At 72.4% G+C, this 85,681-nt stretch carries 65 protein-coding genes, 2 tRNA genes and 1 pseudogene; 19 read left to right on the plus strand and 49 right to left on the minus strand.

Features of this window, described 5'->3' with window-relative positions; genetic code table 11:
- Positions 1-109: 109 nt before the first annotated feature.
- Positions 110-1,246 carry a molecular chaperone DnaJ gene (gene dnaJ, locus ACIRQY_RS28605; RefSeq protein ID WP_351792925.1) on the minus strand — a complete coding sequence of 379 codons (1,137 nt, stop codon included), beginning with the start codon at positions 1,244-1,246 and terminating at the stop codon, positions 110-112.
- Positions 1,246-2,265: a heat-inducible transcriptional repressor HrcA gene (gene hrcA / locus ACIRQY_RS28610; RefSeq protein WP_351792922.1), complete on the minus strand. Its 1,020-nt coding sequence runs from the start codon at positions 2,263-2,265 to the stop codon at positions 1,246-1,248. Before hrcA ends, dnaJ begins: the two co-directional genes overlap by 1 nt.
- 147 nt (positions 2,266-2,412) lie before the next feature.
- Between hrcA and ACIRQY_RS28615 the strand changes: the two genes are divergently transcribed.
- Both ACIRQY_RS28615 and ACIRQY_RS28620 read left to right on the plus strand, forming a co-directional pair.
- The gene (locus ACIRQY_RS28615; protein ID WP_403930607.1) at positions 2,413-3,141 is read left to right on the plus strand and encodes an MBL fold metallo-hydrolase; all 729 of its coding nucleotides are present in this window, start codon (positions 2,413-2,415) and stop codon (positions 3,139-3,141) included.
- Positions 3,142-3,151: 10 nt separating this feature from the next.
- Positions 3,152-3,955, plus strand: a complete 804-nt coding sequence (locus tag ACIRQY_RS28620) for a DUF3097 domain-containing protein (RefSeq protein WP_403930609.1) — start codon at positions 3,152-3,154, stop codon at positions 3,953-3,955.
- A gap of 164 nt (positions 3,956-4,119) precedes the next feature.
- On the opposite strand, the gene hemW is transcribed toward ACIRQY_RS28620, so the two are convergent.
- The 3 genes from hemW to lepA all read right to left on the minus strand — a co-directional run bounded on the left by hemW (position 4,120) and on the right by lepA (position 9,553).
- A complete protein-coding gene (hemW, locus tag ACIRQY_RS28625; RefSeq protein ID WP_403930611.1) occupies positions 4,120-5,352 on the minus strand; it encodes a radical SAM family heme chaperone HemW in 1,233 nt (410 codons plus the stop codon).
- Between the two features lie 260 nt (positions 5,353-5,612).
- Positions 5,613-7,490 carry an AMP-dependent synthetase/ligase gene (locus tag ACIRQY_RS28630; protein WP_403930613.1) on the minus strand — a complete coding sequence of 626 codons (1,878 nt, stop codon included), beginning with the start codon at positions 7,488-7,490 and terminating at the stop codon, positions 5,613-5,615.
- 197 nt (positions 7,491-7,687) lie between these two features.
- Positions 7,688-9,553: a translation elongation factor 4 gene (gene lepA / locus ACIRQY_RS28635; protein ID WP_403930615.1), complete on the minus strand. Its 1,866-nt coding sequence runs from the start codon at positions 9,551-9,553 to the stop codon at positions 7,688-7,690.
- Between the two features lie 183 nt (positions 9,554-9,736).
- Here lepA and rpsT point away from each other — a divergent pair, with 183 nt between their 5' ends.
- On the plus strand, positions 9,737-10,003 hold the full coding sequence (rpsT, locus tag ACIRQY_RS28640) for a 30S ribosomal protein S20 (protein ID WP_351792905.1): 267 nt from the start codon (positions 9,737-9,739) through the stop codon (positions 10,001-10,003).
- A 541-nt stretch (positions 10,004-10,544) separates the two neighbouring features.
- Here rpsT and holA read toward each other — a convergent pair.
- Positions 10,545-11,537 (minus strand): DNA polymerase III subunit delta, encoded by a 993-nt coding sequence (gene holA / locus ACIRQY_RS28645; RefSeq protein ID WP_403930617.1) that lies wholly within the window; start codon positions 11,535-11,537, stop codon positions 10,545-10,547.
- Positions 11,538-11,570: 33 nt separating this feature from the next.
- On the opposite strand from holA, the gene ACIRQY_RS28650 reads away from it, so the two are divergent.
- The gene (locus ACIRQY_RS28650; RefSeq protein WP_384860157.1) at positions 11,571-11,831 is read left to right on the plus strand and encodes a hypothetical protein; all 261 of its coding nucleotides are present in this window, start codon (positions 11,571-11,573) and stop codon (positions 11,829-11,831) included.
- A 155-nt stretch (positions 11,832-11,986) separates the two neighbouring features.
- Here the strand turns inward: ACIRQY_RS28650 and ACIRQY_RS28655 are convergent, their stop codons facing one another.
- Entirely contained in the window at positions 11,987-12,559 is a 573-nt protein-coding gene (locus ACIRQY_RS28655; protein WP_403930618.1) for a TetR/AcrR family transcriptional regulator, read from the minus strand.
- A gap of 63 nt (positions 12,560-12,622) precedes the next feature.
- On the opposite strand from ACIRQY_RS28655, the gene ACIRQY_RS28660 reads away from it, so the two are divergent.
- Positions 12,623-13,543 (plus strand): SDR family NAD(P)-dependent oxidoreductase, encoded by a 921-nt coding sequence (locus ACIRQY_RS28660; RefSeq protein WP_403930620.1) that lies wholly within the window; start codon positions 12,623-12,625, stop codon positions 13,541-13,543.
- A gap of 106 nt (positions 13,544-13,649) precedes the next feature.
- Complete coding sequence (locus tag ACIRQY_RS28665) at positions 13,650-14,330, plus strand: NAD-dependent epimerase/dehydratase family protein (protein ID WP_403930622.1); 681 nt, start codon at positions 13,650-13,652, stop codon at positions 14,328-14,330.
- 8 nt (positions 14,331-14,338) lie between these two features.
- Here ACIRQY_RS28665 and ACIRQY_RS28670 read toward each other — a convergent pair whose 3' ends face one another.
- The 8 genes from ACIRQY_RS28670 to ACIRQY_RS28705 form a co-directional block, all read right to left on the minus strand.
- Entirely contained in the window at positions 14,339-15,610 is a 1,272-nt protein-coding gene (locus tag ACIRQY_RS28670) for an MFS transporter (protein WP_403930624.1), read from the minus strand.
- Positions 15,611-15,615: 5 nt separating this feature from the next.
- Positions 15,616-16,251, minus strand: coding sequence for a winged helix-turn-helix domain-containing protein (locus ACIRQY_RS28675; RefSeq protein WP_403930626.1), 636 nt, complete (start codon positions 16,249-16,251; stop codon positions 15,616-15,618).
- A gap of 438 nt (positions 16,252-16,689) precedes the next feature.
- Positions 16,690-19,227, minus strand: a complete 2,538-nt coding sequence (locus ACIRQY_RS28680; protein ID WP_403930628.1) for a ComEC/Rec2 family competence protein — start codon at positions 19,225-19,227, stop codon at positions 16,690-16,692.
- Between the two features lie 146 nt (positions 19,228-19,373).
- Positions 19,374-20,234, minus strand: a complete 861-nt coding sequence (locus ACIRQY_RS28685) for a helix-hairpin-helix domain-containing protein (RefSeq protein WP_403930630.1) — start codon at positions 20,232-20,234, stop codon at positions 19,374-19,376.
- Between the two features lie 408 nt (positions 20,235-20,642).
- Entirely contained in the window at positions 20,643-21,488 is an 846-nt protein-coding gene (locus ACIRQY_RS28690) for a DegV family protein (protein ID WP_403930632.1), read from the minus strand.
- Positions 21,489-21,601: 113 nt separating this feature from the next.
- Positions 21,602-22,360 (minus strand): hypothetical protein, encoded by a 759-nt coding sequence (locus ACIRQY_RS28695; protein WP_403930633.1) that lies wholly within the window; start codon positions 22,358-22,360, stop codon positions 21,602-21,604.
- A 122-nt stretch (positions 22,361-22,482) separates the two neighbouring features.
- Positions 22,483-25,359, minus strand: a complete 2,877-nt coding sequence (leuS, locus tag ACIRQY_RS28700) for a leucine--tRNA ligase (protein ID WP_403930635.1) — start codon at positions 25,357-25,359, stop codon at positions 22,483-22,485.
- Positions 25,360-25,651: 292 nt separating this feature from the next.
- A tRNA-Ala gene (locus ACIRQY_RS28705) sits at positions 25,652-25,724 on the minus strand.
- A 124-nt stretch (positions 25,725-25,848) separates the two neighbouring features.
- On the opposite strand from ACIRQY_RS28705, the gene ACIRQY_RS28710 reads away from it, so the two are divergent.
- The gene (locus ACIRQY_RS28710) at positions 25,849-27,087 is read left to right on the plus strand and encodes a glycosyltransferase 87 family protein (RefSeq protein ID WP_351792871.1); all 1,239 of its coding nucleotides are present in this window, start codon (positions 25,849-25,851) and stop codon (positions 27,085-27,087) included.
- Here ACIRQY_RS28710 and ACIRQY_RS28715 read toward each other — a convergent pair.
- Positions 27,066-27,299 carry a hypothetical protein gene (locus ACIRQY_RS28715; protein WP_056559019.1) on the minus strand — a complete coding sequence of 78 codons (234 nt, stop codon included), beginning with the start codon at positions 27,297-27,299 and terminating at the stop codon, positions 27,066-27,068. The genes ACIRQY_RS28710 and ACIRQY_RS28715 overlap by 22 nt on opposite strands.
- Positions 27,300-27,887: 588 nt before the next feature.
- Between ACIRQY_RS28715 and ACIRQY_RS28720 the strand changes: the two genes are divergently transcribed.
- Positions 27,888-28,790, plus strand: a complete 903-nt coding sequence (locus tag ACIRQY_RS28720; RefSeq protein ID WP_403930637.1) for a helix-turn-helix transcriptional regulator — start codon at positions 27,888-27,890, stop codon at positions 28,788-28,790.
- A gap of 3 nt (positions 28,791-28,793) precedes the next feature.
- On the opposite strand, the gene ACIRQY_RS28725 is transcribed toward ACIRQY_RS28720, so the two are convergent.
- From ACIRQY_RS28725 to ACIRQY_RS28755, 7 genes are all read right to left on the minus strand, one after another.
- Positions 28,794-28,866, minus strand: a tRNA-Ala gene (locus ACIRQY_RS28725).
- Between the two features lie 95 nt (positions 28,867-28,961).
- Positions 28,962-29,615, minus strand: a complete 654-nt coding sequence (locus ACIRQY_RS28730) for a histidine phosphatase family protein (RefSeq protein ID WP_351792933.1) — start codon at positions 29,613-29,615, stop codon at positions 28,962-28,964.
- Positions 29,612-30,079 (minus strand): ribosome silencing factor, encoded by a 468-nt coding sequence (gene rsfS, locus ACIRQY_RS28735; RefSeq protein WP_366440552.1) that lies wholly within the window; start codon positions 30,077-30,079, stop codon positions 29,612-29,614. Before rsfS ends, ACIRQY_RS28730 begins: the two co-directional genes overlap by 4 nt.
- A 150-nt stretch (positions 30,080-30,229) precedes the next feature.
- Complete coding sequence (locus ACIRQY_RS28740; protein ID WP_403930638.1) at positions 30,230-31,963, minus strand: LCP family protein; 1,734 nt, start codon at positions 31,961-31,963, stop codon at positions 30,230-30,232.
- Between the two features lie 36 nt (positions 31,964-31,999).
- Positions 32,000-32,620, minus strand: a complete 621-nt coding sequence (gene nadD, locus ACIRQY_RS28745; RefSeq protein WP_403930639.1) for a nicotinate-nucleotide adenylyltransferase — start codon at positions 32,618-32,620, stop codon at positions 32,000-32,002.
- 51 nt (positions 32,621-32,671) lie between these two features.
- Entirely contained in the window at positions 32,672-32,833 is a 162-nt protein-coding gene (locus ACIRQY_RS28750; RefSeq protein WP_351792857.1) for a hypothetical protein, read from the minus strand.
- A gap of 83 nt (positions 32,834-32,916) precedes the next feature.
- Positions 32,917-33,195: a hypothetical protein gene (locus ACIRQY_RS28755; RefSeq protein WP_403930681.1), complete on the minus strand. Its 279-nt coding sequence runs from the start codon at positions 33,193-33,195 to the stop codon at positions 32,917-32,919.
- A 129-nt stretch (positions 33,196-33,324) separates the two neighbouring features.
- On the opposite strand from ACIRQY_RS28755, the gene ACIRQY_RS28760 reads away from it, so the two are divergent.
- Complete coding sequence (locus tag ACIRQY_RS28760; protein WP_403930641.1) at positions 33,325-34,482, plus strand: M48 family metallopeptidase; 1,158 nt, start codon at positions 33,325-33,327, stop codon at positions 34,480-34,482.
- 211 nt (positions 34,483-34,693) lie between these two features.
- On the opposite strand, the gene ACIRQY_RS28765 is transcribed toward ACIRQY_RS28760, so the two are convergent.
- The 7 genes from ACIRQY_RS28765 to ACIRQY_RS28795 form a co-directional block, all read right to left on the minus strand.
- Entirely contained in the window at positions 34,694-35,773 is a 1,080-nt protein-coding gene (locus tag ACIRQY_RS28765) for a hypothetical protein (RefSeq protein ID WP_351792851.1), read from the minus strand.
- A 114-nt stretch (positions 35,774-35,887) separates the two neighbouring features.
- Positions 35,888-36,448 carry a hypothetical protein gene (locus ACIRQY_RS28770; protein ID WP_403930643.1) on the minus strand — a complete coding sequence of 187 codons (561 nt, stop codon included), beginning with the start codon at positions 36,446-36,448 and terminating at the stop codon, positions 35,888-35,890.
- Between the two features lie 77 nt (positions 36,449-36,525).
- Positions 36,526-37,809: a glutamate-5-semialdehyde dehydrogenase gene (locus ACIRQY_RS28775; RefSeq protein ID WP_351792845.1), complete on the minus strand. Its 1,284-nt coding sequence runs from the start codon at positions 37,807-37,809 to the stop codon at positions 36,526-36,528.
- Positions 37,810-37,938: 129 nt separating this feature from the next.
- A complete protein-coding gene (locus ACIRQY_RS28780) occupies positions 37,939-38,460 on the minus strand; it encodes a hypothetical protein (RefSeq protein ID WP_351792843.1) in 522 nt (173 codons plus the stop codon).
- Positions 38,461-38,587: 127 nt separating this feature from the next.
- Positions 38,588-39,718: a glutamate 5-kinase gene (gene proB / locus ACIRQY_RS28785; protein WP_351792931.1), complete on the minus strand. Its 1,131-nt coding sequence runs from the start codon at positions 39,716-39,718 to the stop codon at positions 38,588-38,590.
- A 133-nt stretch (positions 39,719-39,851) separates the two neighbouring features.
- A complete protein-coding gene (locus tag ACIRQY_RS28790; protein WP_351792928.1) occupies positions 39,852-40,274 on the minus strand; it encodes a GtrA family protein in 423 nt (140 codons plus the stop codon).
- Positions 40,275-40,612: 338 nt separating this feature from the next.
- Positions 40,613-41,608 carry a glycosyltransferase family 2 protein gene (locus ACIRQY_RS28795; protein ID WP_403930645.1) on the minus strand — a complete coding sequence of 332 codons (996 nt, stop codon included), beginning with the start codon at positions 41,606-41,608 and terminating at the stop codon, positions 40,613-40,615.
- Positions 41,609-41,838: 230 nt separating this feature from the next.
- On the opposite strand from ACIRQY_RS28795, the gene ACIRQY_RS28800 reads away from it, so the two are divergent.
- From ACIRQY_RS28800 to ACIRQY_RS28810, 3 genes are all read left to right on the plus strand, one after another.
- Positions 41,839-43,506 carry a hypothetical protein gene (locus tag ACIRQY_RS28800; RefSeq protein WP_403930646.1) on the plus strand — a complete coding sequence of 556 codons (1,668 nt, stop codon included), beginning with the start codon at positions 41,839-41,841 and terminating at the stop codon, positions 43,504-43,506.
- A 90-nt stretch (positions 43,507-43,596) separates the two neighbouring features.
- Positions 43,597-46,467, plus strand: coding sequence for a CDP-glycerol glycerophosphotransferase family protein (locus ACIRQY_RS28805; protein ID WP_403930648.1), 2,871 nt, complete (start codon positions 43,597-43,599; stop codon positions 46,465-46,467).
- A 62-nt stretch (positions 46,468-46,529) separates the two neighbouring features.
- Positions 46,530-47,636, plus strand: a complete 1,107-nt coding sequence (locus ACIRQY_RS28810) for a glycosyltransferase (RefSeq protein WP_403930679.1) — start codon at positions 46,530-46,532, stop codon at positions 47,634-47,636.
- A gap of 151 nt (positions 47,637-47,787) precedes the next feature.
- Here the strand turns inward: ACIRQY_RS28810 and galE are convergent, their stop codons facing one another.
- The 7 genes from galE to ACIRQY_RS28845 all read right to left on the minus strand — a co-directional run bounded on the left by galE (position 47,788) and on the right by ACIRQY_RS28845 (position 57,869).
- On the minus strand, positions 47,788-48,774 hold the full coding sequence (gene galE / locus ACIRQY_RS28815) for a UDP-glucose 4-epimerase GalE (RefSeq protein ID WP_403930650.1): 987 nt from the start codon (positions 48,772-48,774) through the stop codon (positions 47,788-47,790).
- Positions 48,771-50,417 (minus strand): glycosyltransferase family 2 protein, encoded by a 1,647-nt coding sequence (locus tag ACIRQY_RS28820; protein WP_403930651.1) that lies wholly within the window; start codon positions 50,415-50,417, stop codon positions 48,771-48,773. Before ACIRQY_RS28820 ends, galE begins: the two co-directional genes overlap by 4 nt.
- A gap of 200 nt (positions 50,418-50,617) precedes the next feature.
- Positions 50,618-52,057, minus strand: coding sequence for a GTPase ObgE (gene obgE, locus ACIRQY_RS28825; RefSeq protein WP_351792824.1), 1,440 nt, complete (start codon positions 52,055-52,057; stop codon positions 50,618-50,620).
- 133 nt (positions 52,058-52,190) lie between these two features.
- A complete protein-coding gene (gene rpmA / locus ACIRQY_RS28830; RefSeq protein ID WP_029387501.1) occupies positions 52,191-52,445 on the minus strand; it encodes a 50S ribosomal protein L27 in 255 nt (84 codons plus the stop codon).
- A 13-nt stretch (positions 52,446-52,458) separates the two neighbouring features.
- Positions 52,459-52,779 carry a 50S ribosomal protein L21 gene (rplU, locus tag ACIRQY_RS28835; protein ID WP_147986440.1) on the minus strand — a complete coding sequence of 107 codons (321 nt, stop codon included), beginning with the start codon at positions 52,777-52,779 and terminating at the stop codon, positions 52,459-52,461.
- Between the two features lie 246 nt (positions 52,780-53,025).
- The gene (locus tag ACIRQY_RS28840; protein ID WP_403930653.1) at positions 53,026-56,841 is read right to left on the minus strand and encodes an Rne/Rng family ribonuclease; all 3,816 of its coding nucleotides are present in this window, start codon (positions 56,839-56,841) and stop codon (positions 53,026-53,028) included.
- 236 nt (positions 56,842-57,077) lie between these two features.
- Positions 57,078-57,869: a TIGR03936 family radical SAM-associated protein gene (locus ACIRQY_RS28845; protein ID WP_351792817.1), complete on the minus strand. Its 792-nt coding sequence runs from the start codon at positions 57,867-57,869 to the stop codon at positions 57,078-57,080.
- 530 nt (positions 57,870-58,399) lie between these two features.
- On the opposite strand from ACIRQY_RS28845, the gene ACIRQY_RS28850 reads away from it, so the two are divergent.
- Positions 58,400-60,361, plus strand: a complete 1,962-nt coding sequence (locus ACIRQY_RS28850; protein ID WP_403930655.1) for a glycosyltransferase — start codon at positions 58,400-58,402, stop codon at positions 60,359-60,361.
- 77 nt (positions 60,362-60,438) lie between these two features.
- Here ACIRQY_RS28850 and ACIRQY_RS28855 read toward each other — a convergent pair whose 3' ends face one another.
- Positions 60,439-64,047 (minus strand): CDP-glycerol glycerophosphotransferase family protein, encoded by a 3,609-nt coding sequence (locus ACIRQY_RS28855; protein ID WP_403930656.1) that lies wholly within the window; start codon positions 64,045-64,047, stop codon positions 60,439-60,441.
- Positions 64,048-64,451: 404 nt separating this feature from the next.
- Between ACIRQY_RS28855 and ACIRQY_RS28860 the strand changes: the two genes are divergently transcribed.
- A complete protein-coding gene (locus tag ACIRQY_RS28860) occupies positions 64,452-66,752 on the plus strand; it encodes a bifunctional glycosyltransferase family 2 protein/CDP-glycerol:glycerophosphate glycerophosphotransferase (protein ID WP_351792809.1) in 2,301 nt (766 codons plus the stop codon).
- An 87-nt stretch (positions 66,753-66,839) separates the two neighbouring features.
- On the opposite strand, the gene ACIRQY_RS28865 is transcribed toward ACIRQY_RS28860, so the two are convergent.
- From ACIRQY_RS28865 to ACIRQY_RS28910, 10 genes are all read right to left on the minus strand, one after another.
- Entirely contained in the window at positions 66,840-68,768 is a 1,929-nt protein-coding gene (locus ACIRQY_RS28865) for a TIGR03960 family B12-binding radical SAM protein (RefSeq protein ID WP_403930657.1), read from the minus strand.
- A 51-nt stretch (positions 68,769-68,819) separates the two neighbouring features.
- Complete coding sequence (locus ACIRQY_RS28870) at positions 68,820-70,421, minus strand: CHAD domain-containing protein (protein WP_403930659.1); 1,602 nt, start codon at positions 70,419-70,421, stop codon at positions 68,820-68,822.
- Between the two features lie 83 nt (positions 70,422-70,504).
- A complete protein-coding gene (rodA, locus tag ACIRQY_RS28875) occupies positions 70,505-71,704 on the minus strand; it encodes a rod shape-determining protein RodA (RefSeq protein WP_403930661.1) in 1,200 nt (399 codons plus the stop codon).
- Between the two features lie 4 nt (positions 71,705-71,708).
- Positions 71,709-73,979 (minus strand): penicillin-binding protein 2, encoded by a 2,271-nt coding sequence (mrdA, locus tag ACIRQY_RS28880; RefSeq protein WP_403930663.1) that lies wholly within the window; start codon positions 73,977-73,979, stop codon positions 71,709-71,711.
- 19 nt (positions 73,980-73,998) lie between these two features.
- Positions 73,999-74,667 (minus strand): rod shape-determining protein MreD, encoded by a 669-nt coding sequence (gene mreD, locus ACIRQY_RS28885; RefSeq protein WP_351792795.1) that lies wholly within the window; start codon positions 74,665-74,667, stop codon positions 73,999-74,001.
- The gene (mreC, locus tag ACIRQY_RS28890) at positions 74,664-75,746 is read right to left on the minus strand and encodes a rod shape-determining protein MreC (protein WP_403930665.1); all 1,083 of its coding nucleotides are present in this window, start codon (positions 75,744-75,746) and stop codon (positions 74,664-74,666) included. Before mreC ends, mreD begins: the two co-directional genes overlap by 4 nt.
- Before the next feature lie 85 nt (positions 75,747-75,831).
- On the minus strand, positions 75,832-76,851 hold the full coding sequence (locus ACIRQY_RS28895; RefSeq protein ID WP_125753625.1) for a rod shape-determining protein: 1,020 nt from the start codon (positions 76,849-76,851) through the stop codon (positions 75,832-75,834).
- Positions 76,852-77,152: 301 nt separating this feature from the next.
- A complete protein-coding gene (gene ndk / locus ACIRQY_RS28900; RefSeq protein WP_351792789.1) occupies positions 77,153-77,566 on the minus strand; it encodes a nucleoside-diphosphate kinase in 414 nt (137 codons plus the stop codon).
- A gap of 66 nt (positions 77,567-77,632) precedes the next feature.
- Positions 77,633-77,998 (minus strand): DUF4233 domain-containing protein, encoded by a 366-nt coding sequence (locus tag ACIRQY_RS28905; RefSeq protein ID WP_351792787.1) that lies wholly within the window; start codon positions 77,996-77,998, stop codon positions 77,633-77,635.
- Positions 77,999-78,003: 5 nt separating this feature from the next.
- Positions 78,004-79,512 (minus strand): bifunctional folylpolyglutamate synthase/dihydrofolate synthase, encoded by a 1,509-nt coding sequence (locus ACIRQY_RS28910; protein WP_403930668.1) that lies wholly within the window; start codon positions 79,510-79,512, stop codon positions 78,004-78,006.
- 112 nt (positions 79,513-79,624) lie between these two features.
- On the opposite strand from ACIRQY_RS28910, the gene ACIRQY_RS28915 reads away from it, so the two are divergent.
- Positions 79,625-80,647 carry a rod shape-determining protein gene (locus tag ACIRQY_RS28915; protein ID WP_403930670.1) on the plus strand — a complete coding sequence of 341 codons (1,023 nt, stop codon included), beginning with the start codon at positions 79,625-79,627 and terminating at the stop codon, positions 80,645-80,647.
- 135 nt (positions 80,648-80,782) lie between these two features.
- Here ACIRQY_RS28915 and ACIRQY_RS28920 read toward each other — a convergent pair whose 3' ends face one another.
- Positions 80,783-81,922 carry a sensor histidine kinase gene (locus ACIRQY_RS28920; protein WP_403930672.1) on the minus strand — a complete coding sequence of 380 codons (1,140 nt, stop codon included), beginning with the start codon at positions 81,920-81,922 and terminating at the stop codon, positions 80,783-80,785.
- Between the two features lie 102 nt (positions 81,923-82,024).
- Here ACIRQY_RS28920 and ACIRQY_RS28925 point away from each other — a divergent pair, with 102 nt between their 5' ends.
- The 4 genes and pseudogenes from ACIRQY_RS28925 to ACIRQY_RS28940 all read left to right on the plus strand — a co-directional run.
- Complete coding sequence (locus tag ACIRQY_RS28925; protein ID WP_403930674.1) at positions 82,025-83,149, plus strand: sensor histidine kinase; 1,125 nt, start codon at positions 82,025-82,027, stop codon at positions 83,147-83,149.
- Entirely contained in the window at positions 83,146-83,862 is a 717-nt protein-coding gene (locus tag ACIRQY_RS28930; RefSeq protein ID WP_351792773.1) for a response regulator transcription factor, read from the plus strand. The genes ACIRQY_RS28925 and ACIRQY_RS28930 overlap by 4 nt, the downstream gene beginning before the upstream one ends.
- Positions 83,863-84,314: 452 nt before the next feature.
- Positions 84,315-85,475 (plus strand): non-hydrolyzing UDP-N-acetylglucosamine 2-epimerase, encoded by a 1,161-nt coding sequence (gene wecB / locus ACIRQY_RS28935; protein ID WP_403930676.1) that lies wholly within the window; start codon positions 84,315-84,317, stop codon positions 85,473-85,475.
- A 20-nt stretch (positions 85,476-85,495) separates the two neighbouring features.
- Positions 85,496-85,681 (plus strand): annotated as a pseudogene (locus ACIRQY_RS28940) (glycosyl transferase); the annotation flags it as partial.

The raw sequence follows: 85,681 nt of genomic DNA on the forward strand, positions 1-85,681 counted from the left end.
CGGGTTCATCGGATTCCCAGAAGTAGGAGCTGCCGTGGGGGGGGGGGGGGGGGGGCGCCCCCCCCCCCCCCCCCCCCCCCCCCCCCCCCCCCCGTCCGGGCCGGTATTCCTACCGGCCGTTGAACGCGTCCTTCAGGCGGGAGAACAGCCCCTGCTGCCCCGGCTGGAACTGGCCGGTCGGCCGCTCCTCGCCGCGCAGCTTGGCCAGCTCGCGCAGCAGCCGCTCCTGCTCGGCGTCCAGCTTGCCGGGGGTCTGCACCTCGACGTGCACGATGAGGTCACCGCGTCCGTTGCCGCGCAGATGGGTGATGCCGCGCCCGTGCAGCGGGACCGACTGACCGGACTGCGTACCGGGCCGGATGTCGATCTCCTCGATGCCGTCGAGGGTCTGCAGCGGCACCTTCGTGCCCAGCGCGCCCGCCGTCATCGGGATGGTGACCGTGCAGTGCAGGTCGTCGCCGCGCCGCTGGAAGGTCTCGTGCGGGGTCTCGTGGATCTCGACGTACAGGTCTCCGGCGGGGCCGCCGCCGGGGCCGACCTCGCCCTCGCCCGCCAGCTGGATCCGGGTGCCGTTGTCGACACCGGCCGGGATCTTCACGGTGAGGGTGCGGCGGGAGCGGACCCGGCCGTCGCCCGCGCACTCGGGGCACGGGGTCGGGACGACGGTGCCGAAGCCCTGGCACTGCGGGCAGGGGCGGGAGGTCATGACCTGGCCCAGGAAGGACCGGGTGACCTGGGAGACCTCGCCACGGCCGCGGCACATGTCGCAGGTCTGCGCGGAGGTGCCCGGTGCGGCGCCCTCTCCGGAGCAGGTCGTGCAGACGACCGCCGTGTCGACCTGGAGGTCCTTGGTGGTGCCGAAGGCCGCCTCGCTGAGGTCGATCTCCAGGCGGATCATGGCGTCCTGGCCGCGCCGGGTCCGCGAGCGCGGGCCGCGCTGCGAGGCGGTGCCGAAGAAGGCGTCCATGATGTCGGAGAAGTTGCCGAAGCCACCGGCACCGAAGCCGCCCGCGCCGCCTCCGCCGGAGGCCGACAGCGGGTCGCCGCCCAGGTCGTAGACCTGCTTCTTCTGCGGGTCCGAGAGGACCTCGTAGGCGGCGTTGATCTCCTTGAATCGTTCCTGCGTCTTCGGATCGGGATTGACGTCCGGGTGCAGCTCGCGGGCGAGCCTCCGGAAAGCCTTCTTGATCTCGTCCTGGGACGCGTCGCGGCGCACGCCGAGCACGGCGTAGTAGTCCGTGGCCACTACGACTCCGCCAGGATCTGTCCGACGTAACGTGCCACTGCGCGTACCGCTCCCATCGTTCCGGGGTAGTCCATGCGGGTCGGTCCGACCACGCCGAGTTTGGCGACTGCCTCGCCGCCCGAACCGTAGCCGACCGAGACGACGGACGTGGAACTCAGTCCCTCGTGGGCGTTCTCATGCCCGATACGTACGGTCATGCCCGATTCCTTGGCCTCGCCGAGCAGCTTGAGGAGCACGACCTGCTCCTCAAGGGCTTCGAGCACCGGCCTGATCATCACAGGAAAGTCGTGTCCGAAGCGGGTGAGATTGGCGGTTCCGCCGATCATCAGCCGCTCCTCGTGCTCCTCGACCAGGGTTTCGAGGAGGGTCGCGAGCACGGTCGAGACCGTCGCCCGGTCCTCGGCCTCCTCGAACGACTCGGGGAGGTCCTGCACCAGCTGCGGCACGTCGGCGAACCGGCGGCCGACGACCCGGCTGTTGAGCCGGGCCCGCAGATCGGCGAGCGCGGTCTCCCCGAAGGGCGCGGGGCAGTCGACGACCCGCTGCTCGACCCTGCCGGTGTCGGTGATGAGCACCAGCATCAGACGGGCGGCGGCCAGCGAGAGCAGCTCCACGTGCCGCACGGTCGAACGGGTCAGTGAGGGGTACTGGACCACGGCGACCTGACGGGTCAGCTGGGCGAGCAGCCGGACCGTGCGGCTGACGACGTCGTCCAGGTCGACCGCGCCGTCGAGGAAGTTGTGGATGGCCCGGCGCTCGGGCGTCGACAGCGGCTTCACCCCGGCGAGCCGGTCGACGAAGAGCCGGTAGCCCTTGTCCGTGGGGATGCGGCCCGCGCTGGTGTGGGGCTGCGCGATGTAGCCCTCGTCCTCCAGGACGGCCATGTCGTTGCGGACGGTGGCGGGCGAGACGCCCAGCCTGTGGCGCTCCGTGAGCGCCTTGGACCCGACGGGCTCCTCCGTCCCGACGTAGTCCTGGACGATGGCCCGCAGCACCTCGAGCCTGCGTTCGCTGAGCATCGTGCACACCTCCAGCTGCCGTCGTCGTTCCGGTTGCTCCGCTTTTGGCACTCGACCGGTCCGAGTGCCAGAGATCCCCGGCCAGTGTACGGCGGCGGGCGTCGCTCCTGGCAAGGAGGCGGCGCCCCCACCGGTTAGCGTCGCCGCATGGACGTCGAATGGGAAGCGTACGGATGGGAGCGTCTCGCGGACGGGGTGGGCCGCAGACGGCTCCCCGGCTGGGACGCCACGACCGGTCTCGTGCTGGGAGAACGGGCGGTGCTCCTGTACGACACGGGGTCCTCGCTCGCCGAGGGGGCCGAGCTGAGGGCGCAGGTCGCGGCCCTCACCGGCGGCCGGGGAGTGACGCACATCGCACTGGGCCACCCCCATTTCGATCATGCGTTCGGCACGGCGGTGTTCGCGGGCGCCGAGGTCTTCGGAGCGGTCGGCACCGACGAACTGCTCCGCCGCCCCCGGGAGCGGGAGGCCCTGCTCGCGGACGCGGTGCGGCACGGACTCGACCCGGTGGCCGCGGCGGAGGCGGCGGACGTCCTGGTGGCCCCCCGGCACGTGGTCTGCGGCGAGTGGACGCTCGACCTGGGCGGCCGCCGGGTCCTGCTGGCCAACGTGGGCCCCGGGCACACCGGCCACGATCTGGCGCTCCTGGTGCCCGGCGAGCGGGAGGTGGTGTTCTGCGGCGACCTGGTCGAGGAGTCGGGCGAGCCGCAGGCGGGTCCGGACGCGGTCCCGGCGCGCTGGCCGGACGCGCTGGACCGGCTGCTCGCCCTCGGCGGCGAGGACGCGGTGTACGTGCCGGGGCACGGGGCGGTGGTGGACGCCCCGTTCGTGCGACGCCAGCGCGAAGAACTGGCACGGCGGTTCTCCGTGGCCTAACGTCGCCCGAATGCGCAGCTACAACCCGGATCTGACGCCCCCTTGGAAGAGGTCGGCCCCCGTCCCCGAGGTCCCGGCCGACCCGGACCTCGTCGTCGAGGAGGTCACCACCGGCTTCTGCGGGGCGGTGATCCGCTGCGAGGCGGGCACGGTGACCCTGGAGGACCGCTTCGGCAAGCACCGGGTGTTCCCGCTCGACCCGCGCGGCTTCCTGCTGGAGGGCCGGGTGGTGACCCTGGTCCGCCCGGTCTCCGCGGCCCCGGCACGCCCCGCGCGGACGGCCTCCGGCTCGGTCGCCGTGCCGGGGGCGCGGGCCCGGGTGGCGCGGGCGGGCCGGATCTACGTGGAGGGCCGTCACGACGCCGAGCTGGTGGAGCGGGTCTGGGGCGACGACCTGCGGATCGAGGGCGTGGTCGTGGAGTACCTGGAGGGCGTCGACGACCTGCCGGCGATCGTGGCGGAGTTCGGCCCGGCCCCGGACGCCCGGCTGGGCGTCCTGGTCGACCACCTGGTCCCGGGCTCGAAGGAGTCGAGGATCGCGGCCCGGGTGACCTCTCCGGACGTCCTGGTCGTGGGCCACCCGTACATCGACGTCTGGGAGGCGGTGAAGCCGTCCTCCCTCGGCATCCCGGCCTGGCCGACGGTCCCACGCGGCCAGGACTGGAAGACGGGCGTCTGCCGGGCCCTGGGCTGGCCGGAGAACACGGGAGCGGCCTGGCAGCACATCCTGTCGCGGGTGACGAGCTACAAGGACCTGGAACCGGAGCTGCTGGGCTCGGTGGAACGACTGATCGACCACGTGACCGTGCCCTGAGATCCGGGGACTCCGGTCGGCCCGCCGTGACCCCCGGCGCCCGGCCCCTGACCCCATGCGGTGGAGGCGCTCCGTCCGCACGGTCCGCCCGGTTCGTCCGCACGGCCGAGCGGCTCCCCCTCCCCCGCGACGGCGGGCGTACGGCCGCCGGGCGTCGCCGTCGGTCAGTCCACCAGGTCCCGGACCACCGCGTCGGCGAGCAGCCGTCCCCGCAGGGTCAGGACGGCCCGCCCGTCCGCGTAGGGGCCGGGGTCGAGGAGCCCGTCCGCCAGGGCCTTCCGGGAGGCGGCGAGTCCGGCGGGCCTCAGCAGCTCCAGGGGGCAGCCCTCCCTGAGCCGCAGTTCGAGCAGGACCCGCTCCACCCGCCGGTCCTCGGCGGGGAGCAGCTCCCGGCCCGCCCCCGGCGACTTCCCGGCGGCGAGGGCCGCCGCGTACGTGCCCGGGTGCTTCACGTTCCACCAGCGGACCCCGCCCACGTGGCTGTGCGCGCCCGGTCCCGCGCCCCACCAGTCGGCGCCCCGCCAGTACAGCTCGTTGTGGAGGCAGCGCCCGGCCTCCGAGGTGGCCCAGTTGGAGACCTCGTACCACTCGAACCCGGCCCGGGAGAGGACGTCCTCGGCGATCAGGTACCGGTCGGCGTGGACGTCGTCGTCGGTCATGGGGACCTCGCCGCGCCGGATGCGCCGGGCGAGCTGTGTGCCCTCCTCGACGATCAGGGCGTAGGCGCTGACGTGGTCGGGGCCCGCGCCGATGGCCGCCTCCAGGGAGGCCCGCCAGTCGTCGTCGGACTCGCCGGGCGTGCCGTAGATCAGGTCCAGGTTGACGTGGTCGAACCCGGCGGCGCGCGCCTCGGCGACACAGGCCTCGGGCCGGCCCGGTGTGTGGGTGCGGTCGAGGATCTTCAGGACGTGCTGCCGGGCGCTCTGCATCCCGAAGGAGATGCGGTTGAAGCCGCCCGCCCGCAGTTCCGCGAGGTAGTCGGGGCCGACGGACTCCGGGTTGGCCTCGGTGGTGACCTCGGCGTCGTCGGCGAGCCCGAACTCCTCCCTGACCGCCGCCAGCATCCGGACGAGGTCCCCGGCGGCGAGCAGGGTGGGCGTGCCGCCGCCGACGAACACGGTCCGCACCGGACGGGGGTCGTCGCCGAGCACCTTCCGGGCGAGCCGGATCTCCTCGACGACCTGCTCGGCGTAGTTGTCGCGGGAGGCGAGCACGCCTCCGGTGCCGCGCAGCTCGCTCGCCGTGTAGGTGTTGAAGTCGCAGTAGCCGCAGCGGGTCGCGCAGTAGGGCACGTGCAGATAGAAACCGAGCGGCCGTTCCCCGGCCCCTTCGAGGGCGTGCGGGGGCAGCGACCCGTCGTCGGGAACGGTCTCACCATCGGGCAGTACGGAAGGCATGGCCCCATTGTCCCGTACCGCCCGGAGTCGGCGCCCGCCCCTGTGGACGGGCGGGCGCCTGTGGACAACCCGGTCACCCCTGGGTGCGGCCGACCACGGCCGGGGGCCCGGGGCATCGCCCCAGGACCCAGGACCCAGGACCCAGGACCCAGGACCCGCAAGAGAAGACCTGCGAGCCCCCCGGGAAACCCAGGAGCCGCCCGGGGCGACCGTCCGGCGCGTTCCCCGGCCGGACGGGGCCCGTCCCCGGGCCCGTCCGGTCAGGACTCCCGGGAGCCCTCGTACATCTCCTCGATGAGCGTCCTGTACTCGCGCTCCACCACCGGCCGCTTCAGCTTCAGGGAGGGGGTGAGCTCGCCGTGCTCGATGTCGAGGTCGCGCGGCAGCAGCCGGAACTTCTTGATCGTCTGCCAGCGCTGGAGGCCCTCGTTGAGGCGGTCGACGTAGCCCTGGACCATCCTCACCGTCTGCGGCGCGGCGACGATCTCGGCGTACGTGCGGCCCGCGAGGTCGTGCTCGGCGGCCCAGCCGAGGAGGGTGGGCTCGTCGAGGGAGATCAGCGCGGTGCAGAAGTTCCGGTCGGCGCCGTGCACCAGGATGTTGGAGACGAACGGGCAGACGGCCTTGAACTGGCCCTCGACCTCGGCCGGCGCGATGTACTTGCCGCCGGACGTCTTGATCAGGTCCTTCTTGCGGTCGGTGATCCGCAGATAGCCGTCGGCGGACAGCTCGCCGATGTCGCCGGTGTGGAACCAGCCGTCGGACTCCAGGACCTCGGCCGTCTTCTCGGGCAGCCCGTGGTAGCCCTCCATGATGCCGGGGCCGCGCAGCAGGATCTCGCCGTCGTCGGCGACGCGGACCTCGGTGCCGGGGAGCGGCTTGCCGACGGTGCCGGTGCGGTAGGCCTCGCCCGGGTTCACGAAGGAGGCCGCGGAGGACTCCGTCAGGCCGTACCCCTCCAGGATGTGGATGCCCGCACCGGCGAAGAAGTAGCCGATGTCGGGGGCGAGGGCGGCGGAGCCGGAGATGCAGGCGCGCAGGTTGCCGCCGAAGGCCGCGCGGATCTTGGCGTAGACGAGGGCGTCGGCGATCTTGTGCTGGGCGGTGAGGCCGAAGGGCGCGGCGGCGGTGCCGGTGCGGCGGAAGCTGTCCTGGGAGGACTTGGCGTACGCGCGGGCGATCCCGGCGGCCCACTGGAAGATCTTGTACTTGGCGCCGCCTCCGGCGCGGGCCTTGGCGGCGACGCCGTTGTAGACCTTCTCGAAGATGCGGGGGACGGCGGCCATGTAGGTCGGCCGGACGACCGGAAGGTTCTCGATGATCTTGTCGACGCGGCCGTCGACGGCGGTCACGTGCCCGACCTCGATCTGGCCGGAGGTGAGGACCTTGCCGAAGACGTGCGCCAGCGGCAGCCACAGGTACTGGACGTCGGCCTGGGTGACGAGGCCGGTGGCGGCGATGGCCTTGGCCATGTACGACCAGTTGTCGTGCGGGAGGCGGACGCCCTTGGGACGGCCCGTGGTGCCGGAGGTGTAGATGAGGGTGGCGAGCTGGGTGGCGGTGATCGCCCCGACCCGCTCCTTGACGGCCTCGGGGTGCTTCTCCAGGTGGGCCCGGCCGCGCGCCTCCAGATCGGCGAGGCTGAGGACCCATTCGCCGTCGCCCTCCACGCCGGTGGCGTCGATGACGACCACATGGCGCAGGTGCGGCAGTTCGGCGCGGCGCTCCACGGCCTTGGCGAGCTGGGCCGCGTCCTCGGCGATCAGCACCCGGGACTCGGAGTCGGAGAGGATGAACGCCGACTCCTCGGCGTTGGTCTGCGGGTAGACCGTGGTGGTCGCGGCGCCCGCGCACATCACTCCGAGGTCGGCGAGGATCCATTCGACGCGGGTGGAGGAGGCGAGGGCGACCCGCTCCTCGGGCCGTACGCCGAGGTCGACGAGGCCGGCGGCGATGGCGAAGACCCGGTCGGCGGCCTGGCCCCAGCTGAGCGACTTCCAGTCGTCCGGGCCGGTTCCGGAGGCGGCGGGCACCGGGTAGCGGTAGGCCTCCGCGTCCGGAGTCCGCTCGACGCGCTCAAGGAAGAGGGTCGCCACGGAGGGCGGTCGGTTCTCGATCTGGGTCTGTGTGTCGCTCACGACGTCCTCCGGGCGGCGGCGGTGCCTTCTGGCGGTTCGTAAAAAACTGGCGAGTAACCTTCGAGCCGGGATCAGACTAAAGGCCCGGGGACCGGCGCGTAAGGCCTTGCAGGGCGTCGCTTGATAACGAACGGGCCCACGCGCACCCGGCACGTGGACCCGTTCATTGCATCATGCAGCTACTTCTGGCGGTCCGGCTACTTCTTCTTGCCGGAGGACTCGTCGCTCGACAGGACGGCAATGAACGCCTCCTGCGGCACCTCCACCGAGCCGACCATCTTCATGCGCTTCTTGCCCTCCTTCTGCTTCTCCAGCAGCTTCCGCTTGCGGGAGATGTCACCGCCGTAGCACTTGGCGAGGACGTCCTTCCGGATGGCGCGGATGGTCTCGCGGGCGATCACCCGGGAGCCGATGGCCGCCTGGATCGGCACCTCGAACGCCTGGCGCGGGATGAGCTCGCGCAGCTTGGCGACCAGCCGCACGCCGTAGGCGTAGGCGGCGTCCTTGTGCGTGACGGCCGAGAAGGCGTCGACCTTGTCGCCGTGCAGCAGGATGTCGACCTTGACCAGGCTGGACGCCTGCTCGCCGGTGGGCTCGTAGTCGAGGGAGGCGTAACCGCGCGTCTTGGACTTCAGCTGGTCGAAGAAGTCGAAGACGATCTCCGCGAGGGGCAGGGTGTAGCGGATCTCGACCCGGTCCTCGGAGAGGTAGTCCATCCCGATGAGCGTGCCCCGGCGGGTCTGGCACAGCTCCATGATGGCGCCGATGAACTCGCTGGGGGCGAGGATCGTGGCGCGTACGACGGGCTCGTACACGTCGTCGATCTTGCCCTCGGGGAACTCGCTCGGGTTGGTGACCGTGTGCTCGCTGCCGTCCTCCATGACCACGCGGTAGACCACGTTGGGGGCGGTGGCGATCAGGTCGAGGCCGAACTCGCGCTCCAGTCGCTCGCGGATCACGTCCAGGTGGAGCAGACCGAGGAAGCCGACGCGGAAGCCGAAGCCGAGCGCGGCGGAGGTCTCCGGCTCGTAGACCAGGGCGGCGTCGTTGAGCTGGAGCTTGTCGAGGGCCTCGCGGAGGTCCGGGTACTCCGAGCCGTCCAGCGGGTAGAGCCCCGAGAAGACCATCGGCTTCGGGTCCTTGTAGCCGCCCAGCGCGTCGGTGGCGCCCTTGTGCAGGGAGGTGATCGTGTCACCGACCTTGGACTGGCGGACGTCCTTCACACCGGTGATGAGGTAGCCCACCTCACCGACGCCGAGACCGTCGGAGGCGGTCATCTCGGGCGAGGAGACACCGATCTCCAGCAGCTCGTGACTGGCGCCGGTCGACATCATCTTGATGCGCTCGCGCTTGTTCAGCTGCCCGTCGACCACTCGTACGTACGTCACGACACCGCGGTACGAGTCGTAGACCGAGTCGAAGATCATCGCGCGGGCGGGGGCGTCCGCGACGCCCACCGGGGCGGGGATGTCGCGGACCACCCGGTCCAGCAGCGCCTCGACGCCCACGCCGGTCTTCGCGGAGACCTTGAGGACGTCCTCCGGCTGGCAGCCGATGAGGTTCGCCAGCTCCTCGGCGAACTTCTCCGGCTGGGCGGCGGGCAGGTCGATCTTGTTCAGGACCGGGACGATGGTGAGGTCGTTCTCCATCGCCAGGTACAGGTTGGCCAGCGTCTGCGCCTCGATGCCCTGCGCCGCGTCGACCAGCAGGACCGTGCCCTCGCAGGCGGCGAGCGAACGCGAGACCTCGTACGTGAAGTCGACGTGCCCCGGGGTGTCGATCATGTTCAGGATGTGCGTCCTGCCCTCACCCTGTCCGTCGGTCGGCGCCCACGGCAGCCGGACCGCCTGGGACTTGATCGTGATGCCGCGCTCCCGCTCGATGTCCATGCGGTCGAGGTACTGGGCACGCATCTGCCGCTGGTCGACCACACCGGTCAGCTGGAGCATCCGGTCGGCGAGCGTGGACTTGCCGTGGTCGATGTGCGCGATGATGCAGAAGTTGCGGATCAGAGCCGGGTCGGTACGGCTCGGCTCGGGCACGTGGGTAGGAGTCGCGGGCACGCAGGGTCTCGTCTCGGGGCGATGTCGGATCGATACGTAGGTTCCATGGTCCCATGCCCGCCGCCCGACGCCCGGTTTGGGCGGCCGAGGGGGGCGCTGATACTGTGGACAGCTGTGTCTCGTATGCCCTCTCAGCTGCGAGGCCCATCCAGAAGGAACACCGAACCTGTAAAGGCTCTTTTCGTGGCGAACATCAAGTCCCAGATCAAGCGGAACAAGACGAACGAGAAGGCGCGCCTGCGCAACAAGGCCGTCAAGTCCTCGCTCAAGACCGCGATCCGCAAGGCCCGCGAGGCCGTCGCCGCCGGCGACTTCGAGAAGGCCACCGTTGCCTCTCGTGCCGCCGCGCGTCAGCTCGACAAGGCTGTCTCGAAGGGCGTCATCCACAAGAACGCCGCCGCCAACAAGAAGTCGGCGCTGGCCACCAAGGTTGCCGCTCTCCAGGGCTGAGCTCTGATGTGATCGGCCGTACGGGACCCAGCGGGCCCTCTCTCCCGCTCCCGCCCGGCCACCCAGGACTCGCACGCGGACGCGTTCGCCACGCGGGTGCGAGCCCATCGTCTTCACCCGAGGCCCCGCTCCTCCCCTTCCCCGGGGGAGAGCGGGGCCTTCGGCATGGGGGGGTGACAGGGCCTTTCCGCAGGTTCTACGGGTCCCGGGCAGCGCGCCGGACGGGCCGAGGGGCGCAGACGGACCCGGGCCCCCTCGCACAGGGCTTCGGCCGGGGCGTGCAGGGCTCAGAGGTACGGGATCTCCGGCATCGGGAGGCGTACGGCTCGGCACGCGGGGCTCGGTGCACGGGTAGGGCCCGGCGCGTGAGGTTCGCCGCGCGCGGCGCCCAGCGGCCCGGCTTACGCGGCTCAGCGCCCACGCTGCTCGGCGGGGGGCTCCAGCGAGTGCCGTCATGCCCGTAGGCCCGAGGCTGCCGCCCCAGAGGTTTCCGGGCCGACCGCCGAGGTTTCAGAGCCGACCGCGCGCGGGCGCGGGCCAGCTACTCCCCGCGCCGCATCCTCGCCGCGCGGGCCACCGCGACCACCGCCTTCTCCAGGGCGTACTCCGGGTCGTCCCCACCACCCTTCACCCCGGCGTCCGCCTCGGCGACCGCCCGCAGCGCGACGGACACCCCGTCCGGGGTCCAGCCCCGCATCTGCTGACGCACCCGGTCGATCTTCCACGGCGGCATTCCCAGCTCGCGGGCCAGGTCAGCGGGCCGTCCGCCCCGGGCCGACGACAGCTTGCCGATCGCCCGGACGCCCTGGGCGAGCGCGCTGGTGATGAGGACCGGGGCGACCCCGGTCGAGAGGGACCAGCGCAGGGCCTCCAGCGCCTCCGCCGCCCGCCCCTCGACGGCGCGGTCCGCGACGTTGAAGGAGGAGGCCTCGGCCCGTCCGGTGTAGTAGCGGCCGACGACCGCCTCGTCGATCGTGCCGTCCACATCGGCCGTGAGCTGCGCGGCGGCGGCCGCGAGCTCCCGCAGGTCGCTGCCGATCGCGTCCACGAGCGTCTGGCACGCCTCCGGTGTCGCCGACCGTCCGAGGGCCCGGAACTCCTGCCGGACGAAGGTCAGCCGCTCCGCGGGCTTCGTCGTCTTCGGGCAGGCCACCTCCCGCGCGCCCGCCTTCCGCGCGGCGTCGAGCAGGCCCTTGCCCTTGGCCCCGCCCGCGTGGAGCAGGACCAGCGAGATGTCCTCGACCGGGTCGCCGAAGTACGCCTTGACGTCCTTGACCGTGTCGGCGGAGAGGTCCTGTGCGTTCCGCACGACCAGGACCTTGCGCTCGGCGAAGAGCGAGGGACTGGTCAGCTCGGCCAACGTCCCGGGCTGGAGCTGGTCGGACATGAGGTCGCGGACGTCGGTGTCGGCGTCGGCGGCGCGGGCGGCCGCCACCACCGCCTGCACGACACGGTCGAGGAGCAGGTCCTCCTGCCCCACGGCGAGCGTCACGGGGCCGAGGAGGTCGTCGGGAGAAGTCTTTCTGGTGGCCATCGCGTTCCAGCATCCCACGGGCCACTGACAGCGATGCCCGAGAATGGCCGGGTGAGCGAACGACACGTACTGGTACTGCCCGACCGCGACGCCGCCGAGGAGGTCGCGGGCGAACTCCCCGACCGTTTCGGCCTGGCCGAGGAACCCCAGCTCGTACGGGACGCCCTGGCGGGCGAGGACGACGCCGAGGACGCCCAGTGGCTGGTGGTCGTCGAGGACCCGGAGGGCAGGCTCGACCCGGCCGCGCTGGACGGTCTCGCCGCCGAGTACGAGGGGTGGCTGGAGGCCCCGTAGGGGTTGGCCGTCGGGGTCGCATGGCCCGTGGGGGTCATGTGGCCCGTGGGACGTCCGGGGCCCCCGGAGAGAGATCGGCCGGGGCCGTAAGGGGGCGGGCCGGGGGCCGGAGCGAGGAGCGGGCCCCCGGCGCCGGGACGCGTGGGCCCGTGGCCTCAGTCCGCGCGCGAGCCGCGCAGGAGGCGTCGGACCAGGTCGACCGCGAGGTCCTCGACGGAGTGGGCGGGGGGCAGGGCGCCGCTCCCGGCGAGGACGGCGATGCCGTGGAGCCCGGCGAGCAGGACCACTCCGAAGCGCTCCGGGTCGCCGAGCGACGCATCGCCCCCGGCGAAGAGGCCGAGCAGGAGGCCCGCACAGGCGTCGGAGGCGGCGCGCACCTCGGGGGCCCGCTCGTCGTGCTTGCGCGCGTACATCACCTCCAGCAGGGCCGGGTGCGCGGTCGCGAAGCGGACGTAGGCCAGGGCCGTGTCGGTGAGCCGCTCCTCGAAGCCCCGGCCGTCGTCGGACACCGCACCACGCAGCCGGTCGCCCAGGCGGCCGAAGCCCTCGACGGCCAGGGCGTCGAGCAGGGCCTGGCGGTCCGGGAAGTGCCGGGCGGGGGCCGCGTGCGAGACACCGAGGTCACGGGCGAGCGAACGCAGGGAGAGGGCATCGACGCCGCTGTCCGCGAGGACGGTCTCGGCTCGGGCCAGCAGTTCGGTCCGCAGATTTCCGTGGTGGTACGCCATGGCGGCATCCTACCCCCGCATGTTGTCGTTGACATCATTGTTGTCGATGCCTACATTGGATCCATGAGCAGGCACCCCTGGACCACCGCAGACATTCCCGACCAGACCGGACGCACCGCCGTCGTCACCGGCGCCAACACCGGCCTCGGCTTCCAGACGGCGGCGGCGCTGGCCGCGAAGGGCGCGCACGTCGTCCTCGCCGTACGGAACACCGACAAGGGCCGCACGGCCGCCGAACGGATCACCGCGCTGTCCCCGGGCGCCGCCGTCACCGTCCAGAACCTCGACCTGAGTTCCCTCGCATCGGTCCGCGCCGCCGCCCGGCAGCTGCGCGACGACTTCCCGCGCATCGATCTGCTGATCAACAACGCCGGGGTGATGTGGACTCCCCGATCGACGACGGCGGACGGCCACGAGCTGCAGTTCGGCACCAACCACCTCGGCCACTTCGCGCTCACCGGACTGCTCCTCGACCGCCTGCTGCCCGTCCCCGGGTCCCGGGTGATCACCGTCAGCAGCGGCGCCCACCGGCTGGGCGCCTCCATCGACTTCGACGACCTGAACTCCGAGCGCCGCTACGGCCCGGCGCGCGCCTACGGGCAGTCCAAGCTGGCGAACCTGCTGTTCGCCTACGAGCTGCAGCGCCGTCTGGCCGACCGGGGGGCCACCGTCTCGCTCGCGGCCCATCCCGGCGGAGCCGCCACCGACCTGAGCCGCGACTTCAGCCCGCCCGTACGGCTCCTGTTCGACAAGGTCCTCGTGCCGTTGTTCGCCCAGGGTCCGGAGTACGGGGCCCTGCCGTCCCTGCGCGCCGCCACCGATCCCCGGGCGACCGGCGGCCAGTACTACGGGCCGGACGGCATCACCGGTATGCGCGGGCACCCCCGGCCCGTGACGTCCAGCGCCAGGTCTCACGACCGGACGGTCCAGCGCCGGCTCTGGACCGTCTCCGAGGAACTGACCGGCGTCACCTACCCCGTATGACCCGTCCCGGCATCCCTCCACACGCCACCTCGTACTCCGCCCCGGGCGCACCGGCCGCCGGTCGTGGCCGACGTGCCGCCCCACCCGCCCAGCGAAGGACCAGCGAATGAGAGTGCTCCTCTTCGGCGCGACCGGCATGGTCGGCCGGGGCGTCCTGCGCGAATGCCTCCGCTCCCCGGAGATCAGCCGGGTCCTGGTGGTCGGGCGCACCCCGACCGGGCTCGCGCACCCCAAGCTCAGGGAGCTCACCCACCCCGACCTCGCGGAGCTGATGAACCGCCCCGGCATCGAGGACGAGCTGTCCGGGTACGACGCCTGCTTCTACTGCCTCGGGGTCTCCTCCGCCGGGCTGAACCCGGAGACGTACCAGCGGATCACCCACGACCTCACCCTGACCGTGGCCCGCGTCCTGGCCGACGCGAGCCCCGGCCTCACCTTCGTGTACGTCTCGGGGCAGGGCACGGACACCAGCGAACGGGGCAGGAGCAGATGGGCCCGTGTGAAGGGGAGGACGGAGAACGATCTCCTCGCCCTGCCCCTGTCCACCTACCTCTTCCGCCCCGGATACATCCAGCCTCTGCACGGCATCACGTCCAGGACCTTCCTCTACCGAGCCCTGTACGCCGTCACCACTCCCCTCTTCCCGCTGATCAGACGGCTGGCACCGGACCAGGTGACCACCACCGAGGCCATCGGCCGGGCGATGGTCTCGGTCGCCGCCACCGGCGCCCCGGGGCCGTACCTCGACAACCGGTCGATCAACGGGGCCGCGGCCCGGAGCCGTTGACGGACGGTTCAGGCCGCCTTCCGGGCGGGCACCGCCTCCTCCTCCCTGGTGGGCAGCTCCCTCATCCGGGGCAGCGGGGAGGGCAGCAGCCACAGCACGGCGAAGACGGCGCCGACGGTGGCGATCCACAGGGTCGGACGCAGCCCGATCGCGGTCCCGAGCAGTCCGCCGACGAGCGCACCGAGCGGCCGGAAACCATGGTTGAGCGTCCGGAAGGCGCCCATGACCCGGGCCCGCACCGCGTCGGGTATCAGAGCCATCTGGAACGAGCCCGCGGCGACGTCCACGACCATCACCCCGACGCAGGAGAGGAACTCCGCCAGGAACAGCACGCTCACCAGCACCGGCAACGGACCGCCCGCCAGCGGCACCAGGAGCAGCGGAAGCGTGAAGCCGAGGAAGCCCGCGACGAGCGTCCCGCCGATGCCGAGCCGCCGTACGACCGCCCCGCTGCACACCGCGCCGAGGAGTCCGCCCACGGCGCCGGTGGCGAGCACCAGACCGAGCATCCCGGCCCCGAGGCCGAGTTCGACGGTCACGTAGAGCACGAAGAGCGTGTGGAACATGTAGTTGAAGAACTGGACCGTGCCCGACGCGGCGAACAGGGCCCGCATCGAAGGCTCCCGGACCACCCACCGCAGCCCTTCGGTGAAGTGCCCCTTGGCGACGGGTGCGGGCGGCGGCTCGACCGCCTTGATCCGCGCCAGGTATCCGGCCGACACCAGATACGTGACGGCGTCCGCGACCAGGGCGAAGGGGGCGGTGAGGAACTGCACCAGGAGCCCGCCGACCCCGGGCCCGGCCAGCCAGGCCGTCGAACGACTGCCGTTCACCAGCGAGTTCGCCTGTACGTACCGCTCGGGGGGTACGAGCGCCACGAAGAGCGTGGTGTTGCAGACCTCGAAGAGCACGGTGAGCGCCCCGACGCCGAACGCCACCACGTACAGCTGGGTCAGCGTCAGCGCGTCCAGCGCGTAGGCCACCGGCAGGGACAGCACCAGCGCCGCCCGCCCGATGTCGGTCGCCACCATGACCCGCCGACGGCTGGTCCGCCGGTCGACCCAGGCCCCGAAGGGCAGGTTGAGCAGGAGGGCGGGCAGGAGCTCGACGGTCTTGAGCCAGCCCATCGCCGCGGCGTCCGCGCCCAGGACGAGGACGGCGGCGAGCGGGATCGCCATGAGCGATATCTGGTCCCCCGCGAGGGACACGGTCTGTCCGGTCCAGTAGCGCCGGAAGGTGCGTTCGCGCAGCAGCGGCGGCACCCGGTCCTTCAGGGCCATGCGGTTCACTCCGCTCCGTTCCCGGGGACTTCCTGGTCCAGATAGGCGATGCGCACGATGCTGACGGGCCGGGAGCCCTCCGGCCGCAGGGACGCGTCGGACGCGCGCGCCTCGTAGGGCCGCATCAGTTCGTCCATCCGGGCTCCGAGGGCGGTCAGCTCCTCGGGAGTGAGGTGGAGCATCGTGTCGCCGAACTGCTCGGCCTGCCGCCACTCCTTCGACAACCACCGCCGGTTCTCCCTGGCCCGGGTGACCCGCTCGAAGTAACGCTCGGCGATGGCCGAACCGAGCACGTCGGCCGCCTCCGCGACCGCCGGGTCCTCGCTGTACTCCGGCCACTCGGTGTACCGCGCCGTGGCCCGCCAGGGCTTCTCCCGCCCCTTGCCGCCGGGCGCCTGCTCCACGAGTCCGTACTTGGCGAGTATCCGCAGGTGGTACGAGCAACTGGCGACGGACTCCCCCGTCAGCTCGGCCGCCCGGGTGGCCGTGAACGGCCCGTTGGTGCGCAGCAGCCCCACCAGGGTCATCCGCAGGGGGTGGGCGTAGGCCCGCAGGGCGCGCGGGTCGGTGAGCCGAACACTGCGGGGCTGCTCGCCCTCGACCTGCTCACCATCGGACTGGGGGTCACTGTTCTCCGGCATGATGTAAAGATATCTTTAGAAAGATTTCTTTACAAGCATTTCTTTAGATGTACGGGGAGAGGGACGCGCCCGGGGGCGGCTCAGGGACGGCTCAGTGACGGGGCGGAGGCAAAGCGAGGGCAGGGACGGGGGAGGGCAGGGACGGTGGGAGGACGGGGGCGGGGGAAGGACGGGGGCGGTGGGAGGACGGGGCTCAGTGACGGGGGGGGGCTTGCCCCCCCCCCCCCCCCCCCCCCCCCCCCCCCCCCCCCCCCCCCCCCCCCCCCCCCCACCCCCCCCCCCCCCCCCCCCCCCCCCCCCCCGGCGGGGGGGGGGGGGGGGGGGGGGGGGGGGGGGGGGGGGGGGGGGGGGGGGGGGGGGGGCCGCCGGGGGCCCCGGGCGGGGGGGGGGCTTCCCCCCTCCCCCCCCTCGCCCTCCCACCCCCACCCACCCCACCCCTCATCTACCTCTCGGCACCGCCACGAGCGCGTTGCCCGACCCCACCACCGCGACGGACCCGTCCCGGTCGGTCCGCAGCACCCGTGCTCCGCCGTCCCGCAGCAGGTCCAGCGTCCGGGGCGAGGGGTGGCCGTACGGGTTGTCCGGGCCCGTCGACACCAGCGCGAGCCTCGGCCGCACGGCCTGTGTCAGCCCGGGGTCCTGGTAGGCGGAACCGTGGTGGGCGACCTTGAGCACATCGACCGGTGGGAGCTCCGGATGGGCTCTCAGCAGTGCCCGCTGGGCCGGTGGCTCCAAGTCCCCGAGCAGCAGCAGGGTCAGCCCACCGGCCGCCCGGACCAGCAGGGCGACACTGGCGTCGTTCGGTCCCTCGAAGAACTCCCCGCCTCCTACGCCCGCCCCGGTCATCGGCCAGAGCACCCGCCACTCCAGGCTACCCACCCGTCGCCGCTCTCCCGGCCCGGCACGGATCAGTGGCACGCGTGCCGCCGCCGCCGTCCGCCGGACGAACGCGGCCTGGGCGGGCGGCTCTTCGAGTCCCGTCGTCTGGATGGCCCCGACCTCCCTCCCCCGCAACACCCCGGGGAGCCCGGCCACATGGTCCGCGTGGAAGTGGGTCAGCAGCAGCAACGGCACCCTCCGCACCCCGAGTTCGCTCAGGCACCGGTCCACCGCCGCCGGGTCCGGGCCCGCGTCCACCACCACGCCCGCGTCCCCGCCCGCCGCGAGCACCGTCGCGTCCCCCTGTCCCACCGAGCACATCGCGTACACCCAGCCCGGCGGCGGCCATCCGGTGACCCACCGGGTCAACGGAACCGGCCGCGTCACCACGAGCAACAGCACCACCGCCAGCAACGATCCGATCGGCACCCGGTACGGCAACCCGCGCGCGCCCCGCACCAGCAGAACCGTGAGCGCCGCCAGGGCGAGACCACCCCACCATCCGCCGGGCCAGGCCATTTCCGCCCCCGGCAGCGCCGCGCCGGTACGGGCCACCCGCGCGATCCACCCGGCCGGCCACCCCGCCAGCCACGCCAGCCACTCCGCCGCCGATGCCCACAGCGGCGCCACAGCGAGCGCGGCGAAACCGAGCACCGTGGCGGGCGCCACCGCGAGTTCGGCCAGCAGGTTCGCGGGGATCGCGACCAGGCTCACCCGGGCGGCGAAGACCACCACGACCGGAGCACAGACCGCCTGCGCCGCCAGTGAGGCCGCGAGCGCCTCCGCGAGTCCGCCGGGTACCCCGCGCCGCCGCAACGCCTCGCCCCACCGGGGCGCGAGGGTGAGCAGTGCCCCGGTCGCCAGGACCGAGAGCAGGAAGCCGTAACTCCGCGCGAGCCAGGGGTCGTAGAGCACCAGGAGCAGCACGGCCGCGGCCAGTGCGGGAACCAGTGATCTCCGTCTGCCGGTCCCGATCGCGAGGAGGACGACGAGCCCGCAGGCCGCCGCCCGCAACACGCTCGGATCCGGTCGGCAGACGACCACGAACGCGAGCGTCAGCGCTCCGCCCGCCAGCGCGGTGCCCCGCAGGGAGAGTCCCAGCCGGGGTGCGAGTCCACCGCGTTCCACCCGGTGGGCCCGTCCCGGCCGCCCGACGAGCAGGAGCAGCACGATGGAGAGGTTGCTCCCGGATACGGCCAGAAGGTGAGTGAGGTCGGTCGCCTCGAAGGCGTCCCTCAGCTCCGGCCCGATGCGGGAGGTGTCCCCCACCACCAGGCCCGGCAGCAGGGCCCGCGCGTCCGGTGCGAGCCCCCCGGTCGCCCGGCGCAGCCCGGCGCGCAGCTCCCCCGCCAGCTGTTGCGGCGCGGTCGGCGGCCCGACGATCCTGGGTGGCCCGGCTCCGTCCGTCTTGAGCACCGCCGCGTACGGCTCGCCCGGCCGTGCCGGACCCAGCCGTCCGGTGACCCTCAGCCGGGTCGAGGGCAGGAGCCGCAGCCATTCCGGCCGGCCCTCCCCCGGCGGCACGATCACCAGGACCGGAGCCCTGGTCCGTACGGCCCCGTCGTCCGGCTTCCGTGCCTCGGTCACCACGCCGTCCAGGACGACGGACACGGGGACGGTTCCGCTTCCCCGCACCCGGGGCCTGGTGAGCCTCGGGTCGGAGGCCACCGTCACCTTGAGGTGTACGCGCGTGGCGTCCTCCGCCAGTGCCGGGACGGGGCCTCTCCGCAGGTCCGCCGCGTGGAGTCCCGCCGAGGCCGCCCCTGCGGCGGCGCACAGCAGTGCCCCGGCGCACGCGGTCGTCCGCAGTCTCCACCCCGCGGTCCCCTTCCGCTCCCGGTCGGCTCCCGCCCTCTCCTCGGCGGACCGTCCCACCGGCCCGGCGCCACGCAGCTCCTCGTCGTGCTCCCCGCCACCGGACCGCCACCGCGCCACGACCGGAGCCAGCAGGACCAAGGCCGCCACCAGACAGCACCCGGCACCGGCGAACGTCCACCACCCGGTGGCGCCCAGTGCCCAGGCGGCGGCCGCCCATGCCGCCCCCGCGAGCGGTACGAGCCGCAGATCCGTCGGCCCCTCGTCCCGCCGGTACGTCATGGGGCGCTCTGTTCTGTCCGAGTCCGTCGGGTCTCCGTCCCTTCCGGGGCTCCGGACCGTCGCCCCACCTCGTTCCTCGGCCGCCGCCTCCTCACGTCCAGGAGTCGTCTCGGTGCCCCGCGCTCCGCTCCGCCCCGCACTCCGCCTCATGGCCGGACCAGTGGTTCGAGGTCGGCGAACCGGCGCTCGCCGATGCCGTTGACCTCGCGTAATTCCCCGACCGAGCGGAAGCCTCCGTGCTCCGCCCGGTGGTCGACGATGTGCCCGGCGAGGACGGGGCCGACCCCCGGGAGGCCGTCGAGTTGCTCCACCGTGGCCGTGTTCAGGCTCAGCGGAACCCCCGGCCCGCCGCTCCCCGCACCGGAGCCGGAGCCTGGCCCCGTGGCGGAGATGCCCGGCAGTCCGACGAGGACGTGTTCGCCGTCGAGGAGCACCCGGGCCCGGTTGAGGCCCGTGAGGTCCGTGTTCTCCTTCGCGCCGCCCGCCGCGCGCAGGGCGTCCGCGACCCGGGACCCGGCGGGCAGCGTCAGCACCCCGGGCCTGTGGACCTTGCCACCGACGTCGACGATCACCTTCGCGCCGCCCGGATTCGCCCCGCCCGGAGCGGGAAGCGCACCCCGGCCCGCTTCCGCGCCGACGCGCGGCACGGGCCCTGGTGCGGACGGGGCCATGGACGCGGCGGCCCGTACGAGGTCGGGCGCCTGGACCGGTTCCGGTCGTCCGGCCCAGAAGTAGCCGCCCGCGAGGCCACCGGCCGTCACCAGGACCACCGTCAGGGCGGCCAGTGTCCTCGGTTCGAGGCCGCACCGGGTCTGCACCCACACCGGGGTCCGTTCGCGCAGCGCCGCCGCCAGTCGTCGGCGTGCCCCCGGTGGTGAGCCGCGCTGCCACACCTCGGGCTCCTCGGGGGTCCCCCGCGGCGGTTCGGCCGCCCTCTCCTGCGGGGCCGCGCCCGGGAACAGCGCGTCGCCCCGGTGCCGGGCGCCGTCCCCCGGCACCACGGCCACCCGCCGGACACGAACCCGCCGCCTGACCCGCCCGGAAGCCGTACCGTGCCCGGACACCGGACCACGCCCGGGACCCGTGTCCCGTCCCATGGCCGTACTCCGTACCCCGGAGCGGTTCCGGCCGTCGGACCCGGGCCCCCTGCCCGGCCCGCTCGTCACCCCGCTCCCGGCTCCACTCGCCGTCCCGGGCATGGCCCCGCCAACAGCCGGGACAACGAGTGGGCGCGCCGGACCCGGGGCGCCGGGAAGGTCCGCAGGACCATCGGGAACGGTCGTTGCCGTACGTGTGTGAAGAGTCATACGGCTGACGGTAGGGAGCGCCACCCCGTCGTGCGGGACGCGCTCAGGGTCCGTGGACAGCCACCTCGCTGTGGAAAACCCCGTCACCTTCCCGGGGGATGGACCGTCTCAGCGCGGGGAGACGACGACCGCGAGCAGCCCGGGGCCCGTGTGCGCGCCGATGACCGCGCCGACCTCGCTGACCTGCACGTCCGCCGTGCCCGGTACGCGTTCCCTGAGCCGGTCGGCGAGAGCGGCGGCTCGTTCGGGCGCGGAGAGGTGGTGGACGGCGATGTCCACGGCGCCGGTACCGGCCCGCTCCACGGCGATCTCCTCCAGGCGGGCGATGGCCTTCGAGGCCGTCCGCACCTTCTCCCGTAGTTCGATCCGTCCGTTGTCGAGTTCGAGGAGCGGTTTCACCGCGAGCGCGGAGCCGAGGAGGGCCTGCGCGGCACCGATCCGGCCGCCCCGGCGCAGATAGTCGAGGGTGTCGACGTAGAAGTAGGCACTGGTCCCCTCGGCGCGCTTCTCCGCGGCGGCGACCGCTTCGTCGAGGGAGCCGCCGGCCTCGGCGACCCTGGCCGCCTCCAGGGCGCAGAAGCCGAGTGCCATGCCCATCATCCGGGTGTCGACGACCCGTACGGGCAGGGGGGCGTCCTTCGCCGCGAGCACGGCGGCGTCATAGGTGCCGGACACCTCGGCGGACAGATGGAGCGAGACGACGCCCTCCGCCCCGGCCTCGGCGGCTTCCCGGTAGGCCTCGGCGAAGACTTCGGGGCTCGGCCGTGAGGTGGTGACGGGCCGTCTCTTCTGCAGGGCCTCGGCGAGTGCCTGTGCCGAGATCTCGGTGCCCTCCTCCAGGGCGCGGTCGCCGATGACGACGGTCAACGGCACCGTGGTGATGGCGTGCCGCTCCCGTGTCCGACGTGGCAGATAGGCCGTGGAATCGGTGATGATCGCGACATGCCGGGACATGAGCGGGAGGTTACCCGCCGTTGCCCCGGGGTGGCAGCCCGGCCCCCACCGCCGATGTCCGGCGGGCTCGTCCAGGGGTGTGGACCCGGAGTGTTCCCGGGCCGGTCGGGGGGTCAGGTGGTGGTCTCGGGGCGGGCCGACTTCTCCCAGGAGTAGGGGGTCCGTCGGGGGTCGGGGGCCGTGATCGCGGGCCGTTCGTTCTCGTGGCCCGGCGCGGGCGGCCCAGCCTGTCCGTGCTGTCCGGCCTGTTCCGAGGGGTGTTCCCATCCGGTCCGTCCTCCGGGAGCGGCACCGGTGGCACCGGTACCGGCCGACGCGGTCTCGGGGCCGGTCCAGTGGCGCAGGGCTCCCGCCTCGACGTCGATCTGGTCGCTGAGCGCCGACAGGTCGTCCTCGGCGAACTTCAGGGCCCGGTCCCGGGCCGCGCGGCGCAGCGCGTCGGCGGAGCTGGTGATCCGCTCGGTGCGGGCGGTGAGGTCGGGGAGCTGCCCGGACACCCAGGCCCGGTCGGGTTCCCGTTCGAGGCGCCTGAGGTCGTCGTCCAGTTCGAGCCCGTGCGCGCTGAGCCGGTGGAACAGGTCGAGGGACTCCTTCAGGGAGGCGTCCTCTCCGACACCGGCCTGGAGGGCCTCCTGGGTGGCCCGCATCGAGGTGCGCAGCGAGAGCCGGAGTCTGGCCAGCTCGCCCGCGACTCCCGCCTGTCCGAAGCTCTTGGCCCGCAGGGTGGTGTCCTCGACCGTGCGCCGGGCCTGGTCGATCGTGCGGTCGACCCCGCGTTTGGCCGCCTTGACCGCCTTGACCGTCACGTAGACGCCGAGCGCCACGAACGACAAGAAGAGCAGCGCCATGATCGTGATAATCGCGGCTTCCATGTGCGCCCCTCCGGCGTCTGTCGAGTCCCCACTGATGTGGTTCCTCCACGGTAAACGGAAGAGGCAGGTCGGGGGTTCCATCGGAACCCCCAACCTGCCCGTAGGGGAAACCCCTGGGTTCGTCAGCCGGCGACGATGTTGACCAGCTTCGGCGCGCGCACGATCACCTTGCGGATCTCGGCGCCGCCCAGCGCGCCGACCACGTGGGGGTCGGCCAGGGCCAGTGCCTCCAGGTCGGCGTCGGTGATCGACGGGGGGACCTCCAGGCGGGCCTTGACCTTGCCCTTGATCTGCACGACGCAGGTCACGGTGTCGTCGACGAGGTACGCCGGGTCGGCGACCGGGAAGTCCTGGTGGACGACCGAGTCGGTGTGGCCGAGCTTGCGCCACAGTTCCTCGGCGATGTGCGGGGCCAGCGGAGCCACCAGCAGGACCAGCCGCTCGGCGACGGACCGGGACAGCGCGCCGCCCGACTTCGTCAGGTGGTTGTTCAGCTCGGTCACCTTGGCGATGGCGGTGTTGAAGCGCATCGCGGCCATGTCCTGGGCGACGCCGTCGATCGCCTTGTGCAGGGCGCGCAGGGTGTCCTCGTCGGGCGCGGCGGCGACGACGGTGGCCTCGCCGGTCGCCTCGTCGACGATGTTGCGCCACAGCCGCTGGAGCAGCCGGTACTGGCCGACCACCGCGCGCGTGTCCCAGGGGCGGGACACGTCCAGCGGCCCCATCGCCATCTCGTAGAGGCGCAGGGTGTCGGCGCCGTACTCGGAGCAGATCTCGTCGGGCGTCACGGCGTTCTTCAGGGACTTGCCCATCTTGCCCAGGACGCGGCTGACCTTCTCGCCCTCGTACCAGAAGGCTCCGTCGCGCTCCTCGACCTCGACCGCGGGGACGGCGATCCCGCGCGCGTCGCGGTAGACGAAGGCCTGGATCATGCCCTGGTTGTACAGCTTGTGGAACGGCTCGGCGGAGGAGACGTGGCCCAGGTCGAACAGCATCTTGGACCAGAACCGCGCGTACAGCAGGTGCAGTACCGCGTGCTCGGCGCCGCCGACGTACAGGTCGACACCACCGGTGGGCATTCCCTCGCGGGGGCCCATCCAGTACTCCTCGACGGTCGGGTCGACCAGCTTCTCGGAGTTGTGCGGGTCCAGGTAGCGCAGCTCGTACCAGCAGGAACCGGCCCAGTTGGGCATGGTGTTGGTCTCGCGGCGGTAGCGGCGCGGGCCGTTGCCGTCTTCGAGGTCCAGGGTGACGTCGACCCAGTCCTCGTTGCGGGACAGCGGGGGTTCCGGCCGGGTGTCGGCGTCGTCCGGGTCGAAGGTGCGGGGCGAGTAGTCCTCGACCTCGGGCAGTTCCAGCGGCAGCATCGACTCGGGCAGCGCGTGGGCGACGCCGTCCTCGTCGTAGACGATCGGGAAGGGCTCGCCCCAGTACCGCTGACGGCTGAACAGCCAGTCGCGGAGCCGGAAGTTGACCGTGCCCTCGCCGATGCCCCGGTCGGCCAGCCAGGCGGTGATCTTCGCCTTGGCTTCGACGACGCCCAGGCCGTCCAGGGAGATCTCGCCGTCGGCGGAGTTCACCAGCTTCGCGTCGTACGAGGCGAAGGCGTCGTCCCACGTGGTGGGGTCGGTGCCGCGCTCGTCGTCGGGCTGGACGACGCATCGCATCGGCAGCTCGAAGGCGCGCGCGAAGGCGAAGTCGCGGGTGTCGTGGGCGGGGACGGCCATGATGGCGCCGGTGCCGTAGCCCATCAGGACGTAGTCGGCGATGAAGACCGGGACGCGGTCGCCGCTGACCGGGTTGGTCGCGTAGGCGCCGGTGAAGACGCCGGTCTTCTCCTTGGCGTCGGCCTGCCGCTCGACGTCGGACTTGGAGGCGGCCTGCTTGCGGTAGGCGTCGACGGCCTCGGACGGGGTGGCGTGGCCGCCGGTCCACACGTCGTGGGTGCCCTCGGGCCAGGCGGCCGGGACGATCTGGTCGACCAGATCGTGTTCGGGCGCCAGGACCATGTAGGTGGCGCCGAACAGGGTGTCCTGGCGGGTGGTGAAGACGGTGATGGCGCCGGTGTCGCCGACCTGGAAGTCGACGCGGGCGCCCTCGGAGCGGCCGATCCAGTTGCGCTGCTGCAGCTTGATGGCCTCGGGCCAGTCCAGTGCGTCCAGATCGTCCAGGAGGCGGTCCGCGTAGGCGGTGATCCGCATGTTCCACTGGCGCAGCTTGGCCTTGAAGACGGGGAAGTTGCCGCGCTCGGAGCGGCCGTCGGAGGTGACTTCCTCGTTGGCCAGGACGGTGCCCAGGCCGGGGCACCAGTTGACCGGCGCCTCGGAGGTGTACGCCAGGCGGTACTCGCCCAGGACGTCGGCGCGCTCGGTGGCGGACAGCTCGTTCCACGCGCGCGTGGAGCCGGGGATCTCACGGGTGCCGTTCTCGAACTGCTCGATCAGCTCGGCGATCGGACGGGCCTTCCCGGCCTCGTCGTCGTACCAGGCGTTGTAGATCTGCAGGAAGATCCACTGGGTCCACTTGTAGTACTCGGGGTCGATCGTGGCGAACGACCGGCGCTTGTCGTGGCCCAGGCCCAGCCGGCGCAGCTGGACCTTCATGTTCTCCATGTTGGCCTCGGTGGACACGCGCGGGTGCGTGCCGGTCTGCACGGCGTACTGCTCGGCGGGCAGGCCGAAGGCGTCGAAGCCGAGGGTGTGCAGCACGTTGTGGCCGGTCATGCGCGCGTGGCGGGCGAAGACGTCCGTGGCGATGTAGCCGAGCGGGTGGCCGACGTGCAGTCCCGCGCCCGAGGGGTACGGGAACATGTCCATGATGAACTTCTTGGGGCGCGCGACGACCTCGGGGTCGCCCGCCAGGTCACCGGTGGGGTTGGGCGCCTCGTAGGTGCCCTCGGCGTCCCAGAAGTCCTGCCAGCGTGCCTCGATGTCGGCGGCCATGGCCGCCGTGTAGCGATGCGGGGCCGCCGTCTCGACGGCCGTATTGATCTCGGTCATGGTCCTTGAAGCTCCATCGATCGTCTCTGCCCACTGCCACGGACTGCCGTGAAATGAAAAATCCCCTCGCACAGGAGGGGACGCCGCGCCGACTCCGACGGAATGTCTGTCGTCCGTCGGGACTGATCAGCGCGGCTCGGTAAGCAGAAGGCGTACGGCACGCATGGCGCCAGGGTACCGCAGGGCCCGCGCGGGCCGCACCGGCGTTCCGGGGAGCGGTCGCGCACACCGGCCGGAGGGAGGAGACACGAAGAAGCGGGCCACCCGATCCGGGTGACCCGCTTTCTTTCTGTGGAGCTAAGGAGAATTGAACTCCTGACCTCCTGCATGCCATGCAGGCGCTCTACCAACTGAGCTATAGCCCCTTGCTTTCTTCCGTCTCCGTTCCGGTTTCCCTCGCGGCGACAGACAGAACATTAACCGGCTCCCCGGCAGATCTCCAAATCGTTTCCCGGGGCCCTTCTGACCTGCCGGGTAGGGTCGCCGACTGTGTCCGTCTCCGTGCTCTCCCGAACCCGCGCCCGGCCGTGGCCCCTGGCCACCGCCGCGGCGGTCTGTCTGTTCTCGTTCGTGGCCTTCTGGGCGGCGCAACGCCTGGCCCACGTGAACATGCTCGATGTGATGGTCTACCGCGCCGAGGGCGAGACGGTCCTCGCGGGCGGCGATCTGTACGCGATGCGTGCCACCTCCGCGAACCTGGGCATGACCTACCCGCCGTTCGCGGCGCTGCTGTTCGTCCCGCTGACCCTGGTGGGCGTGCCGCTGATGCGGACGCTGGCCACCGCGGGGAACCTGCTCCTGGTGGTCGCGCTGGTGCAGTTGTCGCTCCAGCTGGTCCGTCCGTCGCTGTCCCGTGCGGACCTGTGGCGTACGACGCTGTGGGTCGCCGCCGTGGTGGTCTGGTGCGAGCCGGTGTGGACGACGCTGCGGTACGGCCAGATCAACCTGCTGATAGCCGTGGCGGTGCTCTGGGACCTGACGCGCCGGGAGGGCAGCCGCTGGGCCGGTCTCGGCATCGGTCTGGCGACGGCGGTGAAGCTCACACCGGGGCTCTTCGTGGTCCTGCTGCTCGTCGCCGGGTTCCTCCTGTGGCGGCGGGACCGGACCTGGAACCAGTGGCTGCGCACGGCGGCGACGGCGACGGGGGTGTTCCTCGGGACGACGCTGGCGGTGGCGGTCGCCCTGCCCGCCGACTCCCGGCGGTTCTGGACGGAGACCCTGTTCGAGACCGGGCGGGTCGGTTTCGCCGAGGAGACGGCCAACCAGTCGATCCGCGGGGTGCTGGCCCGGCTGATGCACACCGACGACCCGGGCATGTGGTGGGCGGTGACCGCGGCGCTCCTCGGCGGCGCGGCGATGGTGCTGGCGGTACGGGCGGCCGTGCGCGGCGACAAGGCGGTGGCGGTGGTCGTCTGCGCGTTCACCGCGCTGATGATCAGCCCGATCTCCTGGTCCCACCACTGGGTCTGGTGCGTGCCGCTGCTGATCCTGCTCGCGGACCGCTCCACGCGCGCGTGGCCGGTGACGGGTGCGGTGGCCCTGGCCTTCGCCTCGTTCATGCTGTGGTGGGTCCCGCACGACCCGGGGCGGCCCGAACTGGACCAGAACGCGGGCCAGATGCTGCTCTCGGCCGTCTACCCGCTGACGGCGACCGCGGTGTTCGTGGGGTACGCGCTGACGCTGAGGCGTCAGGGCCTGCCGCGGCGTCAGGCCGTGGCGAAGGAGTAGAACCGTTTGAGGGTGCAGTGCTCGTCGAGGAGCCGGCCGTAGATCGGCTCCCCCTCGAGTTCGCGGTACGTCTCGATGGGGTCGCCTTTTATGATCAGCGCCCGTGCGCACTCCTCGCACCAGTACTGGAATCCGGGGTTGACGGGTTCCATGTCGCGCACGATGGGCGTCCCGCTGCCGCACCAGTCGCATTTCCGCCTGTGCGCACCCATCAGCGGGCTCCGGCCGCGACTGCGGGCCGTGCGCCCCTGGGACACACCCCGCCGTTGTCACCGAGCACTTGGGTCACCCTCCCATCCGGAATCTCGTCCCCCTCCGGCCGTCCGATTCTGCCATGGCCCCGCAAGGGGGCGGCCCGCTCGGTGCGGCGGCCGGACCGCCCCGCCCACGAGCGCGGCGACGGCCGGGGCCTGCGGCGTCACCGACAGGACGGGCGCGTTCCGCTGACCCGGTCCCGCCCTGTGCCGGGCGGGGCCGGGTCCACGCGCGCGTGGGGAGTTCCCTGCCGCACGATCCTCGACGTCCACGACACTCCGGGTCCACGCGCGCGCGTGGGGAGTTCGGCGCGGGTCGTCGGGGCCGTGACGCCGGCGGCGGAGACGTTGGGGAGTGCCGTGGACCGGGCGGCGGTCCGGGCCGGTTGTCGGTGCCACCGTCTTTACTGGTCGTGGGACGTGTCGTGGTCGAGGTCGTGCGCCGAGCGTGACCGGGGTCCGGCACGGGTGGGAGCCCGCCGATGCCGGTGCCGACAGCACCCGGCGACGGCGGCGCGGGGACTCGACCATGGGGGTGGGACGATCGTGACCGCCGTACCTGAGCAGCGACGCCGACGGCCGGAACTGGCCGCCTTCCTGCGGGCCCGCAGGGCCCGGGTGGCACCGGAGGACGTCGGGATGCCACCGGGGCTCCGCCGCCGCACGCCCGGTCTGCGCCGTGAGGAGGTCGCCCGGCTCTCCGGGGTCGGCGTGACCTGGTACACGTGGTTGGAGCAGGGGCGTCCGATCAACGCGTCCGCGCAGGTCCTCGACGCGGTCGCCCGTACGCTGCGGCTCGACTGCCCCGAGCGCGAGCACCTCTACCGGCTGGCCGAGGTGCCGTACGCCCCGGAGCCGTCCGCGTCCGGCCTTCCCGAGGTCGGCCGGGAGATCCAGGGCATCCTCGACGCCCTGGATCCGCGCCCGGCGGTGCTCTACAACGCCCGGTACGACGTGCTCGCCACCAACGGCGGGTACGAGCGGCTCTTCTTCCGGGGCGGGCCGGAGCCGGACACGGGCCCGTACGGCATGCGCAACGCGCTGTGGGCACTGTGCGGAGCTTCGGGGGCGGGTTGCCCGGTGGTCGACCGGCGGCGGGAGCTGCCGCTGATGGTGGCCAGGCTGCGGGGCGCGTACGGGCGCCATGTGAGCGAGCGCGCCTGGGAGGAGTTCATACGGCGGCTGGTGGAGGCGAGTCCCGAATTCGCCCGGCTGTGGCGCGGCACCGACGCGGTGCCGCCGAGGGCCCGGGTGAAGGTCTTCCGGCACGCGCGGGTGGGCGAGGTCCGGATGACCTCGGTCTCCCTCTCCGTGGACGGGATGCCGGAGTGCCGGATCGTGGTCTACACGCCGGACGACGAGGAGAGCCGTCTCCGGATCGCGTCCCTCTACGGGACGGCGGACGGAAACGACGGATCCCGCCCCCCTGAAGGGGACGGGATCCGGTGACTGTGGAGCTAAGGAGAATTGAACTCCTGACCTCCTGCATGCCATGCAGGCGCTCTACCAACTGAGCTATAGCCCCTCGTGTTCCTCGCGCTCTGCGCTGCGAACAAGAAGAACTTTAGCCTGTGACCTGCCGGAAAGTGAAATCCGGGTCCGGCCGGCCGACCGGGGGGCTCAGGTGTCGTCGCCGAGCACCGGCTCGGGCAGCGTGCCCGCGTTGTGCTCCGTCAGCCGCCAGCCGCGGGCGCCCTCGCCGAGGACGGACCAGCAGCAGTTCGAGAGGCCGCCGAGGCTCTCCCAGTGGCGGGCTTCGAGGCCCAGGAGCCGGCCGATGGTGGTGCGGATCGTGCCGCCGTGGCTGACCACGACGAGCGTGCCGTCCCGGGGCAGCTTGTCGGCGTGGTCCAGGACGACCGGGGCGGCCCGGTCGGCCACCTCGCTCTCCAGTTCGCCGCCGCCCCGGCGCACGGGCTCGCCGCGCTTCCACGCCGCGTACTGATCGCCGTACCGCGTGACGATCTCGTCGTGGGTCAGACCCTGCCACTCCCCCGCGTACGTCTCGCGCAACGCGGAGTAGTGGGCGACGGAGTGGCCGGTGAGCGTGGCGAGCTCGGCGGCGGTGGCCGCCGCCCGCTTCAGGTCGGAGGCCACGATGGCGTCCGGTTCCAGCGCGGCGAGAAGCCGGGCGGCCCGGCGCGCCTGGGCCACGCCGGTCTCCGTCAGCTCGATGTCGGTCGAGCCCTGGAAACGGCGCTCCAGGTTCCACGAGGTCTGGCCGTGGCGCCAGAGGACGATGCGACGGCCCCTGCCGCCCTCGGTGGTGCTCAGTTCAGCTCACCGTCCACTTCGTCGGGCAGCCCGGCGGCGTGCTCGGAGAGGTCGACACCGGTCAGGGCGGCGTGCTCGGCACCCTTGCCGTGGGTCTTCCGGGCGTCCTCGGGGAGGGGCAGCTCGGGGCAGTCCTTCCACAGGCGCTCGAGCGCGTAGAAGACGCGCTCCTCGCTGTGCTGGACGTGGACGACGATGTCGACGTAGTCCAGCAGGATCCAGCGGGCGTCGCGGTCGCCTTCGCGGCGGACCGGCTTGGCGCCGAGGTCCTTGTTGAGGCGCTCTTCGATCTCGTCGACGATCGACTTGACCTGGCGGTCGTTGGGCGCGGAGGCGAGCAGGAAGGCGTCGGTGATCGACAGCACGTCGCTGACGTCGTACGCGATGATGTCGTGCGCGAGCCGGTCGGCGGCCGCCTGAGCGGCGGCGTTGACGAGTTCGATGGAACGATCCGTGGCGGTCACAAGCAGGCTTTCGTCGGCGGGTCCAGTACCCCTCCAGGGTCTCACGGACCGCCGACGGCCCCGCCAACGTTTTCCGGGGGCCGGTGCCGGGCGGCCCGGACCGGCCCCGCGGGGCGGCTCGGGGCCGCCCCGCACCGGTCCGGGCGCCTGCTACCGGCCGGCCTTCTCGACCTTGTAGTCCTGGCCCAGGACCACGGTGACCACGGCTGCCCGGGCGGGCTTCCCCTTCGTGACCGAGGCGGCCGGGAGGCCCAGTGTCTTGGCGACTTCCTCGGCCGTTGCCTTCTGGGTGTCGTCACCGTAGATGACCTGCGACTTCTCCTGTGTCGCCGCCTCCACGCCACCGACGAAGGAGTAGCCGCCGTTGGCCAGGACGACCCGGGCCGACTCGGTCGCCTTCTTGCCCGAGGCGTCACGGACCGAGACCCGGGGCACGCCGTCGGACTTGGGCGCGGTGACCTTGCCGCCCAGGACGTCCTTGACCAGGCTCTCGCCCGCGCCCTCGGTCAGCGTGCCGTCCTCGGCCACCGGGAGGACGCTCGTCCTGTACGCGCCCATCTTGGCGTGCTCGGCGAGTTTGGCCAGGGAGGCGCCCAGGTCCTTCTCGGGGAGGGAGGGGTCGAGGATCTGCTGGAGGGTCTGGACCGTGACCGTGGCGGCCCCGGGGTCGGAGGAGAACTTCCGCAGCACGCCGTACATGACCTGTCCGAAGCGCTGGAGCTGCTTGGCCTCGGGCTCGCCGGGCACCCGGTAGGTGGCGTAGGCGACGGCGGCACGACCGTTGAGGGTCTGCTTCTCGCCCTTGCGGACCAGCGGATCCGCGCCCTTCTTGGCGTCGGGCACGTCGATGTCGGTGTCCACCTCGATGCCGCTGAGGGTCTCGACCAGGTTCTCCAGGTACGGGGTGTCCAGGCGCCAGGTGCCGGTGACGGCGGTCCCGAGGAGGTTGTCGACCGCCTGCCGGGTCCCGCCGGAGCCGTCGTCCTCGACGGATTTGCCGAGGGTGGTGGCCACGCCCTCGTCGTCGGCGACGACCAGGGTGTTGGGGAGCAGCACGGTGGTGCCCTGGCGGGTGGTCGTGTTCTCCACGAGCAGGGCGGTGGACGTCCGGCCGCTCTTGGTCTCGTGGAGGTGGACGACGATGGTGTCGCGTTTCTGCGGGCCGGTGGCGGTGCCGCCGGTCTTGGTCCCGCCGTCGGACGTTCCGGGGAGGAGGCCGGTGGACCAGAGGTAGCCGACGCCGCCCACGACGGCGAGGACGAGGACGACGACCAGGGCGACGATCCGGTTGCGGCCCCGGCGCCTGGCCTCTTCGCGGCGTTCCGAGCGGCTCTCGGTGAACTTGAGCCAGTCGATGACGTCCTCGGAGTCCTCGTCTGGCTCCTCGATGAAGGAGAACTGCTCGGTGCGGTAGTCGCGGTCCTCGCCGTCGGTCTCGGCGGGGCCTTCGCCGGTACGGGCCGCCGGGGTGGGCCGTTCGGGTGCGGGGCGCTGTCCGGGGACGCCCGGCGGGGCCGCGACGGGCGCGGCGGGCGGGGTCGGTACGGGGGCCTGGGCCGGGGCGGGTGCCTGCGCGGGTGTCGGGGTGGCCTCGGGCTGGGCCGTCCACTGCTGTCCGGTGCCGTAGCCGGGGTAGGTGTAGCCCTGCTGCCCGTAGGGGTCGTAGGAGGGCTGCTGGGTCTGGCCCGGCTGCTGGGCGTAGGGGTCGTAGCCGTAGGTCTGCTGCGGCTGCTGAGCCTGCTGTCCGCCGTACGGGTCGTAGTGCTGCCCGGTCCCCTGTGGGGGCGTCTGTGGCTGCTGGTACACCGGCTGGCCGTACTCGTCGTAGCCGATGATCTGCGGCTGCGGACGGTACGGATCGTACGGATGCTGCTGGTCGTTCACGGGTGCCCCTCCCCGAAGCTCACTCGCCGCGCCGGCTCACTCGCCGCGGTACAACTGGCGCTTGTCGATGTAGCGCACCACGCCGTCCGGGACCAGGTACCAGACGGGATCGCCCTGTGCGACCCTCGCCCGGCAGTCGGTGGAGGAGATGGCGAGCGCGGGCACCTCGACCAGCGAGACGCCGCCCTTGGGCAGGCCGTCGTCGGTGAGGTCGTGGCCCGGCCGGGTGACGCCGATGAAGTGGGCGAGCGAGAAGAGTTCCTCGGCGTCGCGCCAGGTGAGGATCTGCGACAGCGCGTCGGCCCCGGTGATGAAGAAGAGGTCCGAGTCGCTGTTGAGAGAGCGCAGGTCCCGCAGGGTGTCGATGGTGTAGGTCGCTCCGCCGCGGTCGATGTCGATCCGGCTGACCGAGAACTGCGGGTTGGACGCGGTGGCGATGACCGTCATGAGGTACCGGTCCTCGGCGGCGGACACGGTCTTGTCGCTCTTCTGCCACGGCTGTCCGGTCGGCACGAACACCACCTCGTCGAGGTGGAACAGGGCGGCGACCTCGCTGGCCGCCACCAGGTGTCCGTGGTGGACCGGGTCGAAGGTTCCGCCCATCACGCCGAGTCGGCGCTTGCCGCGCCCGCCAGTAGGCACTTCCTGCTCTCCCATGCGTGCAGAGCCTACTGGCACGGCGGCGGACGCCTGATCAGGGTCTCCGGTTCAGCGGTCGCGGTTGAAGCGGGTGGTGATCCACAGCAGCAGGAGCAGGGCACCGAGCGCGCCGAAACCGATGATGTAGGGGTTGAGGCTGTGGTGGTTGCCGCCGTGCTCGGCCCCCTCGGCGAGAGAGACCAGGTGGGTGGCGGTGCTGTGGAGGCTCATCTTCGGCAGACCTATCGATCGGGGATGGGAGCGGAGACTTCGCGCACATCGTATGCGGGCGGTCCGGAGAGGCCCACGCCGACTCAGGCGTTGGCGTCGCGCTCCGTGTTGCCGTCGGCGGTGTCCGCGCTGCCGCCGACGGTGTCCGCGGGCTTTCCGGCGTCGGTGGACCCGGTGGCGGCGGAGCCGTTCGTCGTACCGGTCGGGTCGGGGTCCTCGGTGCGGTAGCCGCGCAACAGGAACCAGGCGAGCAGGACGCCGCCCACGATGGAGACGAGCAGCACGATACGGAGGGTGTCGCCGGGCCCCTGCTCCGCGGCGGCGGCGAGCAGGGCGGTCACGGAGTCTGCGGTGTCCGGCATGTCGGTCGTGCTCCTCGGTCGTCCGTGGTGCCCGAGTTATCCACAGGGCCCCGGCACACGGTAGCGCCAGCGCCTAGGGTGGGTGTGGTCAGGGGGACGAGCACCGACTCGTACGAACAGGGGGCATCCATGACCGAGAACGACCAGGAGAGCGTGCCGAGCAGGCAGCGCAAGCGGTTCCCCGGCATCTCCTCGCGGGCCTACGAACATCCGGCCGACAGGTCTGCGCTGGTGGCGCTGCGCAAGCTCAGCGGCTTCGACACGGTCTTCAAGGCGCTCAGCGGGCTCCTGCCCGAGCGCAGTCTGCGGCTCCTCTTCCTCTCGGACTCCGTCCGGGTGAGTGACGCACAGTTCACCCACCTCAACGACATGCTGCGGGACGCCTGTTACATCCTGGACCTGGAGAAGGTCCCGCCGATGTACGTGACGCAGGACCCGAAGCCGAACGCGATGTGCATCGGCCTCGACGAGCCGATCATCGTCGTCACCACCGGTCTGCTGGAGCTCCTCGACGAGGAGGAGATGCGGGCGGTCGTCGGCCACGAGGTCGGCCACGCCCTCTCCGGGCACTCCGTCTACCGCACGGTGCTGCTCTTCCTGACCGGTCTCGCGCTCAAGGTCGCCTGGATCCCGCTGGGGAACGTGGCGATCACCGCGATCGTGACGGCGCTGCGCGAGTGGTTCCGCAAGTCGGAGCTCTCCGCCGACCGGGCCGGGCTCCTCGTCGGGCAGGACGTGCGGGCCTCGATGCGCGGGCTGATGAAGATCGCGGGCGGCAACCACCTCCACGAGATGAACGTGGACGCGTTCCTGGCCCAGGCCGAGGAGTACGAGAAGGCCGGTGACCTGCGGGACTCGGTCCTGAAGATCCTCAATGTGCTGCCCAGGACGCACCCCTTCACCACCGTCCGGGCGGCGGAGCTGAAGAAGTGGGCGGAGAGCCGCGACTTCCAGCGGATCATGGACGGGCACTACCCGAAGCGCACGGAGGACAAGGACACCTCCGTCACGGACGCCTTCCGCGAGTCGGCGGGGCACTATGCCGACACCGTGCGGACCAGCAAGGATCCCCTGCTGAAGCTGGTCGGGGACATAGCGGGCGGCGCCGGTGACCTGGCGGGCGACCTCGGTGGGCGGCTGCGCAACCGCTTCGGCGGCGGCCAGGGGGACAGGAGCGCGCAGGGCGGCAAGGCCTCCGAGGGCGAGCGGGGCACGCCGGGCGACGCAACGGACGGAACGGACGGAGCCGAGGGAGACACCGGAAGCACCGGAAGCACCGAGAAGTAGGCCCGCTGGTCGCCCGGCACTCCCCCCGTCGCCACCCTGTCGTCACCCACCCGCCCGGCACTTCCCAGACGTCGGACACCGACCGTCGGTACGTGCCAGTCGTCCACCGACCGTCGGTGCTCCCGGCGCCGGACACCGACCGCCCGGCAGCCAGGACACCGATCGCCCGGCGTCCACCGGGTGGGCATGATCGCCGGGGCTCGTCGAGGGGTTACGGGGAGGGCTGGGCGGTCGGGGCGAGCGTTCCGCAGAGGGACGGGGCGGCGGGCCGGGCCGTGGCGTACGGGTCGGTGACCGGAGGCCGGCCGCCGTCCGGGGCCCGTGCGCCCGCCAGGAGCGGTCGCAGGGCGCCGGTGCCGTCCGGGCCGCAGGCCTGGGGGCCCGCCTCGACCGTGCTGGTCAGCAGCTCGGCCCGGTGCATGCGCAGGTCGTCGCGGTCGAAGCGGAAGCGGACGACGCGGTGGACGGTGAAGAGGGAGGCCGCGACACCCGGCGCCTGGGCGGCCGGGCGGAGGGCGTAGGTGTACGTGTGGTCCGCGAGGACGTCGAGGGTTTCGGTGCCGGTCTCCTCGTAGTGGAGGACTCCCTGGACCCGGACGCCGGGGTCCGCGAGGACCGCCTGTCGGGGGTCGAAGCGGACGAGCCAGGCGGCGAGGGCGTGTCTGCCGTCGTCGGCCGGTGTCTCGACGCTCCGGTCGAACTGCTCCAGCTGGTCGGGGTCGAGCAGTACGCGCGGGGGCCGCACGGTCGCCCCGGACAGGACGTCGGGCTCCAGACCGGAGGCCACGAGGTAGTCCTTGGCGATGCTGAGGGCGGTGACGACCTGGCTCTCGGCGAAGTGGGAGGTGCGCCCGGCGAGGGGCAGGTTGATCCCGGCGGCGCCGACCGCGTACTCGGCGGCCGGGCTGCGGTCGAAGAGCCGCTCGGGCGTACCGCCGACGACGGGGCCCTGCGGGGCGAGCGGGACGACGGTGGTCCGCAGGGGTTCGGCCCGCTGGTCGGCGGGCGGCTGGTAGGGGTTGCGGACGCCCAGGTAGAGGGCGGTGCCGAAGGCGAGGAGGATCAGCAGGACCAGCAGGACGGTGGGACGGGAGCCGCTGCGGCCGTCCCGGACGACGGGGGCGCTGCGGACGGCACGGGCGGGCTCGCCCATGCGCTCACTGGCCGAGAACTCCTGGAGACGGGCAGCACGGACGAACGCCTCGTCGAAGACGACGGATCGGTACTCGTCCTCACCACCGCCGGGGAGCCCCTCGGGCGTCCCCTCGGGCGGGTCGCCACGGCTTGCCATACTTTCAGGGTAGGTCGGCGGGGGCTTCGGTAAACGCCCAGGTACACGACAAGTTCGGAAGAATTCGCCGTCCGGGCGTTGTGGGGGCGTCGAGGGTCGTGGGGGCTCCGGCCGCTATCCGGGTGATGTGGACCGCACGGCGGGCACCTGGGCGACGGGCGGGGCCGGATGCGGATTGGGTGCGTCGACGCCCGTGGTGGCGGGCGGCGGGACCTGGTCCTGCCGGTTGGCGGCCGCGCCCCGGTAGACGGCGCTGAAGGCGAGGGCGACCATGCCGACGCCCATGACGAGGGCGAGCATCCAGGCCACCGGCCGGTGCCAGCGGGCGCTGCCCCGGTAGGGGCGCAGGGCGCCTCCGTGGCGGCCGTAGGGGCTGGCGTCGTCCCCGATGTCGTCGGGTTCGTAGGTGAGGCCGGGAAGGTCGCGGCGCTCCCCGTAGGGGTCGTCGTCGGCGGATCCGCCGCCCGCACGGGCTCGGGCGGCCTCGGCCTCGGCACGGGCCTGGGCCGAGGCGAGCAGCCGCTCGACGGCGGTCGGTTCGTGGAAGGCCGCGGCCCGTACGAAGTCCTCGTCGAAGACCACGTCGGCGTAGACCTCGTCGGCGCCTCCGCGGTCGACAGCGTCCTCGGGGTCCCCGCCGTCCTGGAACGGCTTGCCCCCCACGTCGTCCGGCACGGATTCAGAGTAGACCCGCGAGGGGGTTTTGGGCAGGGAGAGTGCGAACCCTCCCTGCCCGTACCGAAAGGAGGTGATTACCGCACGTGACCGTCGCCGGTGACGATGTACTTGGTCGAGGTCAGCTCCGGAAGGCCCATGGGGCCCCGGGCGTGCAGCTTCTGGGTGGAGATCCCGATCTCCGCGCCGAAGCCGAACTGTCCGCCGTCCGTGAACCGGGTGGAGGCGTTCACGGCGACCGTGGTCGAGTCGACCAACTGGGTGAATCGACGGGCCGCGGCCTGCGAGGTGGTGACGATCGCCTCGGTGTGGCCGGAGGACCACATCCGGATGTGTTCGACGGCCTTGTCGAGGGAGTCGACGACGGCGGCGGCGATGTCGTAGGACAGGTACTCGGTCTCCCAGTCCTCGGCGGTGGCCGGGACGACGGTGGCCTTGGAGCCCTCGGCGAGGGCGAGGACCCGCTCGTCGGCGTGGACGGTGACGCCCGCCTCGGCGAGGGCGTCGAGGGCCCGGGGCAGGAAGGCCTCGGCGACGTCCTGGTGGACGAGGAGGGTCTCGGCCGCGTTGCAGACGCTGACCCGGTGGGCCTTGGAGTTGATCAGGATGTCGACGGCCATGTCGAGATCGGTCTGCGCGTCGACGTAGACGTGGCAGTTGCCGGTGCCGGTCTCGATGACGGGGACGGTGGACTCCTCGACGACCGTGCGGATCAGGGAGGCGCCGCCGCGCGGGATGAGGACGTCGACGAGGCCACGGGCGCGCATCAGTTCGCGGACCGACTCGCGGGACTCGCCGGGGACGAGCTGGATGGCGTCGGCGGGCAGTCCGGCGCCGCCGACCGCGTCCCGCAGGACCTTCACCAGGGCGGCGTTGGAGGCGTAGGCGGAGGAGGAGCCGCGCAGCAGGACGGCGTTGCCGGACTTGAGGCAGAGGGCGGCGGCGTCGACGGTGACGTTGGGGCGGGCCTCGTAGATGATGCCGACGACGCCGAGCGGGACGCGGATCTGGCGCAGGTCGATGCCGTTGGGGAGGGTCGAGCCACGGACGACCTCGCCGACGGGGTCGGGCAGCGCGGCGACATGGCGGACGTCGGCGGCGATGGCCCGGACGCGCTCGGGGGTGAGGGTCAGCCGGTCGACGACCGATTCGCTGGTCCCGGCCTCGCGGGCCTTGGCGATGTCCTCGGCGTTGGCCTCGATGATCTCGGCGGTACGCACTTCCAGGGCGTCCGCGATCGCCAGCAGGGCGTCGTCCTTGGCCGCGCGCGGGAGTGGCGCGATTTCGGCGGCGGCGCCACGGGCCCGGTAGGCGGCCCGGGTGACCGGGGACAGGTTGTCGAGGGGCGTGAGCGAGGTCATGCCCGCAGGGTACTGGCAGCCCCGCGGACATCCCTCACGCATCCCGCACTCCGAGACGTGCTCCCACGCCACGGGACGACGGCCTTCCCCGGTGGAGAATTCCCCGGTCGGCCGAGGCCGGTACGGCGGTCAGTACGGGTGGACGCCGACCGGGGCCGCCGGGGGCGGGCCGTAGCCCTCCGCGATGCGCTGGTGGTAGGTCTCGCGGTCGATGACCTCGAGGCCGACGATCTCCCACGGCGGCAGCTTCGCGGTCTGCCGGTGCTCGCCCCAGAGGCGCAGCGCGACGGCCGCGGCGTCGTGGAGGTCGCGGGCCTCCTCCCAGTACCGGATCTCGGCGTGGTCGTTGGCGTAACGGCTGGTCAGCAGGAAGGGGTGGTCGTGGGCGAGTTGTTCGAGCCCGCGCCGCACCTCCTTCAGGGGCGACTCCACCCCGGACACGCTGAGGGTGATGTGCCAGAGCTTGGACACGGGCCGCTGCTCGGCCCGTACCTCCCGTACCTCCCGTGACTCCCCCGGGTCCGTGCCGGGTTCGGCCTTCCTCTCCTCTGACCTGGCCCGTGTCTCGTCGAAGTCGGCTCCGGCCTCGACACTGGTCAGGGCGCGTTCGGCAGTCCCTCGGGGCGGTGCCCCTGGGCGCGCTCGTCTCACCGGCGGCCTCCTGTGTGATGCGTGTGGTGCTGTCCCCGCCCTGCTCTTGCCCCCGGGACAAAGTTGACCAGTCCGAGGGCGTACGTGGGGCGGTTTTGGTGAACGTCCCTTCCGGATGGCCGTACTTTCAGCCGTTTCGGGTGGGGCGGGCGGGATGGCCGATGACGACCAGGTCGTCCCGGTGGACGACCTCCCGCTCGTACTCGGGCCCGAGTTCCTTCGCGAGGACGTGGGTGGAACGTCCGAGCATCCGGGGCAGTTCCTTGGCGTCGAAGTGGACGAGGCCACGGGCGACGGCCCGGCCCCCGGTGTCGCGCAGTTCGACGGGGTCGCCCGCCACGAAGTCGCCCTCGACGGCCGCGACACCGGCCGCGAGCAGCGACTTCTTTCCTTCGACGACGGCGCGGACGGCTCCGTCGTCGAGAGTGAGGGAGCCCTGCGGGGTGGAGGCGTGGGCGAGCCAGAGGAGCCGGTCGGCGGAGCGGCGGCCGGTGCGGTGGAAGTACGTGCCGGTGTCCCGGCCGGTGAGGGCGTCGGCGGCGCGGCTCGCGGAGGTGAGGACGACGGGGATGCCCGCGGCGGCGGCGATCCGGGCGGCCTCGACCTTGGTGACCATGCCTCCGGTGCCGACGCCCGCCTTGCCCGCGGCGCCGATCTCGACGTGGGCGATGTCCTCGGGTCCGGTGACCCGGGCGATCCGGGAGGTGCCGGGCTTGGCGGGGTCGCCGTCGTAGAGCCCGTCGACGTCGGAGAGGAGGACGAGGAGGTCGGCGCGGACGAGGTGGGCGACGAGGGCGGCGAGGCGGTCGTTGTCGCCGAAGCGGATCTCGTCGGTGGCGACGGTGTCGTTCTCGTTGACGACCGGCAGGGCGCCCATGGCGAGCAACTGGTCGAGGGTGCGGTAGGCGTTGCGGTAGTGGGCGCGGCGGCTGGTGTCGTCGGTGGTGAGGAGGACCTGGCCGACGCGGACGCCGTAGCGGGCGAAGGAGGCGGTGTAACGGGCGACGAGGAGGCCTTGGCCGACGCTGGCCGCGGCCTGCTGGCGGGCGAGGTCCTTGGGCCTGCGGGTGAGTCCGAGGGGGGCGAGTCCGGCGGCGATGGCACCGGAGGAGACGAGGACGATCTCCTTCTCGCCGCCGCTGCGGACCTTGGCGAGGACGTCGACGAGGGCGTCGACGCGGTCGGCGTCGAGGCCTCCGGAGGCGGTGGTGAGCGAGGAGGAGCCGATCTTGACGACGATCCTGCGGGCCTCCGTCACGTACGGTCGCGCGCGGTCCGCCTCTCCCGTCACCTGCGTGCTCTGCTGCGTCGTCACGTGCGTCGCCACCTGCGTCGTCCTCACTCGGCTGTCCTGCGCGGCGCCCGCTCCCGGGCGGCGGCTGCCAGGCAATCTACGCGAGGCGGGAGGGCTGCCGCTCGTCCGTTTCGCTTCCTGGACCGGAGGTGGTGGGGCCCTGGCCGGTGCCGCGCGGCACCAGGATGCGCTGGGAGATGAGGTACGTGAAGGGGATGGCGACGACGGCGGCGACGAGCGGCGCGATCCTGTCGTCCATCGCGGCCCAGCTGACCAGGGCGTACAGGCCGACGCTCTGCACCAGGTAGTTGGTGACGTTGGTGAGGGGGAAGAGGGCGAACTTCTTCCAGGTCGGCCGGGTCCGGTAGGTGAAGTAGGTGTTGAGGAAGAAGGAGCCGACCATGCTGAGGAGGAAGGCGAGGGAGTACGCGGCGAAGTACGGCATCCAGGGGTGGAGCAGCAGGTAACAGCCGAAGAAGGTGACGGTGTTGACCCCGCCGACCAGGGCGAAGCGGAAGATCTCGGCGAGCCGCGCGCGCCGGGTACGTCCGCCGGACCCCTCCGCGCCCCGTCCCTGACCGGCCGTCTCCCTTCCGGCCGCCTCCTCCGCCTCTCGCCCCCGGCCGGGCGCCTCCCCCGCGCCCCGGTGCCGTGCCCCGCTGGGGCCTCTGGGATCACATGGGCCGGTGGGGCCAGTGGGGCCGACGAAACCACCAGGGCCGTCAGAATCGCCTGAGCCGACGGACCCACCGGACCCACCGGACCCACCAAGACCATCAGAGCCATCGGCCCCGTCCCGAGCACCCGGACCGCCCGGCCCGGACGGCACCCCCGGCCCCCCCGGCCCCCCCGGCCCCATCAGCGCTCCCCCTCGGTGGCCACGACCCGGGCGCGTCCGGCGACGGCCCGTTCGGCGGCGCCCCGGCCGAAGGAGCGGTGGGTCTCCTTCACGAGGAAGTGCGGGCGGCGCTTGGTCTCGTAGTAGATGCGCCCGATGTACTCCCCGATCAGCCCCAGCATCACCATCTGCACGCCCCCGAGGCCCACGATGATCGCGACCAGGGTGACGTATCCGGGGGCGGTGACGCCCTGGCTGAGGGCGGCGACGGTCACCCAGACGGCGTAGAGGGCGGCGAGACCGGTGAGCATCATGCCGAGCCAGAGGGCGATCCGCAGCGGGCGGTTGTTGAAGGAGATCAGCCCGTCCATGCCGTAGTTGACGAGCGAGCTGAACCGCCACTTCGTCTCGCCGCCCTCGCGCGCGGCGTTCTGGTAGTCGAAGGTGACGGTGTCGAAGCCGATCCAGGAGAACAGCCCCTTGGAGAAGCGGTTGTACTCGGGGAGCGAGAGCAGGGCGTCGACGGCGGGGCGGGACAGCAGCCGGAAGTCGCCGACGCCGTCGGTGAGTTCGACGTCCACCCAGCGGTTGACGGCCCGGTAGTACACACGGCTGAGGACGGACCGGAGCTTCTTGTCGCCCTCACGGGTGCGTCGCGCCATGACCTGGTCGTGGCCCTGGTGGTGCAGGTCGAGCATCCGCGCGAGCAGCTCCGGCGGATGCTGGAGGTCGGCGTCCATGATGACCACGGCGTCGCCGGTGGACTTGCGCAGTCCGGCGAGCATGGCCGCCTCCTTGCCGAAGTTGCGGCTGAAGGAGGCGTACTGGGTGCGGTGGGGGTGCCGGGCGGCGATGCCGCGCAGCTTGGCCAGTGTTCCGTCGGAGCTGCCGTCGTCGACGTAGCAGATCTCGTAGCCGACGGGGAGGGCGTCGAGCACCTGGCGCATCCGCGCGTCGAAGAGTTCGACGACGTCCTCCTCGTTGAAGCAGGGGACGACGACGGAGAGCCTGGTCATGGAACGGTCACTCCAGAGGGAGGGGCGGGAGTACGTCCTGAGGGACCACCACCGAACTCTTCTTCGAGCGGCGCGGCCACGGTACGGAGCGGCGGTGACCGCCCGGCGTCGCCCGGGTGACCGCTCCCGGTCGGCATGTCGTCCATGCGGAAAAGCATGCAAGGAAGATATTGATATACGTGGCATTTATACCTATTTGTCACCCGTAGAGCCCCGTGGAGCGATGACCGGTGAGCAGGACGACCCTCTCGGAGCGCGGCGACGCACCGGCGGCGGACGGCGGACAGGACGGCGGCGGACCGGACGACGGGGGGAGCGGACCCCGGCGGGCGCTCCCCCCGGTCGCCCTGGTCCTCACCGCGGGCGCCGGGGCGCTGCTCTCCGTCGGCGCCTTCCTCGGCCTCTACGTACGCCCCACGTCGGACGACTGGTGCGCCCTCTGGAAAGCCCGTGACCTGGGCGTCCTCGGTATCACCGGCGACTTCTACCTGACCCAGAACGGGCGGGTCACCAACGCCTTCCTGACCGGGCTGCTCTACTCCGACGGGATGCTCGGGCCCTCCCTGCTGCCCGCCTTCCTGGTGGTCACGCTCGGCGTCGGTCTGTACCTCCTCGGCCGGGCCGCGCTGCGGGCGCTGCGCCTGCCGTTCCCCCGGGTGGCCGCGCTGACGGCCACCCTGGTCGTCGAGGCGCTGCTGTTCTTCGCGGGCACGCGCCCCTATCAGGCGCTGCTCTGGGCCCCGGCCACCGTCTCCCACACCCTCCCGAGCGTCGTGGGGGTCTGGGCGGTGCTCTCCGCCGTGGCCGCGGCCCGCAGCCGGCGGCGCTGGGCGCGGAGCGCCGCCGTCGGTGCGGCGGTGCTGCTCGGCGCGGCGATCGGGATGCTCAGCGAGCCGTTCGTCGCGATGTCGGGGCTGATCGCGGTGGCCGTCGGGGTGCTCTGCCTCCCCCAGTTCGGTCGGACGCGCGACCGGTTCGTGCCGACGTGGTGCGCGGCCTGGTGTCTGGGGCTCCTGATCGGTCTGGTGCTGCTGTCCACCTCGCCGGGCGCCCGCTGGCGGCGGGCGCAGCGGCCGGAGGCTCCGCTCTCCCTCGCGGAGGTCCGGGAGACGCTCGGGGACTGGTACCGGATCTGGGAGACCGTCGGCGGGCAGTGGGCCTACGCGGGCGCCCTCGCGGCCGGGGTGCTCCTGGGGCTCGCGGTGGCGTTCGCGGCCCCCGGCCCCTCCCCGGACCGGAAGGGCCCCGCCCCGGACCGGCCGGACCGGAAGGACGCACCCCCGGGTCGCAAGGACGCGTCCCCGGCCCGGGAAGGCACGCCCCCGGACGAGCCGGAGGGCCCCCGCAGCCCCTCACCGGACGGCCCACCGTCAAGAGGAACGTTTCTGGTGGCCGTCGCCCTCCCGGTCCCGCTGATCGCGCTGGGGAGCCTGGTCGCCGCGTACGGTCTGCGCGGTGGATACGGGCCGGGCGGCTGGACCTACGCGCGCACGTGGACCAGCTTCCTCGTGCCGTTCCTGCTGGCGCTCTGCGGCTACGGGGCCTGGCTCGGCCACCGGATCGGCCGTCGGCTCGTCCGGGCGCCGACGACCGGCGGGGGGCGGGCCGCCGGGCTCACCGTGCTGGTCGTCACCGGCGCCGTGGCCGTGGCCAGCCTGACGGCCCTGGTGCTCCCGGTGCGGACCCTGACCACCAAGACGGTGGCGCGGAGCATCGCGTGGGACCGGCAGGACGTCCGCATCCGGTCGGAGGCGGCGGCCGGGCGCCGGGAGGTGACGTACCGCCCGCTGCTGATCGGCGGGCTCGCCGAGCCCTTCTTCACCGAGGTGTACGCGGACGACTGGGCGGCCCACTGCGCCGCCGCGTACTACGGGGTCGAGCGGCTCGTCCGGCCCTGACCGAACACCCCTGCGAAGTGTGACATCGCGTAACGAATAGCGAACCGCAAGTAGTTTAGGTGCGTGTGGAGGACGGACAAATGAATCGAGGTGCACGTGCCTGACGTCTCCGTGGTCGTCATCGCCTACAACGACGCAGAGCGTCTGCCGACCGCCGTCCGGTCGGTGCTGGAGCAGACCTTGCACGGCGTCGAAGTCGTGATCGTCGACGACCGCAGCAAGGACGACACCTTCGAGGTCGCCCGCGCGCTCGCCGCCGCGCACCCGGACCGGGTCAGGGCCTTCCAGCTGCCACGGAACAGCGGCGGCTGCGGCGCCCCCCGCAACCACGGCGTGCGGCAGGCCACCGGCACGTACGTGATGTTCCTGGACAGCGACGACGAACTGGAACCCAACGCCTGCCGCAACATGCTCGACGCGGCCGAGAGCACCGGCGCCGACCTGGTCTCCGGGCTGTGCGTCCGGGTGCACCTGGACAGCCGCAACCGGAAGACGACCGAGTGGTACCCCTGGCTCTACTCCAGGACCCGGACCATCGAGTCGATCACCGAACTGTCCGACCTGCTGGTCTTCGACACCCTGTCGACGAACAAGTGCTACCGGCGCGCGTTCCTCCTCGAACAGGGCCTGGAGTTCCCGGTCGGCATCCACTACGAGGACCTGCTCTTCTCGGCCCAGGCGTATGTCGCCGCGCGGCGGATCACCCTCATCCCCAACCACGTCTACTACTGGAACGTCCAGGAGGGCGCGGCGGCCAAGTCGATCAGCAACAGACGCCACGAGATCGCCAACTTCGCCCACCGGATGGAGATCCACCGCCGGGTGGACGCCCTCCTGGAGAGCCGGGGGTACGAGGAGCTGAAGTACCGCAAGGACATCAAGTTCCTCAAGCACGACCTGGTCCTGCACCTGCGCGACCTGCCGCTGCTCGGCGACGACTACCGGCGCGAGTTCGCCGAACTGGCCAACGGCTACCTCGCCGAGATCGATCCCCGGGCCTACGAGGAGGTGCAGCGGATGCACGCCGTCTGCGCCTATCTGCTGAGCAAGGAGGACTGGCCCAACCTCCTGCCGGCCACCGACGCGCTCACCAACGCCGGCCGGCTCACCTCCCCGCTCGCCGAACGCGACGGCAGGATCTACTGGTGCGCCGAGCACCTGGACACCGAACAGGGCCGCGCGATCCTGGACGTGTCCTCCTCCCAGTACGACAGCAGGCCGCTGGCCTCGCTCGCCCTCGGCAACCGGCTGACCTCGTACGAGGCGCGGGACGGGGTCGTCCGTCTCGCCGGGCGGGTGGTCAATCCGCTCGGCCGGATCGCCCCCGGGGCACGGCTCTCCGCCGTCCTGGAGTTCTCGGCGCGCCGGAGCGTCGGCGGCCGGACGGCCCGCGTCCCGGTCGGCACCCTCCGCCACGCGGGCGACCGCATCGAATGGGAGGGCGAGGTGGACGTCGCCCGCGCGGTCCGTCCCCTCGGCGTCATCGACGCGGTCTGGGACGTCCGGCTGATCCTCACCGTCGACGGCCGACGGCTGCGGACCCGGGTCTCCGTCGGCGGCACCGCCATCGACGAGGCCGACGGTCTGCGCATCCGCCCCCGGCTGACCACCCTGGTCTCCGACCGCTTCGTGCCCGAGGTCACCCGCAAGGGCAATCTCTCGTACGTCCTGGCGGCCGAGGGCAGGGCCGCGGTCCGCACCACGGCCCTGATCGAGGGCGCCATGCAGGGGCGGGCCGCCCGGCTCACCAAGACGGGGCTGCGGCGGCTGCTGAAGGCGCGGAAGGACCTCGACTCCGGCGAGACCAAGCTGCGGATCTACGACCGGGTCTACCGCAGACTACCGATCCGCAAGGGGCTCGTGGTGTTCGAGAGCCACCTCGGCAAGCAGTACAGCGACAGTCCACGGGCCATCTACGAGGAGATGCGCCGCCAGGGCGTCCCCTTCGAGGGCGTCTGGTCGTACGCGGGCGCGGAGCCGACCGGCTTCCCCGAGGACGCCACCCTGGTCAAGCGCTGGAGCCGCCCGTATCTGCGGGCGCTGGCCCAGGCCGAGTTCTGGATCGACAACCAGGGCTTCCCGCTGCGCCTCACCAAGCGCCCGGGGACCACGTACATCCAGACCTGGCACGGCACCGCCCTCAAGCGGATGGGCTTCGACGAACCGCACACGAAGGCTCGCGGGCAGGCCGCCCAGGCCTCGTTCCAGCAGGCGCTGGACCGCTTCGACCACTTCCTGATCCGCGGCGAGCACGACCGGCGCACCCTCGGGCGGGCCTTCCGGCTCCGTGACGAGGTGCTGCTGCCCGTCGGCTACCCCCGCAACGACGGCCTCTCCGCCGCGCGCCGCGCGGAGACCGCGACGGGCCGCCGGGAGCGCGGGCCGCTCGCGGCGGAGCTGGGCATCGACCCGGACAAACGGGTCCTGCTGTACGCGCCGACGTTCCGCTCGGCCCCCGGCGGCAAGGTGCGCGCCTTCCGGGCGCCCTTCGACATCGAGGAGTTCGCCGACCGTTTCGGCGACACCCACACCCTGCTGATCAGGACGCACTACCTGAACAGCGTGTCGCTGCCCCCGTCGGTCCGGGGCCGGGTCGTCGACGTCTCCCACCACCACGACGTCGCTCCGCTGCTGGCCCTCGCGGACGGGCTGATTACCGACTACTCGTCCGTGATGTTCGACTACGGGCTGCTCGACCGGCCGATGGTCTTCTTCACGTACGACTACGAGGAGTACGCCAAGGAGAACCGGGGCACCTACTTCGACCTGAAGGAGCACGCCCCCGGTCCGGTCGTGACGACCCAGGACGAGCTCTTCTCGGTGGTGGCCGATCTCCACAACGAGGCCGACATCAAGTACGCGACGGCCCGGCGCCGGTTCAACGAGGACTTCAGCGAGTACGACCGGGGCGACGCGGCCCGGCGGGTCGTCGCCATGTTCTTCACCAGGAGCGGGAAGTGACCGAGCAGACCGCCGCGACCGGCGGCCGTGACATCTTCATCGTCGCCAACAGCGTGGACGAGATGGGCGGGGTGACGACCTGGACCCATCAGATGGCCGGGGCGTTCACCGAGCGGGGCCACCGGGTGCACGTCATCGGCGTCACCCCGGCTCCGGAGGGCCGCCGCCACGAGTTCCCCGACCCGCTGCCGTACTCCACCACCACGCTGTACGACGTCCACCCGCCGCAGGTCCGCCCGCTGCGCGGGATCAGGGGGAGGCTCAACGTCGCCGGGCGCAGGCGGCACGCGGTCCGGGCCGCCGGGATGCGGCGGCGGGCCGACCGGCTGACCGCCCTCTTCGCCGCCGCCCGGCCCGGGGCCGTCGTGATCGTGACTCAGGTGTGGGCCATGGAGTGGGTGGCGCTCGCCGACACCCGGGGGCTCCTCGTCATCGGCATGAGCCACGAGTCGTACGCCGCGAGCGCCGCCGCGTCCCGGCTCGCCCGGGTGAAGCGCCACTACCGGAACGTCGACCGGCTGCTCGTCCTCACCCCCGGCGACGCGGACCAGTGGATCCGGGCCGGTATGGACAACGTGGGCCACATGCCCAACGCCCTCCCGTTCATGCCGACGGCCCCGGTCCCGCGCAGCGAGAAGGCCGTCGTCTCCGTGGGCCGCCTCTCGCACGAGAAGGGCGTCGACATACTGCTCGACAGCTGGGCCGAGATCGCCCCCCGGCACCCCGGGTGGACCCTGCGGATCTACGGCACCGGGGACGAGGAGCGGGCCCTGCGGCAGCGCACCACCGCTCTCGGCCTGGACGGCTCCGTCCTGTGGATGGGGCGTACCAACGACGTCCTCGGGGCGCTCTCCGGGGCCTCCGTGTTCGCCCAGGCGTCACGGGCGGAGGGCTTCCCGATCACCCTCCTGGAGGCGATGGCGGCGGGGGTGCCCTGCGCCGCGTTCGACTGCGCCCCGGGCGTCCGCGAGATCATCCGCGACGGAGAGGACGGGCTGCTGGCCCGGCTCGGCAACACCATGGAGCTGGGCGGCCGGATCAGCACGCTGATCGCGGACAAGGAGCAGCGGGACCGCATGGGCGACGCGGCCTTCAGGAACGTGCGGCGCTACTCCGCCGACCGGATCACCGACCGGTGGGAGACGCTCTTCGCCTTCCTGGAACGCTGACCGGGCCGACCGGCCGGAACGGACGGAGAGGGGCCGGGGAGCGACGCTCCCCGGCCCCTCTCCACGTCACGCCTGTGCGTCACACCACGTGCTTCTCACCGCGTGCGTCCCACCGCGGCGGGCGGCGGCCTCCCGGCGTGTCGTGCGGCGGTCAGACCGTCGTGGCGCGGCGGGCGGCCCAGCCCTCCCAGGCCGAGGAGATCATGTCGCGCACGTCGTGCCGGGCCTTCCAGCCCAGCTCGGCGGCGATGCGGTCGGCGGAGGCGACGACCCGGGCCGGGTCGCCGGGGCGGCGCGGGGTGACCAGCGGCTCGGTGGTGTGGCCGGTGATCTCGTTGATCAGGCGGACCATCTCGGTGACGGAGACGCCCTCGCCGCGGCCGATGTTGACCGTCAGGTCGCGCGGCTCGCCACGGTCCGCCCACTCCGCGAGCTTGCGGGCGGCGACCAGGTGCGCGTCCGCGAGGTCCTCGACGTGGATGTAGTCACGGATGCAGGTGCCGTCCGGGGTGGCGTAGTCGTCGCCGAAGACGCGCGGGGACTCGCCCGCGTCGAGACGCTCGAACACCATCGGGACCAGGTTGAACACCCCGGTGTCGGCCAGCTCGGGGGTGGCCGCGCCGGCCACGTTGAAGTAGCGCAGACAGGCCGTGGAGATGCCGTGCGCGGCGCCCGTGGCCCGTACCAGCCACTCCCCCGCCAGCTTGGTCTCGCCGTACGGGCTCAGCGGCAGGCAGGGGGTCTCCTCGGTGACGAGGTCGACGTCCGGCATCCCGTAGACGGCGGCGGAGGAGGAGAAGAGGAAGTTGCGCACTCCGGCGGCGGCCACGGCCTCCAGGAGGACCGTGAGGCCGACGACGTTCTCGCGGTAGTAGTGCAGCGGCAGTTCGACGGACTCGCCGACCTGCTTCTTGGCGGCGAGGTGGACGACACCCGTGATGCCGTGCTCGGCGATCGTCCGGTCCAGGACCTCGCGGTCCAGGGTGGAGCCGACCACCAGGGGGACTCCCTCGGGCACCCGCGACTCGTAGCCGGTGGACAGATCGTCGAGGACGACGACCCGCTCGCCCGCCCGCGTCATGGCGCGGACCACGTGGGAGCCGATGTATCCGGCGCCGCCGGTGATCAGGTAGGTCATGCCCCAAACCCCTTTCGCTGTGAACCGCGGGAGAGCCTGCCGAGCCTGGCTCCCACCGCGCGGAGTCCGCAGAGGACCCCGGGTGCGAGCCGCACCGCCAGCGAGCCGTTCGCCGTGGTGTAGTGCCCCACCAGCAGTACACCGTACCGGCTGCTCGGCACGGCGGAGCGGCCCTGCCGGTCCTCCGGGAGCCGCAGCGCCGTCCCGAAGGACCCGCCGTCCGCACAGGTCACGGTGATCCGGACGTCCCAGAGCTGCACCCCCCGGGCGCCCGCGCGGCGGCCCTCGCGGGCCAGGGCGGTGAGCCCGGCGGGCACCCCGCCGGACCAGCCGCCCGCCACCTCGCGCAGCTCGGTCCGCTCGCTGCGGACGGGCGTGTCGCCGCCCCTCGGCAGCAGGTCGACCCTGGCGGAGCGGGGCGCCGAGGCCCGCAGCCGCCCGTAGAAGTCACGGACCGTGAACCGCAGCCGGGTGCCGGTCGGGCCCCGCCGCAGATCGCCGTCCACGACCAGCGGAAGCCGGTCGAGAGGCAGGTCGTGCGGTCCGTCCAGTTCCACCGGGAGGTCCTCGGACCAGACGGCGGCGTCCCCGCTCCCGGCGTACGGCGGGAGCAGCCGGGGCGGGTCGGCGGCCAGCCGGGACAGCCGCTCCAGGTCCCGGGGAGCCTCCGCGGCCAGCAGGAACCGCGCCGCCCAGCGGGCCGGGACGGACGCAGCGGCGATCACCTCCTCGCCGAAGGTCCCGAGGTGCTCGCGGGCCAGGGCCCACCACGCCGTCCGGTAGGCGGCGTCGTGCCGCCGCAGGTCCCGGGCGTAGAGGAGCAGGTCGTGGTCGAGGAACTTGGTGCGGCAGGCGGCGGCCAGCTCCTTGCGGCCGGCATCCTCGAAGGTCTCCACGGCGGTGCGGTGGGCGGCGACCCGGGCCCGCCAGTTGGCGATGCCGTCCCGGTCCAGGGAGATCGACGGCCGGGCCGTGGCACGGCGCACGTGCCAGATGTAGACGGTGTCCGGGACGACCGCGACGCGCGGCGCGGCGGCCAGGACGCGGGCGGTGAAGAGGAAGTCCTCGTAGACGCAGCGGCCGTCGGGGAAACGGATGCCGTGCTCGGCGAGGAACTCCCGGTCGTAGACCTTGTTGACGCAGAGCGTGTCGTAGACGAGCGGGACCAGGTCCGCCGCGCCCTCCAGGAGGGCGGGTTCGTGGTAGAGCGCGGGCTGCCAGCGCACATCGCGGCCCTCGGGCAGCTCGCGCCGGACGCAGGCACCGACCGCGACGGGGGCCCCGGTCCGCTCGGCCGCCGCGACCAGGGTCTCGGCCGCGCCCGGCGGCAGGACGTCGTCGCTGTCGAGGAATATCACGACGGGGGCGGTGACGGCCCGGACGCCGTCGTTGCGGGGGGTGCCGCAGCCCCCGCTGTTCACCGTCCGGTGGACGACCCTCAGCCGGGGGTGCAGTGCGGCCAGTTCGTCGAGGACCCGGGCGGTGCCGTCGCTCGAACCGTCGTCGACGGCCACGACCTCCGCGACCACCGGCCCCTGGTCGAGCACCGACCGGATCGCGTCACCTACCAGCAGCTCGTCATTGTGTGCGATTACCACAACGCCGAGCTTTCCTGCCATGGGAGTGGGAGTGATACTGATCACCCGAGGGATGGTACGGGACCTCCGCCACCCGAATGGCCGTCTTCCCCGCCCGTCCCCCCGAAAGAGAAAAGGGCCGGGCGTCCTCTCGGACACCCGGCCACCGACCCGGGAGGGCCCCGCCGGACTCCGTCCGGTGGGGCCGACCTCCCCGCGCACTCCCGCAGGATCCCACCCGACCGGCGGGACCCTGCGGAGAGCGCCTAGAAGGGGTCGAACTCGTCGTACTCGCGCTGCGACTCGTCGTGCTCCGACTGGCGGTCGCGGCGGCGCTGGGCGGCGGGACGCGGGGCCTCCAGGCGGTGGTCCTCGCCACGGCGGCCGAGCATCTCCGCACCGGCCATCATCGTCGGCTCCCAGTCGAAGACGACCGCGTTGTCCTCGGCACCGATCGCCACGCCGTCGCCCGCGCGGGCGCCCGCCTTCATGAGCTTGTCCTCGACGCCGAGGCGGTTGAGACGGTCGGCGAGGTAGCCCACGGCCTCGTCGTTGCTGAAGTCGGTCTGACGTACCCAGCGCTCCGGCTTCTCGCCGCGCACCCGGTAGACCTCCTCCTGCTCGTCGTACACGACCGTGAAGCCCGCGTCGTCGACGGCCTTCGGACGGATGACGATCCGGGTCGCCTCCTCCTGGGGCTTGGCCGCGCGCGCCTCGCCGATGATGCCCGCGAGGGCGAACGACAGCTCCTTGAGGCCGAGCCGCGCCACGGCGGAGACCTCGAACACCTGGTAGCCGCGCTCCTCCAGGTCCGGGCGGATCATGTCCGCGAGGTCCTGGCCGTCGGGGATGTCCACCTTGTTGAGGACGACGATCCTCGGCCGGTCCTCGAGACCGCCGTACTGCCGCAGCTCCTCCTCGATGATGTCGAGGTCGGTGACCGGGTCGCGGTCGGACTCCAGCGTCGCCGTGTCCAGGACGTGCACGAGGACCGAGCAGCGCTCCACATGGCGGAGGAACTCCAGGCCCAGGCCACGGCCCTGGCTGGCGCCCGGGATGAGACCCGGGACGTCGGCGATCGTGTAGACCGTGGAACCGGCGGTGACGACGCCCAGGTTCGGGACGAGCGTGGTGAACGGGTAGTCCGCGATCTTCGGCTTGGCCGCCGACAGCACCGAGATCAGCGAGGACTTGCCCGCGCTCGGGTAGCCGACCAGCGCCACGTCGGCGACGGTCTTCAGCTCCAGGACGATGTCCCGCGCCTCGCCCGGCTCGCCGAGCAGCGCGAAACCGGGGGCCTTGCGGCGCGCGGAGGACAGCGCCGCGTTGCCGAGACCGCCGCGACCGCCCTGGCCGGCGACGAAGGTGGTGCCCTGACCGACCAGGTCGGCGAGGACCTCCCCCCGCTTGTCGAGGACGACGGTGCCGTCCGGTACGTACAGGACCAGGTCCTGGCCGTCCTTGCCGGACCGGTTGTCGCCCGCGCCGGGCTGTCCGTTGGTCGCCTTGCGGTGCGGCGAGTGGTGGTACTCCAGGAGCGTGGTGACCGCCTGGTCGACGACCAGGGTCACATCGCCGCCGCGACCGCCGTTGCCGCCGTCGGGCCCGCCGAGCGGCTTGAACTTCTCCCGATGGACGGAGGCGCAGCCGTGGCCTCCGTTACCCGCGGCGACATGCAGCTCGACGCGGTCCACGAAGGTGGTCATGGGTGTGCCTCCACTTACTGGGGGTCCCCCCGGCCGGAGACCGGGGACGTACGGAATGTCTATCTAGTAACACGCGAAAGGCGGACCCGCTTCCCGGTACGGGAAGTGAGGTCCGCCTCCGCAGAGTGTCCGATCAGGCGACCGGAACGATGTTCACGACCTTGCGGCCACGGTGGGTGCCGAACTGCACCGAACCGGCCTGCAGGGCGAACAGCGTGTCGTCGCCGCCACGGCCGACGCCGGAGCCCGGGTGGAAGTGGGTGCCACGCTGGCGGACCAGGATCTCACCGGCGTTGACGACCTGACCGCCGAAGCGCTTCACGCCGAGCCGCTGGGCATTGGAGTCACGCCCGTTACGGGTGGACGATGCGCCCTTCTTGTGTGCCATGTCTCAGTCCCTCTTACTTCGCAGCCGCGGGGATACCGGTGACCTTGATCGCCGTGTACTGCTGGCGGTGACCCTGGCGACGGCGGTAGCCGGTCTTGTTCTTGTAGCGCAGGATGTCGATCTTGGCGCCCTTGTGGTGGTCCACGACCTCGGCCGTGACCTTGATACCGGCCAGGACCCACGGGTCGCTGGTCACGGCGTCGCCGTCGACAACGAGCAGGGTCGAGAGCTCGACCGTGTCGCCGACCTGGGCGGTGGAAATCTTGTCAACCTCAACGATGTCGCCGACAGCAACCTTGTGCTGGCGACCACCGCTGCGCACGATGGCGTACACGCGGATCTCTCTCTCACTCGGGGTGGAAACCTCTGAAGCCAGCCACTCACACGGACCCGAGGGCCCGCGGCGTTCCGGAATCGGACGAGCGGCCTCTCCCGACGGGCGGGAGGGAAGTGCTCAGAGGCGCGACGTGTCGATAGACACGCCGACGGTCTAGGTTACGGGCGGCTGCCTCGGAGGGTCAAATTCGCCCGTACGGTGCGGGCCCGTCCCCCCGAGGGAGGACGGGCCCGCGTCCGCCGGTCAGTCCTGGGCCGGGGCGGCGGTCTTCTCCGCCGCCTTCTTGGCCGGGGCCTTCTTGGCGGTGGTCTTCTTCGCAGCGGTCTTCTTGGTCGCCGCCGTCTTCTTGGTGGCGGCCTTCTTGGCCGTGGTCTTCTTCGCCGCGGTCTTGCGCGCCGCCGTCTTCTTGACGGGGGCGGGCTCGGCCTCGGCCTCGGCGGGCGCCTCGGGGGCCGTCTCCGCGACCGGAGCCGCGGCGACCACCAGGACGGCGGCCTCCTCGGCACCGGAGGGCGAACCGGCGGGCGCGGTGGCCTTGCGGACCACCCGGCGACGGGCGCGCGGCGGGGCGGCCACGGGGGCCTCCTCGACGACGGGCTCGACGACCGGCTCGGGCGCCGCCTCGACGACCGGCTCCGGGGCGCTCTCCACGACCGGCTCGGCCACCACGGGCTCGGCGGCGGGCACCGCCACCGGCTCGGTGGTCGAGACGACCGGCGAGGTCGCCCGGCGGACGGCACGGCGACGGCCGCGCGGGGCCGGGGCCTCCTCGACGACGGGCTCCGCGACCGGCTCGGGCGCCGCCTCGACGACCGGTTCGGGCGTCACGACGGGCTCGGGCGCCGCGACCGGCTCCGGCCGCTCGTTCGGCTCGAACGCCACGGACCCGGTCTCCACGACCGGGCGCGCGGTCGCGGGCGCGGACACCCGGCGGGTGGCGCGACGGCGGCCACGGCCACGGGTGGCGGCGGCCTCCGCCTCGGCGACGGAGCCGTACAGCTCCTCGTCCGGGGCGATCGGCTCGGGCAGGGCCACCGGGGCGGCCAGCTCGGCCGCGACCTCGGCCTCGGTCTCCACCAGGTCCTGAGCGGTGTGCTCGGTGGTCTCGGTGGCCCCGGTGTGCTCGTGCTCGTGCTGGTCGGCGCCGCGGCCGCGCTTCTTCGCCCGCTTGCCGCCGCCACCGGCGGACGTCGGCTGCTCCATGTGCACGATGACACCGCGCCCGTTGCAGTGGACGCAGGTCTCGGAGAAGGACTCCAGGAGGCCCTGGCCGACCCGCTTGCGGGTCATCTGGACCAGGCCGAGCGAGGTGACCTCGGCCACCTGGTGCTTGGTCCGGTCCCGGCCCAGGCACTCCAGGAGGCGGCGCAGCACCAGGTCGCGGTTGGACTCCAGGACCATGTCGATGAAGTCGATGACGACGATGCCGCCCAGGTCGCGCAGCCGCAGCTGGCGCACGATCTCCTCGGCCGCCTCCAGGTTGTTCCTGGTGACGGTCTCTTCGAGGTTGCCGCCCTGGCCGGTGAACTTGCCGGTGTTGACGTCGACGACGATCATCGCCTCGGTCTTGTCGATCACCAGCGAGCCGCCGGACGGCAGCCAGACCTTGCGGTCCAGGGCCTTGGCGAGCTGCTCGTCGATCCGGTACGTGGCGAAGACGTCGACCTCGCTGGTCCACCGCGAGAGGCGGTCGGCCAGGTCGGGCGCGACGTGCGAGACGTAGCCGTGGATGGTCTCCCAGGCCTCGTCACCGCTGACGATGACCTTCGAGAAGTCCTCGTTGAAGATGTCGCGGACGACCCGGACGGTCATGTCCGGCTCGCCGTACAGCAGCGACGGCGAGGACGTCGAGATCTGGTCGGCCTTCTTCCTGATGTCGGCCCACTGCGCCTGGAGGCGCTCGACGTCACGGCGCAGCTCGTCCTCGCTGGCGCCTTCGGCGGCGGTGCGCACGATGACGCCCGCGTCCTCGGGGACGATCTTCTTGAGGATGGTCTTGAGGCGGGCGCGCTCGGTGTCCGGGAGCTTGCGGCTGATGCCGGTCATGGAGCCCTCGGGCACGTACACGAGGTAGCGGCCGGGCAGGGAGACCTGGCTGGTCAGGCGGGCGCCCTTGTGGCCGATCGGGTCCTTCGTCACCTGGACGAGGACCGACTGGCCGGACTTGAGGGCGCTCTCGATGCGGCGCGGGCCGTGGCCCATGCCGAGCGCCTCGAAGTTGACCTCACCGGCGTACAGGACGGCGTTGCGGCCCTTGCCGATGTCGACGAAGGCGGCCTCCATCGACGGCAGGACGTTCTGGACCTTGCCCAGGTAGACGTTGCCGACGTACGAGGTGGCCTGCTCCTTGTTGACGTAGTGCTCGACGAGCACGTTGTCTTCCAGGACGCCGATCTGGGTGCGCTCGCCGCTCTGGCGGACGACCATGACCCGCTCGACGGCCTCGCGGCGGGCCAGGAACTCGGCCTCGGTGATGATCGGGACGCGGCGGCGGCCCTGCTCGCGGCCCTCGCGGCGGCGCTGCTTCTTGGCCTCCAGGCGGGTCGAGCCCTTGATGGACTGGACCTCGTCGGCGCCGGTGCCGCCCTCGGTCCTCTCGCGGGCCGGGCGGGGCTCGCGGACCTTGACGACCGTACGGACGCCCTCCTCCTCGGCGCCCTCGGCGTCGGCGGAGGCGTCACCGCTGCGACGGCGGCGACGGCGACGGCGACGGGAGCTGCTGGAGCCGCCGGAGAAGCCCTCGGCCTCGTCCTGCTCCTCCTCGGCCTCCTCGTACGCCTCGGAGTCGTCGTGGTCCTCGGTGTCGTGGGACCGGGGCTCCTCGCCCTCCTCGGTCTCGTCGGCGTCGGCCGGCTCGCCACGACGGCGGCGACGGCCGCCACGGCGGCGACGGCGGGAGGGGCGGTCCCCGTACTCGTCCGTCTCCTCGTGCTCCTCGGCCTCGTCGATCTCGTCGGCGGCGGCCTCGACCTCGGGCTCGTCGGCGACGGTGGCCGGTACGGGCTCGACGGCGACCGGCTCGCCACGACGGCGGCGACGGCGGCGGCCGGACTCGGCACGCTCGACGGGCTCGGGGGCCTCCACGGCCTCCACCGTCTCGACAGCCTCGGTCTCGTCGAGCTCGACGGCCTCGGTCTCGTCGGTCTCCGGCTCGGCCACGAAGGCGGCGGCCGCGGCGGCGCTCTCCAGCGTCTGGAACATCGGCTCGGTGAAGACCGGGGCCTGGAACACGGCGACGGAGGGGCGCCCGGCGCGGCGCGACTCCCGGGTCGGGGCGGGCTCGGAGGTGAACTGCGGGGAGGTCGCGCGGCGGCGGGTACGGCCCCGGGGGGCGGTCTCGGCGGCGGCCTCGGCCACGGGCTCCGCGACCGGCGCCGGGGTCTCCTCGGCGGCGGCGGGGGCGGCGACCGGCTCGGGCGAGGCGGTCTTGCGGGTGGCACGGCGACGGGCGCGCGGCGCGGGAGTCTCCTCCACGGCCTCCACGACCTCCTCGGCGACCGGGGCCGGGGTCTCGGCGACGGGCGCCGGGTCGGCGGCCGGGGCCTCGGCGGGCGCTCCGGCCGGGGCGGTGGCCTTGCGGGTCGCGCGGCGGCGGGTACGGGCGGGGGCGGCCTCGGGGGCCTCCTCCGCGACGGCCTCGGCCACGGCCTCGGGGGCGGCGGTCTCGGCGGGCGCCTCGGCGGCGGGGGCTCCGGCCGGGGCGGTGGCCTTGCGGGTCGCGCGGCGGCGGGTACGGGCGGGGGCGGCCTCGGGGGCCTCCTCCACCGCGGCGGCGGCCACGGGCTCCGCGACCGGCGCCGGGGTCTCCTCGGCGGCGGGGGCGGCGACCGGCTCGGGCGAGGCGGTCTTGCGGGTGGCACGGCGACGGGCGCGCGGCGCGGGCGCCGTCGCCTCGTCGGCGGTCCCGGCGGTCTCCACGGCGGGGGCCGGGTCGGTCGCCGTGGTCCCGGCGGCGGTGTCCGTCACCGGCGGACCGGCGGGGCGGGAAGCGGCGCGGCGCCTGCGGCGCGGCGGCAGCTTGTCACCGGGGGCGTTGGTGTCTTCGTTGGACTCGAGCATGCGGGCGGTTCTCCCGTCACGCTCCCGGGCGCCGCGTCTGGTTCCGGTCCGGCGGTACGTCGCGCCTGTGGGGCGCGGTGCCGCCGTCCGGGGCGCGGGCGCCGCACGGGAGCTGAATGTCTGGCTCGCCGGTTCCGTACGCCCTGTGCGGACGGCCTGGCGAAAGTCTTCTGGTCAGTGCGCGGCCCGACCCAGGTGGCTCCCGAGTACCAGGGCTGCGCTACGACGACCGCTCCTTACGCGGTGTCCGTACCCGGCACCGTCGCCGGGGCGGTCGCGGCGGCCCTGCCGGGCGCTGCCGTGGCTGCCTCGCGGTCGGGCGCGAGCGGGTCGGTCACCGTGCCGGACTCCTCGTCGAAGAGCCCCTGCGCCAGCCTGGTCACCGCTGCGGGGACCGGCGGCGCCAGGTCGGCCACGGCTCGGAGACCGGACAGGACGTCGTCGGGTCGCACGGCAGGTGTCACGTGCCGAACAACCAGCCGCAGTATCGCACAGGCGCTGTCCAGCGGCGCGTCACCCCGGGGATCGCCCTGGGGAGGTGCCGCCGTCAGAGCGGTGACGGCCGAACGCGCGTCGAAGGTGCGGACGCCGTTCTTCGTCTTGCGCTGTACTTCCACGGTCTCGGCCGCCAGAAACGTCCCGACGGCCTTCTCCGCGTCCTCGACGGCGACGCCTTCGAGGCGCAGCTCCCACACGGAGGCGGTGAGCCGGTCGGCGAGTCCGGAGGTCCGGGCCTCGACGGCGTCCGTGATGTCGAGGCCGGCCGGGAGGGACTCGTCGAGCAGGGCCCGCAGGGTCTCCGGGTCCCGCGCCTCGGTGAGCGCGATCTCCAGGTACTCGGCCTCGGAGCCGGTGCCCGTCGGGGCGGCGTTGGCGTACGACACCTTCGGGTGGGGGGTGAATCCGGCCGAGTACGCCATGGGCACCTCGGCGCGGCGCAGGGCGCGTTCGAAGGCGCGCTGGAAGTCACGGTGGCTGGTGAACCGGAGGCGGCCGCGCTTGGTGTAGCGCAGTCGGATGCGCTGCACCGCCGGTGCGGGCGGCGGGCCTTCGGGCTGTCGCTTGCCCAGTGGTTCTTCTCCTCGGTGCGGGGCGGGCGCGGGTGCGCGCCGCCCGGAAGCCTGGGAAGCGTCTCCGGGGGGCCGCCCGGATCACCCCCGCGTCCTGCGGGGAGATCTCGGGGGCGGGCGCCGCGCCGGGGACGTTCGTCGTACTGCCCAGGGTACGCGCCCCGGGCGCGTCGGGGTTCCCGGGAGGAGTACGCGGGCAGGGTGCCGTCGGGCGGGGCCGCCGGGGGACGGTCCGGGAGGAGGGGAGGGGAAGAGGTCCGGGGCCCGGCGGGTCGGGGCGTCGTCGGGCCCGGGTGGCGGGCGGGTCCGTGGGAGGGTGCGGGCGGACCGGCCCTGCTTCCTGGACAGGCCCCGTAATCTATGGTGCGTCACCTCCGTGCTCGACCACGCGTCCCGCACGTCCCTCCCAGGGGTCCCCACTTCCGCACACATCGAGGCTCGGCGTGAAAATATCCTTCATTCTGGTAGACCGCTGTCACATCGGCGGTGTGGTGAGCGCGATCCACAACCTGGCCAAGGCGCTCGCGGACGACCACGAGGTCGAGCTGGTCTCCCTCCGCCGCAACCGTGACCAGGCGTTCTTCCCGCTGGACCCCCGGGTGAAGACCCTCGCCCTCAGTGACATGCGGAAGCACGCGCACACGTACGACGGCGACGATCCGATGATCGAGGCCTTCCCGCACATCTACCCGAACGAGCCCACGGACAAGAAGCCGTGGATCAGCCGTCTGGCCGAGCGGCGGCTGATGGAGTACCTGGCCACGACCGACGCCGATGTCGTGGTCAGCAACAACCCCAAGATCACCATCATGCTGGCGTACGCGGACCGTGACTTCCTCAAGGTGGCCATGGAGCACTCGCGGCCCGCGCGGTACGGCCCGCACATCCGGGACGCCCTCTTCCGGGACGCGTACCCGAAGATGGACGCGATCACCGCGCCGACGCCGGACGAGTGCCGGACCATCGCCGGGGTCGTCCCCTCCGTGAGCCATCTGCTCTCCCCGATGCCGAACTGCATCCCGGCCCACGAGGGCCAGATGTCCACCGGTGACAACAAGGTCGTGGTGACCGCCGGTCTGCTCAAGTCCCACAAGGGCTTCGCCGACCTCATCGAGGCCTTCTCCACCGTGGCGCCGCGCCACCCGGACTGGAGCCTGCGGATCTACGGCTCCGGCCCCGAGCGCGCCAACCTGCGCAAGAAGATCAACGAGACGAACAGCAACAACCAGGTCTTCCTGATGGGCCCGGCCACCCCGGTCACCCCGGAGTTCGCGAAGGCGTCCGTCTTCGTCCTCCCGTCCCACCTGGAGGCCTTCGGCAACGTCACCGTCGAGGCGATGGCGGCCGGTCTGCCCGCGGTCTGCTACGACGCCCCGCACGGCCCCCGCAACATCATCACGCAGGGCGAGGACGGCTACGTCGTCCCGCTCGGCGACAAGAAGGCGCTCGCCGAGCACATCGAGAAGCTGATCGCGGACGAGGACCTGCGCCGCAAGATGGCGGCCGCCGCGGTGGCCAACGTGGTCCGCTTCCAGGAGGCCGAGACCGCCGCCCGCTTCGAGCAGCTCGTGGAGACCATGCGGGCCCGCCGGGCCGTTCCCCGCACGGCCGCCGCCGTGGTCGCCCCGGGGGGTGACGTCCGGGTGCGGGTCGAGGGGCTGCCCGCCGACAGCGACGCCGTGCTGGTCTGCAAGGACGTCCGCAAGAAGGCGGACGAGGTCGTCCTCCCCTTCGTCGGAGGCGAGGCGCTGGTCCCCGCGCTCGGGACGCTCGTCGAGGGCGACTGGGAGCTGGTGATCCGCGCCGCCGGCTTCGACCTGCCGCTGCGGTCGGCCGGTTGCGACACCCTGCAGATCCTGTCGCTGAAGCTGCCCCGTGCGGAGGGCCCCGCCCTGTCCCTGCTGCTGCCGCACGCCCACACGGACGGCACCCTGCGGGTGCAGAGCAGGGTGCGCGCCCAGCACGTCGAGGTCGCGGCCCTGAACGTGGGCGCCACCACGATCGTCATCGACGCCGCCGCCTGGGGCGTCCAGCCCGGCGGCAGCAGCAGGATCGAGGCCGTGCACCGCAAGGAGGCCGACAAGAACTTCGGCTTCCCGGTGGTGGCCGGCGCCGACGGACGCTTCACGGCCTCCCTGGACAACGCCGCCGCGGCCCGCCTCCACCAGCCCGGCACCGAGGACGTCTGGGACCTCTGGCTGCTGCCGGACCAGAGTTCCCCCCGTGTCCGCGTCTGCAAGCTGGCCACCGACGTGCTCACGCCGATGGACGTCTTCACCTACCCGTACCCGGTGGTGAGCCAGTCCGGCGCCCCGGTCCCGGCCGCCAAGGCGAAGAGCGGCTGGCGCAACCGGCTGTCCTCGGTCCCCGGCGCCCCGGCCCGCCATGAGCTGCGGCCCTACTTCTCCAGCAACGGCCAGCTGTCGCTGAAGATCATCGACAAGAAGTAACGCCCCCGGGCGGCAACGACCGAGCCCCGGTCCGGAAGGGAGATCCCTTCCCGGACCGGGGCTCGGTCGTCGTACCGCTACAGCGGGGCGCCGTCCTGTGCCGTCTTGAACATCAGGTCGGCCAGCCGCACCGAGGCGTGGCCGTCGTCCAGGTCGCAGAAGAGGTGGTGGAACCGGTCGTACTTCTCCCGGTACTCCACCGCGACCTCGTCGACCTCCTGGATGGCCTTGACCAGCTCGTCGGAGGTACCGATGAGCGGACCCGGGGCGTCGTTCTCGAAGTCGAAGTAGAACCCGCGCAGCTTGTCGCGGTAGTGCTCCAGGTCGTACGTGAAGAACAGCATCGGGCGCCGCAGGTGCGCGTAGTCGAACATGACCGAGGAGTAGTCCGTGATCATGATGTCGGCGGCGACGTAGAGGTCCGCGATGTCGGGGTACTCGGAGACGTCGAAGACGAAGCCGTTCCCGGCGCCGGGAATGCTGTCCACGATGTTGGAGTGGCGCCGGATCAGGAAGACGTGGTCGTCCCCGAGGCGGCGGCGGGCGTCCTCCAGGTCGACCCGGAGGTCGAACTTGAACTGGCCGCGGCTGTGCGAGAGGTCGTCGCGCCAGGTCGGCGCGTACAGCACGACCTTCTTGCCCTCGGGCAGCCCCAGCCGCTCCCTGACCTCACGGGCCCGCTCCTCGCGGTCCTCGGCGTACAGGTAGTCGTTGCGCGGGTAGCCCGTCTCGGCGATCAGCCCTTCGTACCCCATGGCCCGCTTCAGGATGGGCGTGCTGAACCGGTTCGAGGAGACCAGGATGTTCCAGTTGGCCGACTCCTGGACCAGACGCTCGTGGTAGTTCGGGTCGAACTTCGGCGCATCGATGTCCAGGCCGATCTTCTTGAGCATCGTGCCGTGCCAGGCCTGCACGATCACCTGGCCCGCCCGCCGCTTGATCCAGTGCGGCAGGTGCGCGTTGGTGACGATGTAGCGGGACCGGGCCAGCGCCTCGTACCAGTCGCGGCCCTGGAACTTCACGGCCTCGGCGGTGTCGGGCAGCTTGACCTGACCGTCCCTGACCACCCACAGGTGCTTCAGGTCCGAGCCCCGGCGCAGCAGTTCCTCGTGGACCGCGCGCGGGCTGTCCGAGTACTGCTTGCCGTTGTAGCTGATGTAGAGCACCTGGTCGCGCAGCGGCAGCTCGCGGCCCTGCTCGTAGACCTCCTGGCGCAGCTGGTACTGACGGTTCGCGCCGCGCTCCAGCGGGCCGAGGTCCGGCAGGCAGTTGAGCTGCGGGTGGTCCTGCCAGTGCACCTCGAGGCGGTACTCGCGCCCGTTGTGCGCGCCCTCCAGCGGGAACTGCGGCACGGCGAGGCGGTCCACGACGAGCGGGACGGACCGCTCCTCGTCGGAGCCCTGGAGCCGGAAGACCCAGCGGCCGGCCTTGAGCGGCAGGCTGCTGTCGGAGCCGGACATCGTCGAGGGGCGGAAGGACGCCTCGAAGGTGCCGTCCGGGTGGACGGTCAGCGGGACGGTCCGCTCGTCGAAGCGGTCCTTGGCGCTGACGACCAGGTGGTGGCCCGTCACGTCGACGGGGGCGGTGCCGCTGATCCGGAAGGTGCCGTCGGTCTCGGCGATGCCGGTGATCTTGGCGCGCAGCGGGCGGCCGGAGAACTTCAGGTAGCCGTTGGCGCCGGAGAGGACGGCCACCTCGTTGAGGGTGGCCTCCTCGCCGAAGGAGTCGGGCAGCCGGACCTGGAGGTCGGCCAGCCCGTCCTCGACGACGACACGGACCGTCCTCGGCTCCTGGCCCGGGTCCACGATCTCGACCAGGGTGCTCCAGTTGCGGCGCATCATCTTCGCGGGGTCGGCCCCGCCGCCGGCCGCGGCCTCGGCGGTGTCCAGGTGCTCCGGCAGGAGCGCGATGTCGCGCAGCGGGACGCGGACCCGCATCGGTATGCCCGCGCCGGTGGCCGCGAGGAACTCCACCGGGTACGAGAGGACCTCACCGCTGTTCTGGTTGGTGACCTGGAGCCTGATCGTGGCGCCCGGGGCGGTCTTCTCCTTGAACAGGCCCTGGACGAGGATCTCCTCGTCCGCGGGCGCGAAGCCGGTGATGAGGACCGGCACCCTCTCGATGCGCAGCTTGAGCGCCGCCCGCCGGACCTCCGGAAGCATCCGGTGCTCGTCGTCGAGCCACTGGTAGGGCGGGTAGGACAGCCGGTCGGAGCCGTACGAGTGCACCGAGCGGGAGCGGACCAGGCCGCCGGACATGACGCGCATGCCCACGTGCCAGAGGCCCTCCTGCCACTGGCCGCCCTTGCGGAACCGGGCGGGGTCGATGACCGTCTCCCAGCCCGCCCAGTCGAAGCTGTGCCCGCGTCCCTTGTGGCCGGAACCGCTGGTGGCCTCGGGGTCGAAGAGGTTGCCCAGGGGCAGCAGCATGCGGCGCTGGGTGCCCTCGCGCTTCAGCTGGAGGAGCTTGACGACACCGCGCTTGCTCGTCTGGTCGACCCGGTCGATCCAGGCGTGGCCGGCCAGCCGCAGCTTGCCGTCCTCCCAGGACAGCTCCTTCAGCGGCGAACGCAGCTGGAGGTCCTTGTCCATGCGCATGACGCGCTTGGGCAGCAGGTCCGAGCGGGCTTCCAGGGAGGGGAACCGGGCGTACTTGCGCAGGACGCCGTCGAGCTCGACGGGCTCGCCGATGCGCTCGGCCTCGATGAAGTCGAGCAGCTCGGCCAGCGCGTGCTTGCGCACCAGCAGCCACTTCACGCGCAGCGCCGTGGGCAGCCGGTTGACCGACTTGAGGTCGACCTGGTCGAGGTACTTGTTGGCCACCCGGAGGAACTCGGTGCGGTACTCCTCGTCGCCGTCGGGCAGCACGTTGAGGAAGATGCGCAGGTCGCCGGTGAGCACGGTGTGGTCGTACTCGCGCTTCAGCTCGTCCGCGAGCGGCTCCTTGCGCTCGGCGAGGAACCGGCTGACGCTCTCCACCGCGGACGCGCGGTCACGGGCGGCCTTCGGCTCGGTCCTGCGCTGCGTGATCGAGGGGCTCGCCTCGCCCTCGCGCAGCCGCCAGTAGTACGTGGCCTGGCTGATGATGTCGACGGACTCGGCGAGGTACTGGGCCGGCACGATGACCGGGGTGTCCTCGTAGAGCACGCCCTCGGGGAAGCGCAGGGAGTGCCGCTCCCAGAAGTCACGGCGGAAGACCTTGTTGCAGGCGATCCGGTCGGTCAGGAGGGCCCGCTTCTTGCTGACGTGCGTGGCCTTGACGGCGCCCCGGGAGAGGAAGCGGTGCATCGGGGACTGCCACACCTTGGTGGAGTTGATGTGCTCCACGTTGCCCGTGGCGAAGGACGAGCCCGTCTCGTCCAGGCTGCTGACCATCAGCCGGTAGGCGTCCGGCGGGATCATGTCGTCGCTGTCGACGAACGCGAGGAACTCGCTGCGGGGGGCCAGGCTGTCGAGACCCGTGTTGCGGGCGGCGCCCAGACCCGCGTTCTCCTTGCGTATCAGCCGGAACCGGGAGTCCTTGGCCGCGAACTCCGCCGCTATCGCGTTCGACTCGTCGGTGGAGCCGTCGTCGATCATGAGAACTTCCAGGTCCTGGAAGGTCTGCACGGCGAGCGAGTTGAGGCAGGCGGGTAGGTACTGCGCCACGTTGTAGATGGGGACGATGACGCTGAGCCGGGGTGCCATGAAGTTCTGCGTTCCTTTCCGTTCCAGACCCGCTCGACAAGCTCGAGCGCCTGAGGGGGTGACGGGGGCGTGCTTTGCCGTCGAACCGCAGTAACTTCTCCCGGTACCCGGTCCGAGCTTAACCGTCGGCCCTTCCGCGCCTCCCCTGACGGGCACGGACCTGGTCCCGCACGGCATACGGGACGGGGTGACCGGAATCACCCGCCCGTCGGCCCATACGACTCTGCGGCGACCCCCGGTCGCCGCAGCTCTCCAGGATAGACGATCCGCCCACCCCACTGTTCGCCCGTCGTCGGGCCCTCGCTCACCCGTCGTTCGGGCACCGGCGGCCTCCGTGGTCTCCGGGACACGGAGACGCTCCTGTCATACTGCGTTCGAGCGGTTCGACAGAGGAGACACAAGGCATGCCGGCTGCAGCTACCCCTCGATTCAGCGTGATCATCCCCGTCTACGGGGTCGAGGGCTACATCCGCGAGTGCCTCGAGTCGGTGACCTCACAGGGTTACCGGAACTTCGAGGTCATCGCCGTCGACGACTGCTCCCTCGACAGCAGTGGTGCCGTCGTCGACGAGTTCGCCGCCCGCGACCCCCGGGTGCGCGCCGTGCACCGCGCCGAGAACGGCGGGATCGGCGCCGCCCGGAACACCGGCGTCGAGCACGCCCGCGGCGACTACCTGCTCTTCCTCGACGGCGACGACTCGATCCGCCCCGGCTCCCTGGAAGCCCTGGCGAAGCGGCTCGACGAGGCCGAGGACCCCGAGATCCTGCTCTTCGACCACGTCCGCACCCATGTGGACGGCAGCGTCGAGGCCAGCAGGACCGGCCCCCACCTCGCCGCGATCCGCGACCGGGTGGTGAACCCCGTCGACCACCTCGAACTGCTCCGGATCTTCGCGGTGGTGTGGAACCGCGCCTACCGCCGCGACTTCTTCACCGGCGAGGGCTACGCGTTCACCGACGGCCTGTACGAGGACGCGCTCATGGTCTACACGACCATGGCCGCCGCCACCCGTGTCGCGGGCGTGGAGCACGTGGTCGTCGAGTACCGGCAGCGCCGTCAGGGCAGCTCGATGCGCAGCAGCTCCCCGCGCAAGCACTTCGTCATCTTCGACCAGTACCAGCGGGTCTTCGACTACCTCGCGGGCCGCCCGGGTCTGGACGCCTACCGCCGGATCGTCTTCGAGCGGATGGTCTCCCACTTCCTCTACACCTTCGCGCGCGGTTTCCGAATACCCCGCAGCCACCGCCGTGCCTATCTGAAGCGGGCCGGTCAGGTCTACCGGAAGAACGAGCCGGCGGGCTTCACCCCGCCGCCCGGCATGGTGGGGCTGAAGTTCAAGGTGATGCGGACGGGTTCGTTCGCCGCCTTCGAGGCCCTGAAGACGGTCAACGGCACCCGTGAGACCGCCTTCCGCGCCCTCGGCCGCTCCAAGCGCTGGGGCAGCCGCAAGACCCTGCGCGCCTACTACGCCGTGCAGCGCCGCCTCCCCGTGGACGAGAACCTCGCCGTCTACTCCGCCTACTGGGGCCGCACCCCGAGCTGCAATCCGCTCGCGGTCCACGAGGCGGCCCGGAAGTTCGCGCCCGGCATCCGCGGGGTGTGGGTCGTGAACAAGGAGCACGCGGGCGGCACCCCGGCCGGTGTGACCAGGATCGCCCCGGCGACCCTCGGCTACTGGAAGGCGATGGCCAGGGCCAAGTACCTGGTCAACAACGTCAACTTCCCGGACTCCGTCGTCAAGCGCCCCGGGCAGGTCCACCTCCAGACCCACCACGGCACCCCGCTCAAGCGGATGGGGCTCGACCAGCAGGGCTATCCGGCGGTCGCCCGCAGCATGGACTTCGACAAGCTCCTCGAACGCGTGGACCGCTGGGACTACAGCGTCTCGTCGAACCAGCACTCCACCGAGCACTGGGAGCGGGTCTACCCGGCCGCGTTCCGGACCCTGAACACCGGCTACCCCCGCAACGACGTCTACTACCGGGCCACCGCCGCCGACGTGCGGCGCGTCCGGGGCGAGCTGGGCATCGAGCCCGGCAGGACGGCGATCCTGTACGCCCCCACCGTGCGCGACCACCAGAAGGACGCGTTCGTCGCCCGTCTGGACCTGGCCCGGTTCGCCCGCGAGCTCGGCCCCGACCACGTCCTGCTGGTCCGCGCCCACTACTTCTACGGCGGCGACCCCGAGCTGAACGCCCTCGCCGAGCGGGGCGCGCTCATCGACGTGTCGCGGCACCCGTCGGTGGAGGAGCTGTGCCTCGCGGCGGACGCGCTCGTCACCGACTACTCGTCGATCATGTTCGACTACGCCAACCTCGACCGGCCGATCGTCACCTACGCGGACGACTGGGAGGCGTACCGGACCTGCCGCGGCGTGACCTTCGACCTGCTCTCCGGGGCCCCCGGCGACACCCCGGGCGTCCTCGCCACCACCGAGGACGAGCTGATCGAGGCGTTCCGCGGCGGTGCCTGGAAGGGCGAGCGGGCCACCGCCCTGCGGCGGGCCTTCCGTGAGCGGTTCTGCGCGTGGGACGACGGCTCCGCCGCCGAGCGGGTCGTCCGGCGGGTCTTCCTGGGCGAGGAGCGCCCGAGGCCCGCGATCGTCCCCGTGGCGGAGCGCACTCCGGCGCCCTCGCCCCGGCTGGCCGAGAGCGGCGGCGCCCTCCCCCGCCAGACCGGCCGCGACGAGCTGGCCGCGACCTGAGCCGTCCCCTTCCGGTCCGGAAGGGGACGCCCCGGACATACGGAGGCCCGGCCACGGAACGCGTGGCCGGGCCTCCGTACGTACGGGCTACTTCTTGACGGTCAGCGGCAGCAGCTTCTTGCCGGTGGGGCCGATCTGGATGGACGTGTCCATCTGCGGGCAGACGCCGCAGTCGAAGCACGGGGTCCAGCGGCAGTCCTCGACCTCGGTCTCGTCGAGGGAGTCCTGCCAGTCCTCCCACAGCCAGTCCTTGTCGAGACCGGAGTCGAGGTGGTCCCAGGGCAGGACCTCCTCGTAGGAGCGCTCGCGGGTGGTGTACCAGGCGACGTCCACCCCCTGCTCGGGGAGGGTCTTCTCGGCGCACCGCATCCAGCGGTCGTACGAGAAGTGCTCGCGCCAGCCGTCGAAGCGGCCGCCGTCCTCGTAGACCGCGCGGATGACGGAGCCGATGCGCCGGTCGCCGCGCGAGAGGAGGCCCTCGACGATGCCGGGCTTGCCGTCGTGGTAGCGGAAGCCGATGGAACGGCCGTACTTCTTGTCGCCGCGGATCTTGTCGCGGAGCTTGCGCAGCCGCTCGTCGGTCTCCTCCGCGGACAGCTGCGGCGCCCACTGGAAGGGGGTGTGCGGCTTGGGGACGAAGCCGCCGATGGAGACGGTGCAGCGGATGTCGTTCTGGCCGGAGACCTTGCGGCCCTCGGCGATCACGTTCATCGCCATGTCGGCGATCTGGAGGACGTCGTCGTCGGTCTCCGTGGGCAGGCCGCACATGAAGTACAGCTTCACCTGGCGCCAGCCGTTGCCGTACGCGGTGGAGACGGTCCGGATGAGGTCCTCCTCCGAGACCATCTTGTTGATGACCTTGCGCATCCGCTCGGAGCCGCCCTCGGGGGCGAAGGTGAGGCCGGAGCGGCGTCCGTTCCTGGTCAGTTCGTTGGCCAGGTCCACGTTGAACGCGTCGACACGGGTGGAGGGCAGCGAGAGGCCGACCTTGTCCTCCGTGTAGCGGTCGGCGAGGCCCTTGGCGATCTCACCGATCTCGGAGTGGTCCGCGGAGGACAGCGAGAGCAGGCCGACCTCCTCGAAGCCGGTCGCCTTGAGGCCGCGCTCCACCATCTCGCCGACGCCGGTGATGCTTCGCTCCCGCACGGGGCGCGTGATCATGCCGGCCTGGCAGAAACGGCAGCCGCGGGTGCAGCCGCGGAAGATCTCGACGGACATGCGCTCGTGGACGGTCTCCGCGAGCGGGACGAGGGGCTGCTTGGGGTAGGGCCACTCGTCGAGGTCCATGACGGTGTGCTTGGAGACCCGCCACGGCACGCCGGACCTGTTGGGGACGACCCGGCCGATACGGCCGTCCGGCAGGTACTCGACGTCGTAGAACGCCGGGACGTAGACGTTGCCGGTCCTCGCGAGGCGGAAGAGGACCTCCTCGCGGCCACCGGGCCTGCCCTCGGCCTTCCAGGCGCGGATGATCTCGGTCATGTCCAGGACGGCCTGCTCGCCGTCGCCGATGATCGCCGCGTCGATGAAGGCCGCGATCGGCTCGGGGTTGAAGGCCGCGTGGCCGCCCGCGAGCACGATCGGGTGGTCGAGCGTCCGGTCCTTCGACTCCAGCGGGATGCCCGCGAGGTCGAGGGCGGTGAGCATGTTGGTGTAGCCCAGCTCGGTGGAGAAGGACAGGCCGAAGACGTCGAAGGAGCCGACCGGGCGGTGGCTGTCGACGGTGAACTGCGGCACCCCGTGCTCGCGCATCAGCTCTTCGAGGTCCGGCCAGACGCTGTAGGTGCGCTCGGCGAGGACGCCCTCGCGCTCGTTCAGCACCTCGTAGAGGATCATGACGCCCTGGTTGGGCAGCCCGACCTCGTACGCGTCCGGGTACATCAGGGCCCAGCGGACGTCGGCGGCCTCCCAGGGCTTGACCGTGGAGTTCAGCTCTCCACCGACGTACTGGATCGGCTTCTGGACGTGCGGGAGCAGAGCTTCGAGCTGGGGAAAGACAGACTCGGCACTAGACATGTCGAACCTTCGTGAGCTGGCAGGGGGCGACTCTCAAGCGTACCCCGGTGCTCAGCGCCTCCGAGCCGCCCCGATTCCGGCGTCCGCGGCGCGGGCCCAGGCCTCCGGCAGTTCCCGCTCGGCGGTCGCGGCGGCGGCTTCCTCCCGCCCGTAGAGGAGTCCCCAGGTGAAGGAGGGTTCCCCGGCGGCGCGGGCGTCGGCTGCCAGGCCGCGCAGGGCGGCGCGGGCGACGACGGCGTCTTGGTGCTCGCCGAGCAGGCCCTGTACGGCCTTCACCCGGTCCGCCAGGCGCCCGGCCGGTTTCCCGAGGGCCGGGCGGGCGGCCTCGGCCGCGTACCGGAGGCGTTTGGCGGCCTTGCGGGCCTCGTGGAGGGCGAGGTCGCGCTCGTGTCCCGGGGCGAGGGCGAGGGCGTGGTCGATCCGGGCGGCGAGGCGGGCGTGGTCGGCGCGGACGGCGTGGGCGAGGGCCTCGCCCGCGTCGCGCCGCGCGGCCCCGCGCAGGGGCGGATCGGCGAGGAGGGCGGCGAGGCCGTCGAGGAGGGCGAGGTGGCGGGGGGAGTCGAGGGCCGCGAGGGCCCGCCGCCGGGCTTCGGCGCCCCGGGTCCCGCTCCGGCGGCGCAGCCGGGCCCGGACCGGGCCGTGGACGAGGGTCCTGGGCAGGGCGGCGGTGTGGGCGCGCAGCCGGGCGCCGAGGACCTCCTCGTCGCGGGCGGCGCCGAGTTCTCCGGCGAGCCAGCGCAGTTCGGCGGCGAGGGGGTCGGTGACGTTCCGGTCGAAGAGGCGCCGGTGGGTGCGCAGGGCGGCGCGCAGGCGTCGGCAGGCGACCCGCAGCTGGTGGACGGCGTCGGGGAGGTCGCGGCGGACGGCGGGGTCGTAGGTGACGAGGGCGTCGGTCGCCGCGCGGAGGTAGGAGAGGACGGCGGCTCCGGCGGTGCCGGGCGGGCCGGGGGCGGGGGCCGGGGCGGGGGGTGTGCCGGTCTCGGCGAGGGCCCTGGCGAGTTTGGAGGTGGAGGCGGAGGGGTGGATGCCCGCCTCGCGGAGGCGGGCGGCGACGGCGTCGAGGAGGGCGGGGTCGGCGCCGTCGGCGAGTTCGGCCTCGATCTCGGTCCAGGCGGTCCGGGGGCCGTCGGGGAGCCGTCGGGCGCGGACGGTGTCGACGGAGAGTTCGGCGAGGAGGGTGCCGTCGGCGGCGACGAGGTGGCGGACGTCCCGTGCGGAGCGGAGCCGGACGACGGGGACGGCCGGGTCATGGCGGAGCCGGGAACGCAGCAGTTCCGCCAGTTCGCCGGGGAGCGCGTCGGCCAGCGGGGCCCTGATCTCGTCGCGGACGCCGGGGGCGACGGGGAACTTGAGGTGCCAGCCCGCGTCGTCGCCGCCGGTGCGGCGGCGCAGGGTGAGGCCGTCGGCGGCGAGGCGCAGGCCGGGCGTGTCGTAGTAGACGGCGTCGAGTTCCACGACGCCCCGGTCCAGGACCCCGGCGACCCCCGGGACCCGGGTGAGGTCGGGCACCGGGGTGTCCGGGGCGGCCTCGTACTTCCGCTCGATCTCGCGCTTGGTCTCGCGCCCGCCGCTTCTCCGCCCGGTCACCCGTCGGCTCCCGCGCCCGGTCTCACGCCCGGTCTCGCGTCGGCTCTCTCGCTCGCTCTCGGCCATGTCTCGAATCTAGGCCGTCTCCCCCGGTTCGCGCCCGGTCCGGAGGCCCTGCCCTGCGGGACCGGGGGACGGACGGGCCGCGCTCAGGCGGTCATCGGGCGCTGGACGCGGATCGACTGGAGCAGTCCGATGGCCACCCATACGGCGAACATGGAGGAGCCGCCGTAGGAGACGAACGGCAGCGGGAGGCCCGCGACCGGCATGATGCCCAGGGTCATGCCGATGTTCTCGAAGGACTGGAAGGCGAACCAGGCGATGATGCCGGCGGCGACGACCGTGCCGTACAGCTCGGTGGTCTCGCGGGCGATGCGGCAGGCCCGCCAGAGGATGACTCCGAGGAGGACGAGGATGAGGCCCGCTCCGACGAAACCGAGTTCCTCTCCCGCGACGGTGAAGACGAAGTCGGTCTGCTGTTCGGGGACGAACTGGCCGGTGGTCTGGGAGCCCTTGAAGAGTCCGGCGCCGAGGAGGCCGCCGGAGCCGATCGCGATGCGGGCCTGGTTGGTGTTGTAGCCGACGCCGGAGGGGTCGAGGTCGGGGTTGGCGAAGGCCGCGAAGCGGTTGATCTGGTACTCGTCGAGCATGCCGAGGGCGGTGACGAGGACCGCGCCGAGGACGCCCGCGCCGATCAGGCCGAGGACCCAGCGGTTGGAGGCGCCGGAGGCGAGCAGCACACCGAGCACGATGACGATCATGACCATGACCGAGCCGAGGTCGGGCATCAGCATGACGATGCCCATGGGGAGCGCGGCGAGGGTGAGGGCCTTGGCGACGGTGCGGTGGTCGGGGTGGAGCTGGTCCCCCGCGTCGACCTTGGAGGCCAGCAGCATCGCCATGATCAGGATGATCGTGATCTTGACGAACTCGCTGGGCTGGAGGGAGAAGCCGCCGCCGACGACGATCCACGCGTGGGCGCCGTTGATGGTGGCGCCGAGCGGGGTGAGGACGGCGAGGATCAGCACGATCGAGAGTCCGTAGAGGACGGGGACGGCGCCGCGCAGGGTGCGGTGGCCGAGCCAGACCGTGCTGATCATCAGGGCGACGCCGATGCCGGTGTTGAGCAGGTGCCGGAAAAGGAAGTAGTACGGGTCGCCGTTGTTGAGTTCGGTGCGGCCCCGGGTCGCGGACCAGACGAGGAGCGCGCCGATCCCGGAGAGCGCGAGCGCGGAGAGCAGCATCGGCCAGTCGAGGCGGCGGACCACCGAGTCGCGGGCGGCCAGCTTCGCGAGCGTGCCGCGCTCGGGGGCGTACCGGGAGACGGAGAAGCCGTGGGGTGCGCTCATGGGGTCAGTCCCTCCGCCAGGCGGCGGGCGGGCCCGCGAGTTCCTGCTGGTCCCGCTGGCCGGGCTGGACGGGGTCGGGCTTCGTGGGGTCGGGCTGGGCGGGGTCGGCCGGGGGCTGGGCGCCGCCGGGCGTCCTGAGGGGCGTGTTCGGGTCCACCTTCTGGGCCTCGGGGTCGTACGGTCCGATCTTCGGGGCGTCGATGGAGCCGTCCGCCTCGATCCTGGGGAGGCTCTTCTGCGGCTGCGGCAGCAGGGCCCGCTTGAGGTCCTGGTTGCCCGCGTCGTCGAGTCCGTAGAGCGCGTCGTAGATGTTGCGCACGGCGGGTCCGGAGGCGCCGGAGCCGGTGCCGCCCTGGGAGATCGTCATGACGATCGAGTAGTCCCTGGTGTACGTGGCGAACCAGGAGGTCGTCTGCTTGCCGTAGACCTCGGCGGTGCCCGTCTTGGCGTGCATCGGGATCTTGTCCTGCGGCCAGCCGCCGAATCGCCAGGCGGCGGTGCCACGGGTCGCGACTCCCGCGAGGGCCTGCTCTATCAATCCCTGCGTCTTGGCGTTCATCGGGAGCTTGCCGTGCGACTTGGGCTCGATCTCGGTGATCCGCTTGCCGTCGGGGCTGACGACCGCCTTGCCGACGGTGGGGTTCCAGAGGGTTCCGCCGTTGGCGATGGCGGCGTAGATGGTGGCCATCTGGATGGGGGTGACGAGGGTGTCGCCCTGGCCGATGGAGTAGTTGACGGAGTCACCGGCGCGCATGAGGTTGCCTTCGAGGCAGTTCTCGTACGAGAGCTGCTCGACGTAGGTGCCGCCGCGCTTGCCGATCTTGCACCAGTAGTCCTTGTTGGCCGCCCAGAAGTCCCGCTTCCACTTGCGGTCGGGGACGCGTCCGGTGACCTCGTTGGGGAGGTCGATGCCGGTCTCGGCGCCGAGGCCGAACTGGTGGGCCGTCCGGTAGAACCAGTCCTTGGCGTCCTTCTTCGGCTTCATGCCGCCGTCCTTCTGCCACTGCTGGTGGGAGAGGGCGTAGTAGACGGTGTCGCAGGAAACTTCGAGGGCCTGGCCGAGGGTGATGCTGCCGTGGCCCTGGGACTCGAAGTTCTTGAAGACCTGGTTGCCGATGGAGTACGAGGACGGGCAGGGGTAGCGCCCGTTGAAGTCGTAGCCCGCGTTGACGGCGGCGGTGGTCGGGATGACCTTGAAGATCGAGCCGGGGGCGGCCTGGCCCTGGATGGCCCGGTTGAGGAGCGGGAGGTTGGAGTCCTTGCCTGTGAGGGCCGCGTAGTCCTTGGCGGAGATGCCGCCGACCCAGGCGTTGGGGTCGTAGTCGGGCAGCGAGGCCATGGCGACGATCCGGCCGGTCTTCGTCTCCATGACGACGACGGCGCCCGTGTCGGCCTTGTAGTTCTCGCTGGTGTTCTTGTCGTAGAGCTTGCGGGCCTCGACCATCGCGTTGTTCAGCTCCCACTCGGCGACCGCCTGCACGCGGGCGTCGATGGAGGTGACGACGTTGGAGCCGGGGACGGCGGGGTCGCTCTTGGCCCGGCCGATGACCCGGCCGAGGTTGTCGACCTCGTAGCGGGTGACGCCCGCCTTGCCGCGCAGCTGCTTGTCGTAGGTCCGCTCCAGGCCCGAGCGGCCGACCTGGTCGGAGCGGAGGAACGGCGAGTCGGTGTCCTTGGCCTTCTCGATCTCCGCGTCGGTGACGGGTGAGAGGTAGCCGAGGACCTGGGAGGTGCGGGACTTGCCGGGGGCCGGGTAGCGGCGTACGGCGGTGGGCTCGGCGGTGATGCCGGGGAAGTCCTCGGCGCGTTCCCGGATCTGGAGGGCCTGCTGGGTGGTGGCCTCGTCGGTGACCGGGATCGGCTGGTAGGGCGAACCGTTCCAGCAGGGCTTGGGGGTCTGGGAGTCGCAGAGCCGGATCTTGTTGATGACCTCGTCGGGCTTCATGTCGAGGACGTCGGCGAGCCGGGTGAGGACGGCCTTGCCCCGGTCCTTCATCTTCATCAGCTCGGTGCGGGACGCGGAGACCACGAGCCGGGTCTCGTTGTCGGCGAGCGGGACGCCCCGGGCGTCGAGGACGGAGCCGCGCACGGCGGGCTGCACGACCTGCTGGACGTGGTTGTTCTTCGCCTCGTCGGTGTACTCCTTGCCGTTGCGGATCTGGAGGTACCAGAGCCGGCCCCCCAGGGTCAGCAGCAGCGAGAAGACGAGGATCTGGATGACGACGAGCCGGATCTGGACCCGGGGGGTCCGCCCTGTCTCGGGGATGTTGCTCATACCGCCGGTGCCCCCTCGGTCACAGTCGCTTGACTCCCTTGATGCGTCCGGCCCGTGAGGCGCGGCCCCGGGCGGCCTTCACGCGCAGGCCGCCGCGCTGGTTGCCGATCCTCAGGCCGGTGCCGGAGGAGAGCCAGCCGGAGGCCACGTCGGCGCCGTTGCCGCCGCCCGCGTCGGCGAGCGGGTCGTTCTCCGCGCGGCGGGCCAGCGCCATGATGAGCGGCACCGTGAAGGGCGCGAGGAGCAGGTCGTACACGGCCGCGGTGAACAGCAGGAACCCCAGGCCGACATGGCGGGCCGCGGTGTCGCCGACGAGGGCGCCGACGCCCGCGTACAGCAGGGTGGAGCCGACGGCCGCCGCGACGACGACGGCCATCGGGCCGGTCGCGGAGGTCAGCCGGCCGTTCTCGGGCCGGGCGAGGCCCACGAGGTAGCCGACGACGCAGAGGACGAGGGCGTACCGTCCGGCGGCGTGGTCGGCGGGCGGGGCGAGGTCGGCGAGGAGGCCCGCGGCGAAGCCGATGAGGGAGCCGCTGACGGGTCCGTACACCAGGGCGAGGCCGACGACGGTCAGCAGCACCAGGTCGGGGACGGCGCCGGGGAGCTGGAGCCGGGCCAGGACGGAGACCTGGACGACCATGGACACCACGATCAGGGTGGCGGAGAGGAGGATGCGGTTGAACTTCACGGTGTCGCGTCCCCCTGGTCCTGCGGCGCCTGCTGGTTCTGGTTCTGGTTCTGGGGTGCCTGCGGGTTCTGGTTCTGGTTCTGAGGTGCCTGCGGGTTCTGGCCGGGCTTGAGGCCCTGTGCCTGGTCCTGCGGCTGGGCGTTCTGCTGTCCGCCGGGGTCGCGCTGTCCGTCCGCCGGGGTCGGTGTGACGGTGACCGTGACGGTCGGCGCGGGCTTCGGCTTCTGCGGCAGGACGGTGTCGCGCGGGTCGGAGCGCGGGGCCTGGACGACGACGCCGACGATGTCGAGCTTGGTGAAGCCGACGTACGGGCGGACGTAGACGTTGCGGGTGAGGCCGCCGCCCGCGGGGTCGACGCGGACGACCTCGCCGACCGGGACGCCGGGCACGAAGGGCTTGTCGGCGCGGGAGCCGAAGGTGACGAGCCGGTCCCCGGCCTTCACCTTGGCCTTGCCGTTGAGCAGCTGGACGAGCAGCGGACGGTCGCCCTGGCCGGTGGCGAAGCCGAGTTCGTCGGACTTCTCCATCCGGGTGCCGACCGTGAAGTCGGGGTCGTTGGCGAGGAGGACCGTGGAGGTCGAGGGGCCGACGGTGGTGACGCGGCCGACGAGTCCGGAGCCGTTGAGCACGGTCATGTCCCGGGTGATGCCGTCCCGGGCGCCGACGTCGACGGTGACGGTCCAGGAGAAGCCCTGGGCCGCTCCTATGGCGATGACCTGCGCGCCCTTGATGCCGTACTGCCCGGCGCCCGCGGTCTTCAGCATGGCGTCGAGCTCGCGGAGCCGGTTGCCGTTGCGGTCGTCGCTGCCGAGCCGCGCCTTCAGCTCGGCGTTCTCCTTCTCCAGGGCGGCGATCCTGGTGTGCCGTTCACCGGAGTCCCGTACGGCTCCTATGGCGTTGCCGATGGGATCGACGGCGGCCGCCACACCGTTCTCGACGGGCCCGAAGACCGCGGCCGCGGCCTGTCGGGCACCGTCGACGGGTGACTCCTGGCCGCCTCGGATGTCCACCGTGATCAGTGCGAACGCGATGGCGATCAGCAGCACCAGGAGCAGGCGGCTCTCTCGTGTGTCCCTCACGTGCGGCGGCCGTGCCTTTCCTCGTGGTCCGGTTCTTCGGTTGTTCGGCTGTGCGGGTGGAGCGGCGGCGACGGCCCCGCCGCCGTCAGCGGCGCGGCTGGGCGTCCAGGACCTGCTGGAGGGCCTCGAACTCCTCCACGCACTTGCCCGCGCCGAGCGCCACCGAGTCCAGCGGGTCCTCGGCGATGTGGATCGGCATTCCGGTCTCGCGGCGGAGGCGCTCGTCCAGGCCCCGGAGCAGGGCGCCGCCACCGGTGAGAACGATGCCGCGGTCCATGACGTCACCGGAGAGTTCCGGCGGGCACTTGTCGAGGGTGGTCTTCACCGCGTCGACGATCGCGTTGACGGGCTCCTCGATGGCCTTGCGGACCTCGGCGGCGGAGATGACGACGGTCTTCGGGAGGCCGGAGACGAGGTCGCGGCCCCGGATCTCGGTGTGCTCGTCCTTGTCGAGGTCGTACGCCGAACCGATGGTGATCTTGATCTGTTCGGCGGTGCGCTCGCCGAGGAGGAGCGAGTACTCCTTCTTGATGTGCTGGATGATCGCGTTGTCCAGCTCGTCGCCCGCGACGCGGATCGACTGCGCCGTGACGATCCCGCCGAGGGAGATGACGGCGACCTCGGTGGTGCCGCCGCCGATGTCCACGACCATGTTGCCGGTGGCCTCGTGGACCGGGAGGCCCGATCCGATGGCCGCCGCCATGGGCTCCTCGATGATGTGCACCTGACGGGCACCGGCCTGCGTGGACGCCTCGATGACGGCGCGGCGCTCGACCCCGGTGATACCGGAGGGCACACAGACGACGACCCGGGGGCGGGCCAGGTAGCGGCGCTTGTGGATCTTGAGGATGAAGTAGCGGAGCATCCGCTCGGTGATCTCGAAGTCGGCGATCACGCCGTCCTTCAGGGGGCGTACGGCGACGATGTTGCCGGGGGTGCGGCCGATCATCTTCTTCGCCTCCGCGCCGACCGCGAGGATGCCACCGGTGTTGGTGTTGATGGCGACGACGGAGGGCTCGTTCAGGACGATGCCCCGGCCCCTGACGTACACCAGCGTGTTGGCGGTCCCGAGGTCGACAGCCATGTCACGGCCGATGAACGACATTGAGTTCCCCTTGTTTCCCATGGCTGAGAGTGGTGCGGCGTGGAGTTTTCCATCGTAGTGCCGCCGGCGCGGATACCGCGCGGTGGTCCGTCTCTGTACAGGTGACGGAAGGACGCGGCGATCCGTTCCCGGGATGGGCGTTCATATGCCTGGGGGCGACCGAATTCCTTCGGTCGCCCCATCAGGGTGCTGCGTTCGGCTGACACCAGGTCAGCACGGGCCGGTGCGCGGTCCGGACGGCGCCGGTGCGGCGGCGCCAGTGCGGCGGTACCGGCCGGACGAGACCGCCGAGCGGTACCGGTCAGACGAGGCCGGGGAAGAAGATCTTCAGCTCGCGGAGGGCCGACTCCTCGGAGTCGGAGGCGTGGATCAGGTTCTCGCGGACGATGGTGCCGAAGTCGCCGCGGATCGAACCGGGGGCGGCGGCGATCGGGTCGGTCGGTCCGGCCAGCTGACGGACGCCCTCGATGACCCGCTCGCCCTCGACGACGAGCGCGACGACCGGGCCGGAGGCCATGAAGCCCATCAGCGGCTCGTAGAACGGCTTTCCACGGTGCTCGCCGTAGTGCTGCTCCAGGGTCTCCTGGTCCAGCTCACGCAGCTCCAGGGCCGCCAGGGTCCAGCCGGCCTTGCGCTCGATGCGGCCGATGATCTCGCCGACCAGGCCACGGCGGACGGCGTCGGGCTTGAGCAGGACGAGCGTGCGCTGGCTCACGGGGGAACTCCTTCGGAAAAGCGGTGTGCGGGACCTCCGAGGCTACAGGCCCCGCACCCCCCTCGGTCACGCAGCGTCAGGCCCTGCCGAGGCCCCGGCGGCCTGGTTCGCGGCCCAGCCCGCCTTCACCTCGTCGATCCGCCGCCCGTAGTGGACCGAGGCCCACCACAGTCCGGCGAAGACCGCGCCGAGGAAGAACATCGTCGGGACGAAGAACCCGCTGGCGACCAGGCCGATCTGGAGGGCCCAGCCGAGCTGCACGCCACCGGGCCGGGTGACCATGCCGCACAGCAGCACCGACAGGACCATGGCGACACCGCAGACCCACCAGACGGTGGACATCGCGAGGCTGTCGTCCTTCATCGCCACGAGACCGGCGAAACCGATCACGAAGAACTCGCCGATGAGCGTCGAGGAACAGAGCGTACGCATCGGGCTCAGCCCTTCCGGAGGAGCAGCCGGGCATCGCCGACCGTGAAGATCGAACCGGTCACCAGGACTCCCGCGCCGCCGTACTCGGCGTCCTCCTCGGCCAGGGTGATCGCCGCCTCGATGGCGTCGGGCAGCCTCGGCTCGACGACGACCCGCTCCTCGCCGAAGACCTCGACCGCGATCGCGGCGAGCGCGTCCACGTCGGTGGCCCGGGGGTTGGAGTTCGCCGTGATCACGACCTCCGCGAAGATCGGCTCGAAGGCCTCCAGGAGGCCCCGGGCGTCCTTGTCGCCGCTCGTGGAGACCACGCCGATGAGCCGGGAGAAGCCGAAGGCCTCGCCGATGCCCTCCGCCGTGGCGCGCGCGCCGTGCGGGTTGTGCGCGGCGTCGAGGACCACCGTCGGGGAGGAGCGGACGATCTCCAGGCGGCCGGGCGAGGCCACCCGGGCGAAGGCCTGACGGACCGTGTCCACGTCCAGGGTCCTGGCGTGCTGGGAGCCGATCCCGAAGAAGGCCTCGACGGCGGCCAGCGCCACCACCGCGTTGTGCGCCTGGTAGGCGCCGTGCAGCGGCAGGAACACGTTGTCGTACTCGCCGCCCAGACCGCGCAGGGTCAGGAGCTGCCCGCCGACCGCGACCTCGCGGGAGACGACGCCGAACTCCATGCCCTCGCGGGCCACGGTGGCGTCCGCGCCGACGGCCTTCTTCAGCAGCACCTGCGCCGCGTCCACCGGCTGCTGGGCCAGGATGACGGTGGCGTCCTGCTTGATGATCCCGGACTTCTCCCCGGCGATCTCGCCGGTCGTGCCGCCGAGCCGGTCGGTGTGGTCGAGGTCGATCGGGGTGACGACGGCGACGGTCGCGTCGATCACGTTCGTCGCGTCCCAGGTGCCGCCCATGCCGACCTCGACGACGGCCACGTCGACCGGGGCGTCGGCGAAGGCCGCGTACGCCATCGCGGTGAGGACCTCGAAGAAGGAGAGCCGGTACTCCTCGCGGGAGTCGACCAGTTCCACGTACGGCTTGACGTCCTGGTACGTCTCGATGAACCGCTGGGCGGAGATCGGGGCGCCGTCCAGGCTGATCCGCTCGGTGATCGTCTGCACGTGCGGCGAGGTGTACCGCCCGGTGCGCAGCTCGAAGGCGCCGAGCAGCGCCTCGATCATGCGGGCCGTGGACGTCTTGCCGTTGGTGCCGGTGATGTGGATCGAGGGGTAGGCGCGCTGCGGCTCGCCGAGGACGTCCATCAGGGCCGCGATCCGGGTGACGGAGGGCTCCAGCTTGGTCTCGCCCCAGCGGGTGGACAGCTCGGTCTCCACCTCGCGCAGGGCCTTGTCCAGCTCCGGGTCCTCGGGGCGGCCGGGCACGGGGTCGCCGACCGGCGGCCCGGACTGGGTGCGCAGGGTGCGGCTGCCGGCCTCGATCACCGCCAGATCGGGATCACGGGTGGTTTCGTCGTCGACGATGGCGTCGAAGGCGTCGGGCGTGTCGGACGGGTCGCGGGGCTCACTCACGGGCCCAGTCTACGGAGCGGCCACGACACCACGACCGACAGGACCATGGACCCGGCCGTTTCGGGACCTTCGGCCCGCCGTCCGTCCCACCCGCCGGGCAAACTTGGCGATCATGGACATAGGGATCGACCTCGGCACGGCCAACACGCTCCTCTACGCGCGCGGGCGGGGCATCGTGCTCAACGAGCCGTCCGTGGTGGCGATGCAGGAGGGTTCCCGGCACGCGCTCGCGGTCGGTACGGAGGCGAAGGAGACCATCGGCAGGACCCCGGGCTCGATCACCGCGGTCCGTCCGCTGCGGGACGGCGTGATCAGCGACTACGAGGCCGCCGAGGAGATGATCCGGCACTTCGTGCGCAAGGCCTTCCCCGGGCGCAGGCGCCCGCGCACCCGGATGGTGGTGTGCGTGCCGAGCGGGGTGACCCAGGTCGAGCGGCGGGCCATCGTGCACGCCTCGCTCTCGGCGGGCGCCCGCGCGGTCCATCTCGTCGAGGAGCCGATGGCGGCGGCGATCGGCGCGGGCCTTCCGGTCTCCGACCCGCGCGGCTCGATGGTCGTCGACATCGGCGGCGGTACGACGGAGGTGGCGGTGATCTCGCTCGGCGGGATCGTCACGGCCCAGTCCCTCCGGGTGGGCGGCGACCGGCTGGACGCGGCGGTCACCGACTACGTCCGCAAGGCGCACTCGCTGCTGATCGGCGAGCGGACCGCCGAGGACGTGAAGGTGGCGATCGGCAGCGCCTGGCCGGTGCCGGGCGAGGAGGAGCGCGAGGGCCGTACGTTCACCGTGCGGGGCCGGGAGAAGGTCAGCGGGCTGCCCCGGACGGTGGAGCTGACTGTGCCGGAGGTGCGGGAGGCGCTCGACGAGCCGGTGGAGGCGATCATCGCGGCCGTCCGGGTGACGCTGGAGGAGTGCCCGCCCGAGCTGTCCGGGGACGTCATGGAGTACGGGATCGTGCTCACCGGCGGCGGGGCGCTGCTGCCGGGCCTCGACCTGCGGATGGCCTCGGCGACCGGCATCCCGGTCTTCGTGGCGGACGACCCGCTGGACTGCGTGGCCCTGGGCTCGGGCCGCTGCGTGGAGGACTTCGACGCGCTCCAGCAGGTCCTGGGGAAGGCGGAGACGGTGAGGTGAGAGCCCCTGCCGGGCGGGCGGGAGGGGGCGGCGAGGCGCCCGCGCCGGACGGGCCCGGTGGGGCGCCCGCGCCGGACGGGACCCGTTGGGCGCGCCGGACGGGACCCGTCGGGGCCGCCCCTCAGGAGCGGCCCTTCAGCGGTCCAGGCCCGTCGGGAGCAGGGCCGTCACCGTGTAGACGCCGTCTCCCGGGCGGGCACGCAGGGTGCCGCCCATGCTCGTGACCCGTTCCTCCATGGAGAACAGACCGGTGCCGGTCGAGACGGGCGCCCGGTCCGGCGGCGTCTTCGGCAGCGGGTTGCGGACCTCGGTGCGCAGATCACGGCCCTCGACGGTGATCGTGACCGTCACCGGCAGGCCCGGCGCGTGCTTGGCCGCGTTCGTCAGGCACTCCTGGACGACCCGGTGCACGGCCGCCTGCCGCAGCGGTGACAGCGCCTTCGCCTCCGCCGCGACGGCCAGCTCCACGGGGCTGCCCATCCGTTCGCTCTCCGCCGCCAGCACGGTCAGCCCTTCGAGACCGGGGGTGGCGGCGTCCCGGTCGGCGCGGCGCACGAGCGTCTCGTTGAGCATCAGGTGGGCGCGCCGGGCGGTGTCCGCCAGTTCCTCGAAGTCCTTCTGGTGCGCGTCCCCCCTGGCCCGTACGGCGAGGACCTCGGCCCGTACCGCGAGCACGGTCAGCTCGCGTCCGACCAGGTCGTGGACGTCCCGGCCGACCGAGATCCGCTCCTCCTGGACGGCCTGCCGGGCGGCGGCCTCCCTGCGCTGCGCCTCCAGGGCGTGGACGAGGTCGTGCCGGTACGCGGCGACGCCGACGCCCGCCGCGAGGACGCCGATCGGGACGACCAGGCTCAGGAAGTCGCTGAGGGTGTCACCGTGCCGGGCGGGCCAGCCTGGCGTCTGGAAGAGTCCGTAGGCGACGGCGACGTACAGCAGGGTCGCGGCGACGGCGGCGCGCCGCCCCCGGTACCGGCCGAGCGTGTACAGGGCGAACTGGATCATGGTGAGTTCGTGCAGCCAGCCCATCAGGCCGAGCGCCACCACGTAGGGGACCCACGGCAGCCGCCGCCGGAGCACGAGCGCCGACGCCCCGGCCGCCAGGACGAGGGTCGCGGTGACACCGCTGAGGGAGTTGTCCGCGCGGGCGAGCCCCGGCACGTCCAGCACCATCAGACCGAAGGCGCTGAGCCCGGCGATCACGTCGAGCGCGCGGGGCGACACCGCCCACCGGTCCACGCGACGACGGAGCGCGGGGAGGACGGGGAGGCGGAACATGCCCTCCATCATCCAGGGTCTTTCGTCCCGATGAGGTGGACCTGAAGTCCCGTCTGCTGTGACATCGGGCACTTCGTCCTTTTTGCTGTTTGACTCGGAGGCGTGCACGAAGCCTCACCGGAGCAGTTGTCCCTCGCCGCCGCGCTCCTCGACGCCCTCCCCCAGGCGGCGCTCCTCCTCGACCGGGAGCTGCGGGTGGTCCGGGTCAACCACCGCTTCGCCACCCTCCTGCGGCTGCCCGCCGGGATCGACCTCTCCCCCGGCACCCCCCGGGACCGGGTCGTCGGCCATCTCGCGGGACTGCTGGACCGGCCGGAGGAGCGGCGCAGGCTCCTGGAGGAGAGCGAGACCCACGGCCCCGTCACCCGCACCACCGACTACCACCTGCGGGACGGCCGGACGCTGCGCCGCCGCCGCTCCCCCGTCGCCGACGGGAACCTCCTCCACGGGCACCTGTGGCTGGTCGAGGACGTGACGCGGCAGAGCGAGGCCGAGGAGAACCTGTACGAGCAGGTGCGGAAGCTGGCGGCGCTCGCCGACGAGCGGGCCGCGTTCGCCGGGCGGGCCCTGCACGAGCTGCGCACCCCGCTCGCCACCGTGCTGAGCTTCGCCGAACTCCTCCTCGATCCGGTGGGCGGCCCGCTCAGCCAGGAGCAGACCGCGTACGTCGGCGCCATCCGGCGCGGCGCCCAGCGGATGCGGTCGGTGGCCGAACAGCTGCCGAGGACGGCCTCCGGGGGTCCCCCTCCCGAGCCCCGGCTCGGCCCGGTCCTGGTCCACGAGCTGATCGAGCGGGTGGTCCTGGAGGCGCTCCAGCGGGCCGAGGGCGGCGGCCCCTACATCGCGGCCGAGTGCCCGGTCGCCGGACCGCCGCTGATCGCCGACGGGGGGCTGCTCACGGGCGCCCTCGAAGAGCTGCTGGGCAACGCGCTGCGCTTCACTCCGGCCGAGGGGCGCGTGGAGGTCGTCGGCAGACCGGCCGCCGACCACTGGACGATCGAGATCAGCGACGACGGGATCGGGGTGCCGCTGGAGTACCACGAGGAGATCTTCACGCCGTTCGTACGGGCCCCCAACGCCCGGCGCGGCGGCTACCCGGGCACCGGGCTCGGGCTCGCGGGCGCCCTCGACACCGTACGGCTGCACGGCGGGACGATCACCGTCCGGAACCACGAGGGCCGGCCGGGCGCGGTGTTCACCGTACGGCTGCCCCTCTCCCGCCCATGACCAGGCTCCTGATCGTCGAGGACGACCCCGATCTGGCGCTGGCGCTGCGGGTGACGCTCGCCCGGCGCGGTTACGAGGTGTCCGTCGCGGGCGACGGCCGCGAGGGCCTGCGGCTGCTCTTCGCCGAACGTCCCTCCCTGATGGTCCTCGATCTGCTGCTGCCCGCCCTGGACGGCTGGGAGGTGCTGGACCGGACCCGGGACATGAGCGACCTGCCGGTCCTGGTCCTCTCGGGCCTGGGGGAGGTGGACGACCGGGTGCGGGCGCTGCGGTCGGGCGCCGACGACTACCTGGTCAAGCCGTGCGCGCACGAGGAGCTGCTGGCCCGGGTGGAGGCGCTGCTGCGCAGGTCGGGGCCCCGGCAGTGGGCGGGGGAAGCGGTGGAGGAGGACATGCGGCTGGTCCCGGAGCGGCGGGCGGCGCTCTGGCAGGGCAGCGAGATCCGGCTGAGCGACATCGAGTACCGGCTGCTCCAGCTCCTGGTCCGCAACCGGGGCCGGGTCGTCACCACCGAGCAGCTCCTCGACCAGGTCTGGGACGACACGACGACGATCGGCCGGGACCGGGTCAAGTTCGCGGTGCTCCGGCTCCGCCGCAAGCTCCGCACGGCGGGCGGGGACGGGTCCCGCGACCCGCTGGAGGCGGTCCGGGGCCTCGGCTACCGCTACGAGAGCGCCTCCCGTACGAGGAAGGGTCCCGGCCCGGACGAGTGACGGCCCCGCGCACCGGGACGGAACCGCGTCCGGTCTCCGGCGCCACCCGAGCCGGGCCGCGCCTTGCCGCCGACGCCCGGCACCCGCCCCGAGCCGCCCCGGCCACCGCCCGCACCGGGCGGCGGCCCCGCCCGTACCCGTACCCGTACCCGGTCAGGGCTTCACACCCCGCGGCCCCCGGCACCAACGCCACGCCCCCGGACTCACCGCCGCGGGGTCCGGGGCAGCCGCCCTGCCCCCGTACGTCCCCCGTCCCGGGACCGTCCCCCCGAGCCGCGGGCCGAAGGACCTCCCGTGACCGGGGCCACGCCCGTTCCGGGACGGAAGTCCCGGGTCCGGCGGGCCGAAGGTCCCGGGCCGAGGCCCCCAGCGGCCCCCGGGACACCGGGGACAACCGTGTCGCAACCGTGCGCCACCGCAGCGCGCGACCGACACCCGGCAGCTTCAAGGGTATGAAGCCCCTTCCCGCCCGCAGTGTCGCCGTGGTCCTCGGTACCCGCCCCGAGCTGGTCAAGCTCGCCGAGCTGATCCGGGTCCTGGGCCCGGCCGCCCGGGTCGTGCACACCGGCCAGCACTACGACGACGCCCTCTCCGGCGACTTCCTCGACGAACTGGGACTGCCCGAGCCCGAGTACCTGACGGGGATCGGCGGGCAGCCGCGCGCCGTGCAGGTCGCCGCCGCGCTCGCCGGTCTGGACGAGCGGTTCGCCGCCGATCCCCCGCTCGCGGTCGTCGTCCAGGGCGACACCAACGCCGCGCTCTCCGGCGCGCTCGCCGCCAACGCCCGCGACCTCCCCCTGGTCCACGTCGAGGCGGGCCTGCGCAGCCACGACCGGGCCATGCCCGAGGAGCACAACCGGGTCCTCATCGACCGGCTCGCCGACGTCCTCTGCGCCGCCACCCCCGACAACCGCGACCTCCTGCTCGCCGAGGGCATCGCGGACGAGCGGATCGCCGTCACCGGCAACACCGTCGTCGAAGCCGTCCACGACCACCTCCCGCCGCCGCAGGAGCGCGCCCGCCTGCTCGCCGTCAGCGGTCTCGTCCCCGACGGCTACGTCCTGGCGACCGTCCACCGCCCGGAGAACACCGACGACCCGGCCGCCCTCGCCGCCGTCCTGACGGAGCTGGCCGCGCTCGCCCGCGAGCTGCCGGTCGTCCTCCCGCTGCACCCCCGCACCCGGGCCCGGGTGGAGGCCACCGGTCTGGCGCACCTCCTCGACGGCCTCACCGTGCTGCCCCCGGCCGGATACGGCACCTTCCTGGCGCTGGCCCGGCACGCGGCCCTGATCGTCTCCGACTCCGGCGGCGTCCAGGAGGAGACGACCGTCCTCGGCCGTCCCCTCGTCGTCGTCCGCCGCTCCACCGAACGGCCCGAGTCCCTCACCGACTTCGCCGACCTCGTCGAGCCGGGCCCCGGCATCGGCGCGGCGGCCCGCCGCAGGCTCGCCGAGGGCGGCCTCGGTCTGCGCCACCTGGGCACGCTGCCCAGCCCGTACGGCGACGGCACCGCGTCCCACCGGATCGCCGCCCTGCTCCGCGACCTGGTCGCCGAGCGGGGCGCGGACCGGCCGGTCCCGGCCCCCCGCCACGCCCACGCCACCGCGGCCTGAGACTCCCCCGGAGCACCGCCATGAGCTTCCATCTCGTGCTGTACGTCTTCCCGTTCCTGCTGCTCGCCGGTTTCCTCGTCTACTGGGCCGGGTCACGCCACGCCTACACCAGGCGTGAACCCTCCCGGCCCGGCGACCCGACCGCGTTCGACTGGCACTTCTTCGTCCCCTGCCGCGACGAGGAAGCCGTCATCGCCACCACCGTC

This window comes from Streptomyces sp. NPDC101490 (assembly GCF_044767145.1).
GTDB lineage: Bacteria > Actinomycetota > Actinomycetes > Streptomycetales > Streptomycetaceae > Streptomyces.

Coding starts and splice junctions, on each gene's coding strand:
- hrcA (WP_351792922.1), bottom strand. CDS start 2,265: ATGCTCAGCGAACGCAGGCTCGAGGTGCTGCGGGCCATCGTCCAGGAC.
- ACIRQY_RS28615 (WP_403930607.1), top strand. CDS start 2,413: ATGGACGTCGAATGGGAAGCGTACGGATGGGAGCGTCTCGCGGACGGG.
- ACIRQY_RS28620 (WP_403930609.1), top strand. CDS start 3,152: ATGCGCAGCTACAACCCGGATCTGACGCCCCCTTGGAAGAGGTCGGCC.
- hemW (WP_403930611.1), bottom strand. CDS start 5,352: ATGCCTTCCGTACTGCCCGATGGTGAGACCGTTCCCGACGACGGGTCG.
- holA (WP_403930617.1), bottom strand. CDS start 11,537: ATGGCCACCAGAAAGACTTCTCCCGACGACCTCCTCGGCCCCGTGACG.
- ACIRQY_RS28650 (WP_384860157.1), top strand. CDS start 11,571: ATGCCCGAGAATGGCCGGGTGAGCGAACGACACGTACTGGTACTGCCC.
- ACIRQY_RS28655 (WP_403930618.1), bottom strand. CDS start 12,559: ATGGCGTACCACCACGGAAATCTGCGGACCGAACTGCTGGCCCGAGCC.
- ACIRQY_RS28660 (WP_403930620.1), top strand. CDS start 12,623: ATGAGCAGGCACCCCTGGACCACCGCAGACATTCCCGACCAGACCGGA.
- ACIRQY_RS28665 (WP_403930622.1), top strand. CDS start 13,650: ATGAGAGTGCTCCTCTTCGGCGCGACCGGCATGGTCGGCCGGGGCGTC.
- ACIRQY_RS28670 (WP_403930624.1), bottom strand. CDS start 15,610: ATGGCCCTGAAGGACCGGGTGCCGCCGCTGCTGCGCGAACGCACCTTC.
- ACIRQY_RS28675 (WP_403930626.1), bottom strand. CDS start 16,251: ATGCCGGAGAACAGTGACCCCCAGTCCGATGGTGAGCAGGTCGAGGGC.
- ACIRQY_RS28680 (WP_403930628.1), bottom strand. CDS start 19,227: ATGACGTACCGGCGGGACGAGGGGCCGACGGATCTGCGGCTCGTACCG.
- ACIRQY_RS28690 (WP_403930632.1), bottom strand. CDS start 21,488: ATGTCCCGGCATGTCGCGATCATCACCGATTCCACGGCCTATCTGCCA.
- ACIRQY_RS28695 (WP_403930633.1), bottom strand. CDS start 22,360: ATGGAAGCCGCGATTATCACGATCATGGCGCTGCTCTTCTTGTCGTTC.
- leuS (WP_403930635.1), bottom strand. CDS start 25,359: ATGACCGAGATCAATACGGCCGTCGAGACGGCGGCCCCGCATCGCTAC.
- ACIRQY_RS28715 (WP_056559019.1), bottom strand. CDS start 27,299: ATGGGTGCGCACAGGCGGAAATGCGACTGGTGCGGCAGCGGGACGCCC.
- nadD (WP_403930639.1), bottom strand. CDS start 32,620: ATGGGAGAGCAGGAAGTGCCTACTGGCGGGCGCGGCAAGCGCCGACTC.
- ACIRQY_RS28750 (WP_351792857.1), bottom strand. CDS start 32,833: ATGAGCCTCCACAGCACCGCCACCCACCTGGTCTCTCTCGCCGAGGGG.
- ACIRQY_RS28755 (WP_403930681.1), bottom strand. CDS start 33,195: ATGCCGGACACCGCAGACTCCGTGACCGCCCTGCTCGCCGCCGCCGCG.
- ACIRQY_RS28760 (WP_403930641.1), top strand. CDS start 33,325: ATGACCGAGAACGACCAGGAGAGCGTGCCGAGCAGGCAGCGCAAGCGG.
- ACIRQY_RS28765 (WP_351792851.1), bottom strand. CDS start 35,773: ATGGCAAGCCGTGGCGACCCGCCCGAGGGGACGCCCGAGGGGCTCCCC.
- ACIRQY_RS28775 (WP_351792845.1), bottom strand. CDS start 37,809: ATGACCTCGCTCACGCCCCTCGACAACCTGTCCCCGGTCACCCGGGCC.
- ACIRQY_RS28795 (WP_403930645.1), bottom strand. CDS start 41,608: ATGACCAGGCTCTCCGTCGTCGTCCCCTGCTTCAACGAGGAGGACGTC.
- ACIRQY_RS28810 (WP_403930679.1), top strand. CDS start 46,530: ATGGGCGGGGTGACGACCTGGACCCATCAGATGGCCGGGGCGTTCACC.
- galE (WP_403930650.1), bottom strand. CDS start 48,774: ATGACCTACCTGATCACCGGCGGCGCCGGATACATCGGCTCCCACGTG.
- obgE (WP_351792824.1), bottom strand. CDS start 52,057: ATGACCACCTTCGTGGACCGCGTCGAGCTGCATGTCGCCGCGGGTAAC.
- rpmA (WP_029387501.1), bottom strand. CDS start 52,445: ATGGCACACAAGAAGGGCGCATCGTCCACCCGTAACGGGCGTGACTCC.
- ACIRQY_RS28840 (WP_403930653.1), bottom strand. CDS start 56,841: ATGCTCGAGTCCAACGAAGACACCAACGCCCCCGGTGACAAGCTGCCG.
- ACIRQY_RS28855 (WP_403930656.1), bottom strand. CDS start 64,047: ATGGCACCCCGGCTCAGCGTCATCGTCCCCATCTACAACGTGGCGCAG.
- ACIRQY_RS28860 (WP_351792809.1), top strand. CDS start 64,452: ATGCCGGCTGCAGCTACCCCTCGATTCAGCGTGATCATCCCCGTCTAC.
- ACIRQY_RS28865 (WP_403930657.1), bottom strand. CDS start 68,768: ATGTCTAGTGCCGAGTCTGTCTTTCCCCAGCTCGAAGCTCTGCTCCCG.
- ACIRQY_RS28870 (WP_403930659.1), bottom strand. CDS start 70,421: ATGGCCGAGAGCGAGCGAGAGAGCCGACGCGAGACCGGGCGTGAGACC.
- rodA (WP_403930661.1), bottom strand. CDS start 71,704: ATGAGCGCACCCCACGGCTTCTCCGTCTCCCGGTACGCCCCCGAGCGC.
- mrdA (WP_403930663.1), bottom strand. CDS start 73,979: ATGAGCAACATCCCCGAGACAGGGCGGACCCCCCGGGTCCAGATCCGG.
- ACIRQY_RS28895 (WP_125753625.1), bottom strand. CDS start 76,851: ATGTCGTTCATCGGCCGTGACATGGCTGTCGACCTCGGGACCGCCAAC.
- ACIRQY_RS28905 (WP_351792787.1), bottom strand. CDS start 77,998: ATGCGTACGCTCTGTTCCTCGACGCTCATCGGCGAGTTCTTCGTGATC.
- ACIRQY_RS28915 (WP_403930670.1), top strand. CDS start 79,625: ATGGACATAGGGATCGACCTCGGCACGGCCAACACGCTCCTCTACGCG.
- ACIRQY_RS28920 (WP_403930672.1), bottom strand. CDS start 81,922: ATGTTCCGCCTCCCCGTCCTCCCCGCGCTCCGTCGTCGCGTGGACCGG.
- ACIRQY_RS28930 (WP_351792773.1), top strand. CDS start 83,146: ATGACCAGGCTCCTGATCGTCGAGGACGACCCCGATCTGGCGCTGGCG.
- wecB (WP_403930676.1), top strand. CDS start 84,315: ATGAAGCCCCTTCCCGCCCGCAGTGTCGCCGTGGTCCTCGGTACCCGC.